116 protein-coding genes, 1 tRNA gene and 7 pseudogenes (1 of these 124 only partly in view) are annotated in these 107,820 nt (G+C 65.5%); 37 read left to right on the top strand and 87 right to left on the bottom strand.

Annotation, left to right across the window (positions count from 1 at the left end):
- Positions 1-735 carry the 3' portion of a hypothetical protein gene (locus EV691_RS08675; RefSeq protein ID WP_131302243.1) on the top strand. Its footprint begins 213 nt before the window's first position, so 735 of the gene's 948 nt are visible here — the last part of the coding sequence; the start codon falls outside the window, past its left edge; it ends in the stop codon at positions 733-735.
- A 10-nt stretch (positions 736-745) separates the two neighbouring features.
- The gene (locus EV691_RS08670) at positions 746-1,315 is read left to right on the top strand and encodes a lytic transglycosylase domain-containing protein (RefSeq protein WP_089168753.1); all 570 of its coding nucleotides are present in this window, start codon (positions 746-748) and stop codon (positions 1,313-1,315) included.
- A 13-nt stretch (positions 1,316-1,328) separates the two neighbouring features.
- Here the strand turns inward: EV691_RS08670 and EV691_RS08665 are convergent, their stop codons facing one another.
- The 3 genes from EV691_RS08665 to EV691_RS08655 all read right to left on the bottom strand — a co-directional run bounded on the left by EV691_RS08665 (position 1,329) and on the right by EV691_RS08655 (position 3,416).
- A complete protein-coding gene (locus tag EV691_RS08665; RefSeq protein ID WP_131302246.1) occupies positions 1,329-1,604 on the bottom strand; it encodes an acylphosphatase in 276 nt (91 codons plus the stop codon).
- Position 1,605: 1 nt separating this feature from the next.
- Positions 1,606-2,076, bottom strand: coding sequence for a TlpA disulfide reductase family protein (locus EV691_RS08660; RefSeq protein ID WP_131302249.1), 471 nt, complete (start codon positions 2,074-2,076; stop codon positions 1,606-1,608).
- 113 nt (positions 2,077-2,189) lie between these two features.
- Positions 2,190-3,416, bottom strand: a complete 1,227-nt coding sequence (locus tag EV691_RS08655; RefSeq protein ID WP_131302252.1) for a YihY family inner membrane protein — start codon at positions 3,414-3,416, stop codon at positions 2,190-2,192.
- 96 nt (positions 3,417-3,512) lie between these two features.
- Between EV691_RS08655 and arsC the strand changes: the two genes are divergently transcribed.
- The 3 genes from arsC to EV691_RS08640 are packed head-to-tail and all read left to right on the top strand — an operon-like array spanning position 3,513 to position 4,868.
- On the top strand, positions 3,513-3,866 hold the full coding sequence (gene arsC / locus EV691_RS08650) for an arsenate reductase (glutaredoxin) (protein ID WP_089168757.1): 354 nt from the start codon (positions 3,513-3,515) through the stop codon (positions 3,864-3,866).
- Positions 3,863-4,468 carry an NAD(P)H:quinone oxidoreductase gene (wrbA, locus tag EV691_RS08645; protein ID WP_131302255.1) on the top strand — a complete coding sequence of 202 codons (606 nt, stop codon included), beginning with the start codon at positions 3,863-3,865 and terminating at the stop codon, positions 4,466-4,468. Before arsC ends, wrbA begins: the two co-directional genes overlap by 4 nt.
- On the top strand, positions 4,461-4,868 hold the full coding sequence (locus tag EV691_RS08640; RefSeq protein WP_131302258.1) for a DUF2069 domain-containing protein: 408 nt from the start codon (positions 4,461-4,463) through the stop codon (positions 4,866-4,868). Before wrbA ends, EV691_RS08640 begins: the two co-directional genes overlap by 8 nt.
- A 17-nt stretch (positions 4,869-4,885) precedes the next feature.
- Here the strand turns inward: EV691_RS08640 and hda are convergent, their stop codons facing one another.
- From hda to EV691_RS08620, 4 genes are read right to left on the bottom strand one after another with little or no spacing between them, the layout of a single operon-like run.
- Positions 4,886-5,590, bottom strand: coding sequence for a DnaA regulatory inactivator Hda (gene hda, locus EV691_RS08635; RefSeq protein WP_039802851.1), 705 nt, complete (start codon positions 5,588-5,590; stop codon positions 4,886-4,888).
- Positions 5,587-6,693: an AI-2E family transporter gene (locus EV691_RS08630; protein ID WP_131302261.1), complete on the bottom strand. Its 1,107-nt coding sequence runs from the start codon at positions 6,691-6,693 to the stop codon at positions 5,587-5,589. The genes hda and EV691_RS08630 overlap by 4 nt, the downstream gene beginning before the upstream one ends.
- The gene (locus tag EV691_RS08625) at positions 6,690-7,238 is read right to left on the bottom strand and encodes a CDP-alcohol phosphatidyltransferase family protein (RefSeq protein WP_089168762.1); all 549 of its coding nucleotides are present in this window, start codon (positions 7,236-7,238) and stop codon (positions 6,690-6,692) included. Before EV691_RS08625 ends, EV691_RS08630 begins: the two co-directional genes overlap by 4 nt.
- A gap of 47 nt (positions 7,239-7,285) precedes the next feature.
- Positions 7,286-8,290, bottom strand: coding sequence for a DUF2066 domain-containing protein (locus EV691_RS08620; protein WP_131302263.1), 1,005 nt, complete (start codon positions 8,288-8,290; stop codon positions 7,286-7,288).
- 230 nt (positions 8,291-8,520) lie between these two features.
- On the opposite strand from EV691_RS08620, the gene purM reads away from it, so the two are divergent.
- The 3 genes from purM to EV691_RS08605 are packed head-to-tail and all read left to right on the top strand — an operon-like array spanning position 8,521 to position 10,953.
- Positions 8,521-9,576, top strand: coding sequence for a phosphoribosylformylglycinamidine cyclo-ligase (gene purM / locus EV691_RS08615; protein WP_090733546.1), 1,056 nt, complete (start codon positions 8,521-8,523; stop codon positions 9,574-9,576).
- Positions 9,576-10,223 carry a phosphoribosylglycinamide formyltransferase gene (gene purN / locus EV691_RS08610; protein ID WP_131302266.1) on the top strand — a complete coding sequence of 216 codons (648 nt, stop codon included), beginning with the start codon at positions 9,576-9,578 and terminating at the stop codon, positions 10,221-10,223. Before purM ends, purN begins: the two co-directional genes overlap by 1 nt.
- Positions 10,224-10,236: 13 nt before the next feature.
- Complete coding sequence (locus EV691_RS08605) at positions 10,237-10,953, top strand: DUF3108 domain-containing protein (RefSeq protein WP_131302269.1); 717 nt, start codon at positions 10,237-10,239, stop codon at positions 10,951-10,953.
- A 55-nt stretch (positions 10,954-11,008) separates the two neighbouring features.
- On the opposite strand, the gene EV691_RS08600 is transcribed toward EV691_RS08605, so the two are convergent.
- The 12 genes and pseudogenes from EV691_RS08600 to cysM form a co-directional block, all read right to left on the bottom strand.
- Positions 11,009-11,548, bottom strand: coding sequence for a DUF2058 domain-containing protein (locus EV691_RS08600; protein ID WP_131302272.1), 540 nt, complete (start codon positions 11,546-11,548; stop codon positions 11,009-11,011).
- 188 nt (positions 11,549-11,736) lie between these two features.
- The gene (gene mazG, locus EV691_RS08595; protein ID WP_131302276.1) at positions 11,737-12,570 is read right to left on the bottom strand and encodes a nucleoside triphosphate pyrophosphohydrolase; all 834 of its coding nucleotides are present in this window, start codon (positions 12,568-12,570) and stop codon (positions 11,737-11,739) included.
- A gap of 73 nt (positions 12,571-12,643) precedes the next feature.
- A complete protein-coding gene (locus EV691_RS08590) occupies positions 12,644-13,000 on the bottom strand; it encodes a DUF3325 domain-containing protein (protein ID WP_131302279.1) in 357 nt (118 codons plus the stop codon).
- A complete protein-coding gene (locus EV691_RS08585) occupies positions 12,994-14,568 on the bottom strand; it encodes a PepSY-associated TM helix domain-containing protein (protein WP_131302282.1) in 1,575 nt (524 codons plus the stop codon). The genes EV691_RS08590 and EV691_RS08585 overlap by 7 nt, the downstream gene beginning before the upstream one ends.
- Entirely contained in the window at positions 14,568-14,876 is a 309-nt protein-coding gene (locus EV691_RS08580) for an iron transporter (RefSeq protein ID WP_242672660.1), read from the bottom strand. The genes EV691_RS08585 and EV691_RS08580 overlap by 1 nt, the downstream gene beginning before the upstream one ends.
- Positions 14,877-14,964: 88 nt before the next feature.
- Positions 14,965-16,467, bottom strand: a complete 1,503-nt coding sequence (locus tag EV691_RS08575) for a class I SAM-dependent methyltransferase (RefSeq protein ID WP_242672661.1) — start codon at positions 16,465-16,467, stop codon at positions 14,965-14,967.
- A gap of 24 nt (positions 16,468-16,491) precedes the next feature.
- Positions 16,492-18,750: pseudogene (locus tag EV691_RS08570) on the bottom strand (TonB-dependent siderophore receptor).
- A gap of 127 nt (positions 18,751-18,877) precedes the next feature.
- Positions 18,878-20,209 carry a sensor histidine kinase gene (locus tag EV691_RS08565; protein ID WP_131302285.1) on the bottom strand — a complete coding sequence of 444 codons (1,332 nt, stop codon included), beginning with the start codon at positions 20,207-20,209 and terminating at the stop codon, positions 18,878-18,880.
- Entirely contained in the window at positions 20,210-20,911 is a 702-nt protein-coding gene (locus tag EV691_RS08560) for a response regulator transcription factor (protein WP_131302288.1), read from the bottom strand.
- A gap of 91 nt (positions 20,912-21,002) precedes the next feature.
- The gene (gene relA / locus EV691_RS08555) at positions 21,003-23,252 is read right to left on the bottom strand and encodes a GTP diphosphokinase (RefSeq protein WP_131302290.1); all 2,250 of its coding nucleotides are present in this window, start codon (positions 23,250-23,252) and stop codon (positions 21,003-21,005) included.
- Positions 23,253-23,322: 70 nt separating this feature from the next.
- Positions 23,323-24,687, bottom strand: a complete 1,365-nt coding sequence (gene rlmD / locus EV691_RS08550; protein ID WP_131302293.1) for a 23S rRNA (uracil(1939)-C(5))-methyltransferase RlmD — start codon at positions 24,685-24,687, stop codon at positions 23,323-23,325.
- A gap of 32 nt (positions 24,688-24,719) precedes the next feature.
- Positions 24,720-25,619: a cysteine synthase CysM gene (gene cysM / locus EV691_RS08545; RefSeq protein WP_131302296.1), complete on the bottom strand. Its 900-nt coding sequence runs from the start codon at positions 25,617-25,619 to the stop codon at positions 24,720-24,722.
- 306 nt (positions 25,620-25,925) lie between these two features.
- Between cysM and EV691_RS08540 the strand changes: the two genes are divergently transcribed.
- Positions 25,926-28,676, top strand: coding sequence for a response regulator (locus EV691_RS08540; protein ID WP_207390292.1), 2,751 nt, complete (start codon positions 25,926-25,928; stop codon positions 28,674-28,676).
- A gap of 51 nt (positions 28,677-28,727) precedes the next feature.
- On the opposite strand, the gene dinB is transcribed toward EV691_RS08540, so the two are convergent.
- The 3 genes and pseudogenes from dinB to EV691_RS08525 form a co-directional block, all read right to left on the bottom strand.
- Complete coding sequence (gene dinB, locus EV691_RS08535; RefSeq protein ID WP_131302299.1) at positions 28,728-29,786, bottom strand: DNA polymerase IV; 1,059 nt, start codon at positions 29,784-29,786, stop codon at positions 28,728-28,730.
- 247 nt (positions 29,787-30,033) lie between these two features.
- Positions 30,034-30,201 (bottom strand): annotated as a pseudogene (locus EV691_RS08530) (helix-turn-helix domain-containing protein); the annotation flags it as partial.
- Positions 30,202-30,214: 13 nt separating this feature from the next.
- A complete protein-coding gene (locus EV691_RS08525; RefSeq protein ID WP_131302304.1) occupies positions 30,215-30,625 on the bottom strand; it encodes a type II toxin-antitoxin system HicB family antitoxin in 411 nt (136 codons plus the stop codon).
- Positions 30,626-30,903: 278 nt separating this feature from the next.
- Here EV691_RS08525 and EV691_RS08520 point away from each other — a divergent pair, with 278 nt between their 5' ends.
- On the top strand, positions 30,904-31,299 hold the full coding sequence (locus EV691_RS08520) for a hypothetical protein (protein ID WP_039807666.1): 396 nt from the start codon (positions 30,904-30,906) through the stop codon (positions 31,297-31,299).
- A gap of 234 nt (positions 31,300-31,533) precedes the next feature.
- Here EV691_RS08520 and EV691_RS08515 read toward each other — a convergent pair whose 3' ends face one another.
- The 4 genes and pseudogenes from EV691_RS08515 to EV691_RS08500 all read right to left on the bottom strand — a co-directional run bounded on the left by EV691_RS08515 (position 31,534) and on the right by EV691_RS08500 (position 34,189).
- On the bottom strand, positions 31,534-31,686 hold the full coding sequence (locus EV691_RS08515; RefSeq protein WP_242672662.1) for a hypothetical protein: 153 nt from the start codon (positions 31,684-31,686) through the stop codon (positions 31,534-31,536).
- Between the two features lie 11 nt (positions 31,687-31,697).
- Entirely contained in the window at positions 31,698-31,985 is a 288-nt protein-coding gene (locus EV691_RS08510; protein WP_131302307.1) for a helix-turn-helix domain-containing protein, read from the bottom strand.
- A gap of 5 nt (positions 31,986-31,990) precedes the next feature.
- A pseudogene (locus EV691_RS23845) lies at positions 31,991-32,303 on the bottom strand (type II toxin-antitoxin system RelE/ParE family toxin).
- Positions 32,304-33,037: 734 nt separating this feature from the next.
- A complete protein-coding gene (locus tag EV691_RS08500) occupies positions 33,038-34,189 on the bottom strand; it encodes a P-loop ATPase, Sll1717 family (RefSeq protein WP_131302310.1) in 1,152 nt (383 codons plus the stop codon).
- Positions 34,190-34,512: 323 nt separating this feature from the next.
- Here EV691_RS08500 and EV691_RS24255 point away from each other — a divergent pair.
- Both EV691_RS24255 and EV691_RS23325 read left to right on the top strand, forming a co-directional pair.
- Positions 34,513-34,818 (top strand): annotated as a pseudogene (locus EV691_RS24255) (phage antirepressor N-terminal domain-containing protein); the annotation flags it as partial.
- Positions 34,819-35,000: 182 nt separating this feature from the next.
- Positions 35,001-35,579, top strand: coding sequence for a BRO-N domain-containing protein (locus EV691_RS23325; protein WP_242672664.1), 579 nt, complete (start codon positions 35,001-35,003; stop codon positions 35,577-35,579).
- Positions 35,580-35,879: 300 nt separating this feature from the next.
- Here EV691_RS23325 and EV691_RS08490 read toward each other — a convergent pair whose 3' ends face one another.
- The 4 genes from EV691_RS08490 to EV691_RS08470 form a co-directional block, all read right to left on the bottom strand.
- Positions 35,880-36,122, bottom strand: a complete 243-nt coding sequence (locus EV691_RS08490) for a hypothetical protein (RefSeq protein ID WP_131302319.1) — start codon at positions 36,120-36,122, stop codon at positions 35,880-35,882.
- 1,024 nt (positions 36,123-37,146) lie between these two features.
- The gene (locus tag EV691_RS23835) at positions 37,147-37,440 is read right to left on the bottom strand and encodes a 3TM-type holin (protein WP_242672665.1); all 294 of its coding nucleotides are present in this window, start codon (positions 37,438-37,440) and stop codon (positions 37,147-37,149) included.
- Complete coding sequence (locus EV691_RS23830) at positions 37,437-37,841, bottom strand: Arm DNA-binding domain-containing protein (protein ID WP_242672666.1); 405 nt, start codon at positions 37,839-37,841, stop codon at positions 37,437-37,439. The genes EV691_RS23835 and EV691_RS23830 overlap by 4 nt, the downstream gene beginning before the upstream one ends.
- Before the next feature lie 240 nt (positions 37,842-38,081).
- Positions 38,082-38,405 (bottom strand): FxLYD domain-containing protein, encoded by a 324-nt coding sequence (locus EV691_RS08470; RefSeq protein WP_232487119.1) that lies wholly within the window; start codon positions 38,403-38,405, stop codon positions 38,082-38,084.
- Positions 38,406-38,611: 206 nt separating this feature from the next.
- Between EV691_RS08470 and EV691_RS08465 the strand changes: the two genes are divergently transcribed.
- Positions 38,612-38,821 (top strand): hypothetical protein, encoded by a 210-nt coding sequence (locus tag EV691_RS08465; RefSeq protein WP_131302322.1) that lies wholly within the window; start codon positions 38,612-38,614, stop codon positions 38,819-38,821.
- A 104-nt stretch (positions 38,822-38,925) separates the two neighbouring features.
- A tRNA-Met gene (locus EV691_RS08460) sits at positions 38,926-39,002 on the top strand.
- A 275-nt stretch (positions 39,003-39,277) separates the two neighbouring features.
- On the opposite strand, the gene EV691_RS08450 is transcribed toward EV691_RS08460, so the two are convergent.
- A complete protein-coding gene (locus EV691_RS08450) occupies positions 39,278-39,706 on the bottom strand; it encodes a LysB family phage lysis regulatory protein (protein ID WP_242672667.1) in 429 nt (142 codons plus the stop codon).
- 623 nt (positions 39,707-40,329) lie between these two features.
- Here EV691_RS08450 and EV691_RS08445 point away from each other — a divergent pair.
- Positions 40,330-41,346, top strand: coding sequence for a substrate-binding domain-containing protein (locus EV691_RS08445; RefSeq protein WP_131302327.1), 1,017 nt, complete (start codon positions 40,330-40,332; stop codon positions 41,344-41,346).
- Positions 41,347-41,676: 330 nt separating this feature from the next.
- On the opposite strand, the gene EV691_RS08440 is transcribed toward EV691_RS08445, so the two are convergent.
- Complete coding sequence (locus EV691_RS08440; RefSeq protein WP_131302330.1) at positions 41,677-41,958, bottom strand: ogr/Delta-like zinc finger family protein; 282 nt, start codon at positions 41,956-41,958, stop codon at positions 41,677-41,679.
- A gap of 335 nt (positions 41,959-42,293) precedes the next feature.
- Between EV691_RS08440 and EV691_RS08435 the strand changes: the two genes are divergently transcribed.
- Positions 42,294-42,767, top strand: coding sequence for a hemerythrin domain-containing protein (locus tag EV691_RS08435; RefSeq protein ID WP_131302333.1), 474 nt, complete (start codon positions 42,294-42,296; stop codon positions 42,765-42,767).
- Positions 42,768-43,082: 315 nt separating this feature from the next.
- Here the strand turns inward: EV691_RS08435 and EV691_RS08430 are convergent, their stop codons facing one another.
- The 32 genes and pseudogenes from EV691_RS08430 to EV691_RS08275 all read right to left on the bottom strand — a co-directional run bounded on the left by EV691_RS08430 (position 43,083) and on the right by EV691_RS08275 (position 65,188).
- The gene (locus EV691_RS08430; protein WP_377802427.1) at positions 43,083-43,334 is read right to left on the bottom strand and encodes a DUF2934 domain-containing protein; all 252 of its coding nucleotides are present in this window, start codon (positions 43,332-43,334) and stop codon (positions 43,083-43,085) included.
- 30 nt (positions 43,335-43,364) lie between these two features.
- Positions 43,365-43,583, bottom strand: a complete 219-nt coding sequence (locus tag EV691_RS08425) for a DUF2795 domain-containing protein (protein WP_131302336.1) — start codon at positions 43,581-43,583, stop codon at positions 43,365-43,367.
- Positions 43,584-43,723: 140 nt separating this feature from the next.
- Positions 43,724-44,212, bottom strand: a complete 489-nt coding sequence (locus tag EV691_RS08420; protein ID WP_131302341.1) for a con-10 family general stress protein — start codon at positions 44,210-44,212, stop codon at positions 43,724-43,726.
- A 286-nt stretch (positions 44,213-44,498) separates the two neighbouring features.
- Positions 44,499-45,695, bottom strand: a complete 1,197-nt coding sequence (locus EV691_RS08415) for a phage late control D family protein (protein WP_131302343.1) — start codon at positions 45,693-45,695, stop codon at positions 44,499-44,501.
- Positions 45,692-46,135, bottom strand: coding sequence for a phage tail protein (locus tag EV691_RS08410; RefSeq protein ID WP_131302346.1), 444 nt, complete (start codon positions 46,133-46,135; stop codon positions 45,692-45,694). Before EV691_RS08410 ends, EV691_RS08415 begins: the two co-directional genes overlap by 4 nt.
- Before the next feature lie 6 nt (positions 46,136-46,141).
- Entirely contained in the window at positions 46,142-48,580 is a 2,439-nt protein-coding gene (locus EV691_RS08405; RefSeq protein WP_131302349.1) for a phage tail tape measure protein, read from the bottom strand.
- A complete protein-coding gene (locus EV691_RS08400) occupies positions 48,558-48,695 on the bottom strand; it encodes a GpE family phage tail protein (RefSeq protein ID WP_131302352.1) in 138 nt (45 codons plus the stop codon). Before EV691_RS08400 ends, EV691_RS08405 begins: the two co-directional genes overlap by 23 nt.
- A gap of 8 nt (positions 48,696-48,703) precedes the next feature.
- A complete protein-coding gene (locus EV691_RS08395; RefSeq protein ID WP_131302355.1) occupies positions 48,704-49,003 on the bottom strand; it encodes a phage tail assembly protein in 300 nt (99 codons plus the stop codon).
- 66 nt (positions 49,004-49,069) lie between these two features.
- Entirely contained in the window at positions 49,070-49,585 is a 516-nt protein-coding gene (locus tag EV691_RS08390; protein ID WP_131302358.1) for a phage major tail tube protein, read from the bottom strand.
- A gap of 15 nt (positions 49,586-49,600) precedes the next feature.
- The gene (locus EV691_RS08385) at positions 49,601-50,791 is read right to left on the bottom strand and encodes a phage tail sheath protein (RefSeq protein ID WP_131302361.1); all 1,191 of its coding nucleotides are present in this window, start codon (positions 50,789-50,791) and stop codon (positions 49,601-49,603) included.
- A 102-nt stretch (positions 50,792-50,893) separates the two neighbouring features.
- Positions 50,894-51,190, bottom strand: coding sequence for a hypothetical protein (locus EV691_RS08380; RefSeq protein WP_131302364.1), 297 nt, complete (start codon positions 51,188-51,190; stop codon positions 50,894-50,896).
- On the bottom strand, positions 51,180-51,653 hold the full coding sequence (locus EV691_RS08375) for a hypothetical protein (RefSeq protein WP_131302367.1): 474 nt from the start codon (positions 51,651-51,653) through the stop codon (positions 51,180-51,182). Before EV691_RS08375 ends, EV691_RS08380 begins: the two co-directional genes overlap by 11 nt.
- Positions 51,653-53,488, bottom strand: coding sequence for a phage tail-collar fiber domain-containing protein (locus EV691_RS08370; RefSeq protein WP_131302370.1), 1,836 nt, complete (start codon positions 53,486-53,488; stop codon positions 51,653-51,655). The genes EV691_RS08375 and EV691_RS08370 overlap by 1 nt, the downstream gene beginning before the upstream one ends.
- Position 53,489: 1 nt before the next feature.
- A complete protein-coding gene (locus tag EV691_RS08365; RefSeq protein WP_131302373.1) occupies positions 53,490-54,032 on the bottom strand; it encodes a phage tail protein I in 543 nt (180 codons plus the stop codon).
- Positions 54,025-54,942 (bottom strand): baseplate assembly protein, encoded by a 918-nt coding sequence (locus EV691_RS08360; protein WP_131302376.1) that lies wholly within the window; start codon positions 54,940-54,942, stop codon positions 54,025-54,027. The genes EV691_RS08365 and EV691_RS08360 overlap by 8 nt, the downstream gene beginning before the upstream one ends.
- A complete protein-coding gene (locus tag EV691_RS08355) occupies positions 54,939-55,292 on the bottom strand; it encodes a GPW/gp25 family protein (protein WP_131302379.1) in 354 nt (117 codons plus the stop codon). The genes EV691_RS08360 and EV691_RS08355 overlap by 4 nt, the downstream gene beginning before the upstream one ends.
- Positions 55,289-55,831, bottom strand: coding sequence for a phage baseplate assembly protein V (locus tag EV691_RS08350; protein ID WP_131302382.1), 543 nt, complete (start codon positions 55,829-55,831; stop codon positions 55,289-55,291). Before EV691_RS08350 ends, EV691_RS08355 begins: the two co-directional genes overlap by 4 nt.
- 66 nt (positions 55,832-55,897) lie before the next feature.
- Positions 55,898-56,353: a phage virion morphogenesis protein gene (locus EV691_RS08345; protein WP_131302385.1), complete on the bottom strand. Its 456-nt coding sequence runs from the start codon at positions 56,351-56,353 to the stop codon at positions 55,898-55,900.
- Positions 56,346-56,876, bottom strand: coding sequence for a phage tail protein (locus tag EV691_RS08340; protein WP_131302388.1), 531 nt, complete (start codon positions 56,874-56,876; stop codon positions 56,346-56,348). The genes EV691_RS08345 and EV691_RS08340 overlap by 8 nt, the downstream gene beginning before the upstream one ends.
- Positions 56,877-56,923: 47 nt before the next feature.
- Complete coding sequence (locus tag EV691_RS08335) at positions 56,924-58,240, bottom strand: SGNH/GDSL hydrolase family protein (RefSeq protein ID WP_131302391.1); 1,317 nt, start codon at positions 58,238-58,240, stop codon at positions 56,924-56,926.
- Positions 58,233-58,526: a hypothetical protein gene (locus EV691_RS08330; protein WP_131302394.1), complete on the bottom strand. Its 294-nt coding sequence runs from the start codon at positions 58,524-58,526 to the stop codon at positions 58,233-58,235. The genes EV691_RS08335 and EV691_RS08330 overlap by 8 nt, the downstream gene beginning before the upstream one ends.
- An 80-nt stretch (positions 58,527-58,606) precedes the next feature.
- Positions 58,607-59,869 (bottom strand): polysaccharide lyase family 7 protein, encoded by a 1,263-nt coding sequence (locus tag EV691_RS24250; RefSeq protein ID WP_242672669.1) that lies wholly within the window; start codon positions 59,867-59,869, stop codon positions 58,607-58,609.
- 121 nt (positions 59,870-59,990) lie between these two features.
- Positions 59,991-60,176: a hypothetical protein gene (locus EV691_RS08315; RefSeq protein WP_242672670.1), complete on the bottom strand. Its 186-nt coding sequence runs from the start codon at positions 60,174-60,176 to the stop codon at positions 59,991-59,993.
- Between the two features lie 10 nt (positions 60,177-60,186).
- A pseudogene (gene lysC, locus EV691_RS23815) lies at positions 60,187-60,372 on the bottom strand (Rz1-like lysis system protein LysC); the annotation flags it as partial.
- On the bottom strand, positions 60,287-60,691 hold the full coding sequence (gene lysB / locus EV691_RS08310) for an Rz-like lysis system protein LysB (protein WP_131302400.1): 405 nt from the start codon (positions 60,689-60,691) through the stop codon (positions 60,287-60,289). The pseudogene lysC and the gene lysB, both read right to left, overlap by 86 nt.
- The gene (locus EV691_RS08305; protein ID WP_131302403.1) at positions 60,688-61,521 is read right to left on the bottom strand and encodes an N-acetylmuramidase domain-containing protein; all 834 of its coding nucleotides are present in this window, start codon (positions 61,519-61,521) and stop codon (positions 60,688-60,690) included. Before EV691_RS08305 ends, lysB begins: the two co-directional genes overlap by 4 nt.
- A complete protein-coding gene (locus tag EV691_RS08300; protein WP_242672675.1) occupies positions 61,518-61,841 on the bottom strand; it encodes a phage holin, lambda family in 324 nt (107 codons plus the stop codon). The genes EV691_RS08305 and EV691_RS08300 overlap by 4 nt, the downstream gene beginning before the upstream one ends.
- Positions 61,842-61,858: 17 nt before the next feature.
- Positions 61,859-62,068, bottom strand: coding sequence for a tail protein X (locus EV691_RS08295; protein ID WP_131302408.1), 210 nt, complete (start codon positions 62,066-62,068; stop codon positions 61,859-61,861).
- The gene (locus tag EV691_RS08290; protein ID WP_131302411.1) at positions 62,068-62,532 is read right to left on the bottom strand and encodes a head completion/stabilization protein; all 465 of its coding nucleotides are present in this window, start codon (positions 62,530-62,532) and stop codon (positions 62,068-62,070) included. The genes EV691_RS08295 and EV691_RS08290 overlap by 1 nt, the downstream gene beginning before the upstream one ends.
- A gap of 91 nt (positions 62,533-62,623) precedes the next feature.
- Positions 62,624-63,316, bottom strand: a complete 693-nt coding sequence (locus tag EV691_RS08285; protein WP_131302414.1) for a phage terminase small subunit — start codon at positions 63,314-63,316, stop codon at positions 62,624-62,626.
- 2 nt (positions 63,317-63,318) lie between these two features.
- Positions 63,319-64,329: a phage major capsid protein, P2 family gene (locus tag EV691_RS08280; RefSeq protein WP_131302416.1), complete on the bottom strand. Its 1,011-nt coding sequence runs from the start codon at positions 64,327-64,329 to the stop codon at positions 63,319-63,321.
- Between the two features lie 22 nt (positions 64,330-64,351).
- Complete coding sequence (locus tag EV691_RS08275; protein ID WP_131302419.1) at positions 64,352-65,188, bottom strand: GPO family capsid scaffolding protein; 837 nt, start codon at positions 65,186-65,188, stop codon at positions 64,352-64,354.
- A 153-nt stretch (positions 65,189-65,341) separates the two neighbouring features.
- On the opposite strand from EV691_RS08275, the gene EV691_RS08270 reads away from it, so the two are divergent.
- Both EV691_RS08270 and EV691_RS08265 read left to right on the top strand, forming a co-directional pair.
- Positions 65,342-67,099 carry a terminase ATPase subunit family protein gene (locus EV691_RS08270; RefSeq protein ID WP_131302421.1) on the top strand — a complete coding sequence of 586 codons (1,758 nt, stop codon included), beginning with the start codon at positions 65,342-65,344 and terminating at the stop codon, positions 67,097-67,099.
- Positions 67,100-67,101: 2 nt separating this feature from the next.
- Entirely contained in the window at positions 67,102-68,142 is a 1,041-nt protein-coding gene (locus tag EV691_RS08265) for a phage portal protein (RefSeq protein ID WP_131302535.1), read from the top strand.
- Between the two features lie 56 nt (positions 68,143-68,198).
- On the opposite strand, the gene EV691_RS08260 is transcribed toward EV691_RS08265, so the two are convergent.
- The gene (locus EV691_RS08260) at positions 68,199-68,399 is read right to left on the bottom strand and encodes a hypothetical protein (protein ID WP_131302424.1); all 201 of its coding nucleotides are present in this window, start codon (positions 68,397-68,399) and stop codon (positions 68,199-68,201) included.
- A 379-nt stretch (positions 68,400-68,778) separates the two neighbouring features.
- On the opposite strand from EV691_RS08260, the gene EV691_RS23315 reads away from it, so the two are divergent.
- The gene (locus tag EV691_RS23315; RefSeq protein ID WP_165496627.1) at positions 68,779-69,126 is read left to right on the top strand and encodes an SH3 domain-containing protein; all 348 of its coding nucleotides are present in this window, start codon (positions 68,779-68,781) and stop codon (positions 69,124-69,126) included.
- A gap of 632 nt (positions 69,127-69,758) precedes the next feature.
- On the opposite strand, the gene EV691_RS08250 is transcribed toward EV691_RS23315, so the two are convergent.
- The 3 genes from EV691_RS08250 to EV691_RS08240 form a co-directional block, all read right to left on the bottom strand.
- Entirely contained in the window at positions 69,759-70,607 is an 849-nt protein-coding gene (locus tag EV691_RS08250) for a hypothetical protein (RefSeq protein ID WP_131302430.1), read from the bottom strand.
- Positions 70,604-71,254 carry a hypothetical protein gene (locus tag EV691_RS08245; protein WP_131302433.1) on the bottom strand — a complete coding sequence of 217 codons (651 nt, stop codon included), beginning with the start codon at positions 71,252-71,254 and terminating at the stop codon, positions 70,604-70,606. The genes EV691_RS08250 and EV691_RS08245 overlap by 4 nt, the downstream gene beginning before the upstream one ends.
- 71 nt (positions 71,255-71,325) lie before the next feature.
- Positions 71,326-71,520: a Cro/CI family transcriptional regulator gene (locus EV691_RS08240; RefSeq protein ID WP_131302435.1), complete on the bottom strand. Its 195-nt coding sequence runs from the start codon at positions 71,518-71,520 to the stop codon at positions 71,326-71,328.
- A gap of 107 nt (positions 71,521-71,627) precedes the next feature.
- On the opposite strand from EV691_RS08240, the gene EV691_RS08235 reads away from it, so the two are divergent.
- The 4 genes and pseudogenes from EV691_RS08235 (at position 71,628) to EV691_RS24245 (ending at position 73,519) form a co-directional block, all read left to right on the top strand.
- A complete protein-coding gene (locus tag EV691_RS08235; protein WP_131302438.1) occupies positions 71,628-72,344 on the top strand; it encodes a LexA family transcriptional regulator in 717 nt (238 codons plus the stop codon).
- Positions 72,345-72,417: 73 nt separating this feature from the next.
- Entirely contained in the window at positions 72,418-72,552 is a 135-nt protein-coding gene (locus EV691_RS08230) for a YHYH domain-containing protein (protein ID WP_131302441.1), read from the top strand.
- Between the two features lie 88 nt (positions 72,553-72,640).
- Positions 72,641-73,339, top strand: a pseudogene (locus EV691_RS23810) (endonuclease); the annotation flags it as partial.
- Positions 73,316-73,519: an excalibur calcium-binding domain-containing protein gene (locus tag EV691_RS24245; RefSeq protein ID WP_377802435.1), complete on the top strand. Its 204-nt coding sequence runs from the start codon at positions 73,316-73,318 to the stop codon at positions 73,517-73,519. The pseudogene EV691_RS23810 and the gene EV691_RS24245, both read left to right, overlap by 24 nt.
- Before the next feature lie 209 nt (positions 73,520-73,728).
- Here the strand turns inward: EV691_RS24245 and EV691_RS08215 are convergent, their stop codons facing one another.
- The 9 genes from EV691_RS08215 to EV691_RS08180 all read right to left on the bottom strand — a co-directional run bounded on the left by EV691_RS08215 (position 73,729) and on the right by EV691_RS08180 (position 78,767).
- On the bottom strand, positions 73,729-74,160 hold the full coding sequence (locus EV691_RS08215; protein WP_165496628.1) for a protein-export chaperone SecB: 432 nt from the start codon (positions 74,158-74,160) through the stop codon (positions 73,729-73,731).
- Positions 74,161-74,164: 4 nt separating this feature from the next.
- Complete coding sequence (locus tag EV691_RS08210; RefSeq protein ID WP_131837552.1) at positions 74,165-74,512, bottom strand: hypothetical protein; 348 nt, start codon at positions 74,510-74,512, stop codon at positions 74,165-74,167.
- A gap of 17 nt (positions 74,513-74,529) precedes the next feature.
- Positions 74,530-75,075: a hypothetical protein gene (locus EV691_RS08205; protein ID WP_131302450.1), complete on the bottom strand. Its 546-nt coding sequence runs from the start codon at positions 75,073-75,075 to the stop codon at positions 74,530-74,532.
- A gap of 288 nt (positions 75,076-75,363) precedes the next feature.
- Complete coding sequence (locus tag EV691_RS08200) at positions 75,364-75,693, bottom strand: hypothetical protein (RefSeq protein WP_242672671.1); 330 nt, start codon at positions 75,691-75,693, stop codon at positions 75,364-75,366.
- Positions 75,690-75,833, bottom strand: coding sequence for a hypothetical protein (locus EV691_RS23310; RefSeq protein WP_165496629.1), 144 nt, complete (start codon positions 75,831-75,833; stop codon positions 75,690-75,692). Before EV691_RS23310 ends, EV691_RS08200 begins: the two co-directional genes overlap by 4 nt.
- On the bottom strand, positions 75,830-76,054 hold the full coding sequence (locus EV691_RS08195; RefSeq protein ID WP_131302453.1) for a hypothetical protein: 225 nt from the start codon (positions 76,052-76,054) through the stop codon (positions 75,830-75,832). The genes EV691_RS23310 and EV691_RS08195 overlap by 4 nt, the downstream gene beginning before the upstream one ends.
- A 17-nt stretch (positions 76,055-76,071) precedes the next feature.
- Positions 76,072-76,629 (bottom strand): hypothetical protein, encoded by a 558-nt coding sequence (locus EV691_RS08190; RefSeq protein WP_131302455.1) that lies wholly within the window; start codon positions 76,627-76,629, stop codon positions 76,072-76,074.
- A 133-nt stretch (positions 76,630-76,762) separates the two neighbouring features.
- The gene (locus EV691_RS08185; RefSeq protein ID WP_131302458.1) at positions 76,763-77,014 is read right to left on the bottom strand and encodes a DUF1654 domain-containing protein; all 252 of its coding nucleotides are present in this window, start codon (positions 77,012-77,014) and stop codon (positions 76,763-76,765) included.
- A 136-nt stretch (positions 77,015-77,150) separates the two neighbouring features.
- Positions 77,151-78,767 (bottom strand): recombinase family protein, encoded by a 1,617-nt coding sequence (locus EV691_RS08180; RefSeq protein ID WP_131302461.1) that lies wholly within the window; start codon positions 78,765-78,767, stop codon positions 77,151-77,153.
- Between the two features lie 28 nt (positions 78,768-78,795).
- Here EV691_RS08180 and rimO point away from each other — a divergent pair, with 28 nt between their 5' ends.
- On the top strand, positions 78,796-80,118 hold the full coding sequence (gene rimO, locus EV691_RS08175; RefSeq protein ID WP_131302463.1) for a 30S ribosomal protein S12 methylthiotransferase RimO: 1,323 nt from the start codon (positions 78,796-78,798) through the stop codon (positions 80,116-80,118).
- Between the two features lie 166 nt (positions 80,119-80,284).
- Entirely contained in the window at positions 80,285-80,656 is a 372-nt protein-coding gene (locus EV691_RS08170; protein WP_242672672.1) for a hypothetical protein, read from the top strand.
- A 135-nt stretch (positions 80,657-80,791) separates the two neighbouring features.
- Here EV691_RS08170 and EV691_RS08165 read toward each other — a convergent pair whose 3' ends face one another.
- The 7 genes from EV691_RS08165 to EV691_RS08135 form a co-directional block, all read right to left on the bottom strand.
- Complete coding sequence (locus EV691_RS08165; protein ID WP_039802816.1) at positions 80,792-81,742, bottom strand: alpha-E domain-containing protein; 951 nt, start codon at positions 81,740-81,742, stop codon at positions 80,792-80,794.
- A gap of 14 nt (positions 81,743-81,756) precedes the next feature.
- Positions 81,757-83,166, bottom strand: coding sequence for a circularly permuted type 2 ATP-grasp protein (locus EV691_RS08160; RefSeq protein WP_131302466.1), 1,410 nt, complete (start codon positions 83,164-83,166; stop codon positions 81,757-81,759).
- A gap of 388 nt (positions 83,167-83,554) precedes the next feature.
- On the bottom strand, positions 83,555-84,121 hold the full coding sequence (locus tag EV691_RS08155) for a DJ-1/PfpI family protein (protein ID WP_131302538.1): 567 nt from the start codon (positions 84,119-84,121) through the stop codon (positions 83,555-83,557).
- Positions 84,122-84,276: 155 nt separating this feature from the next.
- Positions 84,277-85,440 (bottom strand): phospholipase D-like domain-containing protein, encoded by a 1,164-nt coding sequence (locus EV691_RS08150; RefSeq protein ID WP_207390293.1) that lies wholly within the window; start codon positions 85,438-85,440, stop codon positions 84,277-84,279.
- 190 nt (positions 85,441-85,630) lie between these two features.
- Positions 85,631-85,963, bottom strand: a complete 333-nt coding sequence (locus tag EV691_RS08145) for an amidase (protein WP_089168831.1) — start codon at positions 85,961-85,963, stop codon at positions 85,631-85,633.
- The gene (locus EV691_RS08140) at positions 85,963-87,081 is read right to left on the bottom strand and encodes a serine hydrolase domain-containing protein (RefSeq protein WP_131302469.1); all 1,119 of its coding nucleotides are present in this window, start codon (positions 87,079-87,081) and stop codon (positions 85,963-85,965) included. The genes EV691_RS08145 and EV691_RS08140 overlap by 1 nt, the downstream gene beginning before the upstream one ends.
- Positions 87,082-87,165: 84 nt before the next feature.
- Positions 87,166-87,951 carry an oxygen-binding di-iron domain-containing protein gene (locus EV691_RS08135; protein WP_131302472.1) on the bottom strand — a complete coding sequence of 262 codons (786 nt, stop codon included), beginning with the start codon at positions 87,949-87,951 and terminating at the stop codon, positions 87,166-87,168.
- 274 nt (positions 87,952-88,225) lie between these two features.
- On the opposite strand from EV691_RS08135, the gene olsB reads away from it, so the two are divergent.
- Positions 88,226-88,984: an L-ornithine N(alpha)-acyltransferase gene (gene olsB, locus EV691_RS08130; protein ID WP_039802801.1), complete on the top strand. Its 759-nt coding sequence runs from the start codon at positions 88,226-88,228 to the stop codon at positions 88,982-88,984.
- 73 nt (positions 88,985-89,057) lie between these two features.
- A complete protein-coding gene (locus EV691_RS08125) occupies positions 89,058-89,828 on the top strand; it encodes a lysophospholipid acyltransferase family protein (RefSeq protein ID WP_039802800.1) in 771 nt (256 codons plus the stop codon).
- Between the two features lie 4 nt (positions 89,829-89,832).
- On the opposite strand, the gene EV691_RS08120 is transcribed toward EV691_RS08125, so the two are convergent.
- Positions 89,833-90,414 (bottom strand): acyl carrier protein phosphodiesterase, encoded by a 582-nt coding sequence (locus tag EV691_RS08120; RefSeq protein ID WP_039802799.1) that lies wholly within the window; start codon positions 90,412-90,414, stop codon positions 89,833-89,835.
- A 120-nt stretch (positions 90,415-90,534) separates the two neighbouring features.
- On the opposite strand from EV691_RS08120, the gene EV691_RS08115 reads away from it, so the two are divergent.
- Positions 90,535-90,837: an ArsR/SmtB family transcription factor gene (locus tag EV691_RS08115; RefSeq protein ID WP_089168834.1), complete on the top strand. Its 303-nt coding sequence runs from the start codon at positions 90,535-90,537 to the stop codon at positions 90,835-90,837.
- An 83-nt stretch (positions 90,838-90,920) separates the two neighbouring features.
- The gene (locus EV691_RS08110; RefSeq protein ID WP_131302475.1) at positions 90,921-91,970 is read left to right on the top strand and encodes an alkene reductase; all 1,050 of its coding nucleotides are present in this window, start codon (positions 90,921-90,923) and stop codon (positions 91,968-91,970) included.
- Positions 91,971-92,026: 56 nt separating this feature from the next.
- Here the strand turns inward: EV691_RS08110 and EV691_RS08105 are convergent, their stop codons facing one another.
- On the bottom strand, positions 92,027-92,938 hold the full coding sequence (locus EV691_RS08105; RefSeq protein WP_131302478.1) for an ATPase: 912 nt from the start codon (positions 92,936-92,938) through the stop codon (positions 92,027-92,029).
- Between the two features lie 248 nt (positions 92,939-93,186).
- Here EV691_RS08105 and sodB point away from each other — a divergent pair, with 248 nt between their 5' ends.
- The 8 genes from sodB (at position 93,187) to EV691_RS08065 (ending at position 107,335) form a co-directional block, all read left to right on the top strand.
- A complete protein-coding gene (gene sodB / locus EV691_RS08100) occupies positions 93,187-93,768 on the top strand; it encodes a superoxide dismutase [Fe] (protein WP_039802791.1) in 582 nt (193 codons plus the stop codon).
- Positions 93,769-93,921: 153 nt separating this feature from the next.
- Positions 93,922-95,976: a putative bifunctional diguanylate cyclase/phosphodiesterase gene (locus EV691_RS08095; RefSeq protein WP_165496630.1), complete on the top strand. Its 2,055-nt coding sequence runs from the start codon at positions 93,922-93,924 to the stop codon at positions 95,974-95,976.
- Positions 95,977-96,095: 119 nt separating this feature from the next.
- Entirely contained in the window at positions 96,096-97,421 is a 1,326-nt protein-coding gene (locus tag EV691_RS08090; RefSeq protein WP_131302492.1) for an imelysin family protein, read from the top strand.
- A gap of 56 nt (positions 97,422-97,477) precedes the next feature.
- Positions 97,478-98,896, top strand: a complete 1,419-nt coding sequence (locus EV691_RS08085; RefSeq protein ID WP_131302495.1) for a di-heme oxidoreductase family protein — start codon at positions 97,478-97,480, stop codon at positions 98,894-98,896.
- Between the two features lie 15 nt (positions 98,897-98,911).
- Positions 98,912-99,976 (top strand): imelysin family protein, encoded by a 1,065-nt coding sequence (locus tag EV691_RS08080; RefSeq protein ID WP_131302498.1) that lies wholly within the window; start codon positions 98,912-98,914, stop codon positions 99,974-99,976.
- A gap of 7 nt (positions 99,977-99,983) precedes the next feature.
- On the top strand, positions 99,984-101,078 hold the full coding sequence (locus EV691_RS08075) for a DUF1513 domain-containing protein (RefSeq protein WP_131302501.1): 1,095 nt from the start codon (positions 99,984-99,986) through the stop codon (positions 101,076-101,078).
- Positions 101,079-101,262: 184 nt separating this feature from the next.
- The gene (locus tag EV691_RS08070; RefSeq protein WP_131302504.1) at positions 101,263-102,918 is read left to right on the top strand and encodes a ShlB/FhaC/HecB family hemolysin secretion/activation protein; all 1,656 of its coding nucleotides are present in this window, start codon (positions 101,263-101,265) and stop codon (positions 102,916-102,918) included.
- A 103-nt stretch (positions 102,919-103,021) separates the two neighbouring features.
- Positions 103,022-107,335, top strand: a complete 4,314-nt coding sequence (locus EV691_RS08065) for a two-partner secretion domain-containing protein (protein WP_131302507.1) — start codon at positions 103,022-103,024, stop codon at positions 107,333-107,335.
- Between the two features lie 215 nt (positions 107,336-107,550).
- Here EV691_RS08065 and EV691_RS08060 read toward each other — a convergent pair.
- A pseudogene (locus tag EV691_RS08060) lies at positions 107,551-107,820 on the bottom strand (IS1595 family transposase); the annotation flags it as partial.

Genomic DNA, 107,820 nt, shown 5'->3' with positions numbered 1-107,820 from the left:
GTCCGCGAGTTCGAGGTGAGCCGCCGCTACGACCGCTACACCCCCTACCAGCCCTGGCGGGAACTCTACGAGATCCCCCTCGGGGCGGTGGCGGTGGTGGCCGGGATCACCGCCAACGTGCTCAACGTGATTGCCCTCGGCAACCTGCCCGACCTTGCCACCAAGGGCTGGATCGACTACGGCTTTGCCGGGCTCAACCCGGCGATGAACATCGAATCCAACGGCCGCTCCCAGCAGAACCTGGCCCGCATCGACGAGCGCCTGAAGGACGAGCGCACGGAACACTCCAGCCTGCCCTGGGCCGAGCGCCCGGTATCGGTCAGGGCCGGGGCACGGACCTATGAACTGCTCACCGACCGTCACGGTATTCTGCACCTGAACCTGCTCGACAGTCCCTTCGGCCTGCAGGACGCCCGTGTCGCCCGGCTGCTGCTGAACGTCGAGGATCCCCAGGACGGTGCTCGCGCCGAGGCCGTCCTGCCGGTCAGCCGCAGCCTGGGCAGCAAGCTGCGCGAGGCCCACGATCTGGTCTATGCCGATCTCGAGAGCGATGAGGTCGGGCAATGGGTGCATCGGGTCAAGCGGCTCGCCGAGCTCGGCCTCGAGGAGGAAGCCAGCGAGCTGGAGCAGAGCCTGATCGAACTGACCCGCCACGATCCGGAACTGCAGCAGGAGTTTCTCGCCGACCTGCGGAAGAAGGCCGGCCGTCAGGCGGCAGTGCCTTCCGGCGACTGAGGGCGGCCGCATGCAGCTCCCGCGACTCCTTCTGCTTGCCCTGCTCGCCCTGCCGCTGCCGGCTGCCGCCAGCCTGCCGCAAGCGCCGGAACCGGAACTGCGCACCCTGCTGCAGCGCACGGTCGCCGAGGCGGACAGCTTCAGCGACCGCTTCGAGGCGGAGGTCTGGCTGCTGGACATGTCGACCCGCCTGACCCGCTACCTGCCGGATCACGCCGAGCGCCTGAACCTGCTGCGCACGGTGCACCGCGAGGCGAACAAGGCCGGCCTGCGTCCCGATCTGGTGCTGGCGGTGATCCATGCGGAAAGCCGTTTCGACCGTTTCGCCATCTCCCCGGTCGGCGCCCAGGGCATGATGCAGGTGATGCCGTTCTGGAAGGCCGAGCTGGGCCGCCCGCAGGACAATCTCACCGACAACGCCACCAACCTGCGCTACGGCTGCACCATCCTCAGCTACTACCTGAAGAAGGAGAAGGGCGATCTCAGCCGCGCCCTGGCCCGCTACAACGGCAGCCTGGGACAGTACCGCTATCCGTCGAAGGTGATCGGGCTGTGGCACGACTTCTGGTACGTCAAGTAGCGACGAGTCCCGCTCAGCGCACCACGCGGAACGCCACGAACCCCTGCAGGGCCACCTCCTCCAGCTCCACCCCCTCGACCCGGGCCTGCCCGGGGCCCTGCCAGAGCCAGTCGGTCAGCTCGCGCACCGCCGCTTCCTCGCCCTCGATCCAGGCCTCGACCCGCCCGTCGGCAAGGTTCCGCACCCAGCCGGCCAGCGCCAGACGCTCGGCCTGCAGCGCCGTGCCCTGCCGGTAATACACCCCCTGCACCCTGCCGCGGACCAGGGCGCGCACACCGATGCGCGCCACCTCAGGAACCCTCCCCGCGCAGTGCCTGCAGGCGTGCCGCCAGGCCGGCGGCAGTCTGCTCGCCGAGCAGCCGCTCGCGCAGACGCCCCCGGGTGTCGACGATATAGGTGACCGGCAACACCTCGCCCGGCGGCAGTTGCAGACGCTCGGCCGGATCCACTGCCAGCACGCCGAAGCGAATGCCCAGCGCCTCGCTGGCACGCGCCAGCTCGGCTCCCTGCAGGCCATCGAAGTTCACCCCGACGACGCGCACGCCGCGCCCCTGCTGCTGCTCGGCCAGGGCGTTCAGCTGGGCGATCTCGCTACGGCAGGGCGAACACCATTCCGCCCAGTAGTTGATCACCAGCCACTGCCCCTCCAGCTGTTCCGCAGTGACCGGACGCCCATGCTGGTCGACGCCCCAGTCTTCGCTGCAACCGGTCAGCATCAGCCCGGCGACCAGCGCCAGGACGATTCCCACCCGCCTTCCCATAAGGCTCCCTCCACGATGATCCATGACCTGGCAGACTTCCTGCCGAACCAAGCATCGCCGGCAAGCTGGCCTGCCTACAAATATAACCGCCCCGGTTCAGCCGAGGCGGCCGCTCAGGGCTCCGGCGGAGGCGGCTGCAGCCAGTGCGCCAGACTCTCGCCGAACAGCGCCGCGCGCTCCCGCTGGAGCCGCTCCAGAGCACTGCGCAAGGCCGGGAACCAGGGCTCGTCGAGGCTCTCGGGAAGCTGATCGAGGTGCGGCAGCGGCCAGGGCGAGCGACTCAGCAGAAACTCCAGGCTATAGCGGCTCAGGTCCCGACAGAGCACCCAGCCGCCATCGCTGGTGCGATAGACCAGTTGTTCGTGCTCGAGAAAATCGAGAATCTCGTCCCAGAGCGCATCGGGCAGCGCCCAGCCGGCGCGCTGCATGTCGGGCTGGCGAACGGCCTGACCGGACTGCTGGCGCTCGTGGAACACCCGCAGCACGCCGAGCAACACCAGCAAGCGTGGCAGCGGATTGCGCCGCCAGCGCCGCAGGGCCGACAGGTTGCAGACCAGCTCGGCGCCCAGCAGCACGATCATCCAGCTCAGGTACATCCACAGGAGGAACAGCGGCACGGTGGCGAAGGCCCCGTAGATCAGCTGATAGGTGGGAAACAGGCTGACATAGAGGCCGAACAGCGCCTTCGCCGCCTCGAACAGCACGGCGGCGAACAGCCCGCCCAGCAGCGCATGGCGCAGCGGCACCGCAGTGTTGGGCACTGCCGCATAGAGCAGGGTGAAGGCCGCCGTGCTGAACACCAGAGGCGTGAACTTCAGCAGCATCCTCGCCCCCGCCAGGGCATAGGGATCGGAGATCAGCGCCAGGGAGGTGATGTAGGTGCTCAGGGCGAAGCCCGTCCCCAGCAGCAACGGGCCCAGGCTGAGGATCGCCCAGTGCAGCAGGAAGCTCGACAGGCCGCGGCGCGGCTGGCGTACCCGCCAGATGGTGTTGAAGGTCTGCTCGATGGTCATCAACATAAGCAGCGCGGTGACCATCAGCAGCCCGACCCCGAACCAGGTCAGATGCCGCGCCTGCTCGATGAAGGTCTTGAGGTAATCCTGCAGCACCGCACCGCTGGAAGGCACGAAGTTGCGGAAGATGAAGCCCTGGATCTGCTCGCCCATGCCCTGGAACTCCGGAACGACCGAGAGCACGACGAAGACCAGGGTCATCATCGGCACCACCGCGAACAGGGTGGTATAGGTCAGTGCCGCGGCGCTCTTCGGGCCATGATCGGCCAGAAAGCGCTCGAACAGATAACGCCAGAAATCCAGGCTGTCGATGAAGCGTTGACGCATGCCCTTTCCTTACCGTGAGCGATGACGGACACGGGGTTCATCCCTGCGCCGGGGTAGTTAGAATAGCGGCCCCACCCCGCTGGATGCGATCCGCCCATGACCGATCTGACGCTCTACCACAACCCGCGCTGCTCCAAGTCCCGTGGCGCGCTGGAACTGCTCGAGGCCCGCGGCCTGCAACCAAAGGTGGTGCGCTACCTGGAGACCCCGCCCAGCGCCGCGGAACTCGAGGCGCTGCTCGCCAAGCTCGGCATCCCGGCCCGCCAGCTGCTGCGCAGCGGCGAGGAGGAATACAAGGCGCTGAACCTGGACGACCCCGCGCTGGGCGAGGAGCAACTGATCGCAGCCATGGTCGCCCATCCCCGGCTGATCGAGCGGCCGATCCTGGTGGCCGGTGATCGCGCAGTGATCGGCCGTCCGCCGGAGAAAGTCCTGGAGTTGCTGCCATGAGCGCGCCCTACATCCTGGTGCTGTATTACAGCCGTCATGGCGCCACCGCCGAGATGGCCCGGCAGATCGCCCGCGGCGTCGAACTCGGCGGCCTCGAGGCGCGCCTGCGCACGGTGCCGGCGGTGTCCAGCGAATGCGAAGCCGTGGCGCCGGCCATCCCCACCGAAGGCGCCCTCTATGCCAGTCTGGACGATCTGCGCCACTGCGCCGGACTGGCGCTCGGCAGTCCGACCCGCTTCGGCAACATGGCCGCCCCGCTGAAATACTTCCTCGACGGCACCAGCAGCCTGTGGCTGACCGGCGAGCTGGTCGGCAAGCCGGCCGCAGTGTTCACCTCCACCGCCAGCCTGCACGGCGGCCAGGAAACCACCCTGCTGTCGATGCTGCTACCCCTGCTGCACCACGGCATGCTGGTCTGCGGCCTGCCCTACAGCGAGGCGGCGTTGCTCGAGACCCGGGGCGGCGGCACGCCCTATGGCGCCAGCCACCACGCCGGCGGCGACGGCAAACGCGCCCTCGACGAGCATGAAACCGCCCTGTGCCGCGCCCTCGGCCGGCGCCTGGCGGAGACGGCCCGACGCCTGGAGAGCGCGCATGCCTAGAAAGGCGAAACCGCTGCCCAGCCTGGAATGGCTGGCCCCGCGCCTGAAGGCCAGCCGCGCCCTCACCCTCGCCAGCTTCCTCGCCCTGGCCGGCCTGCTGGCAGTATGGAACCTGGCCTTCGCCGACCTGCATGGCGCCCGCCCCTGGGTGGTCGTCGGCATCCAGCTGTTGCCCCTGGCGCTGCTCGCCCCGGGCCTGCTGCTCGGCGGGGCGCGCGCCCATGCCTGGGCCTGCTTCGTGGTGAACCTGTACTTCATCCAGGGCGTGACCGCCGCGATCGACCCGGGTCGCCAGCTGTTCGGCTGGCTGGAGGCGCTGCTCAGCCTGACCCTGTTCTGCGCCGCCCTGCTCTACACCCGCTGGCGTTTTCAGTACGACCGCAAGCTGGCCGGGGAGTAGGGCGGGAGAAACCCGCCCTACCAGCCGAGGGTTTCCTTGAGGAAGGGAATGGTCAACCGGCGCTGGGCCTGCAGCGAGGCCTGATCCAGCGTGTCGAGCAGTTCGAACAGCGCCGCCATGCTGCGTGAGCCGCGGGTGAGGATGAAGCGCCCGACTTCGTCGGTCAGGTGCAGGCCGCGACGCGAGGCACGCAACTGCAGGGCGCGCAGCTTGTCCTCGTCGGACAGCCCGTGGAGCTGGAAGACCAGCGCCAGGGTCAGGCGCGACTTCAGGTCCGGCAGCTTGATCGGCAGTTCGCGCGGCGACACCGCGGCGGACAGCAGCAGGCGACGACCACAGTCGCGCAGGCGGTTGAACAGGTGGAACAGCGCCTCCTCCCAGTCGTCCCGCCCGGCGATCGCCTCCAGATCGTCCAGGCAGACCAGCTCGCTCTGCTCCAGGTTGTCCAGCAGCGCCGGGCCGTAGTCCGCCAGCTCGGCCAGCGGCAGGTAGATCGCCAGCTCGCGGCGCTGCTCGAAGCGGATGCAGGCAGCCTGCAGCAGATGACTGCGCCCGACGCCCTCGGCGCCCCACAGGTAGATCAGGCTTTCGGTCCAGCCGGCGTCGGGCTCGCAGAGGCGCTCGGCATAGCCAAGCGCCGCCGCGTTGGCGCCGGGATAGTAGTTGGCGAAGGTGGCGTCGTCGCGCAGACGCACCCCGAGGGGCAACTGGATCGGTTTCATGTCGGCCCGGACGGCTCCGCGGAGCCGCCGCTGGAGTCTCCGTGGCTGGACTCTCCGTAAAGTTCGGAAAGTTTATATAAATCGTGGACATGACGCAGCAAGACCATGATCACCGCGGCCACCGGCAGGGCCAGCAGCACGCCGGTGAAGCCGAACAGCTGGCCGCCGGCAAGGACGGCGAAGATCACCGCCACCGGATGCAGGCCGATCCGGTCGCCGACCAGCAGCGGCGTCAGCAGCATGCCCTCGAGCAGTTGGCCGACGGTGAACACCGCCACCACGCCGATCAGGGGATAGGGATCGCCGCCGAACTGGAACAGTGCGGCGATGAGGGCGGCGCCGATGCCGACCACGAAGCCCATGTAGGGCACGATGCTCGCCAGCCCGGCGAGCAGGCCGATCAGCAGGCCCAGATCGAGGCCGATCAGCATCAGTCCCAGCGCATAGACCACGCCGAGCGCCAGCATCACCAGCAACTGCCCACGCAGGAAGGCGCCGAGCACCTCATGGCACTCGCCGATCAACTCCACCACCAGGCCCTCGCGCCGACGCGGCAGCAGGGCGCGCAGCTTGGCCACCAGGATGTCCCAGTCACGCAGCAGATAGAAGCTCACCACCGGCACCAGCAGCAGATTGCCCAGCCAGGCGAGCAGGGCCAGACCGGAGGCGGTGGCCTGGCTGAGCAGCTGGCTGACGATATCGGTGGTCTTGCCCAGTTGCCCGGCGAACATCGCCTTGAGCTGGTCCAGATGCCAGAACCCCTGGGCCAGCCCCAGCTTCACCTGGACCCACGGCAGGGCCTCCTGCTGCAGCCAGTCGAGCACCAGCGGCGCCAACTGGTAGAGGTAGACCAGCTGCCGACCCAGCATCGGCAGCAGAAACAGCAGGACCAGCAGCAGCAGCAGGCCGAACAGGACGAACACCGCCACCACCCCCCAGGTCCTCGACAGCCCGCGCTCTTCCAGGCGATCGACCAGGGGATCGCCCAGGTAGGCCAGCAGGATGCCGACCAGGAAGGGCGAAAGAATCGGCATCAGCAGATAGATCAGCCAGCCGGCGAAGAACAACCCGGCCAGCCAGAGCCAGCGGTTCGAATCAGTCATGTGGAATCCTTGTGCCTGCGATACTTGTCGGTCCAGTCCCGCACATAGTCGATGGCGCTGGCCAGGCTGCCCAGCACCACCAGCGCGATCAGCGGCAGGCGCAACGCGGCGAAGGCCGGCAGCAGGCTCGCCTGCAGCAGCACCACGCTCACCAGAACGGTCTGCAGGAGGGTGGACAGCTTGCCCAGCCGGCTCGGACTGATCTCCAGGAAGCCGACCCGCCAGCGGTAGCAGATGGCGCCGGCGACGATCAGTACATCCCGCGCCAGCACCAGCAGCGTCAGCCACCAGGGAATCAGCCCGACCAGGCTCAGGCAGAGGCAGCTGACGATCAGCAGCAGCTTGTCCGCCAGCGGATCGAGCAGGGCGCCCAGCCGGCTGGTCCAGGCGAAGCGCCGGGCGAGAAAACCGTCCAGCGCATCGCTGAGGCCGGCCAGGACGAACAGCAGCAGGGCCGCGCCGTAAGCCTCGGCGAGAATCAGCCAGGCGACCGGCGGCACGAGCAGAAAGCGCAGCAGGGTCAGCAGATTGGGCAAGTGATGCATGGACGGCTCAGGCCACTGGCCCGCCCCTTCAGCGCCTCAACGGCCGCTCACCAGCGGAAGCTCAAGGTCGTTTCGCGCGGCTGCACCATCGGCGCCTGGCCGGACGCCGCCCCCGCAGCCCCCTCCTCGCGCAGGCCGATCAGCGCCAGCTGGGAACGCACCTGGGCGACCGTGGACTCGAGCTGATAGACCAGCCGGTCGCCCTCGACCCGACGCAGGCGGGCGCCGAAGGGCTCGAGGGTGCGTTCCAGTTCGGCGTAGCGGGCCAGGTTGGCGCCGCCGACCCGCAGGGTCAGGCGCTCGGTCGCCTCCTGCTTGCCCATGAAGCGCTCGGCCAGCCTTTCGCTCGCCGCCAGCATCACGGCATCGGCCAGGGCCGTACTGTCCGCCGCTTCGGCGGTACCCTGCGACTGTCCGCCATCGGCGGACAGATGCCACTGGGCCAGCCACTTGTCACCTTCCTGCCGGGCACGCACGCTGAGCATGGCATTGGCTCCGTAACGTCCGGACACCCCCTCCAGCCCCGCGCCGCTGGCCAGATTCTCCGGCGTGGCGACCAGTTGCTCGTCGAGGTCGGCCATCGGCAGACGCAGCGGCAAGCCGCGGTATTGGGCGGCATCGCGCAGCGGCTGCGCGCTGTCCTGGCCATCGCCGACCAGTTGGCTGGCTCCGCCGGCCTCGTTCAGCCACCAGACCAGCAGGCTGGGGCGGTTGGCTCCCCACAGCGGCAGGCCGGCCTGGCGCAGCTGGCTCTGGGTGGAGGCCGGATCGAAATCGACCACCAGCGCCTGCCCTTCGTAGCCATATTTGAGGATCAGTTGCTGCGGGTCCTGGCGCACGGCGGCCAAAGCCGGATTCTGCACTATCTCGGGATCGCCGGTCAGCCGCACCAGCAGGGTGTCGAGGGCCCGCTGCAGGGCCTGGTCGCGCGCCGCCGGCTGCTGGCTGGCGACCGGCTCGCGGACCTGATAGAGGCCGCCAAGCTGCTCGGCGAGAGCAGGCAGACTGAGCAGCGACAGGCAAAGCAGGAGCAGACGGGCGATCGGGTGCATGACGGAAATCTCGACGTGGCGGCACCGAGGCCGCGAATGGGGGTATACCTTAAACAGCCGCCGATTCTCCGGCAACCGCGAGAGCTGCCCGCAGCCCGCATGCCAGGGCGCGCGGGGCTGCCGGCCGGGCCGCTCGGTGGTCGCTGCCGGACAAGCCTGATAGAATCGCCTGTCCTGCAGACCGGTCCTCAGCCCCGGTCGAATCCCGAATTTCCCTGAAGGCCTGATTCATGAGCAAGCAACCCTCCCTGAGCTACAAGGACGCCGGTGTCGACATCGACGCAGGTGAAGCACTGGTCGAACGCATCAAGGGCGTGGCCAGGCGCACCGCGCGCCCTGAGGTGATGGGCGGCCTGGGCGGCTTCGGCGCCCTGTGCGAAATCCCGGCCGGCTACAAGCAGCCGGTGCTGGTTTCCGGAACCGACGGCGTCGGCACCAAGCTGCGCCTGGCGATGAACCTCGGCAAGCACGACAGCATCGGCATCGACCTGGTGGCCATGTGCGTCAACGACCTGGTGGTGTGCGGCGCCGAGCCGCTGTTCTTCCTCGACTACTACGCCACCGGCAAGCTCAACGTCGACGTTGCCGCCCGCGTGGTCACCGGCATCGGCGAAGGCTGCGAGATGGCCGGCTGCGCCCTGGTCGGCGGCGAAACCGCCGAGATGCCCGGCATGTACGAGGGCGAGGACTACGACCTGGCCGGCTTCTGCGTCGGCGTGGTGGAGAAGAGCGAGATCATCGACGGCTCCAAGGTCGCCGCCGGCGATGCGCTGATCGCCCTGCCCTCGTCGGGCCCGCACTCCAACGGCTATTCGCTGATCCGCAAGATCCTCGAGGTGAGCGGCACCGAAGTGGCCAGCGCCAGCCTGGACGGCAAGCCGCTGGCCGACCTGCTGATGGCGCCGACGCGCATCTACGTCAAGCCGCTGCTCAAGCTCATCAAGGAAACCGGCGCGGTCAAGGCCATGGCCCACATCACCGGCGGCGGCCTCACCGAGAACATCCCGCGCGTGCTGCCGCAGGGCACCCAGGCGGTGATCGACGTGGCCAGCTGGACCCGCCCGGCAGTGTTCGACTGGCTGCAGGAGAAAGGCAATGTCGACGAGCGCGAGATGCACCGCGTGCTCAACTGCGGCGTCGGCATGGTCGTCTGCGTCGCCCCGGACAAGGTCGAGCAGGCCCTCGCCGTGCTGCGCGAGGCGGGCGAGCAGCCCTGGCTGATCGGCAGCATCGCCGCCGGCGAAGGCGCCGAGCGCGTCCTGCTGAACAACCTGAAGGCGCACTGATGGCCGGCTCCTGCAATGCGGTGGTGCTGATCTCCGGCTCCGGCAGCAACCTGCAGGCGCTGATCGACAGCCAGGGCGAAGGCAATCCACTGCGGATCCGCGCGGTACTCTCCAACTGCGCCGATGCCTACGGCCTGACCCGGGCGAAGAACGCCGGCATCGCCACACAGGTGCTCGATCACCGGGCCTACGAAGGCCGCGAGGCCTTCGATGCCGCGCTGATGGAGGCGATCGACGTCTTCCGGCCCGACCTGGTGATCCTCGCCGGCTTCATGCGCATTCTCACCCCCGCCTTCGTCCGCCACTACGAAGGCCGCCTGCTGAACATCCACCCCTCCCTGCTGCCCCGCCACAAGGGCCTGCACACCCATCGCCGCGCCCTGGAAGCCCAGGACAGCGAACATGGCTGCAGCGTGCACTTCGTCACCGAGGAACTCGATGGCGGCCCCCTGGTCATCCAGGCGGTGGTTCCGGTGCAGCCGGGCGACAGCGAGGAAACGCTGGCCCTGCGCGTGTATCTGCAGGAACATCGGATCTACCCACAGGCCGTGCGCTGGTTCGCCGAGGGACGCCTGCGGCTGACGCCGCAAGGTGCCGTGCTGGATGGAGAAACACTGCCGGCCACCGGCCATCTCATTCGAACCTAGGATAGGAGACGTTATGCGTGGTGCCCTGTTGTTCGTCCTTGCCTTGCTCGCAGCCCCCACCTATGCCTTCGAGCTGAAACCCTTCTCCGCCAGCTACACCGCCGACTGGAAGCAGATGCCGATCAGCGGCTCCGCCGAACGCTCGCTGAAGAAGCTGGACGGCATGCGCTGGGAATACAAGTTCGAGGCCAGCATGCTGGTCGCCAGCATGAAAGAGAAAAGCACCTTCACCGTCGAGGGCGGCCAGCTCTTGCCGCTCGCCTACCGCTACGCGCGCAGCGGCATGGGCAAGGAGAAGGAAGTCGATCACGACTTCGACTGGAAGACCAAGCAGGTCCAGGGCCACGATCGCGACAAGTCGGTGAGTCTGCCGATCAACCGCGGCGTGCTGGACAAGGCCGTCTACCAGTTGGCGCTGCAGAAGGACGTCGCCGAAGGCAAGCAGAGCATGAGCTACCAGGTGCTCGACGGCGACGAGGTCGAGACCTACGACTTTCGCGTGTTGGGCAGCGAGAACGTGCGTACCCGGGTGGGAGTGGTCGAGGCGGTCAAGGTCGAGCGCGTGCGCGATCCCACCCAGAGCAGCCGCAAGACCGTGTTCTGGCTCGCCAAGGACTGGGACTATCTGATGGTGCGCCTGCACCAGGTGGAAAAGGACGGCAAGGAATACCAGATCATGCTCAAGGAAGGCACGGTCGACGGCCACCCGGTGAAGGGCCGGCTCGACTGATCCCAACACACCGCAGCAAAGCCGGCTTCGCGCCGGCTTTGTCGTTTCTACGGCCTCACCACATCAGATCGTCGGGAATCTTGTAGGCGGCGTACGGATCGTCCTCGTCGGGCGCTTCGGTCGGGGTGTTGAGCAGCACCACCCGGCGCGGATCGCGCTCCTGGATCTTCAGCGCCGCCTCGCGCGGCAACACTTCGTAGCTGCCGCCGTGGCGAACGATGCCCAGCGAGCCGCGACTGAGCTTGTCGCGCATCATGGCATTCACCGGCAGGCGCTTGACCTTCTTGTCGTCGACGAAGTTGTAGTAGTCGTCGGTGTTCAGCTTGGGCAGGCGGGAAACCTCGATCAGCTGCTTGACCTGCGCGGCCCGCGCCTTCTGCTCGGCCTTCTCCTGCTGCTGGCGGTTCAGTTCCTGATCGCGGGCGAGCTTCTCGGCCTGGGCCTGGAGCGCCGCCTGGCGCTGAGAGTCATCCTTCTCGACCTGGCCCTTGCGCTCCAGGCGCTCCTGCTTCTGTTTCTGCTTGCCGGCCTGCTTGGCCTGCTTCTCGTTGACCAGTCCGGCTTTCAGCAGCTGGTCGCGCAATGACATGCTCATCGTAAGAGATCTTCCAACAGCCCGGCGATGCGGGCGTTCGTTTTCAGGGGCGAACTTCGGCGATCCGGGCAGACCGGGGAAAGGCTGAACTGGCACCTTCCGCAACCTGCCGGCAGGGTCAATCCTCCGGCCTGAAGGACTGGAGTGCAAGTCCGGGATGGCCGGCGGCAGCCAAGCCCCCGCCCGGCTCAGGCGCAGCCCGGTTCGTCGCGTTCGGCACGCTTGGCCGCTGCCCACAGGGCCTCCAGTTCGTCCAGGCTGCAGCCCTCGGGGCTGAGCCCGTCGGCACGCAGAGCCTGCTCGATGAAGCGGAAACGCCACTCGAACCGGCCATTGGCACCGCGCAGGGCGGCCTCCGGGTCGACGCCGAGATGCCGCGCCAGGTTGGTCGCGGCGAACAGCACATCGCCGAGCTCGTCGGCGATGTGCTGCGGATCGTCCTCGCTCATCGCTTCCAGCAGCTCGTCCAGCTCCTCGCGCAGCTTGTCCACCACCACCAGCGCTTCCGGCCAGTCGAAGCCGACCCCGGCGGCGCGCTTCTGCAGCTTGACCGAGCGGGACAGCGCCGGCAGGGCCTGCGGCACGTCGTCGAGCAGCGACAGCTGCTCGGGCGCGGCGGCCTTCTCCGCCCGCTCGGCGGCCTTGATCTCTTCCCAGCGCTGGCGGATGGCCGCTTCGGCCAGCTTCGGCAGATCCGGCGCGCCGTACAGGTCGCCATCGGGAAACACGTGGGGATGGCGGCGGATCAGCTTGCGGGTGATGCCGTCGACCACCGCAGCGAAGTCGAAACGCCCCTCCTCCCGCGCCAGCTGGCTGTAGTAGACCACCTGGAACAGCAGGTCGCCGAGCTCGCCCGGCAGGTGCTCGAAGTCGCCGCGCTCGATGGCGTCGGCGACTTCATAGGCCTCCTCAATGGTATGCGGGACGATGCTCGCGTAGGACTGCTGCAGGTCCCACGGACAGCCGTGCCGCGGATCACGCAGGCGGGCCATGAGGTGCAGCAGGTCGTCGAGTCGATACATGGGGTCTTCCTGTTCGGTCCGGGTGCGGAAGCCGCGAGCATAGCGCGATCCGGCCGCAACTGCCGCCGGCCGCTCAGAACGGCTCGCCACGCCAGAGACCGGCCCCCAGAAGCAGGACCCAGAGCACTCCGCCAGCGGCCGGCAGCCAGAGCGCCAGGCGCGGCGCCAAGGGCAGCAGCAGCACCAGGGCGAAGCCCGTCAGGGACACCAGGCCGAACCAGCCGACCGGCCCCATCGCCGCGCCCCAGGCCTGGATACAGGCCGGGAAGGCCAGCGCCAGCGCCAGCCAGCCGGCGGCACGCAGGGTCCGCCGCAGCCAGGCCGGCGGCACCTGCTGCCAGATCTGGCGATAGTGGCGCTCGAGCCCCAGACAGAGGCCGAGCATGCCCGTGTAGGCGAGCAGCAAGCCCGCAGTGAATCCAGTCAGCATCGCATGGCTCCCTCCAGTGAACGAGACACTCCATCGGCGGCACTCGCTTTACCGACCCGCCAGGCCACCCAGCCCAGCACGGCGCCGCACAGGAAGACGCACAGCTCCAGGAGCAGACGGGTCTTATCGAGGGACGGCGCGCTGAAGCCCTCGAGCAGCGGCAGGCCCATGCACAGCAGGGCCGCCGCCCACAGCTGCTCGCGCCAGGCCGCCATCGGCGGACGCCGCCAGGCATGGACGAACGCCAGGGCCCAGACGGCGAAGAACAGGCGCGCCTCCCAGCCGGCGCGGCCAGCCAGATCCGCCGGCAGCAGTCGAGCGGCCCAGAGCAGCGCGACGCAGCCCAGCATGAGGCCGGCCAGCGTGCCGACGTTCAGGGTCTCGACCAGGCGCAGGAAGCCCTGTCCGGCATTCGCCTCGGCCACCTTGAGACGCTGGCGGATGACGAACAGCACCAGGCCGGTGGCGATCATCGCGCAGCTGACCGCGCTGCAGAGGAAATACAGCCAGCGCATCGGATAGCCGCCGAACTGCGCAAAATGCAGCCCGGCCATGACCCGCTGGGTCAGCGCACTGGGACGCTTCTCCGCCGGCGCCTGCAGGAGCTTGCCGGAAACCCCGTCGAAGACCGCCGCCTCGCCCTTGGTCAGGGCAATGCGGCTGCCCAGCAGGGGACTCGCCTCGACCCGGGCATTCGCCCGTCCCGGATGCCTGACCCGCAGGGACGCCACCATGCCCGACCCGAACAGCGCCTCCGCCGGGACGATGAACGACTCCAGCGGCAGCAGCTCGGCAGGGGGCGCCTCGCGGGCCGACGCCCCGTCCCGCGACCGCTGGTCGCCTCTGTCCATGCCGCCGGCAACGGCCTGGGCGCCGGGCGACGCCTCGCGCAGCATGGCCATGCGGTCGCCGCCGTAGAGGGCATCCAGCGCCGCCGGCATGTAGATCAGGAAGAAGATCACCAGCCCGGTGTAGGTGATCATCAGATGGAACGGCAGCAGCAGGACCGCACTGGCATTGTGTCCGTCCAGCCAGGCGCGCCGGCTGCCCACCGGACGGAAGGCGAAGAAATCGCGGAACAGGTGGCGGTGGATGACGATGCCGCTGACCAGCGCCACCAGCATGGCCATCGCCGCCAGGCCGACCAGCCAGATGCCCAGGGTGCGCGGCAGGTGGAGGCTGTAGTGGAAGCGGAAGAAGAAGTTGCCGCCCACGCTGTCGCGCACCGGCACCCGGGCCCCCGACTCCGGATCGAGCACCAGGCGCTCGGCACGACGATCCTCGCCGGTCGACACCTTGAGCACCGGCGAGCGCTCGGTCGGCAGGCCGATGCTCCAGACCGCAGCCTCGCCGTGCTCGCGCGCCAGCCAGTCCTGGGCGAAACGCGCCGCCGTCGGCTGGTCGACGCCCGTATCGCGCAGCTCCGGCTGCATCCACCAACTGATCTCCTTGTCGAACACCGTCAGGGTGCCGGTCAGGAAAATGGCGAACAGCAGCCAGCCGAGCAGCAGCCCAGCCCAGCCATGCAGCCAGCTCATGGACTGCCGGAAGGTTCTGTTCCCGGACATCAGGAAGCACCTCCGAACCAGACCGGCCAGAAGCCCACGGCGGCCAGGGGCAGCGACAGCGCGATGCCCAGCCAGACGCGCCGCACGGAGGCAGCCGCGAACGCCCAGAGCACGAAGCCCGTATAGAGCGCGAAGGACAGCAGCGTGGCGAGCATGGCCGCATCGAAGCGCGCCAGCGGCAGGAGGCGCGCCAGCGCCGCCGTGGCGGCATAGGTCAGGACGTATCCCCCGAAGACGGCTGCCGTGACCCTCAAGGCCACGTCCAGCCATGCCCGCCGTGCGGGCGGCAGCGATAATCGACGGCTCAAGTTTTTCTCCTTACAGATTGCCTGCCGGCTCCCGGCATATGAATGGCCGGCTGGTGAAGGCCCGACGGCCCGCGGGCATCGCCCATGCTCATGCGTCCAGCATCCCCATCTGCCGCCAGTGCGGCAGCACGACGGCCTCGAAGTCCCGGAGGCGCCGCTCCAGGTCGGCCTCCCCGGCGCCTCCCGCATCCACCAGCAGGGTCCGGACCGTCTCGTACAGGAGGCGGCCGGAAATGCCCGGATAGTCCAGCAGGACCCGCAGGGCCACCCTCTGCAGACGGTCGGCTGCCACTGCGGAACCCAGGCTTGGAGCGGCCAGATGGCCGTAATCGATGCCCTGCAAGGCGCCCTCGCAGAGCACCCGGTTCAGGCTCCGGCAACGCTCGACCGCGACCTGGCCCGGCAGCAGCGGATGGAGGTGCCCCGCCCAGGCGAGCATCTGCAGGGCCGGGCTGATCAGGCCGGTCTGCCCCTGCAGGGCCGGCAGGCGGGCCAGCTCGGCGAAGGAGTACGGGCCTGTCGCCAGGGCCTCGAGCAGGGGACCGAACAGGCCGGCCTGCCCCTGCACCGGACCGATGCGGGTGTTGAAGTCGATGCCGCCGCCCTGCGGCGCTCCCGGCAGGGCCGTCAGCACCTGGTCGAGCAGCGCCTGGCGATGGGCCTGCCCGTCCAGCCGGCGCACGCCGCGCTGGTAGAGGTCGCGGCGTTCGGACTGGTTGCGCGCCAGGTCCTTGAAGGTCTCCCGCTCGGCCGGGGTGCGCAGTTCCTGCAGCAGGGGCAGCAGGTTGCCCGGCAGGGACAGCGCGTCGATGTTCTCCAGCGGCGTGGCGCTGCCCAGGTACTCGCAGCCGCAGGCGGACAGCGTCTCGATGACATCGGCCACGTGCAGCGACTCCCAGTGCGCGTTGAGCAGCTCGTGGGCCAGTTGGCGCGGATCTTCCCGCAGTCCCGCTGCCAGATAGCTTGCCGCGACCGGCTGCTCGCGGAAGAAGCCGGCGCCGCCCTGCTCCATGCGCGCGAGCAGACCCAGGCCGGCCTGCAGCCGGGCCAGCGAGTCGCCCTGCACGGAGTCGCCATGGCAGCGCAGAAAGCGCTGCAGCGCGGGCAGGAAGGCCATGCCCGGCTGGCACATGTAGCCGAGGTAGAGAATGCCGCCCGGCTTGAGCCAGTGGCGCACGCAGCGACGCAGCGCCTCGCGGTCGGATACGGAGATCCACGAATAGACGCCGCCGAGGACGATGAAGTCGTACTGCGCCCCCTGCGCCTCGGCCGTCCGCGCCAGGGAGGCGAAGTCGGCCTCGACGAATTCGAGGTTGTCCAGTCCGGCGGCCTGCACCAAGGCACGGCCGTGGGCGATATGGCGCGGATTGAAGTCGACGCCGACGAAACGCCCCTGGGGGTTGGCCGCGGCGTTGAGCGCCGCGCCCAGTCCCTGGCCGCAGCCGAGCTCGCACCAGGAATAGGGCCGGGTGATGTCCGGCGCCGCGACGCCCAGCGCCGTCGCGACGAAGGACAGCCAGAGCGGCATCGACTCGCGCTGGAAATGGTGGGGATAGGGCACGTCCAGTATGTAACCGGTGTCTTGCCGCATGGCTGCTCGGCTCCTGGCAGGCGGTCAGAAGGAGAACTTGGCCGAGGCGTAGTAGGCCCGGCCCGGCTCGTTGTAGCTGGCCGCCCCGGCGCCGTTGGAGGAGTTGGTGCCCTCGCGCTTGAGTTCCTTGTCGAACAGGTTGTTGATGCCCGCGCCGAAGCTCCAGTTCTTGTCCAGCTCGTAGTTGCCGTTGATCGCCCACAGGGTGTAGCCGCCCCGCTGCTTGAGGGCATCGCCGCTTTCCGCGGCGCCCGTGCCGCTCAGTTGGCGCGGGTCCTGGTAGCCGTAGAGGGTCATGCTCAGGCTCAGGTTGAGCGCCGCGCTGGCCTGCCAGTCGAGCATGGAGTTGACGGTGAACTTGGGAATGACCGACAGCGGCTCGCCGGTCTTCTTGTTCTTGTTCTCGATCATGTAGGTGAAGTTGGTGTTCCAGCTCAGGATGTCACCCTCGAAGCCCATCAGCGGGACGTTCAGGGTGCCTTCCCAGCCGGCCACCACCGCCTTGGGCGCGTTCTCCCACATGAGGATCTGCCCGGTGCCGGCGGTCCCCTCGGTGAGGCCGGTGGGGTTCAGGCCGGCCTCGATCTTGTCTTCGTATTCGTTGCGGAAATAGGTCACCCCGGCGTTCCAGCCGGCCTGTTCGTAGGCGACGCCCAGTTCGAAGTTCCAGCTCTTTTCCGCATCCAGGCTGTCGTTGCCCTGCACGTAGCAGCCGCCGCCCAGGTTCGGCGAGTCGGCCGGACAGCCGTTGCCCATGGTGTAGTAGATATAGTTGGTGTTGGACTGGTACAGGTTGGGCGCCTTGAAGGCCCGCGCCAGACCGCCCTTGACGGTGACGGCATCGGTCAGCTGGTAGGAGGTGTTCAGGCTCGGGCTCCAGTTGCTGCCGAACTGGGTGTGGTTGTCGAAGCGCAGGCCGGGCGTCAGGGTTCAGCGCTCGGTGAGATGGATATTGCTTTCGGTGAAGAAGGCGATGTTCTCGTTGGTCGCCTCGCTGTCGCGGGGGCCGGCACCGGTGCCGGGCAGCGCGCCGCCGTTGGTGGTGCTCTGGGTCACCGAGTAGGGATCGTCCAGCACCTCCTTGGTGTATTCGAAACCCAGTGTCGCCACCTGGCTGAAGCCGAAGGTGAAGGGAATGCTCACCTCGCCGCTCAGCGCATAGTTGTCGTATTCGGAGGTGGACATGTCGCCGACGTTGATGCTGCCTTCGCTGCCGCCGGCCAGGCCCTCGTTGAGGCGCCGGTTGCGGGTGTTCTCGTAGGAGAAGACCAGCTGCGAGCTGCCCCAGTCCCAGTTGCCGCGATGGGTGATGGAGCCGGCGCGCCGATACATGATGTTGGTTTCCCGGCCGATCAGCTCGTTCAGCAGTTCCGAGCCCGTCGAGCTGACGGCCCGGTCGCCGGCGTAGATGTTTCCCTGGCGGCTGTAGCTGCCCTCGACCTCGATGGTCTGCTGCGAATTCAGGTCCCAGCGCAGCAGGCCGTTGAGATCGCGGTTGCGCACCCCTTCCTTGCCGGCCGGCGGGGTGATGGTGGTCTCGGTCGCGTAGGCGCTGTTCAGGCCCGGATCGTCGGCGTCGGTCTTGTTGAGGTTGCCGCTCAGGCGGTAGGAAAGCCCCTCGACCATGGGGCCGCTCAGGCTGAAGCTGTAGCGCCGGGTCTGCCCCTCGTACTCGCTTTCCGGGCTGTTGGCGTACCAGGAAAGCGAACCGTGCACCTTCTCGGTCGGTGCCTTGGTGATGATGTTGACCACCCCGCCGGCCGCCCCCGAGCCGTAGCGCGCCGCCGCCGGACCGCGCAGCACCTCGATGCGCTCGACCAGCTCCGCCGGCACCCAGTTGGTATCGCCGCGGGTGTTGCGCTCGCCGCTGCGGCCCATGCGCACCGAGTTGCGCGAGCGTACGGGCTTGCCGTCGATCAGGATCAGGGTGTTCTCCGGGCCCATGCCGCGGATGTCGATCTGCCGGTTGTTGCCGTACTGGCCGCTGGCGCTGTTGCCGGTGAGGTTGACGCCGGGCATCTTGCGGATGATGTCGGACAGGTCGTTGACCGGCGGGCGCTTCTTGATGTCGTCGGCGGTGATGATGGAAACGCCGGAGGCCTGTTTCAGCTCCCGCTCGGCGGTGACCAGCACGTCGTCCAGGGCGAGGACGCTGCCTTCGCCTTCCTGATAGGCGCCGCCGTCCCGGGCGCCCTCCTCGGCAGCCTCCTCCGCTTCCAGGGAGGGTGAAGAAACCGCCAGCAATGCCAGGGGCAGATGTGCGAGCCTGAAACGCGAGTACATGCCTTACCTCACTTCTATGCATGGGCGAGCCGGCCATCTGCCCGACCGGACCTATCGATCCGAAGACGGCGGCGCATGACAAATTCGAGGTAAATGCTATTTATTCTTATTTGATAGTAAAGATCATTTACGAAACATACATTTTCAGGCACAGCATCATCCGCAATCCCGGATGGCCGTTCTCCGCCCATAGCCGACCACCCTGCTGACGAATCAGCCGGCGGGCGATCGCCAGTCCCAGGCCGAAGCCGTCGCCGCCCGGCCGTGCGGCATTCAGCCGGGTAAAGGGCTGGAAGATGCGCTCCAGCTCGCTCTCCGCCACCCCGGGCCCCTGATCCTCGACCCACAGCAGCCAGCAGTCGCCCTCGCGACGACCGTCCAGGCAGACGCAACCGCCTTCCGGCGAATGACGGATGGCGTTGCGCAGGATGTTCTCCAGCGCGCGCGCCAGCGCGTTCAGATTGCCCAGGACCCGGCAGTCCGCCGGCAACCGGCAGGGAAGGCGCTCGGGACCCCAGCCGCTCTCGAAACAGGCATCCTCGCCCAGAATCTCCCACAGCGCGCCGACCTCCACCGGCTCCAGCGGCGGCTGCGGCCGCTCGGTGTCCATCCAGGCCAGTTCCAGGGTGCTGTCGACCAGGGTGCGCATGACACCGACTTCACGGCGGACCCTCTCCTCCAGTTCGGCGCCGCTCAGCCCAGCCTCGCTGGCCACCTGCAGGCGGCTCAGGGGCGTGCGCAGCTCGTGGGACAGATCGCGCAGCAGCTGGCGCTGCAGGCCCAGCGACTCCTCCAGGCGCCCGGCCATGTGATCGAAGGCGCGTCCCAGCTCGCCCAGTTCGTCGTCCCGCTGGGCGACCCGCGGGTCCACGCGCGCGCCCAGGTTGTCCGCGTGCAGGGCGTTGGCCTGCTCGCGCAGGCGCGCCAGCGGGGCGATCAGCACCCGGTAGAGTCCGATGCAGAACAGCAGCGCCAGGCCAGCAGGAACCAGATAGTGGGTCAGCGCCCTGAAAAGCGCCCGGTAGCGCCAGGGCCGGTAGCGCTCGGGCAACTGGATGACGAAATAGCCACGCTCCTCGGAAAGAGGAATCGCGATCAGGGGCCGCTCCCGGGCGCGCCGGCTCATCGGCCAGTCGAGCCGGCGCATGGCGGTCAATCGCCCCACATCGATCAGCAGCCTGCTCCCCAGCGGCTGCAGGCTGATGTCCACCAGCTCAACCAGTCCCGTCTCCCGTCGCTGCATGTCGTCGAGAAAGCGGTCTACCGCCTGCGGCCCCTGCAAAGCAGCATGCTCGGCCTCTTCGGCATAGGCCTGCAGCGTCTGGCGCGCCTCGCCGGAAAGGTAGGCGGTCTGCAGGTCGATCCAGTTTCCCCAGGAAACACTCAGGGAAATCACCAGCAGGCAGAACGTGACCAGCAGCGCAGCCAGCCGCCAGAACAGCGAATGACGGCCCGGCACTCAGGCCACCTGCAGTTTCAGCAGATAACCCCGGCCCCATAGGGCCTCCAGGCGGACGCTGTGCAGGTCGATGGCGGCCAGCTTGCGCCGGATGTTGCTGACATGCATGTCCAGGCTGCGGTCATGCCGGGAATAGCCGCGGCGCAGCACCTGCTGGTAGAGGAACGGCTTGCTCAGCACCTCCTCCGGATGGCGCCAGAAGGTCTCCAGCAGACGGTACTCGGTCGGGGTCAAGCCGGCCCAGGCATCGTCATGGCGGACGTCGCAACGCCCTTCATCGAAGTGCAGCGGAAAAACGCTCGAGGGCGCGGGCTGTCCGCGCTCGTAGGCGATGCGCCGCAGGATGGCCTCGATGCGCACCTGCAGCTCGCCCATCCCGAACGGCTTGGGCAGGTAGTCGTCCGCTCCGCGGCTGAAGCCGGTGATGCGATCCTGCTCGTCGCCCAGCGCGGAGATCAGGATGACCGGCACGTGCCGGCTCTGGCGCAGGCGGGCCAGCACTTCGAGGCCGTCGAGGCCGGGCAGCAGGATGTCCAGCAGGATCAGGTCGAACTCGCGCTCGCTGGCCAGCACCAGGCCGTCGAGGCCGTCGCCGCACAGCGTCACGGCAAAGCCCTGGCGCGCCAGATGATCGTTCAGGTGGACGCCCAGCAGGGGATCATCCTCGATGGCCAGGATGTGGCGATTGGGAAAGGCAGTCATCCAGCGGCTCCGCAAAATGAGAACAATTCTATTTCATTTTCTGCAGAGCACGTCTACCCGAAGGCCGGCAAGTGCTGCCGGCCCCCGGGAATCAGGAAGTGGCGCGGTGGCGGCGCGCCTCGATCACGTTGGGCAACTGGGCGATGCGCGCCAGCAGCCGGCCGAGGGCGCCCAACCCGGGGATCTCGATGGTCAGGACCATCTGCGCCGTGCTGTCTTCCTTGTTCGACAGGGTGTTGGCGGCCAGCACGTTGATGCGCTCGTTGAGCAGCACCTGGGACACGTCGCGCAACAGGCCGGAGCGGTCGTAGGCGCGGATGAAGATGTCCACCGGATAGGTCTGCACCGGCACCGGCCCCCAGCTGACCTGGATGATCCGCTCCGGCTCGCGGCTGGCCAGTTGCAGGGCGTTGGCGCAGTCCTGGCGGTGGATGGTGACGCCACGCCCGAGGGTGATGTAGCCGACGATGGGATCGCCCGGCAGCGGCTGGCAGCAGCCGGCCATCTGCGTCAGCAGGTTGCCCACTCCCTGGATCTGGATGTCGTCGCGCTTGCCCGGCTTGTGCAGCAAGCCGGACTTGCGCGGAATCAGCTCGAGCTGCTCGGTGCTGCGCTCCGGCTCGACCAGCTGCTGGGCCAGCCCCACCACATGGGCCAGACGCAGGTCGCCGGCGCCGAGGGCGGCGAACAGGTCCTCGGCGGTCTTCAGGTTGCACTTTTCCGCCAGCCGGTCGTAGTCCACCGGCGACAGGTCGAGACGGGCCAGCTCGCGCTCGAGCAGCGTCTTGCCGGCGGCGACGTTCTGGTCGCGCGCCTGCAGCTTGAACCAGTGGACGATCTTCGCCCGGGCCCGCGAGGTGGTCACGTAGCCGAGATTGGAGTTCAGCCAGTCGCGGCTCGGCGAGCCGTTCTTGCCGGTGATGATCTCCACCTGCTCGCCGGTCTGCAGGCTGTAGTTGAGCGGCACGATGCGCCCGTCGATCTTGGCGCCACGGCAGTTGTGGCCGATCTCGGTATGCACGCGGTAGGCGAAGTCCAGCGGGGTGGCGCCCTTGGGCAGGTCGATGGCATGGCCGTCGGGAGTGAACACGTAGACCCGGTCGGGCTCGATGTCGACCTGCAGCTGCTCGGCCAGGCCGCCGATGTCGCCCAGCTCCTCGTGCCATTCGAGCACCTGGCGCAGCCAGGCGATCTTCTCCTCGTAGTGGCTGGAGGTGGACTTGACGTCGGTGCCCTTGTAGCGCCAGTGGGCGCAGACGCCCAGCTCGGCCTCCTCGTGCATGGCGTGGGTGCGGATCTGCACTTCGAGGGTCTTGCCGTCCGGACCGATCACCGCGGTGTGCAGCGAGCGGTAGCCGTTTTCCTTGGGGTTGGCGATGTAGTCGTCGAACTCGCGGGGAATGTGCCGCCACAGCGAATGGACGATGCCGAGGGCGGTATAGCAGTCGCGCACCTCGGGGACCAGCACGCGCACCGCGCGCACGTCGTAGATCTGGCTGAACTGCAGGCCCTTCTTCTGCATCTTGCGCCAGATCGAATAGATGTGCTTTGCCCGGCCGTTGATGTCGGCCTTGATGCCGGCGCCGGCCAGCGCGTCCTTGAGCTCCTGGACGACCTTGGCGATGAACTGCTCGCGGTCCAGCCGGCGCTCGTGGAGCAGCTTGGCGATCTGCTTGTACTGTTCGGGCTCCAGGTAGCGGAAGGACAGGTCCTCCAGCTCCCACTTGATGTGGCCGATGCCGAGCCGGTGGGCCAGCGGCGCATAGATGGCGGACACCTCGCGGGCGACGCGCTGGCGGCGTTCCTCGCTGGCGTGCTTGACCGCGCGGATCGCGCAGGTGCGCTCGGCCAGCTTGATCAGGGCGACGCGCACGTCGTCGACCATCGCCACCAGCATCTTGCGCAGGTTTTCCACCTGGGTCTGGGCATCCAGCACCAGGGATTCGCGGGGATTGAGACTGTCGCTGATCGCCGCCATACGCAGCACGCCCTCGATCAGCTTGGCGACCAGCTGGCCGAAGCGCCGCTGCACCTCGTCCAGGACGATCTGCTTCTGGCGCACGCCGCGATAGAGCACGGCGGCGACCAGGGAGTCCTGGTCCAGCTTGAGGTCGGCGAGGATTTCCGCGATCTCCAGCCCGACCAGGAAGCTGGACGTGTCCGCGGCAGGAGCGCCCGGCTCCGGCCGCGCCTGCCGTTCGGCCTCGCGGGCGTATTCGCAGGCCTTCTTCAGCGCCTCGCGCTCCAGGGCCGGGTCCATCTTCAGGACATGATCCAGCCAGGCCTCCAGATTGATGCTGCCGTCGGTGTTGACCGGCTGCTGCGCTCTCACCTGTACCATGTATCTACCTTTCCCCCAGCATGTCTTCCATGCCGCATCAACATCAGCCGGCAAGCCCCGGCGCTCGACCTCAGCGCGCGGCAGGCCCCCTCTCGAACAACGCCATGGCCTCGACATGCGCAGTCTGCGGAAACATGTCGAGAATGCCGGCACGCCGCAGCCGGTAGCCCTGCCTGGCCAGCTCCGCGGCATCCCGCGCCAGGGTCGCCGGATTGCAGGAAACATATAGCACTCGCTCGGCACCCAGGGCGCCCATCTGGCGCACGACCTCCAGCGCGCCGTCGCGCGGCGGATCGAGGAGGACCACCGGGAAGCCGGCGGCCATCCAGGGTGCCTCGGCCAGCGGGTTCGACAGATCCGCCAGGCAGAAGTGCAGGTTGTCCAGGCCGTTGCCGGCCGCGTTTTCCCTGCCCCGCTCGACCATCGCCGCCACGCCCTCCACCGCCACCACCTCGCGCGAGCGCTGCGCCAGCGGCAGGGCGAAGTTGCCGAGGCCGCTGAACAGGTCCAGCACCCGCTCCCCCGGCTGCGGCGCCAGCCAGTCCAGGGCCTGGGCGACCATAGCCTCGTTCACCACGGCGTTGACCTGCACGAAGTCGCCGGGCCGGTAGTGCAACTCGAGTCCCCAAGGCTCCAGACGGTAGCCCAGCGGAGCTTCCGGCGCGTCCGCCTGCGGCTCGCCCTTGCCCTGCAGCCAGAGCTGGGCGGCCTGTTCGCGACAGAAGGCGCGCAGGCGCTGCAGGTCGTCGCCCGCAAGGGGCGCAGTATGACGCACCAGAATGGCGCTTGTATTGCCATGGAACAACTCGACATGGCCCAGCGCCTGGGGCCGCGCCAGGCCGTGCAGGAGCGCGGGCAGGGCGCGCAGGATGGACTGCAACGGACGTACCAACACCGGGCAGTCGTCGATGGCGACAATCGCCTGGCTGGCCGCGGCGCGAAAGCCCACCTCCAGCCGGCCGGCGGCGGCGTCCCAGCGCACCGCGATGCGCGCCCGGCGGCGGTAGCCGAACTCCGGGCCGACCAGGGGCGGCGCCCATTCCTGCGGCGCCAGATCGGCGAAGCGCGCCAGCTGCTCGGCGAGGGTGCGCTGCTTCAGCGCCAGCTGCTCGGCATGCGGCAGCGCCTGCAGGGTACAGCCGCCGCAACGCCCGGCATGCGCGCAGGGCTCGGCGCGGCGCAGCGGACTGGCGGCCAGGAGGCGCTCGGCGCGGGCATCGACGATGCGGTTGCGCGCGCCGAGCACGCGGGCCTCGACCTGCTCGCCGGCCAGGGCGCCGGAGACGAACCAGGTGCGCCCGTCGACGAAGGCGATGCCACGGCCGTCGTGGGCCAGGCGCTCGATGGTCAGGACCTGCTTCCTGCCCACCTGCAGGGGCGCCGAACGGGCGCCGCCGCTGGGCTGGAAGCGCAGGCCGGTGGTGCGTCTAGCCACGGCAGAGGACCTCGCGTTGCGTGGGAGTCGGCTTACGGCTGGTCATAGACACCCGTGGACAGGTAGCGGTCGCCGCGGTCGCAGATGATCGCCACCATCACTGCATTCTCCACCTCGCGCGACAGACGCAGCATGGCCGCCACCGCCCCGCCCGAGGACACGCCGCAGAAGATGCCCTCCTCGCGCGCCAGGCGGCGCATGCAGTCCTCGGCCTCGCTCTGCGCCATGTCGATCACCCGGTCGACGCGGGTCGCATCGAAGATCTTCGGCAGGTATTCCTGCGACCAGCGGCGGATGCCGGGAATCGCCGAGCCTTCCTGGGGCTGCAGGCCGACGATCTGCACCGCCGGGTTCTGCTCCTTGAGGTAACGCGAGGTGCCCATGATGGTGCCGGTGGTGCCCATCGAACTGATGAAGTGAGTGATGGTGCCCTGGGTCTGGCGCCAGATTTCCGGGCCGGTGCCTTCGTAGTGGGCCTGCGGGTTGTCCTGGTTGCCGAACTGGTCGAGCACCTTGCCGCGCCCTTCGCCCTGCATCTTCAGCGCCAGGTCGCGGGCGCCCTCCATGCCCTCGGCCTTGCTCACCAGCACCAGCTCGGCGCCATAGGCGCTCATCGCCGCCTTGCGCTCGGCGCTCATGTTGTCCGGCATGATCAGGAGCATCCGGTAGCCCTTGATCGCCGCCGCCATGGCCAGGGCGATGCCGGTGTTGCCAGAGGTGGCCTCGATCAGCGTGTCGCCGGGGCGGATGTCGCCGCGCAGCTCGGCACGGATGATCATCGACAGCGCCGGGCGATCCTTCACCGAGCCGGCCGGGTTGTTGCCTTCCAGCTTGACCAGCAGGGTGTTCGAGGTTTCGCCCGGCAGGCGCTGCAGGCGCACCAGCGGGGTATTGCCGATGCACTCGGCGATGGTGGGGAAATGCACTGTCATGGAAACGCTCGGTGTCCTGAATCAGAAAAGGGCTGCTCGGTCCGGACGGCATCCTTGCCGCCATGCTGCGTGGGCGCCGCGACGCCCGGCCTGCCACAGGCCGCTCGTCCATCGGGGAGCGGACGCGCCACCTCGAGAGACGAACCGTCCAGGCCACAGGGGGCATCTATGATAGCCGGCAAAGCGCTGCAGGCCATCATCTGGAAAGGGCGCATGCATATTCCAAATGGCTATTGGGCTGCCTTCTGTTGTCCCACCGGGCTCTGTCGCTACACTGCCCTCCCAAATCCCTCACGGAGAATCGGGGTGTTCCACGACTTCAGCATCAAGACCCGCATCGTCATGCTCACCCTGCTGCCCAGCAGCCTGCTGGCCCTGGTCCTGGGCAGCTATTTCACCTGGCAGCAGTTGACCGAGATGCAAAGCAATCTGGTGGAGCGCGGCCAGCTGACCGTCCAGCAGCTCGCCCCCCTGGCCGCACCGGCCCTGGCGCAGAACTACCATAACCGCCTGCAGCGCATCGCCAACCGGGTGCTCGACCAGGCGGACATCCGTGCGGTGAGCTTTCTCGACAGCAAGCTGGAAACCATCGTGCATGCCGGGCCGAGTCTCAGCGGCGCGCGGCCGCCCGCGGACCCGACCCAGTCGACCATGACCCGCGACAACAAGGCCACCCACCTGCTGATGCCGGTGCTCGGCTATCACCAGAACCTGGCCAGCGGCGACAGCAGCCAGGACGACCGCCTGCTCGGCTGGATCGCCCTGGAAATCTCGCACCACAATGCCCTCCTGCAGGGCTATCGCAACCTGCTCGCCAGCCTGGTGCTGATCATCGCCGTGCTGGTGGTCAGCGCCCTCCTCGCCATGCGCGTGGGCCGCTCGATCAACGACCCGCTGCGGCGCATCCAGCAGGGCGTGTCGCAGCTGCGCGACGGCCATCTGGAAACCCGCCTGCCCGCCCTGCGCAGCCACGAGCTGGACGAGCTGGCCGCCGGCATCAACCGCATGGCCGAGGTCATGCAGCACGCCCAGGAAGAAATGCAGAACAGCATCGACCAGGCCACCGAGGACGTCCGCCAGAACCTGGAAACCATCGAGATCCAGAACATCGAGCTGGACATGGCGCGCCGCGAGGCGCTGGAGGCGAGCCGGATCAAGTCCGAATTCCTCGCCAACATGAGCCACGAGATCCGCACCCCGCTGAACGGCATCATCGGCTTTACCAACCTGCTGCAGAAATGCGAGCTGTCGCCCCGCCAGCACGACTACCTGAACACCATCCAGAAGTCCGCCGACAGCCTGCTCGACATCATCAACGAGATCCTCGACTTCTCGAAGATCGAGGCCGGCAAGCTGGTCCTCGAGCACACGCCCTTCAACCTGCGCGAACTCATCCAGGACACCCTCACCATCCTCGCCCCGGCGGCCCACGCCAAGCATCTGGAACTGGTCAGCCTGATCTACCGCGACACACCCCTGGCGCTGAACGGCGACCCTCTGCGGCTCCGCCAGGTTCTCACCAACCTGATCAGCAACGCCATCAAGTTCACCAACGAAGGCACCATCGCCGTGCGTGCCATGGTCGAGGAGATTGGCGAGGAGTTCGCCCAGTTGCGCATCAGTGTGCACGACACCGGCATCGGACTGTCCCAGGAGGAACTGAACAGCCTGTTCCAGGCCTTCAGCCAGGCCGACAACTCGCTGACCCGCCAGGCCGGCGGCACCGGCCTCGGTCTGGTCATTTCCAAGCGCCTGATCGAGCAGATGGGCGGCGAGATCGGCGTCAACAGCGTGCCGGGCGAAGGCTCCGAGTTCTGGATCCGTCTGTCCCTGCCGCTCGACGACCAGTCGGAGGACGAGCCGCCGAGCGCCCTGCACGGCCAGCGGGTGGCCCTGCTCGAACAGCACGAGCTGGCCCGCCAGTCGATGCAGCACCAGCTGGAGGACTGCGGCCTGGAAGTGCTGCCCTTCGCCGAGCTGGACAGCCTGCTGGCCGGCATCGCCGCCGCGCGCCAGGAAAACCGTCCGATCGGCCTGGCGGTGCTCGGCGTGACCAATCGCGACACCGGAGCCGAGGAGCTGGCCCAGCGCGTCGCCGACCTCGACCGGCTCGGCTGCAAGTGCCTGGTGCTCTGCCCCACCACCGAACAGCTGCTCTACCAGGAGGTTCTGCCGGAGACGCAGATCCACCTGCAGAGCAAGCCGGCACGCCGCGACCAGCTGGAGGCGGCGCTCGGCGAGCTGCTCGCGCCGCAGCCGGCCGGCCAGCAGACGCCCGGCCCCCTGGGCAACCGCGCGCCACGCCTGCTCTGCGTCGACGACAACCCGGCCAACCTGCTGCTGGTGCAGACCCTGCTCGGCGACATGGGCGCCACGGTCAGCGTGGCGGACAGCGGCCAGGCCGCCGTGGAGGCAGCGCAGCGCGAACACTTCGACCTGATCTTCATGGACGTGCAGATGCCCGGCATGGACGGCCGCCAGGCCACCCGGGCGATTCGCCAGTGGGAGAGCGCCCAGCCGGAGCGGCGCCACACGCCGATCATCGCCCTCACCGCGCATGCCCTGGCCAACGAGCGGCGCGCCCTGCTGCAGGGCGGCATGGACGACTACCTGACCAAGCCGATCAACGAACGCCAGCTGGCCCAGGTCGTGCACAAATGGACCAAGCTGCACCTGCGCTCGCCCGACAGCCAGGCCGACGAGGCCCGGCCGGCCGCCATCGGCCATCTCAGCGTGCTCGACCCCGAGGAAGGCCTGCGCCTGGCCGCCGGCAAGCCCGACCTGGCCGCCGACATGCTGAGCATGCTGCTCGCCTCGCTGGATGCCGACCGCCAGGCGATCCGCCAGGCACGCCGGGACGGCGACCGCGACGCGCTGCTCGAACGGGTGCATCGCCTGCACGGGGCGACCCGCTATTGCGGCGTTCCGCAGCTGCGCGCCGCCTGCCAGCACAGCGAAACCCTGCTCAAGCAGCACGCTCCGGCAGCCGATGCCGCCCTGGACGAGCTGGAGGCGGCCATCCTCCGCCTGGCCGGCGAGGCGAAATTCGGCGCCTGAGCAGGAAGCCGGCGCCCGCGCCAGCATCGGGCCTGGTGAGCGCATCCCGGACTACGGGGTGAACAGCTCCAGCTGTTCGCCGCCGCGCCGGTCGAGCAGGCGCACGCCGATGCCGAGCAGGCGCACCGGCCGGGCGCCGCGCGCGAAGGCGGCGCCGAGCAGGCGCCGGTAACCGTCCAGGTCCCGGCCGGCGCCGGCCTGTTCCAGGGTGGTCTGGGTGAAGTCGTGGAACTTCACCTTGACGAAGGGCTTGTCCGGCCGATAGCTGTCGTCCAGCCGCGCCAGGCGCCCGTCGAGCTCCTCCAGCAGTGGCGGCAACCGCTCCAGGCAGGCGGCCAGATCCGGCAGATCCCGCGCGTAGGTATGCTCCACGCTCAGCGACTGGCGGCGGCTGTCGACCTCCACCGGACGCTCGTCGATCCCCCATGCCAGCTGCCCCAGGCGCTCGCCGAAACTGCCGAACTCGCGCACCAGCGCCAGCCGGCTCCACTGGCGCAGCTCCTTGCAGGTGCGGATGCCCAGGCGCCCGAGCCGCTCGGCGGTGACCTTGCCGACGCCGTGCAGCCGGTTCACCGGCAGCTCGGCGACGAAGGCCTCGACCTCGGCCGGCGAAATCACAAACAGCCCGTCTGGCTTGCGCCAGTCGCTGGCGATCTTGGCGAGGAACTTGTTCGGCGCGACGCCGGCGGATACCGTGATGCGCAGCTCATGCCAGACGCGCCGGCGGATGTCCTGGGCGATGCGCGTGGCGCTGCCGGAAAAGTGCGGGCTGGCGGAAACGTCCAGGTAGGCCTCGTCCAGCGACAGCGGTTCGACGAACTCGGTGTAGTCGCGCAGGATCCGCTGGATTTCCCGCGATGCAGCCTTGTAGGCCTCGAACCGCGGCCTGACGATCAACAGCTCCGGGCAGAGCTTCAGCGCCTGGCGCGCGGGCATCGCCGAACGCACGCCATGGGCGCGCGCCTCGTAGTTGCAGGTGGCGATCACCCCCCGCCGCTCGGGCGCGCCACCCACCGCCAGCGGCCGAGTAGCCAGCCGCGGGTCGTCGCGCATCTCGATGGCTGCGTAGAAACAGTCGCAATCGACGTGAATGATCTTTCTTTGTTTCATAACTTGCTGATTTTCAAAGGGCTTACCCCGATAAATCAGATTTGACACCCGCTCTGATACCCGACTTTTTGCGTGCTGTCCCGCGCTATCGAGACGGACAAGCCCACCCGCGAAGCCCCGACGCCAAGCGTGGATATGCAGCTTCGCGCATGCTCACCTCTCAGTGGAAGTCCACGATTTCAAAATCACGGACAAGCAGAGCATTGCCCCCTACTCGCTGCCGGCTGGCAGGGGCTTTCGCCGGGGGTCAGGCGTGAAGGTCGCGCAGCGCCCCGGGGTGCTGGGCGGCCACGCGCAGAAGGGTCTGTGCGGCACCGGTAGGCTGCCGGCGGCCCTGCTCCCAGTCCTGGACGATGCGCAGGCTGACGCCGAGCAATTCGGCGAAGGCATTCTGCGACAGACCGACCTTCGCGCGCCTCCATAGCCCTTTATCCATCGCCGATGGCCTCTTTCAGCTGCTTGCACATGGCCACGGCATCAATGCCCAAGAACCGCCACAGCCATGGCTGCGAGTGAGCCGCGCGTTCGAATACTTCGTCAGCCCACTGGTTCAGGCTCTTGCCGGCCGCTTGTGTCGCGATGGTCGCGGCGGCATGCACCTCCGGGCGGATGCGCAGCATGATCTTGCCGGACGCCGGCTTGTCCGGGCTGATGCCCTGCTCGGCGCAGTCGGCCAGGTAATCGTCCACGGCCAGATGAAGCTCGGTACGCAGCTCCGCAACCGAAGCGCCCTGGAAGCTGATGATGTCCCTCACGCCCAGCACACGACCGACGAAGATATCGTCTCGCTCGTCAAACTCGATGCGGGCGGTGTAGCCCTTGTAACTCATGCTGTTCATGGCTCGACTCCTGCCCGTCGCAAGAGCTCGCGGGCCTCTTCGACTTAATACACAGTGCCATAGCACTGCACCGTTGATACCCCGCAGGCCCTGTCAAAACGCATCCAAACCGGGGTCCAGACCAGCCAGGATATCGCCTACTGCAAGAAGAAATTCCCCGACCTGATATGCCACGCCGTGCGGGTTGGTAAGTGACGTGAGCAGACCTTGCTCTCTTGATACACCGGCGACCGGTGGTGGATAGTGGCCGCCCTCTTACACTCGACGAAGTCATACCCATGCAATTGATCAGAAGCATTCCCCTGCTGTTGTTCGTTTTCCTGGCTTACAACGCGGTCATGATGACTGGCACCGGCAACCTCGATGGCGTGCTGTTTCAAGGGACTTTGCTGTCCGGCGCACATTGGACTTTCACCACTTCGGACTTGCTGTTGACACTGGCCCTGGTCGCTCTGGGCGGCGAAGTAGTCAAATCCACCCGCTCCGGCAATGCTTCGATCATCGACCATGCCCTGTCCATGCTGCTGTTCGTGGCCTTCCTGGTCGAGTTCATAGGCTATAGCGCGGCGGGGACTACGACGTTCTTCCTCATGACCCTCATGTCTTTCATCGACGTGCTGGCTGGATTCACCGTCACCATTTCCTCCGCCCGGCGCGACGTAGGGTACAACTAACGGAAACCCGCTCCTGCCAGCGCTACCTTCCCAGCGCTGCCGCCAAGTCGGCAGCCTGGGGAGGCTTTGAGGCGAATACATACCGTCCTCGAACTGCACACTTGGCGGGCCGTGGCGTAGCGGATGTTCGTGGAGCGGCATGAAAGGCGTGGTGGTCAGGTCGGTAGGCTGGGTAACTCGCATAGCGATTACCCGCCATTTGTATCGGTAGACAAGGCTGCGCCGTTGTCTACCCTACTTGCTGCGTGCCCCGGCGGCTTCGGTCAGGGTCACACGATGTACAGCCCCCTGGTGCCCGGCCTTGACGTCGACGATGGCGGCCAGCAGTTCCTCGCCGATATTGCGCTTGGCGTCACGTTCGAGCAGTTCCTTCTCGGTCAGGGACATGGTTGTGACCCTTAGTTCGCCAGCGCTCGAATGACGTGCTCCGGGTCATTGTGGATGGCGCGCAGCAGAGCCTTGGCCGGGCCGGTCGGTTCGCGACGGCCTTGCTCCCAGTTGCGCAGAGTGCCCACCTGCACATCGATCATCGCGGCAAACTTGACCTGCGAAAGACCGGTAGCCTTGCGGATCTGCTTCACCTGCAAGGCATCCACGGTGAACTCGCGGGACGGCTGGCGTTCGCCGCGAACGATTTCGTCCATTTGCACGACGCTTTCCATGAGGTCGTCGAAAAACTTACTCATGATGGTTACCTCCACGTCTCGATGATGCGTTTGAGCGCTTTGCGCTCGTCGGCAGTCAGGTCATCCTTCTCGTTCTTCGGATAGATCAGCAGCAGGGCGATCTGCGATTCCGAGACGAAGTGATAGTAGATAACCCGGGGCCACCCCGTTTTCCATGCCCCTTCGAGGCGACACGCACCTTCCGAATGCCTCCAGTGCCCTCGATGGCATCGCCGACATCGGGGCGCTCGGCCAGCGTCTTCTGGAAGGCTGCATAGCTGTCGTCATCCAGCAACTCGCGCAGGCATCTGGTGAATATGGGGTTTCGATGAATATCATGCGCGCAATGTACGCCATTGGCGCACACAGTACAATATCACTGTACCAGTGGCGCCTCTACCTGCCAGCTTCCCGCGCGCCCCCGCCCTTCGGCAGTACGCCGCCCCAGCGCATCCGGGACATACCAAGTCCTGGGCATTTCTGCCATCGGCTACACGATGCCACAGCACTGTACCGTTGACGCGACACAGGCTCTGTCGAAGCGATTCCAATTCCAACATGCCATTATGCGGCACTGGGAGTAGTTCCCACGCGGGAGCGTGGGAACCATCAAGAAGCTTGACCACCTACCCCACAAGCCTGCATCCAGAGGCAGGTGGACGAGCAGAGCGTTGTCCACCCTACTTGCTATCAAAAATCACTCCTGAATACTGTCCGTCCCGAGTTTAGAAGCATGTTCAGAACTCCCCTCGGTCAAGCCAAGCCTTTTAATAAGCCATGGATGAACTTTAATTGTATCAGTATCAATAAATGCTTGGTTAGGCCAGAAACACCTGTATCGCCACTGCGTCGAAGCACCTACAGTAATCCCAATTATCGAGTTCTCAAAAAGAAATCGCGTAACTGAGCGAAATTCAGCGCGATCCTTAATTAATCCTTTCGACCTCAACCCATCTTCAAATTCAGCCGCCGTAATCGCCGCGTACCTTAGATTTTCAAAAGCCCGTAAATACTCATGAAATTCCGGACTCTGATTCCGCCACTCATCACTCAACTCCTCATAGAGGTATTCGCTATAGACTGGCTGCACCATATATCGCCTTAGTGGATATCTTATCTCCGCCAGCACCATGAAACCCCTCATCCCTAGCTACTTTGAATGTTAGCCCGAGAAAAGCCACCATATCCCTAGGGCGACACATAGTCCGATTGAAAATATGTTTTACTGGTGTCGTACGGCTTCGCATATCTTTCTCTTGAAAAACATCCTGCAGAGAGTTTACTTGCGACGCACCAGCCTTTCTTGCGTAAAAATTTATGCGCTCAAGAACCAAGCGCTCAATCTCATCCTGAGTCCATCGCAAGCTTTCACTGCAATCTAGTCGTAGCTTATTTCTATCATTTATGTCTAAGGTCGAAAAAATATCCTCTCGCAAAAAAATCAAAGGGCGAATTCTTCCTCCGAAGGCATGCAGAACGTGCTCAGCAGCATGCAGCAACCCTGTCACAATGGACTTTGACTCACTAATGAAGCCGTCGACCCACGCCTCATCCAGCCTATAAAATACCAAAAATATCTTGGTACTTTCCGGTAGGGTTTTAAGGCTATTCTCGAGCCAGTCAGTAAGGTTCATAATATTCTGATTGAGGCGTGCCTTTAAGCTACTACTAGCACGAAGTTCATCAAACGACACTTCGCCGCCACAGACGCTTAACTCCTCCCCAACTTCCAAAGCTGGCAACTTAAAGCTAGAGAGACCGAAGAGCTTCTCTCCTAAAACCTCAGCCCAATTCGGAACGGGATGATCAAAAAGTTTCTCCAAGGTTTTAGCTGCCGCAAGAAGCTCCTTGGGCACCACCTCATTATCTTCGGTCAGCTTCTTATACGCCGCCCGCACTGCCTCAACATATAGGGCAAAACGCCAAGAGTCTTTATGCTGAAAGCCGCCCATCTTCTGGTAATCCCCAAGAAGGTAATGGGCCTGCCATTTATAATTTTGCAATGACATACCAACGACCATGTCATCATGAGCAAATATCTTACTTGGCTTACTGAGCAAGTGGATAAAGACAGCAGTCTTTCCAGCCCCCTTTCGGCCCAAGAGAAGATATTGTTTCTTGTTATCAACAAGCTCCTTGGAGACACCTGCATCATAAAAATAATTATGAAGATTAGGATCTCGCTCTGCTGAAACTTCGCCAACATCTATCCAGTCCGTGATCATTGCCTAGCCTCTTCAACAGGAACACAGAATAGTGGCATAAAGACTCAATGGTTGACAGCGTCCCACCACAAGGTCTAATTTCTGCCCGTCGTTGTAAATCCAGCGACTTGGGCTTGGCGGCCCGGATAAAACGGGCGGTCACGAAACCGCTGTAAAAAAGCGGTTTTTTTGTGCCCGCGGCATGGCTGCACCCGTTATGGGCGGGCCGTGTGTGGGGGCCTTACGGCCCGCCGGTTCCCGTTTCCGGTCCGCCAACCCGCACGGTTCCGCTCACCCATCTTGGCGGATGGACGCGGCAAGCAAGCTAAAACGGGAAACTCACCATGTCGAACACCAACCTCCAGCTCGGAACAGTCGATTTCCATGGCCAAACTCTGGCCGTAATTACCGGACCAGCCGGCGAACGCCTTGTCGCCATGAAGCCCATCTGCGAAGCCATCGGCCTCGACTGGAAGTCGCAATACAGCCGTATTCAACGCAATCAGGTTCTCAAGGAAGGCATGGTCATCATGACCACCCCTTCCCCCGGCGGCGAACAGGAAACCACCTGCCTCCCCCTCGACTACCTCAACGGCTGGCTGTTCGGTGTGGATGCCTCCCGCGTCAAACCCGAGATCCGCGAGCGCCTGGTGCAGTACCAGCGCGAATGCTTCGCCGCCCTCGCCGCCTACTGGCAGCAGGGCGAGGCCGTCCGGTCGTGCGCGGTCCTGCCGGCCGGCGGTACCGCCGCGCCCCTGCGCCTGACCTACAATGACCGCCACTTCCGCATCGTGCCCGTCGGCACCGAGGTCTGGTTCGTCGCCCCGCCGACGTGGCCAGCGCCGTCGGCCTGCGCGACTCCCACGTCGCCACCCGCCACCTGCGGCCCGAGCACAAGGCCACCCTCCCGGTCGGCCGGCAGACGCTCAACGTCATCAGTCGGGCCGGACTGGAACTCGCCCTGCTGCACGCCAACCCCGAGCGGGTGGCGCCCTTTCGCGCCTGGCTGGCCGAGGCGCTGAACCTGCTGCCCACCACCACCGCCGCGCCCGAACCCGAGCGCCCGCCCGTGGCCAGCCTGAGCCAGGAGGTGCGCAACTTCACCTTCGACTACCTGGACCGCTGCCGTCAGGCCGTGCTCGATGCCGGCGGCACCCTGCCGAAGTGGGACCGCGAGGCCGACCAGCGCATCTCCGACAACATGGCCGCCCTGCTCATCCGCGATAAGCGCTGGGTGCTGACCTTCGACGACAGGGGCGAGCCGCAGCTTAGGGCCATTCCCAGCGGGGCCGACGTCTTCACCCCCGAATCGCTGCTGAACTGGATACGCAACCCCTTCGGTGCCCACCGCGATTTCCTGCCAACCATGCTGCAAGCCATCGGCGAACGCCTCTCCAGCTCCCACCGCTGAATCGCGGGCACAAAAAAAGAGCCCCCGCCGGGATGGCAGGGGCTCCAGTTCCCGGAGCTGGACGTTGAGTCCGGCCGCAGGGCAATTGCATTCAAACGGATCAGGCAGGGCATTGCGCCCTATTGGTCACAGGCAGCGAAAGCATTAACGAGGTGATACGGCCAGCTTCGGTGCTTGTCGTTGTATCCGGTTTGAAAAAACAATGCTTGAGTGCCGACAAGAAGGGCACTCAACGAGCGAAGAAAGCAGGCAAGCGCAAAGAGTGCCATGCACTCCATGCCCTGCATTATTCGAGGATTTTCAAAAACTTATCCTTTCTTCCACCTTTAAATGCCTGCCAGCCGCATAGGACTTCCAAATAACATTGGACTCTAACGCATTAACTCTGACAGGCACGACATCAATGCTGCTTCTTATTTCACGCAAATCCGCACCCAAGGCATTTAATCTATTTTGCGACTTAATCTTCACATCTCGAAAACAATTATCGGAATACAATGTTGTTATCAATAGCAAAATATAATAAATCCATCCTTGATTCATGACACACTCCACTAATTAATACTAAATTTGTATAAATCAGCCCATCATATTTTCCATCCTTTTTTATTCTTGTTTTGCCGTGATCCTCCAGAAAAGCACGGGGCCAGCCGGCGCACCCAACCCTTAGGTGCCTGGCTACAAATTATCCAATCACGACAAAAATGTTGTCAATACAATATCATTTTGTGTCATAAATAACATTATTTTGATATTAAATAGCCATTTATTGTTACATTAACGTCATCACAATTCATGGTCGAACGAGCCTTCCATCAAATGTATATAGTGCTTATACATGCCCTATATAGATGTTTTACCAATCACTTCTGTATCTATCTGTCTGTAGTGGTAGAGCAACGCTCCGCTCAACTCCTACTGCACACTGCCACTGGCAGGATTGCCTTGCAATCGACCGTTAGGTATTGGCCTATATCAATAATCCTGTCAACCTTGTGCCGTAAGGTGCCGGCTCTGGGCGCCCTGTGTCTAGCCCGTTGATGAGATCCGTGGCAGCGCAAAAACAAATATCGGCAGCCTTCCCTGCTCATACGCCACCCAATTTATCCAAGCTTGAAGGCGTACACATGATGAATGGGATTCTGATACTCACGATCGCTGTTCTGCTCTCCAGATCCTGTCCGCCGCGGTGATGCTCCTTCTCATAAGACTGATATCCCACGTACTGCAAGGTCGGGCCGACTACGAAACGAATGACGACTCGAACAGCCTTCAGGCTATCTCTCCGCAAGACGAGCAGGCGCGGACAATCCCTTCCGTGCCCGCCCGCACGCAACAGGACGGGAATCCCTGTCCCCCTCCACCTTCCGGGCCTCCCCCCCGAATCCCTCTATCTCCTTGGCTATTCATCCTCCCGTCCAGGTACTGGATGTAACTGCACTCACCCGCTTCCACCGATCCGCCGTCCGCAGAGCGCCGAGGCCGAGGCCGAGCATCCCGAACACCAGCTCGAACAGCACCGCATCGAGCGAGGGCAGCGGCGGAACATCAGCGACGCCGGCCACGGTCAGCAGCCAGGGCAGCAGCGGCCTGACCAGGAACTCGTAGGCCAGGCCCGCCACGCAGACGTAGCCCGCCAGCCGGCCTGGAAGCCGGACTGGCTCGCCGCCTCGACTTCATTGATCTTCGCCTGAGCCAGGTTGATCTGCAGGGCTGCATCCAGATCCTTGAACGCGCCTTCCTGCTGGAGCCTGAGTAGCTCAAGCTGGGCGCGGGCCTTGGCCTCGGGATCTGGAATCGCCTTATCGAGCAAGCCGGCGACGGTCGGCAGAAGCGCCGTGGCGGTGGAGAGCAGGCTCATGCCGGCACCTCGCCCGCCAGCGCATCCATGGCCTGCGCGTAGCAGACATCCCAGCGGTTCCTGTGTGGTTTGCCGGGCCGCCACGTCCTGACATACAGGTCCCAGCTTTTGGCCACCTCGCCCACCGCCGGCAGAGGTGCCGGATCAGTCCACAGCAGCAGGCGGGCGAAAGCCGCGGCGAGGATGTCGTCGTGCTCGAGCGCGGCATAGACGGCTTGACGTTGCGGGCCTCGCAAGCGGCCAACGGCGAACACGTTTTCCTTGCCATCGATCTTGTAGCGGTAGCGCCAGAACTTGCCGCCGGTGGGCCGGATCTCGATGAACAGCCCCCGCTCGTCAGAGAGCTTGCGCTGCTTCTCGCCCGGCTTCGCCTGGCGGATCTGGATGTCTGTGAGTGGCATTGCGGGTATCAACCTTTCCCCTGAAAGTACCCCGCTCTAATACCCGCTTTTTCAACGACTGGAACAGCACGCCAACGAACCATCGCGAACACAAACGCCCCGCATCCCGCGCCCTGCGCGGGCCAATCGGACGCGAAAAAACGCCAGCGAATAGCCCGCACAGTCAACGTGAATGATCTTTCTGCCGCTCATGAAGCCAGTATGCCGCCCGGAGCGTGGCGCTGGCAGTCCCCGGCGGGCTCAGTGCGCCGCCGTGCCTTCGCTGGTGGCGCGCGTCGAACGGATGTTGCGGACGCGGAAACCATCGGAGCCGGCGATGTCGATAGGCAGCCAGATCCGCCAGGCCTCGTCGGCACCGATCGCCCGTGCCTCGACGATGCGGCTGCCGACCACCTGGCCGGCCTTGAGGATATCGAGATCGATGGCCACGTTCTCCAGATCATGACCCGAGATGTTCACCCCGGTGCCCTGGAGATAGGTCTTGTGGCTCATGGTAATCAACTGCATGTTGCGCAACCGGATGTCATTGTCGGCCAGCGCACCGGCCGAGAACAGCAGCGCCATCAGCGCAATCTTCACTCTTGACTGCATTGCATCCCCCGAATCGGGCAGCCCCACATCTGGGCATCCGCCCATGAAAAAGTCTCATATTAAATACCTCTCCATACTTCCCGGATTGGAGTAAAGCCCGGCGTGAATAGCACGAAACGCCATTTCAGGCGAGAACCGCTGATCTAACCTCTAAAGAGAAATCCTCCGGAGCGGCCGCCATGTCCCTCGATAAGCACGCCCTCGACCGCCTACTCGAACAAGCCCGGCAGCATGCCGACCAGGCGGTCGCACGCAACGACCCCTCCCTCTACCGTGAAGCCTTTATAGCCATGTGCCAAGCCGTGGCATTGCTCGGCGAGGAGAACAACAACTGGCGCGAACAGGTGGTGCGGGCCACCGAGGAGTACACACGCACTGAAGGCATCTAGCGGCCGATGCCATGCCTGTGGCGTTAAACAATTGAAGCCAAACCATTTTTCAGGCAATACCGCTTGACAGCGGATTGTTTGGCTGTAGAATGCCGCCACACAGACGCGGGGTGGAGCAGTCTGGTAGCTCGTCGGGCTCATAACCCGAAGGTCGTTGGTTCAAATCCAGCCCCCGCAACCAACCTTACAGGCATCGGCCCCGACTGCGATCAGCAGTGCGGGGCCGATTGCTATGTGGGATCCACTGCTTTGTCGGCGCACCGCAGCGACGACGGCGCTTCTGAAGATCCCGGCCTGTGCGCCTCTCCATCCTCTCCATCCTCTCCATCCTCTCCATCCTCTCCATCCTCTCCATCCTCTCCACTCACGCAGCAGTTCCGCCTGCAGGCCTGTCGCGCCTCGCCGACCGGTCTATCGCCGTGGCAGGCCCCCTCCGCTTCTCGTTCTCGGTTGCCGCTATTGTGCGGACTGCTCGACGGCAGCCGCCGGCCGGGCATCACTGCCGGACAGGTGCTCGCGGTAAGCGTCGACATCGGTGATGGCTGGCTGATCACGCAGCCGGTGAGCAGCCGGTAGAGACTCGGCAGCCCAGTCGCGCAACTTCTGATTTTCATGCTTCAGCTCTTCGAGCCGTTGCTGGTGGCCGACCAGCGCAGCACGCAGGTCGTCCTGCTCATGGCGCAGCCGCTCCCGACTGCCTCGCTCGCTGCCGAGCAGCGCGGTCAGGCGCTCGATATCGGCCTGGCGCTGACTGGCCAGCCGCTCGGCCTGGTCGGCACGCTCGGACACCCGCCCCAACTCGATGCGCAACGCATCGGTTTCGCGAGAGAGCAGCCAGAGGAGCAGGACCATGAGCGCGGCAACGAGGAGAGAGGACCTGGTCATGCCCGGTCCCTCCCCTGCTGCACTGCCATCGCGGGGGCCGAATTTTCGGATCTGCTCCATTTTCATAGCGTTGATTCCTCCTTGAACTGCGCATAGGCGCCGGCGCGGCTTCAGCTCGTACAAGCTCTGAGCATAGGCCGCTGTGCTGGAACGCCTCGTTCGGGCTCGCCGCCGGCCTGGCAGCGGAGCTGCATATTGACCCGCGCGAAGGGACAAGATGCCAAGACATTGCACCTTTGGTTGGCGAAAACAGGAAAATGTGGCGGTGCTCGATATCAGCGGGCTTCAGCTCCGTCGCGATGCATGCCCGCTCCCTAAAATCAACGAGCCGGCATCGCCCCAAGCGCATGCTCGCCCTCGATGAGCCGCTCAGCGAGGAGTCATCCCCGCCAGCCCTGAGAACCACCCAGCCCCCACCTGTCCCCAGAACCGGCATTGGTGCGACATCTCACCGAACGCCCGCTTAGTTTTATCCACAAAGAGAATCTAATCTCAATAAGTTTTTGCAATCGCCAACTATCCACTGATCCCTTGGATCAGAATAGAGGTCATCCAGAACGAGCCTATTACAGCTAAAAACCAATAACGCCACCCTGCCACGCTGGAGCCGGCAAGGATCCACTTTGAAAAAGCCGCCCTCTTTCTGCTTCCACTCCACAGCCACCCTGCTCTGCGGGCTGCTGCTCATCCTCCCTGCGGGTGCCGAACCGCTGCAGTTTGCGCTGGTCGCCAAGCGCGTCGATCAGCGCTTCTTCATCCTCGCCGGTGAAGGCTGTGCCGAGGCCGCTCAGGCTCAGGGCGATACCTGCTTGTTGCTGGGCGCCTCGGGGCCGGCGCATTTTCGCCAGCAGAACAAAGCCCTGGAGCAGGCTCTCGAAAGGGATCTGGACGGTATCGCCCTGGCGGTGACCCATTCGAAATGGCTGGCCGAGCATGCCCTGCAACGGACAGACAAGACACCGCTGATTACCTTCGATGCGGACTTGGCCCCCGCAGAGCAGCACCTGCGCAGAGGCTACGTCGGGATCGACAACCTGGCGTTCGGCCGCCAACTGGGCATGCTCGCCCAGCGCCTCAGACCACAGGGCGGCAAACTGTGTGTCTTGACCGGCGACCTGCAAGACATCTACCAGCAGGAACGCCTGCAAGGCATCCGCCAGCAGCTCGGCGGCATCCCGAGCCACCAGGGAGTCGACCGACTGAGCGGGGAGAAGGGCTGGAGCGAGCCGCACCGTTGTCCGCTGGAACGCGCCGAGACGCCGGAAAGCGCATTGCTCCAGCTCGCCACCCTGCTGAACACTCGCCACTTCGATGCCATCATCAGCCTCGGTAACTGGCCGGTTCATCATGCCGATAGCTACCGTCGACAAATCGGCCCGCTGCTCGCCGAGCTCGATGCCAAACGCAGTCATCCGGCCATCATCATCGCCTCGAGCGAGCCGGACGCGGCACAGCGCGCCTTGCTCAATGACGGCCTGGTACAGGCCTATCTGGACATGAATAGCCGCGAGATCGGCCGCCAGAGCTACTGGATGCTCAAGCGTCTGGCACGGGGCGAACCCACTGCCGAGTCCTTTCTCGTCGACAGCTACATCGTCTATCTGCCCAAATCGCCGCCAGGCATGACCGCAACGCCTTGAGAAGAAGCGTCTTTAGGCCTTCTGCTGTTACTGCTGGCAAAGCCTTCTGCAAGGGTCCGGTCGGGATTGCACAACGCCCTCATGGCCCGCGCGACAGCGGGCACCACTCCGGTGTCTTCTCAGATGCTCGGCGCATCGCTAGAATTGCGCACTTTTTGATCAGGTGCGCCGTCCAGGCGCCCAGAGGTAGCTGCCCTATGTCCACATCCTCCACGCCCAAAGTCGGATTCGTGTCGCTCGGGTGCCCTTAAGACTTCCAATATATACAGCCACAAAAAAGCCCAGAACCCTTGTATTCGCTGGGGTTCCGGGCTTTTACTTTTTCTGCGCCTACGCTTCCAATAGATCCATTTGCGCCGTTGGGAATTGGCTATCCACATACTTGCGGAGCATCAGCGACGGAGCGAGCGGCAAGGATACATACGGACTAGGATCGCGCGCCGCACTCATCTCGTGGGTGATCTCGAAGCGCGCAATTCCTGTCCATCCACACGCACCGTTCTTGCAATGCACGTAGGCAGTTCGCATCAGCCTGTGCTCTCCCTCACTGGTACGGATAAAGACCGGTTTACCGCAATGCGGGCAAACGAGCCTATAGCGTCCATCACTCATCATCACCACCTATCCCGCCGACTTCTTTCTTGATAGTACTGCAAATGCAGCCGTTATTTTATAACTTTTACCCACTTAAAACATGAATTTTTCGCATATTAAATTACATATAACTTGCTAAATTTATCTTCATCCACTCTCTCAACCGCCCGCTCGGTGCTGCTTTGGCTCGCATACAGGTGCGCAGTCGCATGGACTGCTGCAGGCCAAGGAACACTCCCTGCAGACCGCGAACAACAAGAGAGACGAACGGAGGTCGGAAAACGGCGAACCTATTGACCGGGCAAAGAGTCACCTTAGAGACGACACTACTTCCGTACCCAAGGAGACCGACGATGCACGCTGTCGAACTGCTCAAGCATGATCACGAAACGGTCAAGCAACTCTTCGAACGCCTGGGCAAGACCACCGAGCGGGGCGTCAAAATCCGCGAAGAGCTGATGCGTCACCTGCACGAGGAACTGATGGCCCATGCCCGAGTCGAGGAGGAGATCTTCTACCCCGCCTTCCGGGCGGCGGGCGGCAAGCAAGGTGACGTCCTGTTCCACGAGGCGCAGGAGGAGCATCGGGCGGTGGAGGTGCTGATCCTGCCCGATCTGGAGAAGACCGACCCGTCCAGCACCGAGTTCGCCGGCCGGGTGAAGGTGCTGAAGGACATGGTCGAGCACCACATCGAGGAAGAGGAGCAGGAAATGCTGCCCAAGGCCAGCGAGCTGCTGGGCGACGAGCGCCTAGAAGAGCTGGGCGCGCAGATGGAAAGCCGCAAGAAGGAGCTTAAACGCCAGTTGGCTAGCGAACGGGCCGCCTGATCTGTCCAGCCTGCACCGCCGCCAGCGGGCAGGCCCCTTTCCTCGTATCCTCTCCGCAGACCGGTGGCCACGGCTGCTGGCAATGCCCTGCCATGGGGCGCTTATGTCGTGCATAGCTTCACAGCCGACGTTTGCCCCGCCGGTCAGCGAGCAGGTTTGAAGAATCAGGTTCAGCAAAGTTCAGCCGGCTCCTGGCCAAGGCGTAGCCGGAGGATTACCGCGCCGAATTGCAGGCAGTTGCAATTGGCGCGGACGGCATCAAGAGGCTTGGCTCGGCGGTTAGATGTAGCGCAGGCTCTTTCTTATTAGCTTAAACTAAACCGCTTGATTATCCTGCTCGAAGGAAGCGCTGCTCTGTTCAGCAGGAGAAGATGTTGGCATCGGTATGAACTCTGATTCTTCAACTTTGGCAGCGGCATTAGTTCCAACTTCGGCTTCAAGTTCGGCTTCGGCCTGCTTGCAAGCCTTTTCCCAATGGCGTGTCTCTTCGCCTATCGGGCAGCCTTCGGCTTGCCAAATCTCATAGGCCTTCTCGCGAATGCGTTGTTCATCGACACTCATAGCCATTTTTATAACCTCCAAGTATATATAAAAGCATCATCTCTCATCTTGAAACTCTTCCCCGTAGCCCTTCATAACATCGGCCATGTCTTCATAATTTACATCTGGCAACTGATTGATTTTATCTATCACTGCAGACTCAGCCCCATTGCCTTCCGCATGCTTCAAAATCTGATCTCGGCTAGCCGGAAAATCAATACCCTTCAAGTAATAAGCGACATTAGCAGGAGACTGACCACCAAGGCCTCTGGTCATAATAAACCTCCAATTTTATATACAGCCTCGCTTGGATGGGGCTTACGGCTACTTAAATGAGTGCGGGAGCTTTCGCTCCCGCTCTGCCGCATCAGCTATCACAACCACCCCCCTGGCTATTCTCTCCACCTTTTCCTACCCTATTCGGCCTCCTCCTCACGATCACTCGCTGAGCCACTACCGCGGCTCTGCCCCCCCTTGCGGCCTGCCTCTGATGCTCGCTCCCGATCATTGGCAAAGTTCTCATCGCTATCCTCACGATCACTAGAGCCACCACCCCGGCTCTCCCCTCCCTTACGACCTGCCTCCGATGCTCGCTCCCGATCATTGGCAAAGTTTCCACCGCTGCTTTGACCACCTTTATGGCCGATCTCTTGATAGAACTCTTTACCGTGACTTTCGGAGGTTGCCTCGCCACCTTTATGGCCTATCTCTTGGTAGAACTCTTTATCATGGCTTTCAGATGTTGCTTCGCCACCTTTATGGCCTATCTCTTGGTAGAACTCTTTATCATGGCTTTTTGAGGTCGCTTCTCCCCCCTTACGTCCCGCTTCCTCTACGCTTATGCTGCCTTTATTATCTTTATCTTTATCTTTATCTTTATCTTTATCTTTATCTTTCTCAGTCATGATTATTTTCTCCTATCTACGCCCTAACTTATAAATATAATAATTACATTGCAAGCCGCTTTAATACTAATCAGGCATTTATAGAGCAAAATAACTGCCCTATGAATTGAGAGCAAAACATAGAAATTAAGTTCTTGAAGAATGAATTACTGGACGAGCGGTAGCCGAGCCTTTATATAATTCACTTAAGTTTGTGTTTTTAAAACTAAACAAACGATATATAGCCCTAACAAACCTAAGCATTTTATTTTTCCGAATTTAAAGTACTTATATCCATTTCTTATATTTATGCTGCCTGCATCTTCTTCCACGCCTTCTCCACGGCCTTCTCCGCCGCCGCCTTGCTCGTGTAGAGCGGTGTCAGGCGCGTGGGCCGGGTCTGATCGCCGGCGGTGACCTTGCTTTCCTTGCCCGTCTTCTCATCCCGGTACCAGGCCAGCACGCCGGTGTAGTCGGTCGCCTCCTCCGCCAGGTCGAGGATCTCCTCGCCATCCGGCAGCTTGGACTCCAGCTCCAGGCTGGTGGTGTAGGCATCGGCGGTGAAGCTGTGCGCGACATGGGCGCCCAGCCAGGTGATGGCGGCGATCTCGTCCTTGATGCCAATCAGGGTGTAGGTCAGCTCGGGGATCAGGTCCGGGCGGCCCCGGGCCAGGGTGTAGCTGAGCGTCGCCGTGCCGCGCTGCAGGCGGCTCCACTCGCCGCGGGCGGCGTTGAGGGCGCTGGCCTGGTCGGTGTAGACGTGGCGCAGGTCCTTGAGGTTGTCCTTTTCCCCGGCGATCGCCTCCTTCTTCTCTGCGCTGTTGGTGTCGTAGTAGTAGGCGCGCACGCCGCTGTAGCTGTCGCGGTCGGCCTGCAGGAAGCGGTGCTGGTCGCCGTCCGCGCGGGTCAGGGTGATGTGCGGCAGCGGCAGGCCGCTGGCGGTGGTGCTCTTGCCGGCGGGCATGAACAGCAGCCGGCCGGCCTTCACGGTGGCGATGGCGTCGTGCTGCTCGCCCAGGCGGGCCAGCAGGTTGGCGTCGCTCTCGTTGGCCTGGTCAAGGTGGGCCAGCGGGATCTGCGCGAGGCTCGACGCGATGACGGCCTCGAGGCGGTTGCTCGTGGCGATGGCCTTGATGATGTCGCCCAGGGCCTTCTGGTCCCAGCTGCGTTCGCGCTTCGACTTCAGCCCCTCGCGCAGGTCGACCGAGCGGGCGCGGATGGACAGCACGTCCGGGGCGCCGCTGTGCTCGGTTTCGTCGACCGTGTAGCTTCCCTTGTCGACCAGGCCGCTGTCGCTCCAGCCCAGCCAGAGCTGCACCGTCGCGCCGCGCGGCGGGATGGCGAGCTGCCCGTCGTGGTCGCTGAGCTGGATGTCCAGGGTGTCGGCCTCGAGGCCACGGTTGTCGGTAAGGCTGATGCCGATCAGGCGCCGGGTGATCGCGGCGGTGATGTCGCGGCCGTCCACCACCACGCGGCAGATCGGGTACGGATAGGCAGCGTTCACAGCAGCTCCTCGAGGAGCTGATCGGCCGCCGTGCTGACCAGCGTGCCGAGCTGGTCGATCCGGTCGTCGTCGATGCGCTTGAGCACCAGGCTGAACTCGATGCGCCGGGCGGTGCCGTCGGCGAAGAACAGGCTGTGCGTCTCGCTCAGGCTCTCGATCACCCACAGCCCGTAAATCCGCCCCGTGCCCTCGACCAGGACCCATGCCTTGCCGGTGTCGGCCATTTCGCGGATCTCGTCGAGGCTTGGCCTGCCGCCGGTCAGCTCGGGCAGCAGCACGCCCGGCAGGGTGATGCTGTCGTCCCCAGCCCCCAGGAACTGCCGCGCCGGGCGGGCGCCGATGCGGCTGGTCGAGCCGTGCCGCCAGTCAGTCTGCCGCTGGAATTCCTGGTAGGCCAGGGTCGACAGGGAAAACACGAATTGCCCGAGGGCCATCATCATGGCGGGTTACTCCTGGTCGTGCAGGCGGGAACGCACGCGGGCGGCCTTGGCGCGCTCGCGATCATCGAGGATGCGGTTGATCTGCTGTGCCAGGTCGCCCGTGTTGCTGCCGGCGCCGGCCTGGATGATGATCTGGATGGTGTCGCCCTGGACGACGATGGGCGCCGCGCCACCGGCAGCCAGCGGCGGGCGGCTGTCGATCGCCAGGGCGCTGCCGGCCGCCCCCACGCCAACAGTGAGCGCACCGGCCTGGGTCAGCTGCCGGCCCAGGCCGGCGACGGCGGCGAGCGGCCCGTCCTGCCCTTTCAGCAGCCCCTGCTCGAGACCCTGCATGGTGAAGCCGCCCAACTGGGCGAAGACGCGGCTGGGCGAGTGGATGCCGAGCTTCTCCTTGAACCAGCCGATGACCGCGCCGCCGGCTCCGGTGATGGCCGTCTTGACGCTGCCGAGGGCGCCGGTGATGCCATTGGCCAGACCCTGGAGGATGTCAGCGCCGAACTGGCGGAAGCGCTCCGGCAGGCCGGCGAACCAGGTCATCAGGCTGGCGAACTGGGCCTTGACCCCCTCCCACAGCGCGGCGAACTTCGGCCCCAAGGTGCCCCAGTGCTTCCAGATCAAGTAGGCGCCGCCGGCCAGTGCTGCTACCGCGGCGATGATCAGCAAAACCGGACCGAGGGCGATGCCGGTGGTAATACCGAAGGTCGAGATGGCGAGCTTGGCCATGGCGAACGGCCCAATCAACCCGGCCATGCCGATGGCCAGCGCACCGCCAGCAAACGCCAATGCGCTGATGCCGGCCGTCACCTTGACCAGCGTCCCGGCCAGTTGCGGGTTTTCCCGCGCCCAGGCGCCGATGCCGCTGGCGATGCTGCCAAGCCATTGGATCAGGCCTTTCAATTCGGGAGCCACGGCGGCGCCGAACTCGGCCATGGCATTGGTCCAGCTGCCCTGGGCGGCGTCGATGACGTTGGTCAGAGTCTTGAGCTGGTCGTCGACGCGCTTGCGCAGGTCGGCCTGGGCCTGCATCTTTCCGGCCACCTCCTGATAGCCGGCTATGCCCTTGTCGATCATGGTCTGCACGACCTGTAGCGTCTCGGCGTCATCGCCGAAGACGGTGGACAGTACGCTGGTCCGCTGGACGCTATTCAGCTTCTTGAGCTTGTCGAGTTGAGCGAACAGCTTTTCAAGCCCGCCGAACTCGCCCTTGCCGTCGGTGAAGTCGAGGCTGATGCCGAGCTTCTTGATCTCCTTGTTGGCCTTGCTGACCTTGTCCAGGTTCAGCCCTGCCTGGAACACCTTGCGCAGGGCATTGCCTGCCGGCTCCCCGCTCATGCCTACCTGGTCCATCATCACCAGCAGCGGGGCCAGGGTGTTGGCTGCCTCGAGACCACTCTTGCGGAGGATGCCCAGCGCCGGGGAGAGCTTGGAAAATCCATAGAGCATGTTGGTCGAGTCGACGCCGAGGTAGAAGGTGCGCTGGATCATGTCCATCAGCCCCATCATGTCGCCCTCGGTGGTTCGGGTGGCATCCTGCATCTTGGCCGCGAACTCGGCGGCATCGGTACTGCCCATCTTGAGCTGGACTGCGAGGTAGGCTGCCGCCTCGCCGGTACCGCCTAGGATCGACTGCGCGCTGATACCCTGCCGGCGCAGCATGGTCATCATTTCCTGGAACTGCGCGGTGGTGCCTGGCAGGCGATCGCCCAGGCTGGTTGCCAAGGCGCTGATCTTGGCGAAGTCCTCCGCGACGCTGCCATCGGCGCCCATCATCGAGGCGCGCAGCTGGGCCGCTGCATCCTCGGCCGGCGCGTAGGCGCCCATCACGGCCGCCAGCGGTCGGGACAGGGCATAGCCTTCCGCAATTCCTACTGCGCCCATTGAAGCGATACCGCCAGCACGCTCCTTGGCCTGCGCGTAGGCGTCTCTCGCCTTGGCCAGCCGCTCCTGTTGCTGGGCCAGGCGCCGCATGCTGTCCTGTTGTTGAGTGATGCTGCGCGTGCTCTGCTCGATCCGCCGGCGCAGGCGCAGCTCCTCGGCGCCCAGGCGGTTGGTCTGGATGCCGGCTGAGTTCAGGCGGGTCTGCAGCGTCTGCAGCTGGCGTTGCTGTTCGCTGTAACTGGCCTTGAGCTTGTGGCCCTCGCGCATGGCACGCTGGAATTCGGTGGTCATTTGCCGCGTGGGGCGGGCCGCCACCGCCATCTGCTCGGACAGCGCCTTGATTCGCTCCCGGTTGGCCCGGATCGCCTCGCTGGTCTGCTTCGAGGCGGCCTGCACCGCGCGAAAGCTCTCCACGTCCTTCTGCTGGTTCTGCAGGCCCTTGAGCGCCTCGCGGCTCGCCTTGAGCGTGCTGGCCAGCTCGCTGCCGCCCTGGGTTACAGCGCGGATCGGGCGCGTCGCGCGGTCGACCGCCTGCAGGATGACTTCAAGCCTTAGATCGCGTGCCATGCTGCTGGCCCTCCCAGCGCTGCCGAGCGCGCTCGCGCCACTCCATCAGATCGGTGAGGGACAGCGGGTCAAGGTCCGCCGGCCCCCAGTGAAAGACCATGGCCAGGTCGGCCATGGCGTCTTCTACGCAGCGGGGGAGACATCCACCTTCGCCGACTTCGGCAACAAAAAAACGGTGACCTCGCTGCCCAGCTGCAGCAGGTCGGCCGGGTCCATCTGCAGCAGTTCGGGCTTGGTGAGCGCCGGCGTGCTGATGCGCGGCAGGACGACGAACAGCGCGTTGACGTCCATCTGCAGCACGTCTGTGAGGGTGACGCCGCGCAGGCTGCCGGAGTCCGGCTTGCGCAGCTCGATGGTGGTGATGGTCTGCTCGCCGCGGACGATCGGATTGTCGAGGGTGACGGTCTTGGTGGTCTGGGTCATGGGGGTGCTCCTGGTTGTGCTGGGTGGTGCCGGCGAGCGCGCCGGCGGCAGGTGGCCGGGCATGCCTTACAGGCCGATGGCGCGGCGGTGTTCGGCCATCAGGTCCACGCCGTTGACGATCTCGACCATGTTGAGCAGGTCGATCTCGATCTCGGTGTTTCCGTTGACGATCAGCTTGTAGTAGCTGCAGGTGGTGACGATGCTGACCTCGGTGTCCTCGCCGGCCTCCGCGTCGCCCAGGTTGATTTCCTCGTGGCGGCCACGGACCACGATTTCCACGGCCATGACCTCGCCGGTGTCGTCCTGCTGGTAGGAGCCGGCGAAGCGCAGCAGCACGCCGTCGGCGCGGGTTGTGCCGAACTGGCGCAGCACGGTCAGGTCGAGGCCACCGAGGGTCCACTCGAACTGGAGGCCGTCGTCGGAGAGGCCGAGGTCGACCTTGACCGGGCCGCCCATGCCGCCGCCCCTGTAGCTTTCCATCTTGCGGGCCAGGGGCGGCAGCGTGCAGGAGCGGGAAACGCCCAGGTAGCTGTTGCCGTCGTTGAACAGGTTCAGGTTCTTCAGTTTGCGGGGCAGTGCCATGCTGGCGGGCTCCTATCAGGCGTTGATCCGGCTGGCGAAGTCGGCCAGGAAGCGGTCGGTGATCCGCTGGTTGAAGTTCAGGTTTTCCAGCGGCGGGACCGGCGTGTAGGCGTAGTCGATGTAGAGCTTGCCGGCCGACAGGGTGACCTGGTCGTTGAGGGCCGGGTCGTACCAGGCCTCGGCGTCGATGATGTAGCCCAGGCGCTTCAGCTCGCGGAACTTGGCGTTGACGCCCTCCAGGATGTCGCGAACCAGGGACGGGTGCATCGGCTTGTCGGCGGCCCACAGATGCCCTTCGGCGATGGTGTCGGCCAGCACCTGGGCGGTGCGGGTGGCGGACTCGAAGGCGAACAAGGGGTCAGCCGAGCAGGTGCGCGAACCCCAGAAGCGGAAGCCGTCGCGGCGGATCAGGGTGGTGACTTCGTTCGCGTTGAGGTAGCCGGCGTCGGTGGCCGGGTCCTGCAGGTCCCAGAACACGTCCTTGCTGATACCGGTGACGCCGTTGACCACGACGTTGGAGAGCGTCTTGTGCCAGCCCACCTCGTTGTCGATCTTGGCGCGCAGGCCGAGCGCCCGGGCAACGGCCGGAGCCGTCTCGGTGCTGCTGCTGACGGTGTCCCAGGCCATGAAGTCCGGCCAGATGACCATCACCTCGCGGGCGCCGAGGCCGTCGCGGTAGGCCACGGCTTCTTCCTTGGTGGCGCAGTCCCAGGCCGAGACATAGGCGAAGCCGCGGAGCTTCTGGGCGATGCTGACCAGCTCGGTGGCCACGGCCAGGCTGTCGAGGCCCGGTACGCCGAGGATGCGCGGCTTGACGCCGAGCTGCGCCTGGGCGGCCAGCAGGGCCTTGAGGCCGGTCATCTGGCCGCCGGCCGTGGTGGTGCCGATGATCTTGGTGTTCTGGTCGGCCTCCTTCGCCGCGGCGTCGACGCCCTCGCCGTCGGCAACGCGCACCACCACGGTGATGGCGTTGGTCTGGTCGGCGATGGCGTCCAGAGTCGCGGCCAAGGTGCCGAGGGTGCCGGCCTTGCCGATGGCGGCCTGGACGTTGGTCACCAGCACCGGAGTGTCGAGCGGAAAGGCGGCAGCGTCGGCATCGCTGCCAGTACAGACGACGCCGACGACGGCGGTGGAGACGGTGCGAATCGGGCGCGTGCCGTCGCTGGCTTCGACGACGCGTATGCCGTGATGGTAATCACCGGGCATGGGATGCTCCTGCGCAGGATGGGTAAGTCCTGCGCAGGGTGGCGCGCGGGCGGAGAATCGGGTAGCGGCTGGGGTTGTAGCGCGGCGCGCTACAGGATGAGGTCAGGCGCTGGCCGGTAGCGGGTCAGGGGCGGCCGATGGCGGGAAGTGCTCGCGGACCAGCTCGCCATAGAACGCCAGTTCGCAGTGGCGGATCTCGCCCTGGCGGTCCCAGAAGAACAGGCTGTCGATCAGGCGCTCGGCAATGGTCCAGCCTTCGCGGTGCGCCCGGCTGCTCAGCGTCTCGTCGACGTAGCCGGCCAGCGCCGCGTTGGCCAGTTGATCCAGGGCGATCAGCAGGCCGAGCCAATAGGGTCGGCGGCGGCGGTCGGGGCGGTAGAGGTCGAGCTTAGTTGCCATAGCTGACCTCCAGCGCCGGCAGCCCGGCGATCACGTCCTCGAGGGCGGGCAGCGGCGTCGTGCCGGCCTGGACCGCATCGAGCAGGCTGTAGCAGTAGTCCCAGCACAGCGACCGCCAGGCGCGGAAAGCAAGGCCTTCGATCTGGAACCTGGGCACCGCCGGCTCGTCGGCGTAAGTCACGGCGCTCTTGATGTCGTCGTAGCCGTAGCCCTTGGCGGTGGCGTCCAGGTGCTGCTGCACCTCCCGTTCATACTGCCTGGCCAGCTCGTCGACGGTGGGCACCGGCGCGACATAGGGCGCGATCTCGCCGTGCTCGCCGGTCATGGCTGCCGCATAGATGGAGCGGCCCAGCTCCTCGACATCGCCTGGCGAGGCGGTGAACGGTATCCAGCCGAGCGCCGGGTGCTCGATCTCGCAGTCGATGGTGCCGCGCGCGTTGTAACTCAGGTTGCGAACTTGCATCAGGAAACCCTCAGGCACAGCGTGACGGAGTTGGTGTCGTCAAGGTTTGCGTCGAACAGATGCCCCATGACGCGCCAGGTCCCGTCCGGGGCGCTGGAATAGTCCCCGGATGCCGCGGCGAAGCGCAGGCTGCTGCCGGCTACGAGCGTGCCGGCCGGAACGGCGACACCGGCCGAGCCGCCGCCCACAACACAGAGGGCATAGGAAGCTACGGAGCCGACTGCCATGGCGGCAATGGCAGCGACAACTTTCTGGACACCGTTATAGTCGCTCCAGAGCTGCCCGAGGTCTGTTGCATCAACCTGAGCGCGCAGGGCCGATCCATCGAAGCCGATATAGACGACGTTGGTCAGCTGGTAAGCCCCGCCGCCCTGGCGCACCGGTGTGAAGCCCAGGGCTTTCTGCAGATAATGGACCACGCCATCGGCTGCAGCACGGAAGTAGGGATAGTTCGTGTCTCCGTTGGCAAACCCCGCATCCGTAATGCTGTCCCGGTTGACCTTCCCGGACAGCCAGTTGACGACGGTTGTCGCGAAGTTCGGGTCGTTGCCCAGCGACGCCGCCAACTCGTTGAGAGTATCGAGCGTGGCCGGCGAGCTGTTCACCAGGGCGGCGATGGCTGCCTGCACGAATGCCGTGTTGGCGATCAGGGTGCTGTTCGATCCGGGCGGCGCGGTCGGCACCGTCGTGATTGAGATATTTGCCGTGCCGTCGAACGGCACACCGTTGATGGTCCGTGCGACGTTCAGCTTCGTCGCCCTCTCCGCCAGACCGACCAGCTCGCCGACCAGGTAGCGCACGGCAACATCGCCATTGCCGTCGCGCACGACAATGGTTCCGGGGGTATTCAGCGAGGTGCCATTCAGGGTCGCCGCGTCGCCCAGATACAGCGCCGCACGGGCGGATTCCGCCGTGGTGCCAAGCCCCAGTTGGTTGTTCTCGCTCCACAGCTTGCCAAAGGCCGTCGCATCGACCTGGAAGATCAAGTTTCCGTTGCCGTCGTACCCGATCATGACCTTGTTCGACAGCATGCCGGCGCCGCCGCCCTGCTGCACCGGGGTGAAGCCGAGGGCTGGCTCCTTGGTTCCGTCGGCGATGACGATGTTCGCCGTGCCGTCGAAGGGGACGCCGTTGATGGTTCGCGCTGTTTCCAGCTTGCTCGCGGCGGCTGCCAGGCCATCCAGATCGCCATAGATGATGGCGACCGCAACATTGCCGTTGCCATCGCGATACATGACGGTTCCCGGCACATTTGTCGAACTGTAATCACGGGTCGAGGCCGTGCCGAGGCCGAGGGCCTCGATCACGGCGGCCAGCCCCTCCGGATGGACCGCACGCGAACTGTCTTCGCCGGCCAGGGTTTCCGCGACAGTGGCCAGTTCGACAACACCCGCCACCTCGGTGGTGGCCGGCGGGTTAATAAAGACGACGTCGCCGAAGGTCAGGGTATCGGCGTCGAGGCTTTCCAGAACGATGTCGACGGCCAGCAGCAGGGTCGAGGCGCTGGCCTTCTCGATGATCCAGCCCGAGACGGCCGGCTGCGAATACACCGCCAGCAGCGTGCCGCTGGCACTGAACAGGCCGAACTCGCCGACGTCGTAGGCGTCGGCCCCTTCATCCTTGACGGTGACGTGGATAGTGTCGTCGGCAACGACCTGGCCGCCGATCGTCCCGATGCGCTTGATCTCGCCCTGCAGGGCCGTCTGGGTCTTGCTGGGGGCGTACTGGCCAGTGCCTACGCCGACCTGGCTGATGACGACCGGGCCTGTGCCGGTGTTCTGGGCGTTGACGATCTCGGCCCGGCCGGCGTCGGTGATGGTGATCTGGAGTGCCATGTCAGGGGGCCTCTACAGCCTGGATTCTGCGATAGACGATGGGGCGGGCGACACCCTGCAGCCCGAGGCCGCCGGTGGCGGACAGGCCGAGCGTGAACGTGAAATGGCTGCGGACCGGCTTGGTGCGCTCGATCTCGCCGATGATGTCCTGCTGGTAGGCGGCGGTGTTGGGCACGCCGGCGCCGAGGGTCAGCACCACCTCGAAGGTGTGCGGGGTGCCCTTGGGCATGGTCTGCCACCACTCGCGCAGGGCCAGCGATGAGCCGAACGAGCTGACCACGTCGCGCACGCTCTTCGCCGTGCCCTTGCGGCGGGCGATCTCCACCGCCTGCCTGATCCGCTCGCGCTTGATCGCCTCCGGCCAGTAGGGCTGCCAGCTGTCGAGCGACAGCGACCAGGCAAGCCAGGGCAGCAGGTGCTCGGGGCAGGTGTCGGGGTTCCACAGCTCGCGCAGCGGCACCGGGAGTTCGCCCAGCGGCGCCGAGGCCTGCGCGAGCGCGCGCTCCAGGACCGTGGCGTTGGGCGGCAGCAGGTTGTCACTCATCCAGGCCTCCGTCGGTCAGGGTGATGGCGGTGCAGTAGGAAGCGCTCTGCCGGTCGATCACCAGGTTGGCGGTCGGGCTGGCCAGGTCGACGCGCTGCACGCCCGGCTGGTGCAGGGCGGCATAGAGGCCGGACAGGGTCACATCCAGGCCGAGGCGGTGCTGGCCCTCGGTGTAGGCCTCGATGGCCGCCTGGGCCGCAGCCATGACCACCGTGCGGTCCGGGCCGGACAGGAAGCGCAGCGTCGCCTCGACCTGGTATGGAACGACCGTGGCGGCCTGGACCTGGACGTAATCGGTGAGCGGGCGGACGCTCTCGGCGCTGAGCGCGCTGTCGACGCTGGCGAGTAGCTCGGCGCTGGCGGTGCCGTCGCCTTCGCGGGACAGCACGGTGACCACCACCTCGCCGGGGGTCGGGCTGGTCGCGCTGGCGTCGAGCACCAGGCCGCTGGCACTCAGGGCGTGGAAGATGTAGGCGCCCTCCGGACCAGCCACCGACAACCCTTCCATGGATAGCTGGATGCGATAACGGAAATCCGTGTCGCTCTCATAGACCGCGGCGACCGGCGGGGTGGCTTCGGGATCGGCCGGCGAGATTTCCAGCCGCTTTACGCTGAAATTGCCGCCCAGTTGGTCCAGGTCCTCTTCTTCCGCATAGGCCAGCATCACCGCCTTGGCCGCGTCGTTGATGCGGGCGCGCAGGACCAGCTCCCGGTAGGTGCTCTCCTCCAACATCTTGGTGCGCGGGTCGGACTCCAGCTCCAGCTGGGCAGCGACGGCGGCCTGCTCGTCCGCGGGGTAGTAGCCGACCAGGGTGGCCTTGCGCTCGGCGAGGATCTGCTCGAAGTCCAGGGTTTCGACGACCTTCGGCGCGGGGATCTGCGACAGGTCGATGGCGACGAACTGGCTCATGTGCTGGCTCCCATTGTGAGCGGCACGCGCAGGCTCAGCGGCGCATTGCCGTCGACGCGGGTGCCCTCGAGGTCAAGGCCTGCGCTGCCCGGCTCGCTGCCCAGGCTGAGCTGCACGCGGGACAGGCGCACGCGCGGCTCCCAGCGGATCAGCGCCGTGGCTGTGGCGGCATACAGGCGCGTGACGGTCACGCCGTTGAGCGGCTGGTCGATCAGTTCGGGGATCAGGCTGCCGTAGTCGCGGCGCATGACGCGCGAGCCGAGCGGTGTGGTGAGGATGTCGGCGATGGATTGGCGCAGGTGCTCGAGGTCGCCGATGGCCTGGCCGGTGCTGCGAGACATGCCGGTCATTGCGGACCTCCCGTGGTGGCGCCGCCCGACAGGACGCCGCCGTGGACGTGCTGGACCAGGCTGATGCCGGCGGCGACCACGTCCTCGCTCACGGTGACCAGGCCGGTGATGGTCACGTCGCCGAGGATGGTCACGCCGCCCGGGGCGACGATGTCGACCTTGCCCCCGCCGGGTAGCGTGGCGCGCAGGGTGTGGGTGGCGGTGTCGTACTCGATCACCGCGCCGTCGCGGTAGGTGCGGCGGTGGCGGCTCGGGTCGTTGTCCGGCGCCGGAAAGGCGTCGCTATTCAGGCCGACGAGCACGGCGCCGGTGGCCGGATCGCCCGACGGCGAGAAGACGATGCCCTGCTCGCCGATACTGGGCGGGTCCCAGGTGCGGTCTTCGCCGGCGCGCAGGGTGAAGCACGGCAGCCAGGCGGTGACGAGCCCGCCGGTCTTCATGCGGCAGCGCGGCTTTGCAGGGTCGACCTCGGCGACGGTGCCGAAGCGGATCAGGTTTTCGAGGCGGCGGGTCAGGTCGGCGGTATTCATGGCCGCCATGCTGGCCCCGCGCGGGCGCGGCTGTCGTGCGGCGGAGGTTGTAGCGCGGCGCGCTACAGGCCGACGTCAGCTGGCAAGGTGCTCGAGGAGGCGGTCGCGGATCAGCTCCAGGTCGGCGTCGGTCAGGCCGAGCAACTGCCGGCGGTCGTACTGGACGTCTGGGCCGCCGCGCTCGACGCGATCGCGCAGGCCGTACTGGTGGACGCGGGCCAGGCGCGCGGTGCGGCCGACGAAGCCGATGGCGATGCTGCCTGCCGTGCTCTGCAGCTTGAGGTGCTTGGCCTTGCCCAGCTTGGCGAACATCTTCCGGCGCACGCCGCCGACCTTGCCGCGCAGGTTCTTCCTGGGCTTGCGCGGGGCGTAGAGGCTGCCATCCGGGTTCTGCTGCGTGGCGATGCGCTGCTGCTGGCTGCGGCGCAGGTCGCGGGCGATGGTCTGGTTGAGTGTGCGGCGCTCGCCGGCGCCAAGCCTGGCCAGCAGGACGCCGGCCCAGTCCTCGATAGCGCGCAGGTTGTCAGACATAGCGGGTCGGTCCTGGGTGCGGGGTTTCCAGGGCGACGCCGGTCGGCGCCGGCGTGTCCCACTCGGCGATCAGCTCGCCGTCGGCGTAGACCTCGAGGTGGGTGCTCTCCAGGTGCTCGGTGTATTGCGGCTCCCCGGCATGGGTGACCTGCAACGTGCCGTCGGCCTGCTTCCTGACGATGACCCGCTCAGTCAACGGCAGGGTGATCGCCAGGTCGACCTTGTCGTTGGCCAGCGGGTCGACTTCGAACTGGATAGCGTCCTCGCCCCGCTTCGGGTTGACCAGCAGCTCCGACTGGTTGACCAGCAGCCAGGCCAGCAGCGGGATGGCAATGGCGTCCGGGTGGCCGGCGTAGTCGGTGAAGATCAGATTCAGGGTGTAGCTGTACTCAAAGGACAGGCCGGGCGCGGCCGTAGCACGCAGTCGGCCCTGGTCGATGACGATCAGCAGGCGGTCGGGGTTGTGGCGCAGCTCGGGCACCGCGGCGAGCAGGTGGGCGCGCAGGGATTCGGGTTTGTTCATGGGGCTCCTGACTGCGGCGAGACGGCCGCATGGGCATGGGTTGGGCTTTACAGAACCTTCTGGCAGCCGAGATTCCCGATCCTGACGGTTCCTCGGATCGGCACGTTTTGACAGCCGTAGATAACGGCGCGCATCTTGATTTCGGTATCGGTGGTTGGGTCGGCGGTCAGGAAGGGCGTCTCTTGCGGACCAATCCCCGGCCCCACCCACATCGGGCTCCCCTCGGCGTAGCGGTCCAGGGATTTCACGTAGTAGACGTTGCCACCGCGGACAAAGCGGACGTCGATCGACACGCCGCCGACGCCCTGCAGATTCTCGAATGCAGTCAGCGCGACAGCCCGTATGATGTCGCCCGCAGTGACGTTCGCGAGCGGAATCACCTGCTCCATGATCAGCGTGCTGCCGGCGGCGGTCGGAGTTCCGCCAAGTTCGAAACCCTGATAGTTCCCGCCAAGCGGAGACGGTTCTTGGAACAGCGTGACGGTTGCGCCAGTCCAGTTCGTCCCAGCCAGGCTGAAGCCGGTGGCGAGCGGGCCAGTGGCGTTGGCCGTGCCGTTCTTGGTGCCCGACGTGCCGAGCAGCAGGGGGTTGCTGGTCAGCCAGCCGCGCGGGTTGTAGGTAGCGTCGAACGGCGAGTCGTAGGTTGGCAGCTCCAGCGGCACGCCGAACAGATCGATGAAATGGTGAGCGACTGCGCGAACGGCCAACGGCGCCCCGATGCCGTTGAGGTGCAGCTGGTCGACGTAGAGTTCCGGCCGAGGCAGCGCGAGATGCTCGTTGTCCGGATCGACCAGGTATGGCCAGGCATCGCCGACGCGAACGCCCATTTCCGGCAGACGGGTAAGTTGCCACTCGCGCATGGCGAGGTGATAGGAGAGCTGCTCGCCGGACAGCGCGTACTCCCCGCCGCGCGGCAGCTCGGCCAGCATGATCGGGATCTTGCCGGCATCGATCTGCTTGCGAAGCCCCGCCTCGAGGTTCTTCTTGCTGGTCCCCAACGGGAATGCATTAGTGGGGTTCCTGTCGTTGGTGCAGTACAGGTTGAAAAACACGTCACCACCGGCAGCGATGTACGTGTCCATGTTGTCCAGCACTTGCTTGGAGGTATAGCCGGGCGTGGCGCTCTTGCGCGCCGCACCGATGCGGACCCGGCCACCGGTGTAGAACGGTAGCCAGGCTGCAATTCCGTAGTTCTCGTGGGTCTCGGTGGGCGGAGTTCCCCCGATCGCGTTCGCCTGCCGGCTATCGCCGACGATGTTGATGAAGCGGTCGAGCGGCGGTCTGCCGGCGCGGGCAAGCGCCTGCAGGGTGGCGGCACGCTGGGATGCAAAAAGGGGGCGCGTGGCGAAGTCGAAGTTATTCACTGCCGATGATCTCCATCACTGCGGCCCCGGTGGCCTGTAGCCGCACCGCCGTGGCGCGGAACAGGATGACGTCGGTCGCGGGCAGGGAGATGTTGCCCTTCGGCCAGTCGATCCAGGTGGCGGAGCCGTCCTGGATGGCCTTTCGGCTTGAAGTGCTGTACTGGCACTTCGCTAAAGCGTCGGCGGATGCGGGGATGACGGAGATCGTCGTCTCTCGGAAACCCAAGATATAGGTCGGATCGGACACCCCGGCTTCCGCCACGGAAACGGACATATGACTGATCATGCTCGGCCTCGAATGGTAATGGGTGCGCCAGGTTCCCGTAGCTGCCGCCTCCGGCGGCGGCAGCACGGTTTTTGGATGGATCAGGCAAGGGGCTGCATAGCGGCCAGGTGCGCGTCGATCTGTGCCTGATGCCAGGCGATGGCGCAGTTATGCCGGCTGATGTCGGCCCGGTGGCCGTTGTTCGCGTCTTCTCGGGTCAGCCAGACGACACCGCCGGCCAGGATGGCGCCGGCATGGTCGCCGTCCAGGACGACCTCGAAGCGACGGCCTTCGGCGTCCGCCTCGTAGCTCTTCAGATAGGTGCGGGTGGCGTCACCGCTGGTCTGCACCAACAGGGTTCCGTTGCGGCCGTCGCCGAAGCCGGCGAAGCCCAGGGCGGAAAGGTCGATGTGGTCCTGGGTCGGATCGAAGTCCTGGACCAGGTCGGCGAAGCTCGCGGCAGCGGTGCGGTGGCTGTCCGCGCGGGCGGAAAAGAGGAACGCATCAGCACCACCTGCGCCGACCAGCTTGTCCCTCCCGGCCCCGCCGTCGAGGATGTCGTCGGCTTCGGTACCGACGAGGACGTCGTCCTGGCTCGGGGCGGCCACCAACTGCTCGAGGTCTCCGGCGGCAGGCTGCTCGCTGGACTCTTGCGCGAGCAGCGCGGCCAGTTCCTCTGCCGTGCCATGGAACGGGAGCAGCAGGCCGACGAACGTCGCCTGGCCGGTACCGACACCGCCGACGGCTTCCTGGGAGTACATGCCGGCCTTCATGTACCACTGATCGCTGGCGTAAGACGCGACGTCGTACCGCGCGGTCAGGGTCTCGGCCCCGGCGGCCGTGTCCAGCGTCACGGACAGCGCGCCGTCGCGGGTCACGCGGGCGTCGTAGCCGAACTCTTCGCCAAGCGCGACCTCGGCCGCAAAACTCGGCTTGTATTCGGTGCCGCCGAGCATCGGACGATGCTGCATGTAGACCTTGAAGCGGTCGGTGCCCTCGATCAAGGTCACCTGGATCTTGAGCGGCGGCTGATGGCCCTCGCCATGAAACTGGCCAACGATCGCCTTGCCGCTCGCGGCCAGAGAATCGACGCGCAACCTGCCGCGCAGGCAGTGAAGCGGTGCGCTGCCCAGGCTCCAGTTGGCTTCGCGGTCATCGCCATTTTCCAACGTCTCGCGCAGTTCGGAGCGCGGGTAAGCGCTGTTGGCGGTCGAGTCGATGCCCTCGCCCGAGGACGGCGCGCAGAAGGTGATCGAGGCGTCGGCGTTGCGGATGAAGTACTTCGACTGGTGAGCCTGCAAATCGTCGGTCTGGATAATCTGAGCAGTAGGCTCGGTCAGGTTCCAGCGGGAAAGAAGGATCATCGCTTTCTCCAGCGTTGGGGTTCGGGGGGTGTTCTGTTGGCGGCGGTAGAGCCTGTCGAGCTGGGCGACACGGCACCACGGCCGGACAGCCAGTCCCGGTAAGCGTCGATGCCAGGCTTGTTCATGGGCGCTCCGGGTCCCAGTAGGGGTCGCCGCCGGCGGCCAGGTAGCCGGCGCGCAGGCCGTCGACCACCTTCGGCAGGTCCTCCTGCAGGCTGTGGATATGCAGGCGCACCGGCATCGACGGTGTATGCAGGGCGTCGATCAGGTCCTCGAGGCGGTCGATGTTTTCGGCAATCTCGTCCATGGCGGGCATCTCATTGGTTGGTCTGTTGGTGGCGGTAGAGCATGTCGACCTGGGCGGCGCAGTCGGCCCAGGCGGCCTCGAGGCGCTCGGTGTCGTCGAGCAGCTCGCCGTTATCGCTCGGCGCCGTCGCCGGCAAGCGGCACGGCACCACGGCCGGACAGCCAATCCTGGTAAGCGTCGGCACCGGTGAGGGCCGGTCGCTCGCGCAGCCGGCGGGCAGCAGCAGGCAAAGGCTGAGCAGCCCAGTCGCGCAGTTCCTGGTTTTCATGCTTGAGGTCCTCGATCTGGGAGTGACGGCGGGCCAACTCGGCGCGCAGGCTGTCCTGGGTGGTGCGCAGCTTGGCCTGGGCGCTGCGCTCGGCAGCCAACTCGGTGGCCAGGGTGTCGGCCTGGCGGGCGAACTGGTCGCGTTGCTCGGTGGCCAACGTGGCCGCGGTATGGGCGACCATGTAGACGACGAGGGCGGCGACCAATAAGCAGACCGGCCCGGCCCACTGCAGGAGGCGGGCGATCATGCGGCCTCCTCGGCGTGCCCGGCGAACTGCTCGTAGGCCCGGGCGAGCTTCACGTCGTAGAGGTTCCGGGCGTAGGCCGGGCCGTTGTAGCGCTTGGCAAACTCGGCCCACTTGCGTGCCTTGAGGGCCTTGTGCAGCGCCGGATCGGCCTCGACGAAGCGCACGAAGGCCTCCAGCTGCTGCGCCTCGCTCTCGGCCATGCAATGGGCGAAGGCCTGGACGCTGGCGTAGCCGAGGCGCTGCCAGTAGTAGCCCATGATCTGGAACAGGCCCCAGGAGGCGGATTCCAGGGCGGCGCTGTCGTGGATCTGCCGGGCCTGGGCCAGGCGCGGGTGTTCGGCGACGCCGCCGGCATAGCCGCCGGGGCGGGCGTTGATCAGGGCGGGATAGCGGGCGGCCAGGGCCTCGACGGTCGCCTCTGGACTGGCGAGGCCGGGCAGGACATGGCGGTGCTCGAACAGGCGCTCGCGCATGACGTGCCGCTCGAAAAGGATCACCGGCCGTCCGTTGGCGAGAAAACCTTCCCCTTGGCTCTCCACTACGTTGACGGCCAGCACGCTGGCCAGCGGCACGCCGAGGCGCTCGGCGGCCTGCTCGAGGTCGCGTTGCTTGAGCAGGTGGCCGGTGTCCTGCCCGGCCAGGGCGACCATGGTCTTGGGACCGGCGACGCCGTCGGCGACCAGCCCGGCGCGGCGCTGGAAGTCGCGCACGGCCTGCTCGGTCTTCTCGCCATAGTGGCCGTCGGGATAGAGGCCGGCGCCCTGGGCGTTGAGTTGCTTCTGCAGGACCAGGACTGCCTGGTTGCGGTCGTCAAGGCGAAGGGCATTCATGCGGGGTCCACCTTCTTTTCCAAGAAGCGGCGGGCCGCCGCACGGACGGTTTCGACGCCGATCAGGCCGACCATCGATCCGAAGAAGGGGGCGACGCCGGGCGAGACGCCGAGCAGCTCGGTGCTGTAGCTGACGCCCAGGCCGATGAAGCCGCACAGCGGGGCCTCGAGCAGCAGCTGCCGCAGGCGCCCGCCGGTGTAGGCGATACGCAAGGCGGCGACGACGAAGGCGAGCACGCCCGCGTAGAGGGCCGGCCAGTTGCTTTGGACCCAGGCGGCGAGCCAGGCCCAGGTTTCCGGTTTGTCGGGCATGCGGTGCATCCTGTTCATAGGGGCTGTCAGTCCCAGAGGTTGATGAGGTCTTGCCGCTGCGGCGGCGGCGCCTGCTCGGGCAGGATCACGCGCTGGCCGTGGGGCAGGATGGGGCCGAGGTCGGCCAGGCCCGGGTTGGCCTCGAGCACGGCCTCGACCACGCCGGCGGTGCGGCCGTAGTGCCGCCAGCAGAGAGCGTCGAGGGTGTCGCCCTGGTGGGCGATGACCTCGGCCATCAGATCAGCTCCACGGTGGTGCGCACGGCACCGAGCAGGTCGCGGATCGCCCAGCGGGCATCGCGGCGGTATTCGTCGACGCTGGGGGTGAGGTCGTCGGCGCGCTGGTTGCCGTCGGCTGTGCTGTCGTAGCTGCGGTAACGCTCGGCCAGCTCGGCGCCGGCGCTGCAGTAGACGGCGCGGCGGTAAAGGTGGACGAGTTCGCTTTCGCCCTTGATCGAAACGGCCGGCACGTCGACCAAGGCCGCGTAACCGTTGGCCTGCTCGCGGGCCTTGTACTGGGCGAGTTCGCGGTTGACGGTGATCATCGCGTTGACCGCGGCGACCTCGAGGCGGGCATTGGTGATGCTGCTATCCAGACGCAGGGCGGCGCGCAGGTGGTCGGCGTCGATGTCCGGGAACCAGCCGTCGTTGACCAGGGTGAATGGCTCGGCGCTGCCGCCGTTGGCGATGAATCCGCTCATGCTGTGCTCCAGGTTCGGCGGTGGGCGGGACGTCACCTGGGCAGAGAACTGCCTGGATCAACCCCGCGCCGCCGGGTTCGCGTGGGGACGCTCAGTCCGCGGCCGGGGCCGCGATGTTCTTCAAGAGGCGCTCGGCGCGCTCCAGATCCTTCTTGCCGCCGCAGCTGCCATGCAGGTCGATGGCGCGCTTGAGGAGGTCTATGCCAATCAGCAGGCGCGGCAGCTCCGGTGCCTCGCCGTCGAGGGTGGCGCGTGCGGTGGCCAGCAGCAGCTTGGCGCGCGCTTCGTCGGGCATGTCCTGCTCCGCGGTGAGTTCCTGGGTGCGCTCGAGCACCGCCAGGTCGAAGGTGCCGCCAGCCTTCTGTGCCTTGAGGGCGGCGTTGGCCACCTCCTCGGCGACCAGGCAACCAGTGGTGCGGGCAAAGCGGTCGGGCATGAGCAGGCCGTGCTGGAGCACATAGGTGGCAATGTCCAGGGCGCCGGCGTAGTCGCCGGCATCCATCCGCCAGACCATCAGGGTGGTCAGCACCTCGTCCTGGGCGCCCTGCCCGGCGGACAGCACTCCTTCGACGTAGGGGGCATAGCTCGGCAAAAGCTCGCGCTTCAGCTCGGCCTTGCCCTGCTCGGACTGGATCTGCCTGAGCCGGGCGCGGTCCTGGGCGAGCTGCGACAGCTGCAGCTCGTAGGTGGTCGCGCCGGCCATGGAGTGGGTGGGGGCGCTGGCCGCGGCCTCCTTGGCTGCGCGCTTGCGCAATTGGCTACGCTGGGCGGGACTCAGGGCCATGCTCAGACCTCCTCGATGTTCTCGACCAGCGCGCAGAGGCCGAAGTCCTCAATGACGTAGGCGTCGTTGGACGATTGGTAGTCGGCGATGCGGTCGTAGTCGGGTTCGTCGCGGATATGCCGGCGGCGCGCGCCTTCCTGGTAGTAGATCGACAGGTTGTCGAGGGTGGTGATCAGCACGGTACCGGCCGGGAAGAACGGTGCATCGACGATGGGCAGGCCGCCCAGGCGGGCCTTGGTGACGATCTCGGCGGCGGCGTTCTCTTCCTGGTTTGAGGCGGCGCCTCGCTCGACGGCGGCCAGCAGCTTGCCGTGCAGCAGGTCGCGGGAGACCAGCACGACCAGGTCCGGGTGCGATCGATGCCAGGGGTCGAGCATCTGCACGGCGTCGTAGACCAGGGCGTCGAGGTTCTTGTAGTCGCCGGTGGCACCGATGGTGACCTCGCCGGAGGCGTCGACCACCTCGTCGAGCACGCGCTCGGGGGCGCCGGTGCGGATCTTCTGCAGCCAGCCGATGTTGACGTCCTGCAGCAGCGGGTTGGTGCCGATGTCGGTCGCAGCGGCGGCACTGGTACCGTTGAAGCCGATCATGATGCGGTCGAGGGCCTGCCGCGCGGCAATCGCGCTCTGCAGGCGGACCTGGAAGTCCGGGAAGCGCGCCCAGGCGTCGACCCGCGCATAGGGGAAAGCGCTGTCGAAGTTGGTCTGCTTGCAGCTGTAGCTGTCCTTGGTCAGGACGACGCGCTCGGCCGGGTTGCGGCGGGTGCCGGCCGCGGTGTTGGTGCGGCTGGCGATGGGGCCGTTGACGCCCAGCAGGATGGCCTCGCCCTCCTGCTCGGTCACCGGAACGATGTTGATGCGGCGCAGGAAGTCGCTCGACTCCTGGATCTTGGTTTCCAGACGCTGCTGGACAGCCGGGGCGACGTTGAATTTCACGATGGCCGAGGTAATGCCGTTGAGTTTGGCCACCTGGGTCAGGTAGCCATTGAAGACTTTGCGGGTTTCTTCACGCATGGGGGACTCCGGGGATAGTCGCTTAGAAGTCGGCCAGGATCTGGCCATTACCGCCGGTGGCGGGCGGGCGCTGCTGCTGGCTGTGGTCCTGGGTGTTGCCGAGCGAGGTCGTGAGGGCGGCCAGGTCGGCGGAGAGCTGCTGCACCTTGGTGGTCAGCTCGGCGGTGGTCCGCTGTTCGGCGGCAAAGGCCTCGGCCTGCTCCTTGACGTGCTCGGCGATGGCCTCGACGGCCTGGCCGATTTGGCTGAACTCGCCGTCATCTTTCGCCTGCTTGCCCTTCAGCAGCGCCTCGACGCGGGCGAACAGGGCGGCGCCGACGCCGGGCTTGTCCTCGACCTCCTCGAATTCCAGCACCGCCTCGGTGGCGGCGGTGAACAGCGAATCGGCGTTGGATTTGCGGGACTTGAGCGGGCTGGCGTCCGGGTTCTGCTGGGCGAAGGCGAGCATCTCGGTGCCGATGCTGGCCGGGGAGTCGGTGACGGCCAGGCCCATCAGGTAGGCCTTGCCGGTGCCGGCGAACTTTTCCAGGACCTCGATGCTGGTGAAGATCTTCTGCTTGAGCTTGTTGACCATGTTGACCAGGTCGTCGGTCGGCTCGATCTGCGCGAACAGGGCCAGGCGCTTCTGGCCGTCGATGTCCACCTCCTCGGCCTTGACTGCCAGGACGTCGCCGTAGGCGCGGAACGGACTGTCCGGCAGGGCGCTGCGGTAGTGCTCCATCCAGATCCGCGCGCCGTACTTGGCACGGTCGTAGGTGCTGGCCATTTCCTCGATCCAGCTGCGCTCGATCTGGCGGCCGTCGGTGGTCGCGCCCTCGACGGCGACGCGGAACCATTTGGAGCGGAATTTCTTCTTCATGCGGGGCTGTCCTCAAAGCGTTTGCCGGGTGGCGATGCAGTGAGGGCATGGTCGGCAGGCGCCGCGGGAGCGGCAACGACGGGGGGTTGTAGCGCGGCGCGCTACAGGGGCGAGCGACAGCGCCGGCGCGCGCGAGCGGGCAGCATCGCCGCCATGACAGCCATCGAACTCATCCCCCTCGACACCCGCCGCCAGGCCAAATTCTTGTACTGGATGGGGTGGCGCATCTGCGAGATCGCCGAAGCCACCGGCGAGAAGGAAAAGACCCTGCACACCTGGAAGTCGCGCGACGAGTGGGACCGCGCAGACAGCGTCGAGCGCATCGGCGGCGCCCTGGAAGCCCGGCTGGTCCAACTGATCCTGAAAGAGAGCAAGACCGGCGGCGACTTCAAGGAAATCGACCTGCTGCACCGCCAGCTCGAGCGGCAGGCGCGCATCCAGCGCTACCAGGGCGGCGGCAGCGAAACGGATCTGAATCCGAACCTCGCAAAGCGCAACGAGGCGCCGAAGAAGCCGCCCAAGCGCAACGAGTTCGGCGAGGAGGAGATCGAGCGGCTCACCGAGGCCTTCGTGGACGGCTGCTTCGAGTACCAGCTCGACTGGTACCGGGCCGGCAACCAGCGCACGCGCATGCTGCTGAAGTCGCGGCAGATCGGGGCGACCTACTACTTCGCCCGGGAAGCGCTGATCGACGCCATCACCACCGGCCGCAACCAGATCTTCCTGTCGGCCAGCAAGGCGCAGGCCCACCAGTTCAAGAACTACATGCAGGCCTTCATCCAGGAGGTGCTCGGCCGGCAGCTGAGCGGCGACCCCATCGTGCTGTGGAACGGCGCCGAGCTGCATTTCCTCGGCACCAACTACCGCACCGCGCAGGGCCGCAGCGGAAATTTCTACTTCGACGAGTTCTTCTGGGTCCACGGCTTCGACGAGCTGAACAAGGTCGCCTCGGGCATGGCCCTGCACAAGAAGTGGCGCAAGACCTACTTCTCGACGCCGTCGAGCAAGGGGCACCCGGCCTATCGGTGGTGGACCGGCGAACGCCTGAACGAAGGCAAGCCGACCGCCCAGCACCTCAAACTCGATGTCGGCCACGACGCCCTGGCCCAGGGCCGGCTGTGCGAGGACAAGATCTGGCGGCAGATCGTGACCATCCTCGACGCCAGCGGCCGCGGCTGCGATCTGTTCGACCTCGAGGAGCTGCGCTTCGAGTACAACGCCGAGCAGTTCGCCAATCTGCTGATGTGCGAGTTCGTCGACGACGGGGCGAGCATCTTCCCGCTGGCGATGCTGCAGCCGTGCCAGGTCGACAGCTGGGTCGAGTGGGCCGAGGACTTCAAGCCGTTCGCCATGCGCCCGTTCGGCGACCGGCAGGTGTGGGTCGGCTATGACCCGGCCGAAACCGGCGACAGCGCCGGCCTGGTGGTGGTCGCCCCGCCGCTGGTCCCGGGCGGCAAGTTCCGCGTGCTCGAGCGGCACCAGTTCCGCGGCATGGACTTCGCCGCGCAGGCCGAGTTCATCCGAAAAGTGACCCAGCGCTACTGGGTGACCTATATCGGCCTCGACACAACCGGTATGGGCACCGGCGTCGCCCAGTTGGTACGCCAGTTCTTCCCGAACCTGACCACCTTCAGCTACTCGCCGGAGGTGAAGACCCGCCTGGTGATGAAGGCATGGGACGTGATCCACAACGGCCGGCTGGAGTACGACACCGGCTGGATCGACCTCACCAGTTCGCTGATGGCGATCCGCAAGACCATGACCGCCAGCGGCCGGCAGATGACCTACGTTGCCGGCCGCACCGAAGAAACCGGCCACGCCGACCTGGCCTGGGCCCTCATGCACGCCCTGCACAACGAGCCGCTGGAGGGGCAGACCGCCGCCAATACCAGCATCATGGAGATCTACTGATGATGACCACGCTCAGCCGCCTGGCTGGAAAATTCCGCGCGCCCACGTCCCGGCAACCGGCGGCGCCGGCGGGCGGTGTCGAGGCCTTCACATTCGGCGATCCGACGCCGGTCCTGGATGGCAATGAGGTCCTGGACTACCTCGAGTGCTGGTTCAACGGCCGCTGGTACGAGCCGCCGATCAACCTTGACGGCCTGGCCCGCTCGACCCGGGCGAGCGTCTATCTGCAGAGTGGGCTGACCTTCAAGCGCAACATGCTCAGCCGCACCTTCGTCCCCCACCGCCTGCTAAGCCGGGAGGCCTTCGAGCAGTTCGCCCTGGATTGGCTGTGGTGCGGCAATGCCTACCTAGAGCGGCGGCGCAGCCGGCTGGGCGGCACGCTGTCGCTACAACCGGCGCTGGCCAAGTACATGCGCCGCGGGCAGGACCTGGACAGCTACTTCATGGTCCGCGGCTGGAAGGATGAGCACGAATTCGAGGCCGGGACCATCTGCCACCTGCGCGAGGCGGACATCAACCAGGAGGTGTACGGCCTGCCGGAGTGGCTGGCGGCGCTGCAGTCGGCGCTGCTCAATGAAAGCGCGACCCTGTTCCGGCGGCGCTACTACCTGAACGGCAGCCACGCCGGCTTCATCCTCTACGTAAGCGACGCGGCGCAGAACGAGAAGGACATCGACTCGATGCGCGAGGCTCTGAAGAAGTCGAAAGGGCCGGGCAACTTCCGCAACCTGTTCCTCTACAGCCCGAACGGCAAGAAGGACGGTATCCAGGTGATACCGATCAGCGAAGTGGCGGCGCGGGACGAGTTCAGCAACATCAAGAACATAACGCGTGACGACATGCTGGCCGGGCTGCGCATCCCGCCGCAGTTGATGGGAGTTGTGCCGCAGAACGCCGGCGGGTTCGGTTCGGTGAAGGATGCGGCGCTGGTCTACGCGGCCAACGAGCTGGAGCCGATCCAGGCGCGGATGCTGGCCGTGAATGAGTGGGTTGGAGAGGAGGTGATCCGGTTCAAGCCCTACGAGCTGGCCGCCCAGGCCTGACAGCCTGCCCCTACCGATCAAGCCGCCCTCGAGGCGGCTTTGTTGATTGCCCGAGGCTAGGCCTTACTTTCCGTGATCAGCTCAATCAGCAGCTCGATTGCCAAGGCCTTCGCCGTCAGACCACCCAGTTGCGTCGATTTTTCGCCCCTTAGTGTGGATACGGTGATGCACCCATGCTCGACTCGATAGGTAGCCGTGTAGGTTTTGCCATTGTATTCGACAGACACACGCTCCGCCGGGTCGTTGTACTGTTTCATCCGCATCTCCCTCTGTGATCGCTTCCGGGCCAAAGTATGGCTCGGCTCATCCTAGACCAGTTCGCCCACCTCGCAACGCATGAGTTCGACCTATTCATTTAGGAGCGGCAGTGGCTGCCCCCGGCGCGCGCAGTTGTCCCCCCACGGCACCTGCGGGCTAAATCGGTCGCTTTTTCTTCACACCTTCGGAGCGGCGCAGGGCAGGCAGGCTGTGCGCTGCGCAGGAGACCTCAGGGGAGGAAAAAACCTTCATATCCCCTCACCGGCGCTGCCGGCCGGCTACGCGCAAATCTCCCGCATCCAGGCACGCCCATGCGATGCCTTGATGATGGCCAGTTGCTATAGTCCGCGCTCCATTTTTCCCGGAAAGGACATCCCCATGCGAATTCCCATCATCCTCATGCTCGTCGCTGCCACCTCCATGGCCATGGATGCCGACGCCCGACGCAGGTCCGGCGGCAGCTCGAAGTCCTACTCGTCGAGCCGCAGCTACAGCGAGCCCGCCCCCGCACCTGCCGCCAGCTTCGCCTCGGGCCGGCGCTACGTGTCCGTCCCCAGCCTGAACGTCCGCAGCGAGCCGGCCACCTCCGGCCAGGTGCTGAGGAAGTTGAAGAAGAACCAGGTCGTCAATGCCTACCAGTTCGAGTCCGATTGGGTGCGCATCTCTGCGGACGACACCACCCCGGAATGGGTGATAGGCAGCTCCCTGTCCAAGTCCAAGCGGTAACACCAGTCGCTGCCGCCTCGAACGGCACAGCCCCGCCGCCCGCGATCAATCCGCGGCGCGGCGCCCTCGATGACCGCCTCATTCCCTGCTCCTCGCCCACCCGACAAATCGCCCAGAGCGCGCCCCTGCGCGCCTTGCACCGCGGCAAATCCCGCGCTTCATACTGAGTTCGCCCCGGCGCGTCAGCGCCGATGCCGAAGGCTGGCCCGTGAAGGAGCGAAACCGCCGTTGCATTGAACGGGCAAGGGTGCACGGTGCCTCTCGGCGTACAGCGACTGGAAGGGGCCGGGTTCAGGATCACGCCGTGCTGGCAGGCGGCCTCGACCGGGTACCCTCCGCGCCGAACGGCGCGAAGTGAGGGGCCATCATCTGCATGGGTAGCGCCTGACATCGTGGGTAAGAGCTGCGGGGTGGCCAAAGGCTCTGCTTTCACCCGTAGGGTGGTACCACTAGACCTTAAAAATTGCATAACAGCACGAGGCCATTACGGCTACAGGCCAGCACCACCAACCAGATGGCGAGCGACGAAGAAAAAACGGCAGGCATTCAAGCCCTGAAGCCCCGAAAAAGCCCCAGAAACTCAGCGTAGACAACGACAGAAAGCCGCGGAGCGGCTGGCGACGGATGGCGAATCAGGCGGGCGGGAAGAGCCGATCAAGCTCCGCGCGGATCTCGGCGAGCGACCAGTCCGGGTTATCCACCGCCAGAGTGTGGGCGGCTGCGGCCTTCGCCCGGTTACGATTCAGCTCATGGGCCTCGGCGAGCTTCACAACCTTCGCCTTGCGAACGGCCTGAGCCTTGCGGTGCGACGACTTGCGTTGCATCGCCGCGCCCAGCTCCTGGATGGCAGCCTGCTGCTCGCGCACCTTCACTCCGCGCAGCAGGGACTCGCGCTGTGCCTTCTTCCTGGTGCGCGCCTCGGCCAACTGATGGCCGAGCCCCAGATCGATGAAGAAGCGCGGCCGCAGGTGGATCGTCACCCGCGTGACCCACTGCTGCCCATGCTTGAATATGCGGCGTACGCGCCGGCGGACATAACCGGCGGCCTCCAGGGCGGAGAGCGTCCGCGACACACGGCACTCGGACAGCCCCGTATCCTCCGCCAGCCCGCGCTGACGGTTCAGACGGAACGCCCCGTTCTCATCCAGCCACCCGAGTGCCAGGGTGGCCAGATCTAGGCGGGCCAGCATCGGCTCCGCCATGGCCGCAAGAGCGTCCCAGCGCTGCCGCTTCGTCCGGCAGCCAGAGGCATGGATCGTATCCAACCGGCGCAGCCAGCGGCGCTTGCGCTCGCGCGCCTCCTCCGCTACCCGCGCCGCAGCCGTACCCAGCAGACCGCGCCGCTGCTTTTCCGAAAGCGCGCGCGGACGTCGCCCGGCGGCATGCCCCGCAACCGCCGCAGACAGCGGCGCCGAGGCATGCCCCGACAGACCGGCATAGGCGCCGGCCTCGGGCGAACTGGCGGGAGGCTTCAGTCTCATCGGGAGGCTTTACGCTCCCCGCCGACAACCGCCCTGACCGGCACGAGACTCCGCCCTTCCCGGCTCAAGGCATCCTCCGCCTTCGCCCGCAGCTCGCCGCAGCGCGCCTCCACAGACTTCAGCCGATCGATGAACTCCGGCAACAGCGGCACATCCTCGGCACCGATCTGGCCATCGGCCAGAATCTCGCTGCCCAGCTCCACCGTCTGCCCGAGCCGCGCCACCAGTTGACCGAACACCCCGACCGGGCAAGCATCGCCGCCCAGCGCACGGGCGCCGGTCAGCCCGTGACGGCTGGCAAGCTCGTTGAGGCAATACTCCCGATACTCGCCATCCAGCGCCTGCACCCAGGCCTCCTCGATCCAGCCCGGCAGGTCAACCTCACCGCTCAGCCATCGCCCAACCCGGCGCAGCCAGGCGCCGGAAGCCTTCAGAAAAACGCCGGTGTTATTACCTCGGGCGAGGAGATCGAAGTCCGGCACGTCCTTGGCGACGGCCTTCTCGGGGATCATCTGATGCAGGCGGCTGCTCAGCGCCTGCGCGAAGTCGTCCTGGCTGAGATTGGTGCGCGCGATCATCAGGGCCGCATGGGCCACCAGCACCTGATCGCGCGAGATAGACGGCTGTCGTGGGTTGGACGTGTCCATGTTGGACTGCTGCTCCTACTCTGCCAACGTCCTGCTGCACCGTTACCGCCCGGCACAGCAGGACGAACGGGTCAGGTATCAGTTTTCTGGGATGGGAAGGGGCGTAGCTCATGAGCGGTGTAGGAGCCATCATCATTGATGGTCACGGTGATCTTGCGATTTCTCATGATCGCCTTATGGATCGCCGCTGGGCTGACACCAATTGCCCGGGCAACCGCTGCCTGTCCTATCTGAATGACTAGGTCATGCAACGAGATTTGATTCATGCCGACACCTCAGCGGGTTTAGACGCAGAGGATATTAACCGCCAGTAACCACCATATCAACACCGCCAGTAAATTAAAATTATTAACCAACGGTTTATAGTGGCCGCATGCCCAAGAAGAAGCCTCTAGCCACTGAACTTTTGGCCGAGAGCCAAGCCGCTCACGCTCTTTTCCTTGCGAAAAAGAACGCGCTGAAGCTCAGCCAAAAAAAAATTGCCGATGAGATAGGCATCTCACCAGCAGCCGTGGCTCATTACCTGAATGGAACGAATCCGCTGAATGCCAAGTTTGCGGCGGCACTTGCACGGCTTCTCAATGAGCCAGTGGAAAGTTTCAGCCCGCGTCTTGCCGCTGAGATAGCCAAAATGGCCGCAGTGACCGAGCACAGCAACGTCGCCCCCATGCTGCAGCCGCACCGGGAGGCCAGGGAGTATCCGGTGCTTAGTTGGGTCGCCGCCGGTGAGTGTGTCGAATCCTCGGTAGCCTACCCCGCCGGCATCGCCGATGAATGGCTGTCCTCCACCGAAAATGCCGGCCCCCGCGGCTATTGGCTCAGGGTCAAGGGAAAGTCCATGACGGCAGATACCCCGCCCAGCTTCCCGGAAGGCACCCCTATCCTGATCCGCCCAGAAGGCTTCGAGCTGATCAGCGGAAAGTTCTACATCGCCCGCCACAAAGAGGGCGAATACACCTTCAAGCAGTACATCGTCGACGCCGGTGTCGGCTACCTCGTGCCCCTCAACCCGGCCTACCAGACCGTTGCCCTAGACGGCTCCTGGGAAATCATCGGCCGCGCGATCGACGCCAAGATCACTGGAATGTAACGAATTGCAGTCGGGCGTGCTCCGGTGCGGCACCAACCCAGGACGATCCAGCACCACACGGAAGGAAGCAACCATGAAGAAACTCATCACCCTCTTGATTAGCGCCATTCTCGCCACCGGCACCGCCGCCGCACTCGCCCACAGCGGCGGCACCGATGCACAGGGATGTCATGTTGATCGCCGCAGCGGCGTCAAGCACTGCCATTGATATTCTCCGCCTCCCAGCCTTTACCGGGAGGCCTTCTTCTTTACATAGCAAGGAAGCCCCCGTGCGCTTCAAATTGTTCGCAGCTTCCCTGCTGCTCGTCCTCATCGCCCCGCTTTCCCATGCCTTCCAGGTTACCGAAGCGCCCCGCACGTTCCGCGAAGCCAAAGAGATCGCTTGGACGATCTACGCCGAGCGACCGGTGGACTTCTACTGCGGCTGTAAGTACGAAGGAAACCGCATCGACCTGAAGAGCTGCGGGTATTCGGTCCGAAAAGACGCCAACCGCGCCGGCCGTGTCGAGTGGGAGCACGTCGTCCCGGCCTGGGTGATCGGCCACCAGCGCCAATGCTGGCAGAAAGGCGGGCGCGACAACTGCACCGACAACGACCCGGCCTTCGCAGCAGCCGAAGCCGACCTGCACAACCTGGTGCCCAGCGTCGGCGAGGTGAACGGCGATCGTTCGAACTTCGCCCTGGGCATGGTCACGGACAAGCCGACCCAGTACGGGGCCTGTCCGATGGTGGTGAACTTCAAGGAGAAGGCCGCCATGCCACCGGAGTATGCCCGGGGTCCTGCAGCGCGGATCTACCTCTACATGGCCGACCGCTACAAGCTGCGTCTCTCCAGCCAGGATCGCCGCACCTACGAGGCCTGGAACAAGATGTACCCAGTCAGCGAGTGGGAGCAGTGGCGCAACCAGAAAACCGCCTGCGCCATGGGCTGGGGTAACCCCTATGTCGGGCCGGTAGACATGGCCAGTTGCTTGGGTACGACGAGCAAGAAAGCTGCTCCGATCAAAGCAGCAGCTCAGGCGACCAGCAGCAGCTCGGCCTACAACTGCTCTGCGAAGAAAACCTGCGGGCAGATGGCAAGCTGCGAAGAGGCCGAGTTCCATCTGAACGAGTGTGGCAATGGCCGACTTGACAGGGACAATGATGGGGTGCCGTGCGAGTCGCTGTGCAAGTAATCAAGATCATCCGCGCCGTCGAGCTGCGCGAATCCGGCGCGCCGATCGCCATCGTCGGCGAAGATCAGTGGCAGCGTGTGATGTTCGGGTGAGCTGACGATTAAGAGAGGACAGCATTTTTGGACTGAGGCGGGTGATACTCAGCACGTGCAACATATAAAGATGAGATCAGTTACGGAGTGCTCAACAGAACAAACAGAAAGATCTTATTATTCTTTTTTATCAATCACAAAGTTTGGCACTTCAACCAGCGGCAGGAGTACAGGATTAAATCCTGCCCTGGCTGACAAACTGTATGCATGCTCACGAATGAACGGAAGAAGTATTATCGGAGCATTTTTGACAGCCCAGTCCTGAATATACTCCACAGGAAACCTTTCAACATCAACCTTAAAATTACCAACCACAGTTACAATTAGACTATAAGGGCGATCCAATTTCTCCGGCGCGGCATCTGCAGGCTTAATTGACAGCTGTACTTTTACTCCAATTGTAGAGTTTTCCTCATCAAATTTTGTATTGAAAATTGTATATTCAGCGGACTTAGCATAATTATCATCCTCAAAGCGAAAACGATCATGAACAGTTAGCTCAAGCTTTTCAATGAGGACGCCAATCAGTTGTATCGGGTGATGCTTCATTTTATCAGGCCGCCGCCGCGAAATAGTCTTCCGACCTCGGCACGAGCATGCAGCCCTGCAAGGCTTGGGCCCATTGACTGGCGGTAGCAGAAAGCCTGCTACCGCCATAGTACGGACCTTGTTTGACGGGAGAACCCGCCACAGTAAATTCTTCTTGGATTACCATCTCGGCATGATGGCTTTCAGCCAAGAAAGGCTGTTCACTTTGACATGCCATAAGGAAGGATACGGTAGTGCTGTCTTGATTGGCTAGACTGCGCTCCAGCATCTCGCTATAAGACATGCCGCGAAGACGATCCATAGCAGCCTTGCGGGCTGCCTTCATTTTTTCTGTAGTTCTAAATGCAGCCATTCTAGTGCCCTCTTTATTTAGGCAGAAGATACATGCATCGACTTAATACAGCTTGTATCTCTTACCGCAAAACAGCTTGCGTTACCTACGATCATAGCAAGCGGATCATTAGTAGGAGGATTCTGATTCTTAAAAAGAATCTTTACCTTCTTTCCGCCCAACGCTTCTTCGTATAGCTGTATATATAAATCTACAACACCATACAAAAGCTTTTCTATTCCTTGAAACTGCGCTCTAGTTAAATCAAAAATACAACTCAACTTTAGATGTTCAATTGCAAACGCTGCCAACTCTTGCCTTAGTTCAAGGTGGTGCTCTGGATCATCGAGGTATAAAATCTCCTCATCATCAGCCTCCACCTCAACCTGTATCACGGCCAGACTCTGATCATCTTGGCCGTGGAAAGCTTGCTGTTTACTAGCCCTCTCAGCCCATTTGATGGCGTAATGGGTCGAGACTGCCAGATGATCGTATTCAATGGCCGTCCAAAAGTAAGCGCCAGTGCCTATCCGGCCTGGTTTAGTGATGAATCCATCATGCTCAATCTTCCGTGCCATTGACATGCAGGTACCGTGAGATCCCTTGAACGACTGTGCAGCCACAAGCCTCTTCATCCTTACAGAATAGGCAAACCTAGAAATGGTTCCCTGCATTAGCAACCATCAACGAAACGACAGAAGGACCATTTGGCCTCGTCTTTGCCGATTATCTGTACTTATTGCAGAAGCTTCAACTCGAGTTCAGTTTTTTGTGGATAACTTTTTCCTTTTTACACCTAACCTACTGTCATTCAAAAAGTATTTTTATTGACCGAAAAACCATAAAATGTGGATAATGTGTTGATAAGTAATCTATTTTGCAAGGCCTATTGATTGATCGGGGGAGCGATTGCCGGAAGGAAAAGCCACCCTCGCCGGCTCGCCCTGCTCTCTTGCCATCCCTGGCGGCTCGCTGTGCACCACGATATGCCCCATGCCAATCTTGAAGTTCTTGATCACCGCGATGCACACGTTCCAGGCCTCGCGGGCCACGGCATCACCCGCCTCGACCACGTTGCCCTGCTCGTCGATGATCGCCAGCCGCGCCGGGCGGCCGTCGGCGGTGGCGAGCTGGTAGCCGCTGGTGACGTTGGCACTGATGCAGCCATGCTCAAGGGTGCCGGTTTCCGGAATGCCGATCATGCCATCACCTCCACACGCACAGCCCCTAGGGCACGCAGGTGAACGAGGTCGGCGACACGGGCGGTGGACGGCAGCGATAGCCAGCCGATGACCACCCCGGCGCGACCGATCAGTCGAATGCTCGTACTGTTGCGCTTCATTGCCCAACGCCCTCCGCTGCAACCTGATCCAGGCTCGCCGTCACCAGAAGGGCAATACCGACGGCATGATGGTTTTGATCGATACTCGCCACTCTCATGGCCTCCCAGTCCTCGGCCGCTAGCGCCGCAGTGGAGCGGCTACTTGCGCTCAAAAATCCCTCAACATGCTTGTTCATCGCCTCGTCCATCCACTGGTCCGGCATCGTGATGGTCATGCTCATGGTCTCGTTTCCCCCGATCAGGCCGCACTGGAGCGGTAGTTGGCGACCAGCTCATGCACGCAGGCGACCAGAAGCTCGTAGGCAAGCTTCCGGTCGGTGGGCAGCAACAGCGGCAGGGTGAGTGATGCGCCGTTCACCTCAAAGCGGAAGGCGGTGCGCTGCCGGTCGGTAAAGGCGGGATTCAGCAGCAGGCACAGGTCGAGATAGTCGACCGGCAGGTAGTGGCTGCCGCGGCCAAGACGGATTGCTTCGCGCAGCGTCAGCTCCAGGTCGCCGACCAGCAGATACTCGTCGACCTCGGGCACGATGCTCGGCGTTACGCCGTTGGCCACATCCTCCAGGAAGCGGGCTACCCGCTCGCCGGTATCGTCGCGGCGGGCCAGGGTCACGGAGTTGACGCTGTCACCCAGCTCGACGCGCACCTGGGTGGCCGCATCGCACTGCTCGACGGTAACGAAGGCCATGCAGCAGATCACGCCCTGCGCGTTGGCAAGGCCATGGATGAAGGTGCCGTTCTTGACGATCTGCTCGGCCAGTTGCAGCCGAGCAGCGGATGGAAGGGTGACGGTATTCATGCGGTAAGCCTCCGAAGCGATCTGCAGCGCAAGCGCTGTCCTGAAATTCCGGAGACAAAATTAACCTTTAGTAATCGTATAATCAACACCGCTAGTTAATTTTGATTAATCCGACCTAGCTTATTGGAATGGCTCAATCAGGATGCTGATTGGTCCAGGTCAGCTGGACGGCTCCACCTTCCAGCCGCGTCATGCGCACGCTTTCTTCTTCGCTCAACTGCTCGAGCAGCAGATCCCAATCGTCCTCCCGCTCGCCTGGCTCGCGTGCGATGACAGTCCGGCGCTGCAATTGTGCGCTCGGGCTCATGACCTGCCGATGGATGCGGCGGGCGAGCAGCTCGTAGGAAGTCGGGGTAACGGAAGCGTATGCGTTGGGTTTGGCCATGGGGAAATCCCTAGTCTGTATATGCATACAGATATTATGGCCACTGAATTGCCATCATTGGAAGTAGGGGCTCTATTTCGCGCCTCTCAATCCCCTCGAACGATGTTGGAAAACAGGAACACCCTATGCAGGGCTATCAATCCCAGTCCTCGCTCGCCACCCACGCCCCGCTGCGCCGGTCAATCTGGAGCAGCCGGGGCGCTCCACCCTTCGGCACCATCACCATGTCGATGGTTCTGCCCTGGCGCCCATCAGGCGCAATCCCACGCATGTAAATCACCAGCCGCTCGAACGTGTCCAGCACCAACTGGCGCACCTGCTCCCGCGCAGCATAGTCGTCCTGCTCGACCAGTGCGGCCAGCTCCGCCCAACGTTCGGCCTGTGCCGGCTCGACATGAACCGACGCCACCGACAACTCCCGCTCCAGCTGCCGCACCCGGGCCTGCGCAGCAGTCTGCTGCTGCTCCAACTCCCGCGCCCGCCGCACGAACGCCAGCGGCGCCGCACCGCTCTCGTCGGCCAGCAGCGCATCGGTGATCTTCGCCAGTTGCTTATCCAGTTCTTCGACCTGCAATCGCGCCTCGGCCAACTGCTGCCGCAGATCCTGGCCATCGACCGCAGCCTGCTGCAGCCGCTGCAGGTTCATCTTGTCGGCACAGTACGCCAGCAACGCCCGCTCGATCGGCACCACGCTGCAGCTGCCACCGGCCGAGCAACCGCCATTCTTGCTGTAGGAGGTGCAGTGCAAGCGCCGATGCCCATCGGCCAGAGTGCCATCCTCCCGGCGCCGATTCATGATGTTCTGCGCCACCAGTGCCGTGCCGCAGTAGCCGCACCACGCCAGGCCGACACCTGTGATGATGCCTGGAATCTCCCCCGCGCCACGCCGCCTGTACCGCTGCCCGGCCAGCAGTTGAAGCTCGTCGAACTCGGCATCGCTCAACACCCGCGGGTAATACTCCTCGAGGAGATAGTCCTCGCCATCTACCGAGATCCGCTTCGCCCCCCGCAGCGCCGGAAGCCGCACCAGACGGTAGATCTGCTGACCGGCGATGCCCCAGTCGCTGAGCATGTGGCCCTGTGCGTGCATGAGCTTGGCCGCGCGCCCTGCACCAAGTCCACTGCGGTAGAGATCCAGCGCGGCCCGCACTGCCTCGACCCGCTCCGGGATCAGCTCCCAGCCCTCTCCCGTCCAGCGCACCCACTGCGGGTCCTTGCCGTTGCGGATCAGCCCCCGGTAAGTGCCTGCCTGCCAGCCCTCGCACTGCCGCCGTATCGAGGCCTTCACCCGCTTGCTCTTGGTGTCCGACTCCTCGTGGGCACGGATCATCACCAGCAGCGAGTACACCAGGTCCATCGGCTGCGCCTTGAGCCCTTCCCGGTTGTATTCCCGGCCGTCGCTGGCCGTCACGACCGTGATCCCGGCGTTGATGATCTGCGCAAGCTGCGCCTGCGCCTGGAGCGGCTCCGCCCGGCTCAGCCTGTCCAGCCCCTCGACGATCAGCACCGACCCGGCCGGAATCCGCCCCTCGTCCACCGCCAGCAGAAACACCCCAAGCGCACCCTGCTTGACGTGCTTCTGGTGGTAAGCCGACAGCCCCTCATCCCTCAGCGAAAGCGTCTCGTCCAGTTCCAACCCGCGCGCCGCCGCCCAGGTCTGCGCATACTGCAACTGCCGATCGGCACTGCTTCCCGTCGCTTGCCGCGGATCGGAAAACCGCAGATAGCTGTATACTTTCGCCCCATTTTTCACCGCCGGCCCCCGAGGTCTCTACAACGTCATGTCGAAGAAAGTCGGAAGTATAGGGTTTATATCGCTCGGGTGCCCGAAGGCCACCGTCGACTCCGAACGCATCCTCACCCAGCTGCGCATGGAGGGCTACCAGATCGTGCCGTCCTATGAGGACGCCGACGTGGTGGTGGTCAATACCTGCGGCTTCATCGACAGCGCCAAGGCCGAGTCGCTGGACGCCATCGGCGAAGCCCTGGCCGAGAACGGCAAGGTGATCGTCACCGGCTGCATGGGCGTGTCCGAGGACAGCATCCGTAACGTGCATCCCAGCGTGCTGGCGGTCACCGGCCCGCAGCAGTACGAGCAGGTGGTCAACGCCGTGCACGAGGTGGTGCCGCCGAGCACCGAGCACGATCCCTTCGTCGACCTGGTGCCGCCGCAGGGCATCAAGCTGACTCCGCGCCACTACGCCTACCTGAAGATTTCCGAAGGCTGCAACCACAGTTGCGCCTTCTGCATCATCCCCTCCATGCGCGGCAAGCTGGTCAGCCGTCCGGCAGGCGAGGTGCTGGGCGAGGCCGAGCGCCTGGTCAAGGCCGGCGTCAAGGAGCTCCTGGTGATCTCCCAGGACACCAGCGCCTACGGCGTCGATCTCAAGTACCGGACCGACTTCTGGAACGGCCAGCCGGTGAAGACGCGCATGCTCGAGCTGTGCGAGGAACTCGGCAAGATGGGCGTGTGGGTGCGCCTGCACTACGTCTACCCCTACCCCAACGTCGACGACCTGATCCCGCTGATGGCCGCCGGCAAGATCCTGCCGTACCTGGACATTCCCTTCCAGCACGCCAGCCCGAAGATCCTCAAGGCGATGAAGCGCCCGGCCTTCGAGGACCAGACCCTGGCACGCATCAAGCGGTGGCGGGAGATCTGCCCGGAGCTGACCATCCGCTCGACCTTCATCGTCGGCTTCCCCGGCGAGACCGAGGAAGACTTCCAGTACCTGCTCGACTGGCTGAGCGAAGCCCAGCTGGATCGCGTCGGCTGTTTCCAGTATTCGGCGGTGGACGGCGCACCGGCCAACGAACTGAAAGGCGCGGTGCCGGAGGAGGTCAAGCAGGCGCGCTGGGAGCGCTTCATGGCCCACCAGCAGGCGATCAGCGCCGCGCGCCTGCAGCTGAAGATCGGCAAGGAGATCGAGGTGCTGATCGACGAGGTCGACGAGCAGGGCGCCATCGGCCGCTCCGCCGCCGACGCCCCGGAGATCGACGGCAACGTCTACGTCGACAGCGAGCAGGAACTCAAGCCAGGCGACAAGGTGCGCGTGCGCATCACCGACGCCGACGAATACGACCTCTGGGCGGAAACCCTCTGAGGTCCGCGCCCGCACGCCGCTCCGGCCCTTGCGGAGCGGCGCGCTCCGCAGGACAAGCAGAGCAGAGATAACGCCTGCCTTTCCTGTCTGGCTCTTGACCTATCCCGATGCGGGTAGCAGCCTCCTCATCCAGGCCATCTCGCATCAGCCCAGCTCAAGGAGGCTTATGCATCCGATTTTCTACCCTCTCGCCGGCGCCGTGCTGCTCGCCGGCTGCGCAGGCACCTCCACGACCAGGGACGGCGGCCCGTCAGCCGGACGCTATGAGGGCCATCTGGTCATGGCCCCGGAGATGCATGTCTTCGTCCCCTGCAATGCCGAGGCCCCCCTCTGGCTGGTGGCAGACGAAGCCACCGACCACCGTCTCGAGGCCCAGTACACAAGTCTGGTCAGCGAACCCTACGAGGAAGCCTTCGCGGTCCTGCGCGGCACCCCGGGACCGCAGCTGGACTGCCCGGGCTGCCGCGATTTTCCGGGCAGCTTCCGGGTCAGCGAAATCATCGAATATCGCCTGGCCGAGGCGGGAGACTGTCGGTGAGGTGACTGCGCGCCGTCCGAGCGGAAAGCCCCTGACCGTGAACGGAAAAGGGCCGCAGACCCTGTCCCGGGCGACGCCCGTTGCGCCAGCGCCCAAGCCGCGACGCGCCGGCATCCAGCGGATGCCGGCAAGCACTCAGGCCACTTCCAGATAGCACTTGTGGATGGCGTCGCCCAGACACTGCACCTGCTCGATGTACTCGGTGATCCAGGCATGCATCCCGGTTTCCAAGACCTCCTCGATCACCGTGTAGCGCAGCCGCGCCTCCAGCTCGGCCGCCAGGCGCTGCGCCGGACGGCCGTTGTCGCCGGGCAGCGCAGCGAGGTTCTGCTGCAGCTCGGTCAGGCAGGAGCGCAGCGAGCGCGGCACTTCCGCCCGCAGCAGCAGCAGCTCGGCGACCTTGCCGGCCCGCGGCGAGCCGCGATAGATCTCGGCGAAGGCTTCGAAAGCGGTCAGCGCACGGAGCAGCGCGCTCCACTGGTAGTAGGCACGCGCCGAACGGTCGTTGGGGTCCTCGCTGTCCGCGCCGAGCAGTTCGTAGCGGGCGTCGAGCAGGCGCAGGGTGTTGTCGGCCCGCTCGATGAAGGTACCCAGACGGATGAAGCTGTGCACGTCGCCACGCATCAGGGTACCGTAGGTGGCGCCGCGGAACAGGTGCGAGCGCTCCTTGACCCACTCGCAGAAACGGCTGATGCCGTAGCCGCTCAGTCCCTGCTCGGCAAGGTCGAGCAGGGTCAGCCAGGTGGCGTTGATGTTCTCCCACATGTCCGCAGTGATTCGCCCGCGCACCGCATGGGCGTTGCTGCGCGCCGCGGCCAGACAGTTGAACAGGCTGGCCGGGTTGCTCGCATCGAGGGCGAAGAAGTGCAGCATGCGTTCGGCGTGCAATTCGCCGTGGCGCTGCAGGTAGTCCTCGAGAGTGCCGGTGATCAGCAGCGGCATGGCCAGCTCGTCGAGGCCATTGCCGCGTCCGTCCTGCGGCATCAGGGACAGCGAATAGCTGACGTCGAGCATCCGCGCGAGATTCTCGGCACGCTCCAGATAGCGCGACATCCAGTACAGATCGGCGGCGGTTCTACTTAACATGCTCGATAATTCCCTCAATCCTCAACGACCCAGGTGTCCTTGGTCCCGCCGCCCTGGGACGAGTTGACCACCAGGGAGCCTTCTCGCAGGGCCACGCGGGTGAGCCCACCGGGCACCAGGCGGGTTTCGCGGCCGCTCAGGACGAAGGGCCGCAGATCAATGTGCCGCGGCGCGATGCCGCTTTCGACGAAGGTCGGGCAGGTCGACAGGCTCAGGGTCGGCTGGGCGATGTAAGCCTCGGGACGCGCCTTGAGACGCTCGCGGAAGGCCTCGATCTCGGCCTTGGTGGCCGCCGGCCCCACCAGCATGCCGTAACCGCCGGACCCCTGGGTTTCCTTGACCACCAGCTCGGGCAGATGGGCCAGGACGTGGGACAGATCCTGCGGCTTGCGGCATTGCCAGGTGGGCACGTTCTGCAGGATCGGCTCCTCGCCCAGGTAGAAACGGATCATGTCGGTGACATAGGGGTAGATCGACTTGTCGTCGGCCACGCCGGTGCCGATGGCATTGGCCAGCACCACGTTGCCGCAGCGGTAGGCCGAGAGCAGCCCCGGCACACCGAGCACCGACTCGGGATTGAACGCCAGCGGATCGAGGAAGGCATCGTCCAGCCGGCGGTAGATCACGTCCACCGGCCTGGCGCCGGCGGTGGTGCGCATGAATACCCGCTCGTCACGGACGAACAGGTCGGCCCCCTCCACCAGTTCCACGCCCATCTCGCGGGCCAGGAAGGCGTGTTCGAAATAGGCGCTGTTGTAGCGCCCCGGGGTCAGCACCACCACGCTGGGATTGTCCAACGGGCTGGAACTCCTCAGGGTCTCCAGCAGCAGGTTCGGATAGTGGTCGACGGGGGCGATGCGCTGGGCGGAGAACAGTTCGGGGAACAGCCGCATCATCATCTTGCGGTCTTCCAGCATGTAGCTGACGCCGCTCGGCGTACGCAGGTTGTCCTCCAGCACGTAGAAAGTGCCGTCGCCGTCGCGCACCAGGTCGACCCCGGCGATGTGCGCGTAGATGTCGCGATGCAGGTCGAGCCCGTGCATGACCTGCTGATAGCCGTCGTTGGACAGCACCTGCTCCGGCGGGATGATGCCGGCCTTGAGGATGCGCTGATCGTGATAGATGTCGGCGAGAAACAGGTTCAGTGCCTGGACCCGCTGGATGCACCCAGCCTCGATCCCGCGCCATTCGCTGACGGGGATGCTGCGCGGGATGATGTCGAAGGGAATCAGACGCTCGGTGCCCTGCGCGTCGCCGTACAGGGTGAAGGTGATGCCCGCCCGGTGAAACAGAAGATCGGCCTCGCGCCGGCGCTGGGCCAGCAGCTCCTGGGGAGTGTTCTCCAACCAGTTGGCGAAGCCCCGGTAATGCGGCCGGCAGACGCCGTCCGCATCGTACATTTCGTCAAAAAATTGGCGATCCATGCATGCTCCTCGGCTGTGCATAGAAGAAATTCGCAAAGCTCATGCCAGTTGCCAAGTTCCTATTCCTATCAAAGTGTTGGAGACGCTACACGACCGCTGCCGACGAATCGGAAGCGGACCGGCGGCTGGTTCGCCACCCGCTCCAGTCGCTACCGACCGGATCCGAACGCCCACTGCGCCTCCCAAGTTTCTCTCTTGCGGACAGGGTGCGGCGGAACCGGGAAGGCCATGCACCAAAAAAGCTCCCGATTTATCCAGCAAGATCCACCGCGCACCAAAAAAATGCAACACCCGGCGTAGACGGCCAGCCGGCAGACATTCGGCCGCTGCGCTGCGACGTATCGAGGCAGCGGCCCGACCGCCGCCTGCCGGATCGGGCTCCGGACACCTAGCCCTCATGAACGATCCGGGTGCCCAGCAATCCGACGAAGCTGGCCAGCCAGGCCGGATGGGCCGGCCAGGCTGGCGCCGTGACCAGGTTGCCATCCACATGGGCCTGGTCCAGCGGAATGTCCACATACTCGCCGCCGGCCAGCCGCACCTCGGGGGCGCAGGCCGGATAGGCGCTGCACGAGCGGCCGTCGAGCACCCCGGCCGCGGCCAGCAGCTGGGCGCCATGGCAGACGGCGGCAATCGGCTTGTTCGCCGTGGCGAAGGCTCGCACCAGCTCCAGCACACGCGCGTCGAGGCGCAGGTATTCGGGCGCCCGGCCACCCGGAATCAGCAGCGCGTCGTAATCCTCGGCGCGCACCCTGGCGAAGTCGAAGTTCAGAGCGAAGTTGTGCCCCGGCTTTTCGCTGTAGGTCTGGTCGCCCTCGAAGTCGTGAATGGCGGTACGCACGCTCTGCCCGGCGCTCTTGCCCGGACACACGGCATGCACCGCATGGCCGAGCATCAGCAACGCCTGGAACGGCACCATGGTTTCGTAATCTTCGGCATAGTCGCCGACCAACATGAGGATCTTCTTGGCGGACACGGGAAACTCCTGAGCAAAACGCGGAAAACGCGCATGGCCTCCCCGGCCGGAACCTGGGGATTCTGCGCGACAGGGAGGCCCACCCTACCCTGCCGCCCCCCGGCCGTCGACCCACCCTCGGCCCGGCCAACGGCTCAACCGCCGCGATCCAGCAGATCGACCACCAGCCGGTCCAGCCAGCCCCACAGCCGCTGGTACAGACGGCGGTACCAGGGCCGGGCCTGCCAGGAGGCCAGGTCGACCTCGTGGCTGACCTGGAAGTCGGCGAGGAAACATTCGACAACCTCGGCGATGAAGACGGGATCCCGCGTTTCGAGATTGGCCTCCAGATTCAAGCGTAGGTTCCAGTGATCGAAGTTGCAGGAACCAGCGCTGACCCAGTCGTCGACCAGCACCATCTTCAGGTGCAGGAAGCGCGGCTGGTATTCGAAGATGCGCACGCCGGCGCGCAGCAGGCGGCGGTAATAACGTTGTCCGGCATAGCGCACCGGCGGGTGGTCGGTGTTGCGCCCGGCCAGCAACAGGCGCACCTCCACCCCGCGCCGGGCCGCCTTGAGCAGGGCGCGGCGGACCTTCCAGGTCGGCAGGAAATACGGGGTGGCCAGCCAGATCCGCCGGTTCGCGCGGCGCAGGCTGCGGATCAGCGCCAGCAACACGTCGCGGTGCTGGCGCGCCTCGGCATAGGCGAGCCGCCCGGAACCCTCGCGGCGCAACGGTCCCGGCGGGATGCGCGGCGGCTTCGGCGGGCGCTGCGAATGCCAGCGCCCGCGCTCGTGGCAGAGCATCCACTGGTGGTCGAACAGCGTCCGCCAGTCGGCCAGCAGGGGGCCGGCGATTTCCACCATGATCTCGTGCCACTGGGCGCCTTTATCCTCCGGATTCCAGAACGCGTCGGTGGCGCCGGCACCGCCGACATAACCCAGACGATCGTCCACCAGCAGCACCTTGCGATGGTCGCGATGCAGGTTGTGCAGTCCGAAGCGCCAGCGCAGGGGATTGAACTGCGCCAGGGCGACGCCGGCCTCGGTCAGCCGGCCGCGCAGACCCGCACCGAACCCGAACGCACCGAAGCCGTCGAACAGGCAGCGCACCTGCACGCCGCGGCGGGCGGCGTCGACCAGCGCCTCGACCAGGCACTCGGCACAGCGGCCGTCCTCGATCAGGTACAGCTCCAGGTCGATGCGCCATCTGGCCCCGGCAATGGCTTCCAGCATGCGCGGAAAGAACACCTCGCCGTCGATCAGCAGACCGAAGCGATTGCCGCCGCGCCAGGGGAAGACCGCCCCCTCCCGCATCATGGCCCCCAGCCTGCAGGGACGCCGGCGAATGCTCCCAGCAGGGAACACCGCCGCCCTGCCGGTGACGGCCGCCTGGACGGCAAAGGGGTAAATGACTGGTGCATGCAACCTCTCGCTTGAAGACCGGCGCAGGCCGATAACCGCTCCTGGCCAGCGCCGGAAGCTCACCGGCCGGTTCCGGGACACGGGTTCAGGGCACGGCTGCCGCCTCTTCCTCGGCCAGCAGACGGCAGCCCTCGCGCGGACCGAGCCAGACGGCGCTGTGGGTGCGCCCCAGACCACGGGCGGTCACCGTCCGGCTGGCCGGCTCGTCGTGCAACTGGTCGATCGGGATGTACTGCTGGATATAGACCTGGCAATAGTCGGCCGGGTTGCCGCTCACATAGCGACACGAGCAGTACTCCTTGGCGCTATAGGCGCCGATGATGTCGGGGAAGGCCGCCAGGTGTGCGCGGTTCGGCCAGACCACGGTGGCCACCAGCAGCACGGCCGAGCCCAGCAGCAGGGCATGACGACGGCGCATCAGCGGGCCTCCCCGGAAACGAAGGCCGCGCGGGCCAGATGCAGGAAGTCGTTGTGCCGATAACTCAGATCGCGGTCGTCGGCGAAGCGGACGATCACCAGCTTTTCCGCCGGCAGCACATAGAGCGCTTGGCCCCAGTGGCCCAGCGCGGCGAAGGTGTCCGCCGGCGCGTCCGGCCAGGGCCGCGACGCTCTCGCCAGCGGCAGGTTCAGCCACCAGTGCCCGCCCGGCACCAATCCCTCCCCACGCGGCTGGTAGCCGGGCACCGGCGAGCGGTTGAAGGCGACCCAATCCGCCGGCAGCAGCCGGCGCTCGCCCCAGCGACCGTCGCGCAGCATCAGCAGGCCGACCCGGGCCAGGTCGCGGGCACTCAGGTAGGCATAGGAGGCACCGATGAAGGTGCCGGTCGCGTCCCGTTCCCAGACCGCCGAGGTGATGCCGAGCGGCTCGAACAGTGCCCGCCAGGGGTAGTCCGCATAGCGCTCGGCCGGGAGCATGCCCTTCAGCGCCGCCGCGAGCAGCACGCTGTCGCCGCTCGAATAGCTGAAGCGCGTGCCGGGCCCGGTATCTGCCTGATGCCGAGCGACGAAACGGGCCATATCGTTATGGCCACGGGTGTAGAGCATGGCGATAACCGAGGACTTCAGCGGCGAGTACTCGTAGTCCTCCTCCCAGGCCAGGCCGGAGGTCCAGTTGAGCAGGTGGCGCATGCGCAGGTCGGGATGGCCGGCGAGCGGCAGATAGTACTGCAGCGCCGGATCGTCGAGCCGGAAGCGGCCCTCGCCGTAGGCCACGCCGAGCAGACAGGCGAGCAGGCTCTTGCTCACCGACCAGACCAGATGCGGCGTGTTCGCGGTGGTCGGCGCGGCATAGTGCTCGTAGACCAGCACACCGTCACGGATCACCACCACCGCGTCGCTACGCACGCCGCGGCGCCCGACCTCGTCCCGCGGCGGAAAGGCATAGGCCTCGAAGGCCTCGAGCGCCGGCCCCCGAGCGACAGGCTGACGAGCCCAGCCGGCACCCGGCCAGTCCTCGGCGACGGCCCGGCCGGCGGCGAGCACGGCGGCCGCCAGGCCAGCGACCAGGAAGCGGACGGAAAACCCAATGGCGGACATGCATCGACCTCGCGACGGGCAGAGCGCGAAGCCTAGCACGGGCCGGATGACGAAATGGACACGGCCCGGCCGGGGGTGAACGGCCTATTTCGGCAGTTGGTAGTCGTCCGGCCCGAGGAGGTCGATACCGCACTCCAGATGCTCGACCCAGTTGAGGAAGGCGTCGATCATCTCCTTGCCGACGAAGGGGCGGCCATGCTGCGGCACGATCATATCCACCTTCATGTTGCGCACCATGCCCACCCACAGCCGGCAGACCTTGTTGCTGGCCATGTAGCGGCGATGGAAGGCATCCATGTGCGGGATATGGCTGGCGAAATCGCGCACCGGGGTGGCGTCGTCCACCAGCGAGGCGCCCATGTCGCCGGAGAAGAGGATGCGGCTCACCGGGTCGTACAGCTGGAAGTTGCCCACCGAGTGCAGGAAGTGCGCCGGCACCGCCTTCAGCTGGCAGCGACCGAGAGCGATCGAGTCGCCACGGTCCGGCAGGGCGATGATCCGGTCGTAGGTGGAGATGCCATGGCTCATGGCCAGGTAGTTGGCGGTCAGGTGCGGCAGGAAGCGCGCCCACAGCTTCGAGCAGAGCACCTTGGCCTTGGTGTGCAGCAGCCACTTGCCCAGCGAGGAGATGATGTCCGGGTCCTGGTGCGAGGCGAAGATGTAGGTCAGCTCCTGCAGCGAGATGCGCTTCGACAGCTCCAGCGACAGCGGCGTGTAGGTCAGATCGCCGCCCGGATCGAGCAGCAGGTACTGGCCGTGGTCGGTGATCAGGAACTGGTTGGTCTGTACGCCCTCGCCCCTGACCAGATCATCGAAAAGCAGGCATTGATGGGTGCCGTTGTCGAACAGCACATGGGGTTCGCGTCGCATGGAAACCTCGCTGGATGCAGAGGCTCGCCAAAATACTCCGCAGTGCCCCTTGGCTTAGTGACGCAAATCAACCCGTTTCCTGCGGCCATTTCCAGGTAGCGCAGCCTGTCACGCAAGGATCACCCAAACGTCACGGACGTGACACCGCCCCCGCCTAGCTTGAGCGTACCCGACCAAGTCGATCCGACCCCACAACGACAGCAGCCGGTCAGGACGCGCCGCCGCCGCGGGGCGCGTCCTGCCGAAGCGCATCAGGCGGCTCACGGAGACCCCTATGACCCACGGTGCCCTCACCTCCGAACGCAAGACCCCAGAACGCCGGTTGCGCGCCGAACGCTTGCTCGGCGCGCATGCCCTGCGCGAGGCCCAGGCCCTGCGCTTTCGCGTGTTCAGCACGGAATTCGACGCCAAGCTCAAGGGCGCCGAACTGGGGCTGGACATGGACGACTACGATCCGCACTGCAGCCACATCGGCGTGCGCGACCTCGCCAGCGGCGAGCTGGTCGCCACCACCCGGCTGCTCGACCACCGGGCCGCCGCCGGCCTCGGACGCTTCTACAGCGAAGAGGAATTCAGCCTCCATGGTCTGGCCCGCCTGCAGGGCCCGCTGCTGGAGATCGGCCGCACCTGCGTCGCCCCCGGCTATCGCAACGGCGCCACCATCGCCGTGCTCTGGAGCGAGCTGGCCGAGGTGCTCAACGAGGGCGGCTACCGCTATCTGATGGGCTGCGCCAGCATCCCCATGAAGGATGGCGGCATCCAGGCCCAGGCGGTCATGCAGCGCCTGCGCGAACGCCACCTGTGCACCGCGCAGCTGCGCGCCGAACCCAGGACCCCGCTGCCGCGCCTCGAACTGCCCGGCAACGTCACCGCCGAACTGCCACCGCTGCTCAAGGCCTACATGCGCCTGGGCGCCAAGGTCTGCGGCGAACCCTGCTGGGACCAGGACTTCCAGGTGGCCGATGTGTTCATCCTGCTCAAGCGCGACGAGCTGTGCCCCCGCTACGCCCGTCATTTCAAGGCCGCCGTCTGACCCATATCCCGTGTGACGGACAGGACGCCCGGAGCGGCGCCCTGTCCGTCATTGTCCTGCCTTGCGAGAACCCATGAAGAAACTCCGCTTCTACAGCCGCCTCCTCCGCCTGCTGGCGGTGCTCGCCCTCGGCCTGGCCATGGCCGGCTGGGTCAGCCTGCTGGAACGCTTCAGGCGCAACGAGCTGATGGCCCTGCGCCAACGCCTGACCCGCCGCTTCCTCGCCCAGCTGGCCGCCGCCCTGCCCTTTCGCCTGAGCCTGCACGGCCAGTTGCCCGAGCGGCCCATGCTGTGGGTCGGCAACCATGTCTCCTGGACCGACATCCCCCTGCTCGGCGGGCTCGTCCCGCTGTCCTTCCTGTCCAAGTCCGAGGTGCGCAGCTGGCCGCTGGCCGGCTGGCTGGCGCACAAGGCCGGAACGCTGTTCATCCGCCGCGGCGCGGGCGACAGCGGCCTGGTCAGGAGCCAGCTGCTGCGCCACCTACAGCACGGCCACGACCTGTTGATCTTCCCCGAGGGCACCACCACCGACGGGCGCAGCCTGCGCAGCTTCCACAGTCGCCTGCTGGCCAGCGCGGTGGAGGCGCAGGTGCCGGTGCAGCCGGTAGCGATCCGCTACCTGCGCGACGGGGCAGTCGACCCGGTCGCCCCCTTCATCGGCGACGACGATCTGCTTTCGCACCTGCTGCGCCTGCTGCGCAGCGAATGCAGCGAGGTGGAAATCCACCTGCTGCCGCCGCTGGACAGCCAGGGCCTCAGCCGCACCGAACTGAGCCGCCAGGCACACACGGCGATCGCCGAGCGCCTGTTCGGCAGCCCCGCAGCCTTGCCGGTCGCCGCCTGAAGGATCAGGACTCGCCCCGTTGCGTCAGGGCGAACTCCTGCAACTGCGGATAGAAGACCCGGAAGTCGTCGCTCAGCGGCCGATAGAGCTGCTCCAGCTCGTCCAGCGCGCCGGCCAGCCCTTCCGGGCGCGACAGGCGCCGCTGCATGCCCAGCAGCACCCGCTCCAGCACGGCGAAGTCGCGGTAGCTGCCCAGCCAGTCCTGCTGCGCCATGCGCGGCGCCAGCCCGGCCAGCCGGCCGGGCAGCTGCGCCTCGCCGGCGAGCAGCGCGTAGACCCGCGCGGTGAAGGCCGGCAGCGGCTCCTGCGCATAGTCGCTCCAGTGGCAAGCCAGGCAGTGGTCGAAGAACACGTCCAGGAGGATGCCGGCATAGCGGCGTCGCGCCTCGGGAAAGCGCGCCCGGGCCTGGCACACCCGCGGATGGCTGTCGGTGAAGGCATCGATGCGCCGGTGCAGGCGGATGGCGGCCTCGATATCCGCGGGCCAGCGCCCCTGCAGCGGGCCCTTGACGAAATCGCCGTAGAGGCTGCCGAGCAGGTCGGCCGGTTGCGGGCCGCCCAGATGGAGATGGGCCAAGTAGTTCATGGCGGAAGTCTAGCCCGGATCGCCGGCCGGCACGACGACAGCCACGCGCCAGCATTGCTATATCGCGATATGACAATATAAGATTCGTCCCAACACGATTCACCCTGGCAGGACCATTCCATGCCCAACGACTTCGACGAGATCTACAAGGCCCTGGCGCACCCCGTGCGCCGGCAGATCCTGCAGTGGCTGAAGGAGCCCGAGCGCTACTTCCCCAACCAGGAGCACTCCCTGGAACTCGGCGTCTGCGCCGGCCAGATCGACCAGCGCACCGGGCTGTCCCAGTCCACCGTCTCGGCCCACCTGGCGACCCTGCAGCGCGCCGGGCTGGTCAGCGTGCGCAAGGTCGGCCAGTGGTGTTTCTTCAAGCGCAACGAAGCAGCTATCCAGACCTTTCTCGAACAGCTTCACGACGCGCTGTAAGCACGCGCCTTGCCCACCTCTGCCGAAGGTGCAGCCTGACCGACGGCCCCGACCATCCGATCGAACCCCTGAGAGGACCATCCATGAGCACACTCTTCGAGCCGATCAAGATCGGCGACCTCGAACTGCCCAACCGTATCGTCATGGCCCCGCTGACCCGCTGCCGCGCCGAGCCCGGCCGCGTGCCGGGCGCGCTGATGGCCGAGTACTACGTGCAGCGCGCCAGCGCCGGCCTGATCATCAGTGAAGCCACCTCGGTCTGTCCGATGGGTGTCGGCTATCCCGACACGCCCGGCATCTGGTCGCAAGAGCAGGTCGCCGGCTGGAGGAACGTCACCCAGGCGGTGCATGCCGCTGGCGGACGCATCGTCCTGCAGCTCTGGCACGTCGGACGGATCTCCGATCCGCTCTACCTGAACGGCGAACTGCCGGTGGCGCCGAGCGCCATCCAGCCCAAGGGCCATGTCAGCCTGATCCGCCCGATGAAGGCCTTCGAGACCCCGCGCGCCCTGGAAACCGCCGAGATCGCCGGCATCGTCGAGGCCTACCGCAAAGGCGCCGAAAATGCCAAGGCCGCCGGCTTCGACGGCGTGGAAATCCACGGCGCCAACGGCTACCTGCTCGACCAGTTCCTGCAGGACAGCACCAACCAGCGCGCCGACCAGTACGGCGGCAGCCTGGAAAACCGCGCCCGCCTGCTGCTGGAAGTGACCGATGCAGCCGTTTCCGTATGGGGTGCCGGGCGAGTCGGCGTGCATCTGGCGCCACGTGCCGACCTGCACGACATGGGCGACGCCAACCGTGCTGAAACCTTCGGCTACGTGGCCCGCGAGCTGGGCAGGCGCGGCATCGCCTTTCTCTGCACCCGCGAGAAGGAAGACGCCGACAGCCTGACGCCGCAGCTCAAGCAGGCCTTCGGCGGCGTGGTGATCGCCAACGAGCGCTTCACGAGGGAACAGGCCAACCGCTGGCTGGCCGAGGGCAAGGCCGATGCCGTGGCCTTCGGCATTCCCTTCATCGCCAACCCCGACCTGCCCGCACGCCTGGCAACCGACGCGCCGCTCAACGAGGCGCATCCGGACACCTTCTACGGCTCGGGCCCGCAGGGCTACCTGGACTATCCGATCCTGTAAGCCCAACCCACCGCCCGGTTCGGTCCGCCGGCCAGACCGGGCCAGCCGGTGCCGATTCAGCGCCCGTGAAGTTGTTGCTGCAGGCTGCGCATCTGGCTCTGCAGGGCGGTGAAGCTGCGCGTGGTCTGCGCGCGGAAGGCGTCGAACTCGGCGGTATCGGCGACGCCGCTGCGCGGGGTCGGCCGGTTGTCCAGTTCGCTGCGCAGCACCAGCAGTTCCTGCTCGAGACGGCCGATGGCCGGCGCCGGATCGCTGCGCTTCTTCAGCGCCGCCATCTCCCCATCCAGACCATTCAAGCGTGCGCCCAACCGTTGCTCCTGCCCGGCCTGCTGCTCCTTCAGCGCCGCCACCTCCCCGGCGAGACCGCCCAGCCGTTCGGCCAGCCGCTGCTCCTGGTCGGTCTGCTGGCTCTTCAACGCCGCCTGCTCGCCGACGAGCGCCTGCAGCCGCTCGTCGAGCTGGCGCAGCCGGCCGTCCAGCTGGGCTACCAGCTCCACAGCCAGCCCCTGCTGCTTCTGCAGGTCTCCGGCCAACTGCCCGAGGCGCAGATCCTGCTCCTCCTGGCGGGCCTGCAGCGCCTGCTGGCGCTTGTCCTGCTCGGCCAGACGGCCCTCCAGCTGGCGTATCTGCAGCTTCAGGCTCTCGCTGCCGGTGGTCGCACTGGACTCGGCGGCCACCACCTTGCCGCTGATGTTCTGGATGCGCAGCGCCGCATCCTCGCTGATCCGCGCGAAGCTTTCCTGGGTCGCCACCAGCTGCTGCTCCATCAGCGCGAGGCGCTGCTGGCTCCACCAGCCGAGCCCGCCCAGGGCGAGGGCCAGCGCAACGACCAGCGCCCAGAGGAAACCGTTGCCGGCCCGGCGTGCCGGCGGCGCCTCGTCGGGCGCGGCATGGCGCGAATCCAGGCCGCGAACCTCCGTTCGCAGGCTGGGGATATGCTCCACTTCATCGAAGGAATCGTTGCGCATGGGAATCTTCGCAAAGGCACGGCCGAGAGGTCCTGCAGTATAGCGATTCGGGCCGCCGGCCGGGTTGTCGGCCCTGCGGCAACGGGGCTCTAGCATGGGCTTTCCCACACGCATGCTGCGTGGATATGTCGCAACCCCGGTGCTATGATCCTTGGCCTACGGCGCCTCGCGCCCCGCTCCAAGCAGCACCCGAACCGGTCGCGCCCATGCCGCGTGTCCCACGACCTGATGAAGATGGAGAGTTGATCATGGCTTTTGAACTGCCGCCGCTGCCTTACGAGAAAAACGCCCTCGAGCCGTACATTTCCGCCGAGACCCTGGAATACCACTACGGCAAGCACCACAACACCTACGTGGTGAACCTGAACAACCTGATCCCGGGCACCGAGTTCGAAGGCAAGAGCCTGGAAGACATCGTCAAGACCTCCTCCGGCGGCATCTTCAACAACGCCGCCCAGGTGTGGAACCACACCTTCTACTGGAACGGCATGAAGCCCAATGGTGGCGGTCAGCCGACCGGCGCCCTGGCCGACGCCATCAACGCCGCCTTCGGCTCCTTCGACAAGTTCAAGGAAGAGTTCACCAAGACCGCCATCGGCACCTTCGGCTCCGGCTGGGCCTGGCTGGTGAAGAAGGCCGACGGCTCCCTGGCCCTGGCCAGCACCATCGGCGCCGGCTGCCCGCTGACCAGCGGCGACACCCCGCTGCTGACCTGCGACGTCTGGGAACACGCCTACTACATCGACTACCGCAACCTGCGTCCGAAGTACGTCGAGGCGTTCTGGAGCCTGGTCAACTGGGACTTCGTGGCCGCCAACTACGCCGCCTGATTTCCCCGCTTGCCGCAGAAAACCCGACTCCGGTCGGGTTTTCTCGTTTCTGGTAGCGAAAAAACTCTTTTGCACTGCAAAACAAGCAGTTTTTGACGTCTACTCGAGGCGTGCCAATACTTGACCGAGGCGGTACTCCACCAGGACCCTCATGTGAAGCCGGCCCCGCGCAACAGCCTGTCCCTGAAACTGCTCCGTGTGGTATTGCTCTGCGCCCTTCTGCTCGGACTGCTGTTTAGCTGTGCCCAGATCGCCTTCGAGCTGCAGAAGACCCGCCAGCAGATCGACCACGAGGCGCAACAGATCCTCGCCATGTTCCGCATGCCCGCGTCCCAGGCGCTCGACAACCTGGACCGGGAGCTGGGCCTGCAGGTCGTCGAAGGCCTGCTGCATCACGAGTCCGTCGCCTCGACCAGCATCGTCCTGCCCTCCGGTGCGCCCCTGGCCGAACGCTCCCGCGAACCGCCGGTCTTCACTGGCCACGTCCTGACCGATGCGCTGCTCGGCCGCGAGCAACACTTCGCCCTTCCGCTGCTCGGCCGCCCCCCCGACAACGCTCACCACGGCGACCTGCACATCAGCCTGGACACCACCGCCTATGGCCACGACTTCCTGGCCCGCGCGCAGGTCATCTTTCTCTCCGGCCTGCTGCACGCCCTGGTCCTGGCCCTGCTGCTCTACCTGATCTACCAGCGGCTGCTGAGCAGACCACTGGACCGGATCATCGCCAACCTCGCGCAGATCGACCCGGAACACCCCGGTGCCCGGCAACTACCGATGCTCGAGGGCCACGAGCAGAACGAGCTGGGGCTGTGGATCCGCACCGCCAACCAGCTGCTCGCCTCCATCGAGCGCAACACCCGCCTGCGCCACGAGGCGGAATACAGCCTGCAGCGCATGGCCTACTACGACGTACTCACCGGCCTGCCCAACCGCCAGCACCTGCTGCGCCTGCTCGGCCAGCTCCTGGTCGATGCGCGCCGCCACCAGCGGCGCGTCGCCGTGCTATGCGTCGGCCTGGACGACTTCAAGTCGATCAACGAGCAGTTCTGCTACCGGAGCGGCGACGAGCTGCTGCTGGCCCTGGCCGACCGCCTGCGCAGTCACGACACCGCTCCCGGCGCCCTGGCGCGCCTGGGCGGCGACCGTTTCGTGCTGGTCCGCGCCGATATCGAGGAGCCCTACATGGCCGCCGAGCTGGCCCAGGCCATCCTCGACGATCTGGAGGCGCCCTTCCATCTGGAACAGCAGGAGGCCCAGCTGCATGCCAGCATCGGCATCACTCTCTATCCCGAGGACGGCCGCTCCCCCGAGAAGCTGCTGCAGAAGGCCGAACAGACCATGACCCTGGCCAAGCGCTCGTACAGCCGCTACCAGTTCTACATCGCCAGCGTCGACCGCGAGATGCGCCACCGCCGCGAGCTGGAAAAGGACCTGCGCGAAGCCCTGGCACGCGACGAGCTGCAACTGCTCTACCAGCCGCAGCTGAACTACCGGAACCTGCGGGTGGAAGGGGTCGAGGCCCTGCTGCGCTGGCGCCATCCGCGCCATGGCCTGGTGCCGCCGGACCAGTTCGTGCTGCTCGCCGAACACAGCGGCAGCATCATTCCCATCGGCGAGTGGGTGCTCGACCAGGCCTGCCGGCAGCTGCGCGAGTGGCATGACCAGGGCTTCGGCGAACTGCACATGGCGGTCAACCTGTCCGCCGTGCAACTGCGCCACGACGGCCTGCCGCGGCTGATCGACCGGCTGCTGCGCACCTACCGGCTGCCGGCCGGCAGCCTGGAGCTGGAGGTCACCGAAACCAGCCTGATGGAGGACATCCAGGTCGCCGCCCGGCACCTGCGCAGCCTGCGCCGCTGCGGCGCGCGGATCGCCATTGACGATTTCGGCACCGGCTACTCCTCGCTGAGCTACCTGAAGAGCCTGCCGCTGGACAAGATCAAGATCGACAAGAGCTTCGTCCTGGACCTGCTCAACGACGAGGATCACGACGCCGGCACCATCGTCCGCACCATCATCCAGCTGGCCCGCAGCCTGGGCAAGCAGGTGACCGCCGAAGGCGTGGAAACCGTCGCGCAGGAGGCCTACCTGATCAGCCAGGACTGCCACGAGGGACAGGGCTACCTGTACAGCAAGCCGCTGCCGGCGGCGGAACTGGCGGCTTTCATCCGCCAGGCACAGCTCCGCCAGGCGCCCGTCAGCTGATGCTCGCCCGTTAGACCGCTGCGATCGGCCATCGGTCCACTTTTCAAAAATGCAAATCCTTCGCATTATAGTCGCAACGCGCATCGCGCCCCGCCGACCCCGCCGCAAGGACTTCCGCCATGCCCCGCACTTCCCTGGCCGCCGCCAGCCTGCTCGCCGTCGCCATCTCGCTCGCCGGCTGCGACGACAAAAAGGAATCCGCCTCCAGCCAGGCCGTCGCCCCGGCAGCCACTGCTCCCGCCGCCACAGCGCAGGCCGACGAGGCAGCCGCCAAGGCGGTGGTCAGGCATTACGCCGATCTGGCGCTGGCCGTGTTCGGCGATGCCCTGAGCAGCGCCAAGGCCCTGCAGCAGGCGGTCGACGCCCTGCTCGCCAAGCCGGACGCCGACACCCTGCAGGCCGCCCGCGCAGCCTGGATTGCGGCGCGCGTGCCCTACATGCAGAGCGAGGTGTTCCGCTTCGGCAACCCGGTGGTGGACGAATGGGAAGGCCAGCTCAACGCCTGGCCGCTGGACGAGGGGCTGATCGACTATGTCGCCACCGACTACCAGCACGCTCTCGGCAACCCTGGCGCCAGCGCCAACATCGTCGCCAACAGCGAGATCCAGGTGGGCGAGGAGAAGGTCGATGTCGCCAGCATCACCGGCGAAACCCTGGCCAGCCTCAACGAACTGGCCGGCTCGGAGGCCAACGTCGCCACCGGCTACCACGCCATCGAGTTCCTGCTCTGGGGCCAGGACCTGAACGGCACCGCTCCCGGTGCCGGCCAGCGCCCGGCCAGCGACTATGTGGTTGGCGAGGGCTGCAGCGGCGGCCACTGCGAGCGCCGCCGCGCCTACCTCAAGGCGGCCACCGACCTGCTGGTCAGCGATCTGGAGCAGATGGTCGGCCAGTGGCAGCCCCAGGTGGCCGACAACTACCGCGCCAGCCTGGAACGGAAACCGGCCGCCAACGGCCTGCGCAAGATGCTCTTCGGCATGGGCAGCCTGTCCCTCGGCGAACTGGCCGGCGAACGCATGAAGGTGCCGCTGGAGGCCAACTCCACCGAGGACGAGCAGGACTGCTTCAGCGACAACACCCACAATGCGCACTTCTACAACGGCAAGGGCATCCGCAACGTCTACCTGGGCGAATACCGCAAGCTCGACGGCAGCCTGCTGAGCGGGCCGAGCCTGTCGTCGCTGGTCGCCAGGGCCGACGCCCAGGCCGACGCCAGCCTCAAGGCCGATCTCGACGCCAGCGAGGCCCGCCTGCAGGCGCTGGTCGACAGCGCCGCCAAAGGCCAGCACTTCGACCAGCTGATCGCCGCCGACAACGCCGCCGGCCAGCAACTGGTGCGCGAGGCCATCGCCGCACTGGTCAAGCAGACCGGCTCGATCGAGCAGGCCGCAGCCCGCCTGGGCATCGGCGACCTGAGTCCGGACAGCGCCGACCACAGCTTCTGACCCCCGCCGCTTGCCGGGCGCGGCTCACCGCCGCGCCCCTCCCTGGAACGCCGTCGATGCCGTCACCGCTTCACCGTCTTTCCCTCCTGCTGCTGGTACTCGGCCTCGGCGCCTGCGACGGACAGTCTCTCGATTTCAGCCGGGCCGAGCCCGGCGAGGCACTGTCGGCCGGCAGCGCCACCGTCCAGCGCAGCGACCGGGACGCCTTCGCCCAGCCCTCGGCCAACCTGACGCCCGAGCAGCGCATGGACTTCGCCGTCGGCAACAGCTTCTTCCGCAAGCCCTGGGTGATCGCCCCGGCCAGCACCACCGCCCGCGACGGCCTCGGCCCGCTGTTCAACACCAACGCCTGCCAGAACTGCCATATCCGCGACGGTCGCGGCCATCCGCCGGAGGCGCAGGCGGACAACGCGGTGTCCCTGCTGGTGCGCCTGTCGATCCCCGAGACGCCGGACAGTGCGCACTTCGTCGAGCGTCTCGGCGTGGTTCCCGAACCGGCCTACGGCACCCAGCTGCAGGACATGGCGGTGCCCGGCGTCACCCCGGAGGCCAGGGTGCGCCTGAGCTACGACAGCCACCGCCTGCGCTTTTCCGACGGTTTCGAAGTGGAGCTGCGCCGGCCCCGGCTGCAGCTCGACCGCCTTGGCTACGGCCCGCTGCACCCCGACACCCGCTTTTCCCTGCGCATCGCCCCGCCGATGATCGGCCTCGGCCTGCTGGAGGCGATCCCCGAGGCGGCCATCCTGGCCAACGCCGATCCCGACGACGGCGACGGCGACGGCATCTCCGGCCGCCCCAACCGGGTCCGCGACCAGGCCAGCCAGAGCACCGCCCTCGGCCGCTTCGGCTGGAAGGCCGGGCAGCCGAACCTCAGCCAGCAGAACGCCGACGCCTTCCTCAACGATCTGGGCCTTTCCACACACCTGCAGCCTGGAAGCAACTGCACGGCAAACCAGGCCGCCTGCCTGGCCAGCGCCACCGGCGGGATGCCGGAGGTCGACGACCACCTGCTCGCCCGGGTGCTGTTCTATACCCGCCACCTCGGCGTGCCGGCCCGGCGCGCCGTGGACGATCCGCAGGTACTGGCCGGCAAGGCGCTGTTCCACCGCGCCGGCTGCGCGCAGTGCCACACCCCCACCTTCGTCACCGCCCCCGACGCCGCCGAGCCGGCGCTGGCCAACCAGCAGATCCGCCCCTACAGCGACCTTCTGCTGCATGACATGGGCGACGGTCTGGCCGACAATCGTGCGGAATTCGAGGCCAGCGGCCGCGAATGGCGGACTCCGCCACTGTGGGGCCTCGGCCTGACGCAACGGGTCAGCGGCCATACCCAGCTCCTCCATGACGGCCGGGCGCGCAATCTGCTGGAAGCGATCCTCTGGCATGCTGGCGAAGCGCAAGCGGCGCGGGATCGGGTCCTGACCTTCGACGCCAGCCAGCGCGCAGCCCTCCTGGCCTTCCTGAACTCCCTCTGAAAAAGGAACCGCAGCATGTTCCGCAGCACCCCGCTCCTCCTTGCCCTGACCGGCCTCCTGCTCGGCGCCTGCACGCCCAAGGAGCCCAACCTGCAGACCAGCAACGCCCTGACCGACGGCGTGCTGCTGCCGGCCTACAGCACCTGGACCGAAGCCGACCGCCAACTGGCGGCCAGTGCCCTTTCCTTCTGCGCCGGCAACGAGGACCTGCAACAGGCGCGGCAGATCTTCCTGACCGCCCAGGCCAGATGGGCCGCCCTGCAGCCCCTGCTGCTCGGACCGCTGGCCGAAGGCAACCTGACCTGGCAGGTGCAATTCTGGCCGGACAAGAAAAACCTGGTCGCCCGTCAAGTCGAAAGCCTGCTGCAGCAGAAGCCGGAGCTGACCCAGGCCGACCTGGACCAGGCCAGCGTGGTGGTCAAGGGCCTCAGCGCCTACGAGTACCTGCTCTTTGACAAGAGCCTGGACCTCGCCGATGCCGCCCAGCGTCAGCGCTACTGCCCGCTGCTGATCGCCATCGGCAAGCACCAGCAGACCCTCTCCGCGGAAATCCTCCAGCAATGGCAAGGAGAGGCCGGCATGGCCGCGCAACTGAAGAAGTTCCCCAACAGCCGCTATGCCGAAGCCAAGGAAGCCGTTGCCGAAATCCTGCGCGCCGAAGTCAGCGCCCTCGACGGTCTGAAGAAGAAGCTCGGCACCCCGCTCGGCCGGCAGAGCAAGGGCGTGCCGCAGCCGCTGCAGGCCGAGTCCTGGCGCAGCCAGTCCACGCTGTCGAACCTCGCCGCCAGCCTGGCGACGGCCGAACGCCTGTGGCTCGGCGGCAAGCAGGACGGCATCCGCAGCCTGCTCGACGCCGATCAGGCAGAGCTTGCCCAGCGCCTCGATCAGGCCTTCGGCGACAGCCGCGGGCAGCTCGCCGCCCTGCAGCGTCCGCTCGACGAACTGCTCGCCGACAAGGCCGGGCGTGACCAGCTGAACGCCCTCTACGACAGCCTCGACCGCCTGCACCGCCTGCACGAGCGCGAGCTGGCCAAGGCGCTCGGCATCCAGCTCGGCTTCAATGCCCACGACGGCGACTGAGGCGACGATGAAACGACGCACCCTGCTCGCCGGCGGCGGCATCCTGCTCGCCGCCGCCAGCCTCGGTGGCTGGACCCTGACGTCCGGCGGCCGCCAGCCGCTGCTGCTCTCCGCCCGCAACGACGCCGATGGCCGTCACTATGCGGTCGGCTACCGGCTGGACGGCAGCCGGGCTTTCGCCACCCGGGTGGCCGAGCGCTGCCACGACGTGGTGCCGCATCCGCAGCTGCCGCTGGCACTGTTTGTCGGCCGCCGGCCGAGCCGCGAGAGCTACCTGCTCGACACCCGTGACGGCCGCCTGCTGCAGACGCTGGCAACCCCCGCCGACCGGCACTTCTACGGGCACGGCGTGTTCCATGCCGGCGGCGAATGGTTCTACAGCACCGAGAACGACACCCGCGAGCCGGGCCGCGGGGTGGTCGGAGTCTATCGCCTGCAGGCCGAGCGCCTGCAGCGCGTGGCCGAGCACCCCAGCCACGGCATCGGCCCGCACCAGCTGCTGTGGATGCCCGACGGCGAAACCTTGGTGGTGGCCAACGGCGGCATCCGCACCGAGGCCGACAGCCGCGAGAAGATGAACCTCGACGCCATGGAGCCGAGCCTGGTGCTGCTGCACCGCGACGGCCGCCTGCTCGGCAAGGAGCAGTTGCCCGAGCCGATGAACAGCGTGCGCCACCTGGCCGTGGCCAGCGACGGCACCGTGGTCAGCGGCCAGCAGTACGAGGGGGCCCCGCAGGATGCCGTGCCGCTTCTGGCGATCAAGCGTCCCGGCCAGGCCTTCCAGGCCTTCCCCCTCGGCGAGGCCCAGCGCCAGGCAATGCACCATTACACCGCCAGCGTGGCGATCCACAGCGGACTGCGCCTGCTGGCGGTGACCGCACCGCGCGGCAACCGGGTATTCGTCTGGGACCTGGACAGCGCCGCGCTGCGCCTCGATGCGCCACTGGCCGACTGCGCCGGTGTCGCCGCGGTCGCCGAAGGCTTCGTCGTCAGTTCCGGGCAGAGCCGCTGCCGGCTGTACGACTGTCGCCAGGCACAAATCGAAACCCGCCATCTGGAACTGCCGGCGGGGCTCTGGGACAACCATCTGCGCCTGGCCTGATGCCACTATCCGGCAAAGTAGGGGCTGAACGCTGGCAATTTTGCCTTGATAGACCACCTGTCAGCTCTTACTCTGAAATAGCCCGGTTTGGGCGACCCCAACCTTCAAGGATTGAAGCACGCTGTATCCGGTCCGGCCCACCAGCCCACCGGATGCCATGGCTTCTTGGAAAGGAATCCGAACGATGCGCCATCTGCGGCCGCTGTTTGCCCTGTGCACCTCCCTGCCCGTCTGTACTGTTTTCGCGGCCACGCTTCCAAACGCCGGCCGACTGATCCACGAAATCGAAACCGCACCGCTTTCCGTACCCGCTCCCCAGAGCCTCGACCTGACCCTGCCGGACAGCAGCAACGGCAAGGTGGCCGCTGGCGGCCCCACACTGTCGGTGACGGGATTTCGCCTCACTGGCAACCAGGCCATCCCGAGCAGCGAACTCCTGCCCCTGCTCGACGACCTGAAGGGCCGCAGTCTCAGCCTCGGCGAGCTGCAACAGGCCGCGCAGCGCCTGTCCGACTACTATCGCCAGCGCGGCTATCCACTCGCCCGCGCCTACCTGCCGGCCCAGGAAATCGACCAGGGCGTCGTCCAAATCGCCCTGCTCGAAGGCCGCTACGGCCAGGTCCGGCTGCAGAATGGCTCGCGCGTCAGCGACCGCGTCCTGAACGCTCCGCTCTCCCCCCTGGAAAGCGGCACGGCGGTCGAGGGCAGGGAGCTCGAACGCAGCCTCCTGCTGCTGCAGGACACGCCCGGCGTCGAGGTCAAGTCTACCCTGCGCCCCGGCACCAGCGTCGGCACCTCGGACCTGATCGTCGAGGCCCGTCCCGCACCGCTGGTGAGCGGCTCGATCGACGCGGACAATTACGGCAACCGCTACATGGGCCAGAATCGCCTGGGCCTGACCCTCAACCTGAACAGCCCGCTGGGGCTGGGCGATCAGTTGAGCCTGCGCGCCATGCGCTCCGACGAGGACCAGAACTACCAGCGCATCAGCTACCAGCTGCCGGTCGGTACGGTCGGTACCCAGGTCGGCGTGGCCTACTCCGACATGGACTATGAACTGTCCAAGGACTTCGACGAACTGGACGCCCACGGCAATGCACGCATCGCCACCGCCTTCGTGCTGCAGCCGCTGATCCGCAGCCGCGCCTTCAACCTCTACGGGCACCTGCAGTTCGAGGACAAGTTCCTCGAGGACGACATCGACCTGTTCTCCAGCCGCAGCGACAAGCGCCTGCGCAACTGGAGCGCGACCCTCAGCGGCAATGCCCAGGACAGCCTGGGCGGTGGAGGTGTCACCAGTTTCGCCCTCACCTACACCCACGGCGACCTGAACATCGACAGCGGCGACGTGGAGCGGCTGGACTCGGCCACGACCCGCACCCAGGGCACCTTCAACAAGTGGAACCCGGCCATCCTGCGCCTTCAGCGCCTGACCGACCGCCTCAGCCTCTACACCCACCTGCAGGCCCAGCTCAGCGACGGCAACCTCGACTCCGCGGAGAAGTTCTGGCTCGGCGGCCCCTATGGCGTGCGCGCCTACCCGCAGGGCGAAGCCACCGGCGATCAGGGCTGGCTGGCCAACGTCGAGCTACGCTACGCCCTGACGCCGGCCTGGCAGCTCTCCACCTTCATCGACCATGGTGAGATCCGCCTGAACGAGGATACCTGGGACGACGGCGACAACCACCGCAGCCTTTCCGGCGCCGGGGTCGGCGTCAACTGGAGCGACCATGGCTGGCGGATCAGCGCCGTTTCCGCCTGGAAACTCGGCAGCGAGCGCACCGAGAGCGATGTCAACCGCACGCCACGCGTCTGGGTACAATTAGTCCGCTACTTTTAATACCGAGCGGCACGCGCCTCATCGCCGAGTCGGCAGTACGGCCTTAGCGCACCGATCATGTCCGCAGTCGAACGTACGCCCATCGGAAGGGGACACGCCAACCATGAACAGGATCTTCAACGTCATCTGGAGCCATACGCAAAGCGCCTGGGTCGTCACCAGCGAGCACGCTGCCAAACGCGGCAAACCCGGCCGGCTGCGCCTGTCGATCATTGTCCTCTGCCTCTCGCCGCTTTCCCTGCTGGCCGCCGACCTGCCCGAGGGCGGACAGGTCGTCCTGGGTAACGGCAGAATCGGCACACCCTCGGGCAACAACCTGCAGATCCAGCAGGACAGCTCGAAAATGGCCATCAACTGGCAGAGCTTCAACATCGGCGCGGACAAGAGCGTGACCTTCCAGCAGCCGAACAGCAGCGCCATCGCCTTGAACCGGGTGATCGGCAGCGATGGCAGCGCCATCCTCGGCAAACTGGATGCGAACGGCCAAGTATTTCTGATCAACCCCAACGGCATCCTCTTCGGCCAGGGCGCCAGCGTCAACGTCGGCGGCCTGGTCGCCTCGACCCTGGACATCACCAACGAGGACTTCGAGGCCGGCAACTACCGCTTCAAGGGCAACGGCCATCATCTGGCCGACGTCAGCAACCTGGGCAGCATCACCGCCAGTGACGGCGGCGCGGTGGCCCTGCTCGGCGGCCAGGTCAGCAACGACGGGGTCATCCAGGCGAAGCTGGGCACGGTGGCCCTGGCCGCCGGCGACCAGATCACCCTCGACTTCGCCGGCGACGGCCTGCTCAATGTCCAGGTCGACCAGGCCGCCGCCGACGCCCTAGCCCGCAATGGCAACCTGATCAAGGCCGACGGCGGCACGGTGCTCATGACCGCCAGGAGCAGCGACGCCCTGCTGAAGACCGTTGTCAACAACGAAGGCGTCATCGAGGCGCAGACCCTGGGCAGCAAGAACGGCAAGATCGCCCTGCTCGGCGACATGGACCTGGGCATCGTCCAGGTCGGCGGCACCCTGGACGCCTCGGCTCCGGACGGGGGTGACGGCGGCTTCATCGAAACCAGCGGTGCCACGGTGCAGGTCGCCGACACGGCCAAGGTGACCACCAAGGCCAGCACGGGCAAGACCGGCACTTGGCTCATCGACCCGACCAACTTCACCATCGGCGCCGGCAGCTCTCCGACCGGCAGCAACATCGGTGCCGATACGCTGTCCGCCAGCCTGGCGAGCACCAATGTCGAAATAGCCACCGGCAACAGCGGCGCAGAACCCGGCGACATCAACGTCAACGCCGCCGTCAGTTGGGATGCCGGCACCACGCTGACCCTGACCGCCCACAACGACATCAACATCAATGCCGACATCACCGCCACCGGTGCCGGCTCCGGCCTGGCGCTGAACCACGGCAGCAACGCCACCTACCGCCTGCTCAACAACTCCAGCGTCACCCTTTCCGGCAGCGGCGCCAGCTTCTCCGTGAACGGCGATGCCTATACCGTGATCCAGACCCTTGCCGCCCTGCAGGGCATCGGCAGCAGCGATCTCGGCGGTCGCTACGTGCTGGGCAACGACATCGTCGCCAGTGATACCAGCACCTGGAACAGCGGCGCCGGCTTTGAGCCGATCGGCAATGGCAGCAGTCCATTCAGCGGAATCTTCGACGGGCTGGGACACACTATTTCCGGACTGACCATCGACCGGCCGACGATCGACAACGTCGGCCTGTTCGGCGCGACACAGAGCGCAAGGATACGTCAACTGGGTCTGACCGGCGTCAGCATCAATGGCCAGAACTATGTCGGCAGCCTCGTGGGCCAGGCCACCTCAGGCACCATCGAGGCCGTCTACGCCACCGGCAGCGTCAGCGGCTATCAGTACGTCGGCGGACTGGCGGGCAGCAACAGCGGCCTGATTGCCAACAGCCACAGCATCGGCGGTGTCGGCGGGGAGAGCTTCGTGGGCGGGCTGATCGGCAGCAACAGCGGCCAGCTCATCAACACCTTCGCCCTCGGCAGCGTGATCGGCACGGCGTCGAGCATCGGCGGGCTGGCGGGCTACAATTCGGGTGTGCTCATGGGCAACTTCACCGTCGGCGACACTACCGGAAACACCAATGTCGGCGGCCTGGTGGGGACCAATGACAGTGGCATCGTCGCGGGCAACTACAGCATCGGCCTGGTCAGCGGAAATACCAATGTCGGCGGCTTGGTAGGTTCCAACATCGGCGGCATCGTCGCCGCCAACTACAGCAATGCAATCGTTAGCGGCGACACCAACGTCGGCGGCCTGGTGGGACTCAACTTCGCTGGCCTGGTCGCGGGTGGCGGCTTCGGCGCCGCCACCCTCGACGAGCTGGCCAGCTTGTTCGGACTCGACAGCGGCGTTCTGCTTGCCAGCGGCTACAGCATCGGCGGCCTGCTGGAAACCGCCACCAGCTCGGGGCTGACGGAGTTCAACGACAGCACCCTTTTCGCCGGCAGCTACGGACTGGACAGCCTCGTCGGCATCAGCACCCTTGAGGATCTGCAGGCGCTCGTCGACAGCAAACTGGCTGCAATCGGCTATAGCATCGCCGACCTGGGAGGACTCGAGCTGCTGGGCGGCGCCTTCGAACGTGACAGCAGCATGCTGGGCGATTATGCGGACCTCCTTGGCAGTGTCAGCGGCAACACCAATGTCGGCGGTCTGGTGGGAGTCAACGCGAGTGGCATCGTTGCCGGCAGCCACAACTTCGGCAACGTCTATGGCTACACCAATGTGGGCGGCCTGGTTGGTTACAACAGCGGTCTGGTCATCGGCAACAGCGCCTCGGGCAGCGTCATGAGCGAAGAGGAAAACGCCGGCGGTCTGGTGGGCTACAATTCTGGCTCCGTCAAGGTCAACTATGCCACGGGCGATGTCGCTGGCAAGAGCAGGGTCGGTGGTCTGGTGGGTTACAACAGCGGCAGCATAGATACCAACTATGCTGCCGGTAATGTCACCATCGGCACTGCCTCCGGAGGCGACGCGGGTGGCTTGGTAGGGGCAAACACGGGCAGCATCGAGAACAGCTTCGCCACCGGCAATGTCTCCAGCGCCTCGTCCCGCAGTGGTGGACTGGTCGGCTCTAACGCAGGCCTAATCGCCAACACTTATGCCACCGGCAGCGTCTCCGGCAGCAGCGAAGTCGGCGCCCTGGTGGGTTACAACGACGGCTACATCGATACCAGCTATGCCATTGGCAATGTCGCCGGCACGAGCGGCAATATCGGCGCCCTGCTGGGCTACAACGGCGGCAGCATCACCAGAAGCTACTGGAATGCCACGACGGCCGGCAGCCTGCCCGGCATCGGGGGTGGAAACACCAGCGGCGCCAGCGGACTGACCGACGAGCAGATGATGCAGATGGACAGCTACGCCGGCTGGAGCATCTCCGACAGCGGCGGCAGCACTGCCGTCTGGCGGATCTACGAGGGCCATACCACTCCCTTGCTCCGCGCCTTCATGACTCCCCTGACAATTACCTCCGACAATGTCACCATCACCTATGACGGTACCGTCTGGGAAGGAGGCAGCAGTTATACGACCGGCTCGATAACTCCGAACTTTTGGCATCGATCCCCGAGGGTCAACCACAGTCTGATCTACGGCACCATCAATACCAGCCAGCCAGCACGCAATGCCGGTAGCTACGCGATCGACGGCGGCCTTTATTCCAGCCAGCTCGGTTACGACATCAGCTACGACCCCGGCACCCTGACCATCGAGAAGGCCCTGCTGATTCTGAGCGCCAGTTCGGACAGCAAGATCTACGACGGCACCACCATCTCCAGCGGTATGGTCGGAGTCAGCGGCCTCGCCACGGGCGACACGCTCACGGCGACCCAGGAATACGATTCGGCGGAAGTCGGCGAGCGTACCCTGCTGGTCAACGAAGCCGCCATCGAAGACGGCAATGGCGGAAACAATTACGAGGTGATTCGCCAAAGCGCCAGCGGCCTCATCCTTGCCGTAACAGACAATGGCGGAGGAACCGGTGGTGATGGCGGCTCGGGCGGCGATGGCGGAACCGGTGGCAATGGTGGCTCTGGCGGCAACGGCGGAACCGGTGGCGATGGTGGCTCTGGCGGAAACGGCGGAACCGGTGGCGATGGTGGCTCTGGCGGAAACGGCGGAACCGGTGGCGATGGTGGCTCTGGCGGAAACGGCGGAACTGGCAGCCAGCGCGATGACGATACTTTTGTGCGGCTATCGCCCGCCTACCTCGCCAGCCTGGCCACCAAGGAGCCCTGCAGAACAGCGGACCAGCAGTTAGACGTACGCCAGCGTTACCGCTGCCCCGTCGTCAAAGTCAGCCAAGACCAGGCGGCAATCGAGGCGGCTCCCTATGCGATCGAAGATGGAGGCCTACGTCTGCCGGAAGGAATCTGACCGATGCAAGGCGGCCGGCCATCCTGGCCGGCCGCCCCTTGGCAATCTCGACGATGCCATTCACTCAGGCTGAACCGCCTGCCCCAACGACCTCCAGAAGCTGAACCAACCGAGCGGCCAGTCAACCACTCTTTCCCCGTCCATCCGAGCTCACGGCAGCTGACGAGCCGGCCCTCGCCATGGCTTGGCAATGAGCTGGACAGCATTCTATTTGGCTATGTCTGAGTTAGTTGTTGCATAGCTACTCGCCCTAGCGCCTCCCTCAAGCAAATCAATGGATTGAGCTGCGTCTTGTAGCGTTCGAGCAGGCGGCGCCATCCCAGGTAATGGGTCAGATACTTGGTGGCCACCCCATGAAAGGGAATCATCCAGCTCTTCAGTCGGCTGTCGTAGGCGTTCACGTTCTGGATGTGAAAAGGCCCATCGACCCTGCGCTTCTGGCTCGGATTGACCGGCTGATGGGTGATGCCTTCTGCCTTGGCAAA

The sequence above is a fragment of the Azotobacter chroococcum genome, assembly GCF_004339665.1.
Taxonomy (GTDB): domain Bacteria; phylum Pseudomonadota; class Gammaproteobacteria; order Pseudomonadales; family Pseudomonadaceae; genus Azotobacter; species Azotobacter chroococcum.
This window is presented reverse-complemented; position numbering and strand designations above follow the sequence as displayed.

What these genes read in the sequence shown, in the direction of transcription:
- EV691_RS08265 (WP_131302535.1), top strand. Translation starts at nt 67,102, where the DNA reads ATGACCACGCTCAGCCGCCTGGCTGGAAAATTCCGCGCGCCCACGTCC.
- EV691_RS08065 (WP_131302507.1), top strand. Translation starts at nt 103,022, where the DNA reads ATGAACAGGATCTTCAACGTCATCTGGAGCCATACGCAAAGCGCCTGG.
- EV691_RS08510 (WP_131302307.1), bottom strand. Translation starts at nt 31,985, where the DNA reads ATGAGTAAGTTTTTCGACGACCTCATGGAAAGCGTCGTGCAAATGGAC.
- EV691_RS08515 (WP_242672662.1), bottom strand. Translation starts at nt 31,686, where the DNA reads ATGTCCCTGACCGAGAAGGAACTGCTCGAACGTGACGCCAAGCGCAAT.
- EV691_RS08620 (WP_131302263.1), bottom strand. Translation starts at nt 8,290, where the DNA reads ATGCACCCGATCGCCCGTCTGCTCCTGCTTTGCCTGTCGCTGCTCAGT.
- EV691_RS08430 (WP_377802427.1), bottom strand. Translation starts at nt 43,334, where the DNA reads ATGGCTATGAGTGTCGATGAACAACGCATTCGCGAGAAGGCCTATGAG.
- EV691_RS08115 (WP_089168834.1), top strand. Translation starts at nt 90,535, where the DNA reads ATGCCCAACGACTTCGACGAGATCTACAAGGCCCTGGCGCACCCCGTG.
- EV691_RS24250 (WP_242672669.1), bottom strand. Translation starts at nt 59,869, where the DNA reads ATGATCCTTCTTTCCCGCTGGAACCTGACCGAGCCTACTGCTCAGATT.
- EV691_RS08385 (WP_131302361.1), bottom strand. Translation starts at nt 50,791, where the DNA reads ATGCCCGGTGATTACCATCACGGCATACGCGTCGTCGAAGCCAGCGAC.
- EV691_RS08380 (WP_131302364.1), bottom strand. Translation starts at nt 51,190, where the DNA reads ATGGCAACTAAGCTCGACCTCTACCGCCCCGACCGCCGCCGCCGACCC.
- EV691_RS08085 (WP_131302495.1), top strand. Translation starts at nt 97,478, where the DNA reads ATGCCGTCACCGCTTCACCGTCTTTCCCTCCTGCTGCTGGTACTCGGC.
- EV691_RS08390 (WP_131302358.1), bottom strand. Translation starts at nt 49,585, where the DNA reads ATGGCACTGCCCCGCAAACTGAAGAACCTGAACCTGTTCAACGACGGC.
- EV691_RS08120 (WP_039802799.1), bottom strand. Translation starts at nt 90,414, where the DNA reads ATGAACTACTTGGCCCATCTCCATCTGGGCGGCCCGCAACCGGCCGAC.
- EV691_RS08215 (WP_165496628.1), bottom strand. Translation starts at nt 74,160, where the DNA reads ATGAAGCATCACCCGATACAACTGATTGGCGTCCTCATTGAAAAGCTT.
- EV691_RS08330 (WP_131302394.1), bottom strand. Translation starts at nt 58,526, where the DNA reads ATGATCAGTCATATGTCCGTTTCCGTGGCGGAAGCCGGGGTGTCCGAT.
- EV691_RS08295 (WP_131302408.1), bottom strand. Translation starts at nt 62,068, where the DNA reads ATGGCCGAGGTCATCGCCCACCAGGGCGACACCCTCGACGCTCTCTGC.
- arsC (WP_089168757.1), top strand. Translation starts at nt 3,513, where the DNA reads ATGACCGATCTGACGCTCTACCACAACCCGCGCTGCTCCAAGTCCCGT.
- EV691_RS08140 (WP_131302469.1), bottom strand. Translation starts at nt 87,081, where the DNA reads ATGTCCGCCATTGGGTTTTCCGTCCGCTTCCTGGTCGCTGGCCTGGCG.
- olsB (WP_039802801.1), top strand. Translation starts at nt 88,226, where the DNA reads ATGACCCACGGTGCCCTCACCTCCGAACGCAAGACCCCAGAACGCCGG.
- EV691_RS08170 (WP_242672672.1), top strand. Translation starts at nt 80,285, where the DNA reads ATGCATCCGATTTTCTACCCTCTCGCCGGCGCCGTGCTGCTCGCCGGC.
- EV691_RS08125 (WP_039802800.1), top strand. Translation starts at nt 89,058, where the DNA reads ATGAAGAAACTCCGCTTCTACAGCCGCCTCCTCCGCCTGCTGGCGGTG.
- EV691_RS08435 (WP_131302333.1), top strand. Translation starts at nt 42,294, where the DNA reads ATGCACGCTGTCGAACTGCTCAAGCATGATCACGAAACGGTCAAGCAA.
- EV691_RS08315 (WP_242672670.1), bottom strand. Translation starts at nt 60,176, where the DNA reads ATGGACGAGATTGCCGAAAACATCGACCGCCTCGAGGACCTGATCGAC.
- EV691_RS08285 (WP_131302414.1), bottom strand. Translation starts at nt 63,316, where the DNA reads ATGGCCCTGAGTCCCGCCCAGCGTAGCCAATTGCGCAAGCGCGCAGCC.
- EV691_RS08575 (WP_242672661.1), bottom strand. Translation starts at nt 16,467, where the DNA reads ATGCGGCAAGACACCGGTTACATACTGGACGTGCCCTATCCCCACCAT.
- EV691_RS08360 (WP_131302376.1), bottom strand. Translation starts at nt 54,942, where the DNA reads ATGAGCCAGTTCGTCGCCATCGACCTGTCGCAGATCCCCGCGCCGAAG.
- EV691_RS08245 (WP_131302433.1), bottom strand. Translation starts at nt 71,254, where the DNA reads ATGGACACGTCCAACCCACGACAGCCGTCTATCTCGCGCGATCAGGTG.
- EV691_RS08280 (WP_131302416.1), bottom strand. Translation starts at nt 64,329, where the DNA reads ATGCGTGAAGAAACCCGCAAAGTCTTCAATGGCTACCTGACCCAGGTG.
- EV691_RS08370 (WP_131302370.1), bottom strand. Translation starts at nt 53,488, where the DNA reads ATGGCACTCCAGATCACCATCACCGACGCCGGCCGGGCCGAGATCGTC.
- EV691_RS08600 (WP_131302272.1), bottom strand. Translation starts at nt 11,548, where the DNA reads ATGAGCATGTCATTGCGCGACCAGCTGCTGAAAGCCGGACTGGTCAAC.
- EV691_RS08470 (WP_232487119.1), bottom strand. Translation starts at nt 38,405, where the DNA reads ATGGCGCTGCTGTTCTCGGCCGGTGCGCTGGCCGACAATGACATCCGG.
- EV691_RS08490 (WP_131302319.1), bottom strand. Translation starts at nt 36,122, where the DNA reads ATGAATCAAGGATGGATTTATTATATTTTGCTATTGATAACAACATTG.
- EV691_RS23835 (WP_242672665.1), bottom strand. Translation starts at nt 37,440, where the DNA reads ATGAGCCTGCTCTCCACCGCCACGGCGCTTCTGCCGACCGTCGCCGGC.
- EV691_RS08655 (WP_131302252.1), bottom strand. Translation starts at nt 3,416, where the DNA reads ATGCGTCAACGCTTCATCGACAGCCTGGATTTCTGGCGTTATCTGTTC.
- EV691_RS08195 (WP_131302453.1), bottom strand. Translation starts at nt 76,054, where the DNA reads ATGAGCATGACCATCACGATGCCGGACCAGTGGATGGACGAGGCGATG.
- EV691_RS08625 (WP_089168762.1), bottom strand. Translation starts at nt 7,238, where the DNA reads ATGCATCACTTGCCCAATCTGCTGACCCTGCTGCGCTTTCTGCTCGTG.
- cysM (WP_131302296.1), bottom strand. Translation starts at nt 25,619, where the DNA reads ATGACAGTGCATTTCCCCACCATCGCCGAGTGCATCGGCAATACCCCG.
- EV691_RS08075 (WP_131302501.1), top strand. Translation starts at nt 99,984, where the DNA reads ATGAAACGACGCACCCTGCTCGCCGGCGGCGGCATCCTGCTCGCCGCC.
- EV691_RS08275 (WP_131302419.1), bottom strand. Translation starts at nt 65,188, where the DNA reads ATGAAGAAGAAATTCCGCTCCAAATGGTTCCGCGTCGCCGTCGAGGGC.
- EV691_RS08425 (WP_131302336.1), bottom strand. Translation starts at nt 43,583, where the DNA reads ATGACCAGAGGCCTTGGTGGTCAGTCTCCTGCTAATGTCGCTTATTAC.
- dinB (WP_131302299.1), bottom strand. Translation starts at nt 29,786, where the DNA reads ATGAAACAAAGAAAGATCATTCACGTCGATTGCGACTGTTTCTACGCA.
- EV691_RS08640 (WP_131302258.1), top strand. Translation starts at nt 4,461, where the DNA reads ATGCCTAGAAAGGCGAAACCGCTGCCCAGCCTGGAATGGCTGGCCCCG.
- EV691_RS08450 (WP_242672667.1), bottom strand. Translation starts at nt 39,706, where the DNA reads ATGACCAGGTCCTCTCTCCTCGTTGCCGCGCTCATGGTCCTGCTCCTC.
- EV691_RS08270 (WP_131302421.1), top strand. Translation starts at nt 65,342, where the DNA reads ATGACAGCCATCGAACTCATCCCCCTCGACACCCGCCGCCAGGCCAAA.
- EV691_RS23830 (WP_242672666.1), bottom strand. Translation starts at nt 37,841, where the DNA reads ATGCCACTCACAGACATCCAGATCCGCCAGGCGAAGCCGGGCGAGAAG.
- EV691_RS08355 (WP_131302379.1), bottom strand. Translation starts at nt 55,292, where the DNA reads ATGACCGGCATGTCTCGCAGCACCGGCCAGGCCATCGGCGACCTCGAG.
- EV691_RS08605 (WP_131302269.1), top strand. Translation starts at nt 10,237, where the DNA reads ATGCGTGGTGCCCTGTTGTTCGTCCTTGCCTTGCTCGCAGCCCCCACC.
- EV691_RS08190 (WP_131302455.1), bottom strand. Translation starts at nt 76,629, where the DNA reads ATGAATACCGTCACCCTTCCATCCGCTGCTCGGCTGCAACTGGCCGAG.
- EV691_RS08165 (WP_039802816.1), bottom strand. Translation starts at nt 81,742, where the DNA reads ATGTTAAGTAGAACCGCCGCCGATCTGTACTGGATGTCGCGCTATCTG.
- EV691_RS08525 (WP_131302304.1), bottom strand. Translation starts at nt 30,625, where the DNA reads ATGAACAGCATGAGTTACAAGGGCTACACCGCCCGCATCGAGTTTGAC.
- EV691_RS08585 (WP_131302282.1), bottom strand. Translation starts at nt 14,568, where the DNA reads ATGTCCGGGAACAGAACCTTCCGGCAGTCCATGAGCTGGCTGCATGGC.
- rimO (WP_131302463.1), top strand. Translation starts at nt 78,796, where the DNA reads ATGTCGAAGAAAGTCGGAAGTATAGGGTTTATATCGCTCGGGTGCCCG.
- hda (WP_039802851.1), bottom strand. Translation starts at nt 5,590, where the DNA reads ATGAAACCGATCCAGTTGCCCCTCGGGGTGCGTCTGCGCGACGACGCC.
- EV691_RS08250 (WP_131302430.1), bottom strand. Translation starts at nt 70,607, where the DNA reads ATGAGACTGAAGCCTCCCGCCAGTTCGCCCGAGGCCGGCGCCTATGCC.
- EV691_RS08090 (WP_131302492.1), top strand. Translation starts at nt 96,096, where the DNA reads ATGCCCCGCACTTCCCTGGCCGCCGCCAGCCTGCTCGCCGTCGCCATC.
- EV691_RS08465 (WP_131302322.1), top strand. Translation starts at nt 38,612, where the DNA reads ATGTCCCTCGATAAGCACGCCCTCGACCGCCTACTCGAACAAGCCCGG.
- relA (WP_131302290.1), bottom strand. Translation starts at nt 23,252, where the DNA reads ATGGTACAGGTGAGAGCGCAGCAGCCGGTCAACACCGACGGCAGCATC.
- EV691_RS08150 (WP_207390293.1), bottom strand. Translation starts at nt 85,440, where the DNA reads ATGATGCGGGAGGGGGCGGTCTTCCCCTGGCGCGGCGGCAATCGCTTC.
- EV691_RS08365 (WP_131302373.1), bottom strand. Translation starts at nt 54,032, where the DNA reads ATGAGTGACAACCTGCTGCCGCCCAACGCCACGGTCCTGGAGCGCGCG.
- EV691_RS08410 (WP_131302346.1), bottom strand. Translation starts at nt 46,135, where the DNA reads ATGATGATGGCCCTCGGGCAATTCGTGTTTTCCCTGTCGACCCTGGCC.
- EV691_RS08235 (WP_131302438.1), top strand. Translation starts at nt 71,628, where the DNA reads ATGCCCAAGAAGAAGCCTCTAGCCACTGAACTTTTGGCCGAGAGCCAA.
- EV691_RS08155 (WP_131302538.1), bottom strand. Translation starts at nt 84,121, where the DNA reads ATGTTGGTCGGCGACTATGCCGAAGATTACGAAACCATGGTGCCGTTC.
- EV691_RS08630 (WP_131302261.1), bottom strand. Translation starts at nt 6,693, where the DNA reads ATGACTGATTCGAACCGCTGGCTCTGGCTGGCCGGGTTGTTCTTCGCC.
- EV691_RS08345 (WP_131302385.1), bottom strand. Translation starts at nt 56,353, where the DNA reads ATGTCTGACAACCTGCGCGCTATCGAGGACTGGGCCGGCGTCCTGCTG.
- EV691_RS08500 (WP_131302310.1), bottom strand. Translation starts at nt 34,189, where the DNA reads ATGATCACGGACTGGATAGATGTTGGCGAAGTTTCAGCAGAGCGAGAT.
- EV691_RS08290 (WP_131302411.1), bottom strand. Translation starts at nt 62,532, where the DNA reads ATGAGCGGATTCATCGCCAACGGCGGCAGCGCCGAGCCATTCACCCTG.
- EV691_RS08340 (WP_131302388.1), bottom strand. Translation starts at nt 56,876, where the DNA reads ATGAACAAACCCGAATCCCTGCGCGCCCACCTGCTCGCCGCGGTGCCC.
- EV691_RS08145 (WP_089168831.1), bottom strand. Translation starts at nt 85,963, where the DNA reads ATGCGCCGTCGTCATGCCCTGCTGCTGGGCTCGGCCGTGCTGCTGGTG.
- wrbA (WP_131302255.1), top strand. Translation starts at nt 3,863, where the DNA reads ATGAGCGCGCCCTACATCCTGGTGCTGTATTACAGCCGTCATGGCGCC.
- EV691_RS08210 (WP_131837552.1), bottom strand. Translation starts at nt 74,512, where the DNA reads ATGGCTGCATTTAGAACTACAGAAAAAATGAAGGCAGCCCGCAAGGCT.
- EV691_RS08300 (WP_242672675.1), bottom strand. Translation starts at nt 61,841, where the DNA reads ATGCACCGCATGCCCGACAAACCGGAAACCTGGGCCTGGCTCGCCGCC.
- EV691_RS08590 (WP_131302279.1), bottom strand. Translation starts at nt 13,000, where the DNA reads ATGCTGACTGGATTCACTGCGGGCTTGCTGCTCGCCTACACGGGCATG.
- EV691_RS08520 (WP_039807666.1), top strand. Translation starts at nt 30,904, where the DNA reads ATGCAATTGATCAGAAGCATTCCCCTGCTGTTGTTCGTTTTCCTGGCT.
- EV691_RS08660 (WP_131302249.1), bottom strand. Translation starts at nt 2,076, where the DNA reads ATGGGAAGGCGGGTGGGAATCGTCCTGGCGCTGGTCGCCGGGCTGATG.
- EV691_RS23315 (WP_165496627.1), top strand. Translation starts at nt 68,779, where the DNA reads ATGCGAATTCCCATCATCCTCATGCTCGTCGCTGCCACCTCCATGGCC.
- EV691_RS23310 (WP_165496629.1), bottom strand. Translation starts at nt 75,833, where the DNA reads ATGAAGCGCAACAGTACGAGCATTCGACTGATCGGTCGCGCCGGGGTG.
- purM (WP_090733546.1), top strand. Translation starts at nt 8,521, where the DNA reads ATGAGCAAGCAACCCTCCCTGAGCTACAAGGACGCCGGTGTCGACATC.
- EV691_RS08350 (WP_131302382.1), bottom strand. Translation starts at nt 55,831, where the DNA reads ATGGCGGCCATGAATACCGCCGACCTGACCCGCCGCCTCGAAAACCTG.
- mazG (WP_131302276.1), bottom strand. Translation starts at nt 12,570, where the DNA reads ATGTATCGACTCGACGACCTGCTGCACCTCATGGCCCGCCTGCGTGAT.
- EV691_RS08560 (WP_131302288.1), bottom strand. Translation starts at nt 20,911, where the DNA reads ATGACTGCCTTTCCCAATCGCCACATCCTGGCCATCGAGGATGATCCC.
- EV691_RS08670 (WP_089168753.1), top strand. Translation starts at nt 746, where the DNA reads ATGCAGCTCCCGCGACTCCTTCTGCTTGCCCTGCTCGCCCTGCCGCTG.
- EV691_RS08105 (WP_131302478.1), bottom strand. Translation starts at nt 92,938, where the DNA reads ATGCGCAACGATTCCTTCGATGAAGTGGAGCATATCCCCAGCCTGCGA.
- EV691_RS08070 (WP_131302504.1), top strand. Translation starts at nt 101,263, where the DNA reads ATGCGCCATCTGCGGCCGCTGTTTGCCCTGTGCACCTCCCTGCCCGTC.
- EV691_RS08200 (WP_242672671.1), bottom strand. Translation starts at nt 75,693, where the DNA reads ATGATCGGCATTCCGGAAACCGGCACCCTTGAGCATGGCTGCATCAGT.
- EV691_RS08185 (WP_131302458.1), bottom strand. Translation starts at nt 77,014, where the DNA reads ATGGCCAAACCCAACGCATACGCTTCCGTTACCCCGACTTCCTACGAG.
- EV691_RS08135 (WP_131302472.1), bottom strand. Translation starts at nt 87,951, where the DNA reads ATGCGACGCGAACCCCATGTGCTGTTCGACAACGGCACCCATCAATGC.
- EV691_RS08110 (WP_131302475.1), top strand. Translation starts at nt 90,921, where the DNA reads ATGAGCACACTCTTCGAGCCGATCAAGATCGGCGACCTCGAACTGCCC.
- EV691_RS08405 (WP_131302349.1), bottom strand. Translation starts at nt 48,580, where the DNA reads ATGGCACGCGATCTAAGGCTTGAAGTCATCCTGCAGGCGGTCGACCGC.
- EV691_RS08230 (WP_131302441.1), top strand. Translation starts at nt 72,418, where the DNA reads ATGAAGAAACTCATCACCCTCTTGATTAGCGCCATTCTCGCCACCGGC.
- purN (WP_131302266.1), top strand. Translation starts at nt 9,576, where the DNA reads ATGGCCGGCTCCTGCAATGCGGTGGTGCTGATCTCCGGCTCCGGCAGC.
- EV691_RS08080 (WP_131302498.1), top strand. Translation starts at nt 98,912, where the DNA reads ATGTTCCGCAGCACCCCGCTCCTCCTTGCCCTGACCGGCCTCCTGCTC.
- lysB (WP_131302400.1), bottom strand. Translation starts at nt 60,691, where the DNA reads ATGATCGCCCGCCTCCTGCAGTGGGCCGGGCCGGTCTGCTTATTGGTC.
- EV691_RS08305 (WP_131302403.1), bottom strand. Translation starts at nt 61,521, where the DNA reads ATGAATGCCCTTCGCCTTGACGACCGCAACCAGGCAGTCCTGGTCCTG.
- EV691_RS08160 (WP_131302466.1), bottom strand. Translation starts at nt 83,166, where the DNA reads ATGGATCGCCAATTTTTTGACGAAATGTACGATGCGGACGGCGTCTGC.
- EV691_RS08440 (WP_131302330.1), bottom strand. Translation starts at nt 41,958, where the DNA reads ATGAGTGATGGACGCTATAGGCTCGTTTGCCCGCATTGCGGTAAACCG.
- EV691_RS08420 (WP_131302341.1), bottom strand. Translation starts at nt 44,212, where the DNA reads ATGACTGAGAAAGATAAAGATAAAGATAAAGATAAAGATAAAGATAAA.
- sodB (WP_039802791.1), top strand. Translation starts at nt 93,187, where the DNA reads ATGGCTTTTGAACTGCCGCCGCTGCCTTACGAGAAAAACGCCCTCGAG.
- EV691_RS08400 (WP_131302352.1), bottom strand. Translation starts at nt 48,695, where the DNA reads ATGGCCGACCTGGCCATGGTCTTTCACTGGGGGCCGGCGGACCTTGAC.
- EV691_RS08240 (WP_131302435.1), bottom strand. Translation starts at nt 71,520, where the DNA reads ATGAATCAAATCTCGTTGCATGACCTAGTCATTCAGATAGGACAGGCA.
- EV691_RS08260 (WP_131302424.1), bottom strand. Translation starts at nt 68,399, where the DNA reads ATGAAACAGTACAACGACCCGGCGGAGCGTGTGTCTGTCGAATACAAT.
- EV691_RS08375 (WP_131302367.1), bottom strand. Translation starts at nt 51,653, where the DNA reads ATGCAAGTTCGCAACCTGAGTTACAACGCGCGCGGCACCATCGACTGC.
- EV691_RS08205 (WP_131302450.1), bottom strand. Translation starts at nt 75,075, where the DNA reads ATGTCAATGGCACGGAAGATTGAGCATGATGGATTCATCACTAAACCA.
- EV691_RS08395 (WP_131302355.1), bottom strand. Translation starts at nt 49,003, where the DNA reads ATGACCCAGACCACCAAGACCGTCACCCTCGACAATCCGATCGTCCGC.